The 111,420-nt window shown below is 62.9% G+C and carries 106 protein-coding genes and 3 pseudogenes (1 of these 109 cut by a window edge); 51 read left to right on the plus strand and 58 right to left on the minus strand.

Annotated elements, in window-relative coordinates:
* From BLV18_RS08025 to BLV18_RS08035, 3 genes are all read left to right on the plus strand, one after another.
* A protein-coding gene (locus BLV18_RS08025; protein ID WP_090357589.1) for an ABC transporter ATP-binding protein crosses the window boundary here: on the plus strand, window positions 1-692 show its 3' portion. 1,168 nt of this gene lie to the left of the window's left edge; 692 of the gene's 1,860 nt are visible here — the last part of the coding sequence; the start codon falls outside the window, past its left edge; its stop codon occupies window positions 690-692.
* Between the two features lie 100 nt (window positions 693-792).
* A complete protein-coding gene (locus tag BLV18_RS08030) occupies window positions 793-1,983 on the plus strand; it encodes a CaiB/BaiF CoA transferase family protein (RefSeq protein ID WP_090357591.1) in 1,191 nt (396 codons plus the stop codon).
* Window positions 1,980-2,915, plus strand: coding sequence for a hydroxymethylglutaryl-CoA lyase (locus BLV18_RS08035; protein ID WP_090357594.1), 936 nt, complete (start codon window positions 1,980-1,982; stop codon window positions 2,913-2,915). The genes BLV18_RS08030 and BLV18_RS08035 overlap by 4 nt, the downstream gene beginning before the upstream one ends.
* 98 nt (window positions 2,916-3,013) lie before the next feature.
* On the opposite strand, the gene BLV18_RS08040 is transcribed toward BLV18_RS08035, so the two are convergent.
* Window positions 3,014-3,898: a serine hydrolase domain-containing protein gene (locus BLV18_RS08040; RefSeq protein WP_090357595.1), complete on the minus strand. Its 885-nt coding sequence runs from the start codon at window positions 3,896-3,898 to the stop codon at window positions 3,014-3,016.
* A 119-nt stretch (window positions 3,899-4,017) separates the two neighbouring features.
* On the opposite strand from BLV18_RS08040, the gene BLV18_RS08045 reads away from it, so the two are divergent.
* Window positions 4,018-4,785 carry an SDR family oxidoreductase gene (locus BLV18_RS08045; protein WP_090357597.1) on the plus strand — a complete coding sequence of 256 codons (768 nt, stop codon included), beginning with the start codon at window positions 4,018-4,020 and terminating at the stop codon, window positions 4,783-4,785.
* A gap of 208 nt (window positions 4,786-4,993) precedes the next feature.
* On the plus strand, window positions 4,994-5,950 hold the full coding sequence (locus tag BLV18_RS08050; protein WP_090357599.1) for an antitoxin Xre/MbcA/ParS toxin-binding domain-containing protein: 957 nt from the start codon (window positions 4,994-4,996) through the stop codon (window positions 5,948-5,950).
* 95 nt (window positions 5,951-6,045) lie between these two features.
* Here BLV18_RS08050 and BLV18_RS08055 read toward each other — a convergent pair whose 3' ends face one another.
* Window positions 6,046-6,441 carry a RidA family protein gene (locus tag BLV18_RS08055; protein ID WP_090357602.1) on the minus strand — a complete coding sequence of 132 codons (396 nt, stop codon included), beginning with the start codon at window positions 6,439-6,441 and terminating at the stop codon, window positions 6,046-6,048.
* A gap of 142 nt (window positions 6,442-6,583) precedes the next feature.
* Between BLV18_RS08055 and BLV18_RS08060 the strand changes: the two genes are divergently transcribed.
* Complete coding sequence (locus tag BLV18_RS08060; RefSeq protein WP_090357604.1) at window positions 6,584-7,498, plus strand: LysR family transcriptional regulator; 915 nt, start codon at window positions 6,584-6,586, stop codon at window positions 7,496-7,498.
* Between the two features lie 16 nt (window positions 7,499-7,514).
* Here BLV18_RS08060 and BLV18_RS08065 read toward each other — a convergent pair whose 3' ends face one another.
* The 8 genes from BLV18_RS08065 to BLV18_RS08100 form a co-directional block, all read right to left on the minus strand.
* A complete protein-coding gene (locus tag BLV18_RS08065) occupies window positions 7,515-8,342 on the minus strand; it encodes an EamA family transporter (protein WP_090357606.1) in 828 nt (275 codons plus the stop codon).
* A 144-nt stretch (window positions 8,343-8,486) separates the two neighbouring features.
* Window positions 8,487-8,906 (minus strand): organic hydroperoxide resistance protein, encoded by a 420-nt coding sequence (locus BLV18_RS08070; RefSeq protein WP_049859210.1) that lies wholly within the window; start codon window positions 8,904-8,906, stop codon window positions 8,487-8,489.
* A 155-nt stretch (window positions 8,907-9,061) separates the two neighbouring features.
* Entirely contained in the window at window positions 9,062-9,550 is a 489-nt protein-coding gene (locus tag BLV18_RS08075; RefSeq protein ID WP_090357608.1) for a MarR family winged helix-turn-helix transcriptional regulator, read from the minus strand.
* A 99-nt stretch (window positions 9,551-9,649) separates the two neighbouring features.
* Complete coding sequence (locus tag BLV18_RS08080; RefSeq protein ID WP_090357610.1) at window positions 9,650-10,564, minus strand: LysR family transcriptional regulator; 915 nt, start codon at window positions 10,562-10,564, stop codon at window positions 9,650-9,652.
* A 34-nt stretch (window positions 10,565-10,598) separates the two neighbouring features.
* Window positions 10,599-12,809, minus strand: coding sequence for an aldehyde oxidoreductase molybdenum-binding subunit PaoC (paoC, locus tag BLV18_RS08085; protein WP_090357612.1), 2,211 nt, complete (start codon window positions 12,807-12,809; stop codon window positions 10,599-10,601).
* A gap of 56 nt (window positions 12,810-12,865) precedes the next feature.
* Window positions 12,866-13,816 carry an FAD binding domain-containing protein gene (locus BLV18_RS08090; protein WP_090357614.1) on the minus strand — a complete coding sequence of 317 codons (951 nt, stop codon included), beginning with the start codon at window positions 13,814-13,816 and terminating at the stop codon, window positions 12,866-12,868.
* Window positions 13,813-14,463 (minus strand): aldehyde dehydrogenase iron-sulfur subunit PaoA, encoded by a 651-nt coding sequence (paoA, locus tag BLV18_RS08095; protein WP_090362117.1) that lies wholly within the window; start codon window positions 14,461-14,463, stop codon window positions 13,813-13,815. The genes BLV18_RS08090 and paoA overlap by 4 nt, the downstream gene beginning before the upstream one ends.
* A gap of 265 nt (window positions 14,464-14,728) precedes the next feature.
* Entirely contained in the window at window positions 14,729-15,352 is a 624-nt protein-coding gene (locus tag BLV18_RS08100; RefSeq protein WP_090357616.1) for a TetR/AcrR family transcriptional regulator, read from the minus strand.
* 115 nt (window positions 15,353-15,467) lie between these two features.
* Here BLV18_RS08100 and BLV18_RS08105 point away from each other — a divergent pair, with 115 nt between their 5' ends.
* Complete coding sequence (locus tag BLV18_RS08105) at window positions 15,468-16,673, plus strand: MFS transporter (RefSeq protein WP_090357618.1); 1,206 nt, start codon at window positions 15,468-15,470, stop codon at window positions 16,671-16,673.
* 64 nt (window positions 16,674-16,737) lie between these two features.
* Here BLV18_RS08105 and BLV18_RS08110 read toward each other — a convergent pair whose 3' ends face one another.
* On the minus strand, window positions 16,738-17,592 hold the full coding sequence (locus BLV18_RS08110; protein WP_090357620.1) for an SDR family oxidoreductase: 855 nt from the start codon (window positions 17,590-17,592) through the stop codon (window positions 16,738-16,740).
* A gap of 85 nt (window positions 17,593-17,677) precedes the next feature.
* Here BLV18_RS08110 and BLV18_RS08115 point away from each other — a divergent pair, with 85 nt between their 5' ends.
* Entirely contained in the window at window positions 17,678-18,091 is a 414-nt protein-coding gene (locus BLV18_RS08115) for a winged helix-turn-helix transcriptional regulator (RefSeq protein WP_090357622.1), read from the plus strand.
* A gap of 11 nt (window positions 18,092-18,102) precedes the next feature.
* On the opposite strand, the gene BLV18_RS08120 is transcribed toward BLV18_RS08115, so the two are convergent.
* The 7 genes and pseudogenes from BLV18_RS08120 to BLV18_RS08145 all read right to left on the minus strand — a co-directional run bounded on the left by BLV18_RS08120 (window position 18,103) and on the right by BLV18_RS08145 (window position 23,701).
* Window positions 18,103-18,432 carry an ArsR/SmtB family transcription factor gene (locus BLV18_RS08120; protein ID WP_049859220.1) on the minus strand — a complete coding sequence of 110 codons (330 nt, stop codon included), beginning with the start codon at window positions 18,430-18,432 and terminating at the stop codon, window positions 18,103-18,105.
* A 55-nt stretch (window positions 18,433-18,487) separates the two neighbouring features.
* Entirely contained in the window at window positions 18,488-19,612 is a 1,125-nt protein-coding gene (locus tag BLV18_RS08125; RefSeq protein ID WP_090357624.1) for an alkene reductase, read from the minus strand.
* Between the two features lie 63 nt (window positions 19,613-19,675).
* Window positions 19,676-20,260: a methyl-accepting chemotaxis protein gene (locus tag BLV18_RS22755; protein ID WP_425272648.1), complete on the minus strand. Its 585-nt coding sequence runs from the start codon at window positions 20,258-20,260 to the stop codon at window positions 19,676-19,678.
* 3 nt (window positions 20,261-20,263) lie between these two features.
* Window positions 20,264-20,941 (minus strand): annotated as a pseudogene (locus BLV18_RS22760) (PAS domain-containing protein); the annotation flags it as partial.
* A gap of 235 nt (window positions 20,942-21,176) precedes the next feature.
* On the minus strand, window positions 21,177-21,740 hold the full coding sequence (locus BLV18_RS08135; protein WP_090357627.1) for a TetR/AcrR family transcriptional regulator: 564 nt from the start codon (window positions 21,738-21,740) through the stop codon (window positions 21,177-21,179).
* 130 nt (window positions 21,741-21,870) lie between these two features.
* Complete coding sequence (locus tag BLV18_RS08140) at window positions 21,871-22,572, minus strand: glutathione S-transferase family protein (protein ID WP_090357629.1); 702 nt, start codon at window positions 22,570-22,572, stop codon at window positions 21,871-21,873.
* Between the two features lie 229 nt (window positions 22,573-22,801).
* Window positions 22,802-23,701 carry an arginase family protein gene (locus BLV18_RS08145; protein ID WP_090362124.1) on the minus strand — a complete coding sequence of 300 codons (900 nt, stop codon included), beginning with the start codon at window positions 23,699-23,701 and terminating at the stop codon, window positions 22,802-22,804.
* 202 nt (window positions 23,702-23,903) lie between these two features.
* Between BLV18_RS08145 and BLV18_RS08150 the strand changes: the two genes are divergently transcribed.
* The 3 genes from BLV18_RS08150 (at window position 23,904) to BLV18_RS08160 (ending at window position 26,739) form a co-directional block, all read left to right on the plus strand.
* Window positions 23,904-24,812: a LysR family transcriptional regulator gene (locus BLV18_RS08150; protein WP_090357631.1), complete on the plus strand. Its 909-nt coding sequence runs from the start codon at window positions 23,904-23,906 to the stop codon at window positions 24,810-24,812.
* Between the two features lie 196 nt (window positions 24,813-25,008).
* A complete protein-coding gene (locus BLV18_RS08155; protein WP_090357633.1) occupies window positions 25,009-25,485 on the plus strand; it encodes a (R)-mandelonitrile lyase in 477 nt (158 codons plus the stop codon).
* A gap of 183 nt (window positions 25,486-25,668) precedes the next feature.
* The gene (locus tag BLV18_RS08160; protein WP_090357636.1) at window positions 25,669-26,739 is read left to right on the plus strand and encodes a diguanylate cyclase; all 1,071 of its coding nucleotides are present in this window, start codon (window positions 25,669-25,671) and stop codon (window positions 26,737-26,739) included.
* A gap of 54 nt (window positions 26,740-26,793) precedes the next feature.
* Here BLV18_RS08160 and BLV18_RS08165 read toward each other — a convergent pair whose 3' ends face one another.
* The 3 genes from BLV18_RS08165 to BLV18_RS08175 form a co-directional block, all read right to left on the minus strand.
* Window positions 26,794-27,663: a shikimate dehydrogenase family protein gene (locus BLV18_RS08165; protein ID WP_090362126.1), complete on the minus strand. Its 870-nt coding sequence runs from the start codon at window positions 27,661-27,663 to the stop codon at window positions 26,794-26,796.
* Window positions 27,664-27,717: 54 nt separating this feature from the next.
* Window positions 27,718-29,265, minus strand: a complete 1,548-nt coding sequence (locus tag BLV18_RS08170) for a UxaA family hydrolase (protein ID WP_090357639.1) — start codon at window positions 29,263-29,265, stop codon at window positions 27,718-27,720.
* Between the two features lie 147 nt (window positions 29,266-29,412).
* On the minus strand, window positions 29,413-30,372 hold the full coding sequence (locus tag BLV18_RS08175) for a LysR family transcriptional regulator (RefSeq protein WP_090357641.1): 960 nt from the start codon (window positions 30,370-30,372) through the stop codon (window positions 29,413-29,415).
* Between the two features lie 122 nt (window positions 30,373-30,494).
* Here BLV18_RS08175 and BLV18_RS08180 point away from each other — a divergent pair, with 122 nt between their 5' ends.
* The 5 genes from BLV18_RS08180 (at window position 30,495) to BLV18_RS08200 (ending at window position 35,045) form a co-directional block, all read left to right on the plus strand.
* On the plus strand, window positions 30,495-31,673 hold the full coding sequence (locus BLV18_RS08180; protein WP_090357643.1) for a fumarylacetoacetate hydrolase family protein: 1,179 nt from the start codon (window positions 30,495-30,497) through the stop codon (window positions 31,671-31,673).
* 145 nt (window positions 31,674-31,818) lie between these two features.
* A complete protein-coding gene (locus BLV18_RS08185; protein ID WP_090357646.1) occupies window positions 31,819-32,625 on the plus strand; it encodes an IclR family transcriptional regulator in 807 nt (268 codons plus the stop codon).
* A complete protein-coding gene (locus BLV18_RS08190) occupies window positions 32,622-33,431 on the plus strand; it encodes a 2-keto-4-pentenoate hydratase (protein ID WP_090357648.1) in 810 nt (269 codons plus the stop codon). Before BLV18_RS08185 ends, BLV18_RS08190 begins: the two co-directional genes overlap by 4 nt.
* Before the next feature lie 3 nt (window positions 33,432-33,434).
* Complete coding sequence (locus tag BLV18_RS08195; protein ID WP_090357650.1) at window positions 33,435-34,328, plus strand: fumarylacetoacetate hydrolase family protein; 894 nt, start codon at window positions 33,435-33,437, stop codon at window positions 34,326-34,328.
* A gap of 21 nt (window positions 34,329-34,349) precedes the next feature.
* Window positions 34,350-35,045, plus strand: a complete 696-nt coding sequence (locus BLV18_RS08200) for a DUF4286 family protein (RefSeq protein WP_090357652.1) — start codon at window positions 34,350-34,352, stop codon at window positions 35,043-35,045.
* 303 nt (window positions 35,046-35,348) lie between these two features.
* Here the strand turns inward: BLV18_RS08200 and dctA are convergent, their stop codons facing one another.
* Both dctA and BLV18_RS08210 read right to left on the minus strand, forming a co-directional pair.
* A complete protein-coding gene (dctA, locus tag BLV18_RS08205; RefSeq protein WP_090357654.1) occupies window positions 35,349-36,650 on the minus strand; it encodes a C4-dicarboxylate transporter DctA in 1,302 nt (433 codons plus the stop codon).
* A gap of 71 nt (window positions 36,651-36,721) precedes the next feature.
* Window positions 36,722-38,077, minus strand: a complete 1,356-nt coding sequence (locus BLV18_RS08210) for a class-II fumarase/aspartase family protein (RefSeq protein ID WP_090357656.1) — start codon at window positions 38,075-38,077, stop codon at window positions 36,722-36,724.
* 115 nt (window positions 38,078-38,192) lie between these two features.
* Here BLV18_RS08210 and BLV18_RS08215 point away from each other — a divergent pair, with 115 nt between their 5' ends.
* The gene (locus tag BLV18_RS08215) at window positions 38,193-38,924 is read left to right on the plus strand and encodes a GntR family transcriptional regulator (RefSeq protein ID WP_090362128.1); all 732 of its coding nucleotides are present in this window, start codon (window positions 38,193-38,195) and stop codon (window positions 38,922-38,924) included.
* A 55-nt stretch (window positions 38,925-38,979) separates the two neighbouring features.
* On the opposite strand, the gene BLV18_RS08220 is transcribed toward BLV18_RS08215, so the two are convergent.
* Both BLV18_RS08220 and deoC read right to left on the minus strand, forming a co-directional pair.
* Window positions 38,980-39,951, minus strand: coding sequence for an LLM class oxidoreductase (locus BLV18_RS08220; protein WP_049859238.1), 972 nt, complete (start codon window positions 39,949-39,951; stop codon window positions 38,980-38,982).
* 111 nt (window positions 39,952-40,062) lie between these two features.
* Entirely contained in the window at window positions 40,063-40,743 is a 681-nt protein-coding gene (deoC, locus tag BLV18_RS08225; protein ID WP_090357658.1) for a deoxyribose-phosphate aldolase, read from the minus strand.
* A gap of 119 nt (window positions 40,744-40,862) precedes the next feature.
* Between deoC and deoR the strand changes: the two genes are divergently transcribed.
* Window positions 40,863-41,633, plus strand: a complete 771-nt coding sequence (deoR, locus tag BLV18_RS08230; protein WP_082223554.1) for a DNA-binding transcriptional repressor DeoR — start codon at window positions 40,863-40,865, stop codon at window positions 41,631-41,633.
* Window positions 41,634-41,638: 5 nt separating this feature from the next.
* On the opposite strand, the gene BLV18_RS08235 is transcribed toward deoR, so the two are convergent.
* Genes BLV18_RS08235 through rbsK form a run of 3 tightly spaced genes read right to left on the minus strand, consistent with a single transcriptional unit; the run spans window position 41,639 to window position 44,992 of the window.
* Complete coding sequence (locus tag BLV18_RS08235; RefSeq protein WP_090357661.1) at window positions 41,639-42,706, minus strand: aldose 1-epimerase family protein; 1,068 nt, start codon at window positions 42,704-42,706, stop codon at window positions 41,639-41,641.
* The gene (fucP, locus tag BLV18_RS08240) at window positions 42,703-44,034 is read right to left on the minus strand and encodes an L-fucose:H+ symporter permease (protein ID WP_090357663.1); all 1,332 of its coding nucleotides are present in this window, start codon (window positions 44,032-44,034) and stop codon (window positions 42,703-42,705) included. Before fucP ends, BLV18_RS08235 begins: the two co-directional genes overlap by 4 nt.
* A gap of 31 nt (window positions 44,035-44,065) precedes the next feature.
* The gene (rbsK, locus tag BLV18_RS08245) at window positions 44,066-44,992 is read right to left on the minus strand and encodes a ribokinase (protein WP_090357665.1); all 927 of its coding nucleotides are present in this window, start codon (window positions 44,990-44,992) and stop codon (window positions 44,066-44,068) included.
* Between the two features lie 336 nt (window positions 44,993-45,328).
* Between rbsK and BLV18_RS08250 the strand changes: the two genes are divergently transcribed.
* Window positions 45,329-47,353 carry a methyl-accepting chemotaxis protein gene (locus BLV18_RS08250; RefSeq protein WP_090357667.1) on the plus strand — a complete coding sequence of 675 codons (2,025 nt, stop codon included), beginning with the start codon at window positions 45,329-45,331 and terminating at the stop codon, window positions 47,351-47,353.
* Between the two features lie 56 nt (window positions 47,354-47,409).
* Here BLV18_RS08250 and BLV18_RS08255 read toward each other — a convergent pair whose 3' ends face one another.
* The 4 genes from BLV18_RS08255 to BLV18_RS08270 form a co-directional block, all read right to left on the minus strand.
* A complete protein-coding gene (locus BLV18_RS08255) occupies window positions 47,410-48,057 on the minus strand; it encodes an FMN-dependent NADH-azoreductase (RefSeq protein ID WP_090357669.1) in 648 nt (215 codons plus the stop codon).
* Window positions 48,058-48,123: 66 nt separating this feature from the next.
* Window positions 48,124-49,308, minus strand: a complete 1,185-nt coding sequence (locus BLV18_RS08260) for a DUF2252 domain-containing protein (protein ID WP_090357671.1) — start codon at window positions 49,306-49,308, stop codon at window positions 48,124-48,126.
* Between the two features lie 120 nt (window positions 49,309-49,428).
* Window positions 49,429-50,040, minus strand: coding sequence for an LbetaH domain-containing protein (locus tag BLV18_RS08265; RefSeq protein ID WP_090357673.1), 612 nt, complete (start codon window positions 50,038-50,040; stop codon window positions 49,429-49,431).
* Between the two features lie 46 nt (window positions 50,041-50,086).
* Entirely contained in the window at window positions 50,087-50,545 is a 459-nt protein-coding gene (locus tag BLV18_RS08270) for a thiol-disulfide oxidoreductase DCC family protein (protein WP_090357675.1), read from the minus strand.
* A gap of 178 nt (window positions 50,546-50,723) precedes the next feature.
* Between BLV18_RS08270 and BLV18_RS08275 the strand changes: the two genes are divergently transcribed.
* Entirely contained in the window at window positions 50,724-50,915 is a 192-nt protein-coding gene (locus BLV18_RS08275) for a hypothetical protein (protein WP_090357677.1), read from the plus strand.
* 9 nt (window positions 50,916-50,924) lie between these two features.
* Here BLV18_RS08275 and BLV18_RS08280 read toward each other — a convergent pair whose 3' ends face one another.
* A complete protein-coding gene (locus BLV18_RS08280) occupies window positions 50,925-51,257 on the minus strand; it encodes a hypothetical protein (RefSeq protein ID WP_056843440.1) in 333 nt (110 codons plus the stop codon).
* A gap of 55 nt (window positions 51,258-51,312) precedes the next feature.
* Window positions 51,313-52,059 (minus strand): phosphatase PAP2 family protein, encoded by a 747-nt coding sequence (locus tag BLV18_RS08285; protein WP_090357680.1) that lies wholly within the window; start codon window positions 52,057-52,059, stop codon window positions 51,313-51,315.
* A 348-nt stretch (window positions 52,060-52,407) separates the two neighbouring features.
* Here BLV18_RS08285 and BLV18_RS08290 point away from each other — a divergent pair, with 348 nt between their 5' ends.
* Window positions 52,408-54,075, plus strand: coding sequence for a phosphoethanolamine transferase (locus BLV18_RS08290; RefSeq protein ID WP_090357682.1), 1,668 nt, complete (start codon window positions 52,408-52,410; stop codon window positions 54,073-54,075).
* Between the two features lie 48 nt (window positions 54,076-54,123).
* On the plus strand, window positions 54,124-54,825 hold the full coding sequence (locus BLV18_RS08295; RefSeq protein WP_090357683.1) for a response regulator transcription factor: 702 nt from the start codon (window positions 54,124-54,126) through the stop codon (window positions 54,823-54,825).
* A 32-nt stretch (window positions 54,826-54,857) separates the two neighbouring features.
* On the opposite strand, the gene BLV18_RS22330 is transcribed toward BLV18_RS08295, so the two are convergent.
* From BLV18_RS22330 to BLV18_RS08310, 3 genes and pseudogenes are all read right to left on the minus strand, one after another.
* Entirely contained in the window at window positions 54,858-55,031 is a 174-nt protein-coding gene (locus BLV18_RS22330; RefSeq protein ID WP_167375897.1) for a hypothetical protein, read from the minus strand.
* Between the two features lie 43 nt (window positions 55,032-55,074).
* Window positions 55,075-55,359: pseudogene (locus BLV18_RS08300) on the minus strand (dihydrodipicolinate synthase family protein); the annotation flags it as partial.
* 335 nt (window positions 55,360-55,694) lie between these two features.
* A complete protein-coding gene (locus BLV18_RS08310) occupies window positions 55,695-56,885 on the minus strand; it encodes a sensor histidine kinase (RefSeq protein ID WP_167375918.1) in 1,191 nt (396 codons plus the stop codon).
* A gap of 181 nt (window positions 56,886-57,066) precedes the next feature.
* Between BLV18_RS08310 and BLV18_RS22765 the strand changes: the two are divergent.
* Both BLV18_RS22765 and BLV18_RS22770 read left to right on the plus strand, forming a co-directional pair.
* Window positions 57,067-57,837: pseudogene (locus BLV18_RS22765) on the plus strand (MCP four helix bundle domain-containing protein); the annotation flags it as partial.
* Window positions 57,838-57,903: 66 nt separating this feature from the next.
* On the plus strand, window positions 57,904-58,692 hold the full coding sequence (locus BLV18_RS22770) for a methyl-accepting chemotaxis protein (RefSeq protein ID WP_425272649.1): 789 nt from the start codon (window positions 57,904-57,906) through the stop codon (window positions 58,690-58,692).
* Between the two features lie 27 nt (window positions 58,693-58,719).
* Here BLV18_RS22770 and tspO read toward each other — a convergent pair whose 3' ends face one another.
* On the minus strand, window positions 58,720-59,160 hold the full coding sequence (gene tspO, locus BLV18_RS08320) for a tryptophan-rich sensory protein TspO (protein ID WP_056842973.1): 441 nt from the start codon (window positions 59,158-59,160) through the stop codon (window positions 58,720-58,722).
* A gap of 97 nt (window positions 59,161-59,257) precedes the next feature.
* Complete coding sequence (cynR, locus tag BLV18_RS08325; protein ID WP_090357690.1) at window positions 59,258-60,148, minus strand: transcriptional regulator CynR; 891 nt, start codon at window positions 60,146-60,148, stop codon at window positions 59,258-59,260.
* Window positions 60,149-60,274: 126 nt separating this feature from the next.
* Between cynR and cynS the strand changes: the two genes are divergently transcribed.
* Entirely contained in the window at window positions 60,275-60,742 is a 468-nt protein-coding gene (gene cynS / locus BLV18_RS08330) for a cyanase (protein ID WP_049859258.1), read from the plus strand.
* A 10-nt stretch (window positions 60,743-60,752) separates the two neighbouring features.
* Window positions 60,753-61,226, plus strand: a complete 474-nt coding sequence (locus tag BLV18_RS08335) for a nuclear transport factor 2 family protein (RefSeq protein WP_049859259.1) — start codon at window positions 60,753-60,755, stop codon at window positions 61,224-61,226.
* Between the two features lie 21 nt (window positions 61,227-61,247).
* Here the strand turns inward: BLV18_RS08335 and BLV18_RS08340 are convergent, their stop codons facing one another.
* Together BLV18_RS08340 and BLV18_RS08345 are read right to left on the minus strand one after the other, a co-directional pair.
* Complete coding sequence (locus BLV18_RS08340) at window positions 61,248-62,816, minus strand: PepSY-associated TM helix domain-containing protein (RefSeq protein ID WP_208598847.1); 1,569 nt, start codon at window positions 62,814-62,816, stop codon at window positions 61,248-61,250.
* Between the two features lie 25 nt (window positions 62,817-62,841).
* Window positions 62,842-65,298 (minus strand): TonB-dependent siderophore receptor, encoded by a 2,457-nt coding sequence (locus BLV18_RS08345; protein WP_244156821.1) that lies wholly within the window; start codon window positions 65,296-65,298, stop codon window positions 62,842-62,844.
* A gap of 183 nt (window positions 65,299-65,481) precedes the next feature.
* Here BLV18_RS08345 and BLV18_RS08350 point away from each other — a divergent pair, with 183 nt between their 5' ends.
* Window positions 65,482-66,000, plus strand: a complete 519-nt coding sequence (locus tag BLV18_RS08350; RefSeq protein ID WP_090357692.1) for a sigma-70 family RNA polymerase sigma factor — start codon at window positions 65,482-65,484, stop codon at window positions 65,998-66,000.
* Between the two features lie 48 nt (window positions 66,001-66,048).
* Window positions 66,049-67,002, plus strand: a complete 954-nt coding sequence (locus BLV18_RS08355) for a FecR family protein (protein ID WP_090357694.1) — start codon at window positions 66,049-66,051, stop codon at window positions 67,000-67,002.
* 89 nt (window positions 67,003-67,091) lie between these two features.
* Here the strand turns inward: BLV18_RS08355 and BLV18_RS08360 are convergent, their stop codons facing one another.
* The 7 genes from BLV18_RS08360 to BLV18_RS08390 form a co-directional block, all read right to left on the minus strand.
* Window positions 67,092-67,364 carry a hypothetical protein gene (locus BLV18_RS08360; protein ID WP_049859274.1) on the minus strand — a complete coding sequence of 91 codons (273 nt, stop codon included), beginning with the start codon at window positions 67,362-67,364 and terminating at the stop codon, window positions 67,092-67,094.
* A 149-nt stretch (window positions 67,365-67,513) separates the two neighbouring features.
* Window positions 67,514-68,740 carry an MFS transporter gene (locus BLV18_RS08365; RefSeq protein WP_056842957.1) on the minus strand — a complete coding sequence of 409 codons (1,227 nt, stop codon included), beginning with the start codon at window positions 68,738-68,740 and terminating at the stop codon, window positions 67,514-67,516.
* A 570-nt stretch (window positions 68,741-69,310) separates the two neighbouring features.
* Entirely contained in the window at window positions 69,311-70,600 is a 1,290-nt protein-coding gene (fabF, locus tag BLV18_RS08370; RefSeq protein ID WP_090357696.1) for a beta-ketoacyl-ACP synthase II, read from the minus strand.
* Window positions 70,597-73,698, minus strand: a complete 3,102-nt coding sequence (locus BLV18_RS08375; protein ID WP_090357699.1) for an efflux RND transporter permease subunit — start codon at window positions 73,696-73,698, stop codon at window positions 70,597-70,599. Before BLV18_RS08375 ends, fabF begins: the two co-directional genes overlap by 4 nt.
* Window positions 73,695-74,801, minus strand: a complete 1,107-nt coding sequence (locus BLV18_RS08380) for an efflux RND transporter periplasmic adaptor subunit (RefSeq protein WP_090357701.1) — start codon at window positions 74,799-74,801, stop codon at window positions 73,695-73,697. The genes BLV18_RS08375 and BLV18_RS08380 overlap by 4 nt, the downstream gene beginning before the upstream one ends.
* Before the next feature lie 71 nt (window positions 74,802-74,872).
* A complete protein-coding gene (locus tag BLV18_RS08385) occupies window positions 74,873-75,490 on the minus strand; it encodes a TetR/AcrR family transcriptional regulator (RefSeq protein WP_090357704.1) in 618 nt (205 codons plus the stop codon).
* A 98-nt stretch (window positions 75,491-75,588) separates the two neighbouring features.
* The gene (locus BLV18_RS08390) at window positions 75,589-76,089 is read right to left on the minus strand and encodes a DUF1543 domain-containing protein (protein WP_090357706.1); all 501 of its coding nucleotides are present in this window, start codon (window positions 76,087-76,089) and stop codon (window positions 75,589-75,591) included.
* A 67-nt stretch (window positions 76,090-76,156) separates the two neighbouring features.
* Between BLV18_RS08390 and BLV18_RS08395 the strand changes: the two genes are divergently transcribed.
* Window positions 76,157-76,582, plus strand: coding sequence for a lysozyme inhibitor LprI family protein (locus tag BLV18_RS08395; protein ID WP_208598848.1), 426 nt, complete (start codon window positions 76,157-76,159; stop codon window positions 76,580-76,582).
* Between the two features lie 8 nt (window positions 76,583-76,590).
* On the opposite strand, the gene BLV18_RS08400 is transcribed toward BLV18_RS08395, so the two are convergent.
* Window positions 76,591-77,532, minus strand: a complete 942-nt coding sequence (locus BLV18_RS08400; RefSeq protein ID WP_090357708.1) for an alpha/beta fold hydrolase — start codon at window positions 77,530-77,532, stop codon at window positions 76,591-76,593.
* Window positions 77,533-77,625: 93 nt separating this feature from the next.
* Between BLV18_RS08400 and BLV18_RS08405 the strand changes: the two genes are divergently transcribed.
* On the plus strand, window positions 77,626-78,210 hold the full coding sequence (locus BLV18_RS08405) for a CGNR zinc finger domain-containing protein (protein WP_090357710.1): 585 nt from the start codon (window positions 77,626-77,628) through the stop codon (window positions 78,208-78,210).
* A gap of 7 nt (window positions 78,211-78,217) precedes the next feature.
* On the opposite strand, the gene BLV18_RS08410 is transcribed toward BLV18_RS08405, so the two are convergent.
* A complete protein-coding gene (locus tag BLV18_RS08410) occupies window positions 78,218-79,558 on the minus strand; it encodes a heavy metal sensor histidine kinase (RefSeq protein ID WP_244156935.1) in 1,341 nt (446 codons plus the stop codon).
* Between the two features lie 35 nt (window positions 79,559-79,593).
* Entirely contained in the window at window positions 79,594-80,289 is a 696-nt protein-coding gene (locus BLV18_RS08415) for a heavy metal response regulator transcription factor (RefSeq protein ID WP_090357716.1), read from the minus strand.
* Window positions 80,290-80,511: 222 nt separating this feature from the next.
* Between BLV18_RS08415 and BLV18_RS08420 the strand changes: the two genes are divergently transcribed.
* The 3 genes from BLV18_RS08420 (at window position 80,512) to BLV18_RS08435 (ending at window position 83,210) form a co-directional block, all read left to right on the plus strand.
* The gene (locus BLV18_RS08420; RefSeq protein ID WP_082223586.1) at window positions 80,512-81,117 is read left to right on the plus strand and encodes a hypothetical protein; all 606 of its coding nucleotides are present in this window, start codon (window positions 80,512-80,514) and stop codon (window positions 81,115-81,117) included.
* A gap of 706 nt (window positions 81,118-81,823) precedes the next feature.
* Window positions 81,824-82,447, plus strand: coding sequence for a cytochrome b/b6 domain-containing protein (locus tag BLV18_RS08430; RefSeq protein WP_090357718.1), 624 nt, complete (start codon window positions 81,824-81,826; stop codon window positions 82,445-82,447).
* The gene (locus BLV18_RS08435) at window positions 82,440-83,210 is read left to right on the plus strand and encodes a molybdopterin-dependent oxidoreductase (protein ID WP_056842947.1); all 771 of its coding nucleotides are present in this window, start codon (window positions 82,440-82,442) and stop codon (window positions 83,208-83,210) included. Before BLV18_RS08430 ends, BLV18_RS08435 begins: the two co-directional genes overlap by 8 nt.
* 6 nt (window positions 83,211-83,216) lie before the next feature.
* Here BLV18_RS08435 and BLV18_RS08440 read toward each other — a convergent pair whose 3' ends face one another.
* On the minus strand, window positions 83,217-83,657 hold the full coding sequence (locus BLV18_RS08440; protein ID WP_090357720.1) for a rhodanese-like domain-containing protein: 441 nt from the start codon (window positions 83,655-83,657) through the stop codon (window positions 83,217-83,219).
* A gap of 96 nt (window positions 83,658-83,753) precedes the next feature.
* Here BLV18_RS08440 and ftrA point away from each other — a divergent pair, with 96 nt between their 5' ends.
* Window positions 83,754-84,719, plus strand: a complete 966-nt coding sequence (gene ftrA, locus BLV18_RS08445) for a transcriptional regulator FtrA (protein WP_090357722.1) — start codon at window positions 83,754-83,756, stop codon at window positions 84,717-84,719.
* Window positions 84,720-84,866: 147 nt separating this feature from the next.
* On the opposite strand, the gene BLV18_RS08450 is transcribed toward ftrA, so the two are convergent.
* Complete coding sequence (locus BLV18_RS08450) at window positions 84,867-86,384, minus strand: MFS transporter (protein ID WP_341864572.1); 1,518 nt, start codon at window positions 86,382-86,384, stop codon at window positions 84,867-84,869.
* 786 nt (window positions 86,385-87,170) lie between these two features.
* On the opposite strand from BLV18_RS08450, the gene gmd reads away from it, so the two are divergent.
* The 8 genes from gmd to BLV18_RS08490 all read left to right on the plus strand — a co-directional run bounded on the left by gmd (window position 87,171) and on the right by BLV18_RS08490 (window position 97,293).
* Window positions 87,171-88,202 carry a GDP-mannose 4,6-dehydratase gene (gene gmd, locus BLV18_RS08455; protein WP_049859290.1) on the plus strand — a complete coding sequence of 344 codons (1,032 nt, stop codon included), beginning with the start codon at window positions 87,171-87,173 and terminating at the stop codon, window positions 88,200-88,202.
* Between the two features lie 41 nt (window positions 88,203-88,243).
* Window positions 88,244-89,398 carry an outer membrane beta-barrel protein gene (locus tag BLV18_RS08460; protein WP_049859291.1) on the plus strand — a complete coding sequence of 385 codons (1,155 nt, stop codon included), beginning with the start codon at window positions 88,244-88,246 and terminating at the stop codon, window positions 89,396-89,398.
* 26 nt (window positions 89,399-89,424) lie between these two features.
* Entirely contained in the window at window positions 89,425-89,931 is a 507-nt protein-coding gene (locus BLV18_RS08465) for a polysaccharide biosynthesis/export family protein (protein ID WP_049859292.1), read from the plus strand.
* 1 nt (window position 89,932) lies between these two features.
* On the plus strand, window positions 89,933-92,155 hold the full coding sequence (locus BLV18_RS08470) for a GumC family protein (RefSeq protein ID WP_090357724.1): 2,223 nt from the start codon (window positions 89,933-89,935) through the stop codon (window positions 92,153-92,155).
* 114 nt (window positions 92,156-92,269) lie between these two features.
* Window positions 92,270-93,664 carry an undecaprenyl-phosphate glucose phosphotransferase gene (locus BLV18_RS08475; protein WP_090357726.1) on the plus strand — a complete coding sequence of 465 codons (1,395 nt, stop codon included), beginning with the start codon at window positions 92,270-92,272 and terminating at the stop codon, window positions 93,662-93,664.
* A 14-nt stretch (window positions 93,665-93,678) separates the two neighbouring features.
* Window positions 93,679-95,037 (plus strand): lipopolysaccharide biosynthesis protein, encoded by a 1,359-nt coding sequence (locus BLV18_RS08480; RefSeq protein ID WP_056842941.1) that lies wholly within the window; start codon window positions 93,679-93,681, stop codon window positions 95,035-95,037.
* Window positions 95,034-95,981: a glycosyltransferase family 2 protein gene (locus tag BLV18_RS08485; RefSeq protein ID WP_090357728.1), complete on the plus strand. Its 948-nt coding sequence runs from the start codon at window positions 95,034-95,036 to the stop codon at window positions 95,979-95,981. The genes BLV18_RS08480 and BLV18_RS08485 overlap by 4 nt, the downstream gene beginning before the upstream one ends.
* Before the next feature lie 28 nt (window positions 95,982-96,009).
* The gene (locus BLV18_RS08490) at window positions 96,010-97,293 is read left to right on the plus strand and encodes a hypothetical protein (protein WP_090357730.1); all 1,284 of its coding nucleotides are present in this window, start codon (window positions 96,010-96,012) and stop codon (window positions 97,291-97,293) included.
* Here the strand turns inward: BLV18_RS08490 and BLV18_RS08495 are convergent.
* Window positions 97,277-98,269, minus strand: a complete 993-nt coding sequence (locus tag BLV18_RS08495) for a glycoside hydrolase family 5 protein (protein ID WP_208598849.1) — start codon at window positions 98,267-98,269, stop codon at window positions 97,277-97,279. The two genes, BLV18_RS08490 and BLV18_RS08495, sit on opposite strands and share 17 nt — an antisense overlap.
* A 231-nt stretch (window positions 98,270-98,500) precedes the next feature.
* On the opposite strand from BLV18_RS08495, the gene BLV18_RS08500 reads away from it, so the two are divergent.
* Window positions 98,501-99,253: a WecB/TagA/CpsF family glycosyltransferase gene (locus tag BLV18_RS08500; protein WP_090357735.1), complete on the plus strand. Its 753-nt coding sequence runs from the start codon at window positions 98,501-98,503 to the stop codon at window positions 99,251-99,253.
* Window positions 99,254-99,325: 72 nt separating this feature from the next.
* On the opposite strand, the gene BLV18_RS08505 is transcribed toward BLV18_RS08500, so the two are convergent.
* The 3 genes from BLV18_RS08505 to BLV18_RS08515 form a co-directional block, all read right to left on the minus strand.
* Window positions 99,326-99,538 (minus strand): hypothetical protein, encoded by a 213-nt coding sequence (locus BLV18_RS08505; RefSeq protein ID WP_056842937.1) that lies wholly within the window; start codon window positions 99,536-99,538, stop codon window positions 99,326-99,328.
* 92 nt (window positions 99,539-99,630) lie between these two features.
* Window positions 99,631-100,305 carry a histidine phosphatase family protein gene (locus BLV18_RS08510; protein ID WP_090357737.1) on the minus strand — a complete coding sequence of 225 codons (675 nt, stop codon included), beginning with the start codon at window positions 100,303-100,305 and terminating at the stop codon, window positions 99,631-99,633.
* 177 nt (window positions 100,306-100,482) lie between these two features.
* Entirely contained in the window at window positions 100,483-101,259 is a 777-nt protein-coding gene (locus BLV18_RS08515) for an IclR family transcriptional regulator (RefSeq protein ID WP_090357739.1), read from the minus strand.
* 83 nt (window positions 101,260-101,342) lie between these two features.
* Between BLV18_RS08515 and BLV18_RS08520 the strand changes: the two genes are divergently transcribed.
* The 5 genes from BLV18_RS08520 to dld all read left to right on the plus strand — a co-directional run bounded on the left by BLV18_RS08520 (window position 101,343) and on the right by dld (window position 107,472).
* On the plus strand, window positions 101,343-102,866 hold the full coding sequence (locus BLV18_RS08520; RefSeq protein WP_244156822.1) for an MFS transporter: 1,524 nt from the start codon (window positions 101,343-101,345) through the stop codon (window positions 102,864-102,866).
* Window positions 102,863-103,903 carry an HlyD family secretion protein gene (locus BLV18_RS08525; RefSeq protein WP_090357742.1) on the plus strand — a complete coding sequence of 347 codons (1,041 nt, stop codon included), beginning with the start codon at window positions 102,863-102,865 and terminating at the stop codon, window positions 103,901-103,903. The genes BLV18_RS08520 and BLV18_RS08525 overlap by 4 nt, the downstream gene beginning before the upstream one ends.
* A gap of 1 nt (window position 103,904) precedes the next feature.
* Window positions 103,905-105,311 (plus strand): efflux transporter outer membrane subunit, encoded by a 1,407-nt coding sequence (locus BLV18_RS08530; protein WP_090357744.1) that lies wholly within the window; start codon window positions 103,905-103,907, stop codon window positions 105,309-105,311.
* A gap of 65 nt (window positions 105,312-105,376) precedes the next feature.
* The gene (locus tag BLV18_RS08535; protein WP_090357745.1) at window positions 105,377-105,793 is read left to right on the plus strand and encodes a RidA family protein; all 417 of its coding nucleotides are present in this window, start codon (window positions 105,377-105,379) and stop codon (window positions 105,791-105,793) included.
* Window positions 105,790-107,472, plus strand: coding sequence for a D-lactate dehydrogenase (gene dld, locus BLV18_RS08540; RefSeq protein ID WP_090357747.1), 1,683 nt, complete (start codon window positions 105,790-105,792; stop codon window positions 107,470-107,472). Before BLV18_RS08535 ends, dld begins: the two co-directional genes overlap by 4 nt.
* A gap of 212 nt (window positions 107,473-107,684) precedes the next feature.
* Here dld and BLV18_RS08545 read toward each other — a convergent pair whose 3' ends face one another.
* Entirely contained in the window at window positions 107,685-108,785 is a 1,101-nt protein-coding gene (locus tag BLV18_RS08545; protein ID WP_090357749.1) for a sigma-54 interaction domain-containing protein, read from the minus strand.
* A gap of 446 nt (window positions 108,786-109,231) precedes the next feature.
* Here BLV18_RS08545 and BLV18_RS08550 point away from each other — a divergent pair, with 446 nt between their 5' ends.
* The 3 genes from BLV18_RS08550 (at window position 109,232) to BLV18_RS08560 (ending at window position 111,264) form a co-directional block, all read left to right on the plus strand.
* Complete coding sequence (locus BLV18_RS08550) at window positions 109,232-110,053, plus strand: energy transducer TonB (protein ID WP_090357751.1); 822 nt, start codon at window positions 109,232-109,234, stop codon at window positions 110,051-110,053.
* Between the two features lie 82 nt (window positions 110,054-110,135).
* Window positions 110,136-110,861 carry a MotA/TolQ/ExbB proton channel family protein gene (locus BLV18_RS08555; protein ID WP_090357752.1) on the plus strand — a complete coding sequence of 242 codons (726 nt, stop codon included), beginning with the start codon at window positions 110,136-110,138 and terminating at the stop codon, window positions 110,859-110,861.
* A 1-nt stretch (window position 110,862) separates the two neighbouring features.
* Window positions 110,863-111,264, plus strand: coding sequence for an ExbD/TolR family protein (locus tag BLV18_RS08560; protein ID WP_049860037.1), 402 nt, complete (start codon window positions 110,863-110,865; stop codon window positions 111,262-111,264).
* Window positions 111,265-111,420 lie beyond the last annotated feature (156 nt).

A 111,420-nucleotide genomic window follows, 5' to 3' on the forward strand; every position in this document is an offset into this window, starting at 1 on the left:
TCGGCCTGGTAGGGCGTTCGGGGGCGGGCAAGTCGACGCTGATCAACCTGCTGCTGCGCTTCTACGATGTCGACAGCGGCGAGATCCGCATCGATGGGCAGAACATCGCCCACGTGACCCAGGACAGCCTGCGCAGCGCCATCGGCATGGTCACTCAGGACACCTCGCTGCTGCACCGTTCCATTCGCGACAACATCGCCTATGGCCGTCCCGATGCGACCGACGAGCAAGTGCGCAGCGCCGCGGCGAGCGCTCAGGCCGACGAATTCATCAGCCAATTGAGCGACCGTCAGGGCCACAGTGGCTACGACACCCTGGTGGGCGAACGCGGCATCAAGCTCTCCGGTGGCCAGCGCCAGCGCGTGGCGATCGCGCGGGTGATGCTCAAGAATGCGCCCATCCTGTTGCTTGACGAAGCCACCAGCGCGCTGGATTCGGAAGTCGAAGTGGCGATCCAGGAAAGCCTGGACCACATGATGCAGGGCAAGACCGTGATCGCCATCGCGCATCGCCTGTCGACCATCGCGGCCATGGATCGCCTTATCGTCATGGATCAAGGGCGGATTCTGGAGCAGGGCACCCACGCCGAATTGCTGGCCAAAAACGGCATCTATGCCCGGTTGTGGCAGCACCAGAGCGGTGGTTTCCTGGGTGAGGATCAACTGGTGCCCGACGGCGTGAACCAGGGCTGAGTGGCAACGGATGTTCACCGGCCGGTGACCCGCGGCTGGTAATTGCCGGGGGTATGCCTCTAGTCTTGGTGCAAATTCCAAGGCATATCGAGGCTGCCCCATGACTGCTCTGAGCGGAATCCGCGTCATCGAAATCGGAACCCTCATCGCTGCACCGTTCGCTGCGCGCCTGCTCGGCGAGTTCGGTGCCGAGGTGATCAAGATCGAAACCCTGGGGCAGGGCGATCCCCTTCGCAAGTGGCGCAAACTCCACGAAGGCACCTCGTTGTGGTGGTACCTGCAATCGCGCAACAAGAAATCCCTGGCACTGAACCTCAAGTCCGCCGAGGGTATCGAGATCGTCAAGCAACTGGCCGAAGGCGCCGATGTGTTGATCGAGAACCTGCGCCCCGGCGCTTTGGAAAAGTTGGGCCTGGGCTGGGATGTGCTGCACGCGCTCAATCCCAAGCTGACCCTGGTGCGTATTTCCGGCTATGGCCAGTCCGGCCCGTATCGTGACCGCCCGGGTTTCGGCGCGATCGGCGAGGCCATGGGCGGTATTCGCTACACCACCGGGAATCCGGACTCACCACCGGCGCGGGTGGGTGTCAGCCTGGGCGACTCGCTGGCGTCCATGCATGCGGTGATGGGCGCGCTGATGTCGTTGCTGAGGGTCAAGACCGGCCAGGGTGACGGCCAGGTGGTCGATGTGTCGCTGGCCGAAAGCGTCTTCAATGTCATGGAAAGCCTGGTGCCGGAGTACGCCATGCTCGGCCACGTGCGCGAGCGCAGCGGTGGCGCCTTGCCCGGCATCGCGCCGTCCAACACCTACCCGACCGCCGATGGCGGGTATGTCGTGATCGCGGGCAACAGCGATCCCATTTTCAAGCGGCTGATGACCGCCATCGGTCGAGGCGATCTGGGCGACGACCCTGCGTTTGCCCACAACGACGGCCGCGCCGCGCAGAGCGATCTGCTCGATGGTGCCATCAGCGCGTGGAGCACTCAGCGTCCCATCGATGAAGTGCTGCGCGTGCTGGAAGCGGCAGAGGTGCCTGCCGGGCGCATCTACTCGGTCGCCGACATCGTCGCCGACCCGCACTATCAGGCACGGGGCATGATTCTCGACGCGCAACTGCCCGGTGGGGTGGAAACGAAAATGCCCGGCGTGGTGCCCAAACTGTCTGAAACTCCCGGTGTGATCAACTGGCAGGGGCCGAGCCTGGGACAACACACCCGGGACGTACTGACCGAGATGGGCTTGAGCGAGAGCGCCATCCAGCGCTTGAAGGATGAGGGGATCGTGCAATGATCAGCGATTACTCGCAACGTCTCATCGTTCAGGAGGTGGCGCCGCGTGACGGGTTGCAGATCGAACCGATGTGGGTCGCCACCCAAGACAAGATCGCCTTGATCGACCAGCTCTCGCTCGCCGGCTTCAGCCGTATAGAGGCTGGCTCCTTCGTTTCGCCCAAGGCCGTGCCAGCCTTGCGCGATGGTGAGCAGGTGTTCGGCGGCATCGTACGCCAGCCGGGCGTCACCTACGTGGCATTGATCCCGAACCTCAAGGGTGCGCAGCGTGCCCTCGCAGCCAAGGCCGACGAGCTCAACCTGGTGTTGTCGGCCAGCCAGAGCCATAACCTCGCCAACATGCGCATGAGTCGGGAGCAGTCCCTGGCGGGCTTCGCCGAGGTGGTCGAGCTGGCTCGCGGCACGTCGGTCAGCCTTAACGGTACCGTTGCCACGACCTTCGGCTGCCCGTTCGAAGGGCACATCGATGAAACGGTTGTCATGGGCCTGGTCGATGCCTACCAACGGCTGGGCCTGCAAGGCGTGACCCTGGCCGACACCACCGGCATGGCCAATCCGCGCCAGGTGTATGGACTGGTCCGGCGGGTGTTGGAGCAACTGCCCGCCGATGCGCTGACGCTGCATTTTCACAACACCCGCGGGCTGGGGCTGAGCAACGTGCTGGCAGCCTATGAAGCCGGTGCCCGGCGCTTCGATGCATCGCTGGGTGGCTTGGGCGGATGCCCGTTCGCACCCGGCGCGTCGGGCAACATCTGCACCGAAGACCTGGTGAACCTGTGCGAGGAAATGGGCATTCCCACTGGCATCGATCTGCCTCGTCTGCTCGAGCTGTCCCGCACCTTGCCGGCACTGTTGGGGCATGAGATGCCGGGGCAGGTGGCGAAGGCGGGGCGTAATCGGGACCTTCATCCGTTGCCGTCGGGACTCGACTGAGCAGCGCGGCTGCATCGATGACGGTATCTGCGGACTGGTGACCTGGGTTCACCCCCTCGTCGGAGCGCTTGGTGACGTGAAGAGATTGCCGCGGTGCATCACCCTGAGACATGCCGGCGTATCTGCTCGACCACGGCGGCCTCGACCTCACCTTCGCCTGCGGTTTCGGCAAAAGCAGCACAGCTCACCGATCGCTCGTCCATGAGGCCCCTGTACACCGCGAGGACGCTGCCGGGCCCGCATCCGGTGTGTCCCGCCAGTACCAGCCCCCCAGCCACGGGCCCACGCATCAGCCCCAGCGCATAACCTGGCGCCAGCCATGGTCGACCGGGTATCGGCCCGCCCAGTGTCGTGGTGTCCTGCATGGTCTGGAGCAACTCAGCAGGCAGCAGATCACCCCCCAACAGACCATCGAGCAGCAGCGCCGCCTGCGAGAGCGGGCCGATCAGCAAGCCGTGATACACCCAGCCCGGATCATAGCAGGCAAGGCTGGCGCAGGATTGCCCGAGCTCTGACCCGGACGCCGCGAAATGTACCGTGTCAGCGATGGTCAGCGGCTGTAGCACACGCGTGCGGACGGCGTCGGCCAGCGAAAGGTCGCTGGCGCGCTCGATCAGCCGAGCCACCTGCCAGTAGCCGACGTTGGAGTAGCGCCAGCCTTCGCCAGGGGGGTACCGCAGACGCTCGGCCTGCAATCGTTCGAGCATTTCCTTTGCAGGCCACGCAGCCTCGTGACGCGCAACGGCGGCATGGTAGTCGGCCAGCTCGCCATAGTCTGCGAGCCCTGCCTCGTGTCGCAGCAGTTGGCGCAAGGTGTAGGGGGCGTCGGCGAGCGAGTCGTCCAGACGCAGCCGTCCGTCACGTACCAGAGTCAGCGCCGTGGCCGCCAGCACCGTCTTGGTGAAGCTCCACCATGGCACCGCAGGTTCAGTCTGATGAGGAGGTTGCAGCCGTTGGCCGTTGACGATGAGGACGATCTGCATGAGTGGCTCGCAAGGCAAACGAATGAACGGAGATGCAGGCAGCTGGCACCTTGCTCCCGCGCGTCCTATGGTAGACCAGACTCAAGCGCAATGACTTCCCCATTTCACTGGAGACTCCCATGCAAACCACGGGCAACACGATCCTGATCACCGGTGGCGGCAGCGGCATCGGTCGCGCCTTGGCCGAAGCCTTTCTGGCCCGAGGCAACGAGGTAATCATCGCAGGACGCCGAGAAGCGCTGCTCAAACAGGTAGTCGCGGCCAATCCGGGCTTGCACTACACCGTACTCGACACCAGCGATGCGCAGGACCGGCAACAGGTTGTCGAACAACTGATCGAACGCCATCCGGCCCTCAACACTGTCATTCACTCGGCCGGCATCATGCGCGGCGAGTCACTGCGCGCAGGTCCCACCGAACTCGACGCCACGGTCGCTACCAACCTGTTGGGCCCCATTCACCTGGATGGCCTGCTGCTGCCGCACTTTCTCACTCGACCCCATGCCGCCATCGTGACGGTCTCCTCTGGACTGGCGTTCGTTCCGTTGGCCCTGACGCCCAGCTACTGCGCAACCAAGGCGGCGGTCCATTCCTACAGTCAGTCGCTGCGCTACCAACTCAAGGACACCGCCGTGAAGGTTCACGAACTGGTGCCGCCGTACGTCCGGACCGAACTGATGGGCCAGCGCCAAGCCAACGACCCCCACGCGATGCCGCTGGCGGAGTTCATCGACGAAGTCATGGCGATTTTCGAACGCTCGCCTGATGCCGAGGAGATTCTGGTCGAGCGCGTCAAGCCGTTGCGTTTCGCCGAAGCCAATGGCTGCTATGGACCGTTCTTCACGAACTTCAACGACCAGATGGCTGCGGCGCGGGCGGGGGAGTAGGTCCAAAGAGGGTTGTACCGATGTTTCGGATTCATCCATCCGGCGCGGGTGATAGGGGAACGGTTTGCTCGATTGGCTTGCATCACATTCGGTACTGGCCGATAATCGCTTCCAACAACTAATCCTCGTGACTGGCGTGGTTTGGCCATCTGGTTGGAGGAGGAAAAAGCCGGCGCGAGCCGGTTTTTTCGTTTCTGGAGTATGGCAAATGCAGCTACCGCCCCAGCCGGAGCCTCTGCGCACTCGCATTTACATTGATGGATACAACTTTTACTACGGATGTCTGCGGGGCACCCCTTACAAGTGGCTGGATCTGCTGCCTCTCTTTGAAAGACATATCCTCCCGTCGGCACTGGTGAAGGATGAAGAGGGCCGGATCAGACAATCGATCCTGCTTGAATCCCCTTCGATAAAGTTCTTTACCGCGAAAATCGTCGAGTCAGTCGCTCGCGCGGCCGATTCCGTTTCGTCGCAAGCGCGTTATCACACTGCGTTGAGAAAGCTATATGAAACGCGTGTCGAGTTGGTCGAAGGTTACTACGCGGTCAACAAGATGAAGGTGAAGGTCGTCGATCCTGATTGCCCGAACCGTGCTCCACGCGAGTGCCGGGAGGTACAGGCCTGGAAAGTCGAAGAAAAGCAAAGTGACGTGAACCTCGCTCTGCAAGCCTATCATGACGCCATTACTGGCCAGATTGACCACGCCGTCATCGTCACCAACGACACCGATATCGCTCCAGCGCTGCAAATGATCAGAGCCCATACCACCGTGCTGATCGGTGTAGTCGTACCAACCATCGACCAGCGCCGCCCTCCCAATACCGATCTGGTGAAGCTTGCCCACTGGAAACGGGAGCATATCAATCCTCAAGAGCTGGCAACTTGCCAATTACCCCGTGTCATTCCGGGGAGAAAGGCGACCATAAAGCCTGAATCCTGGTATGCCCAACCTGAGTTGCTCAAAGCGATTCTGGACTTGGCTGCCCCTGTACGCGGAAGCAAGGCAGCCGTATTCAAATGGATGGAGCAAGTGAACCCCTATCTGGGCGATCAACGCCCGATCGATATGATCGACTCTCACTCGGGTGCGAATCAGGTACTCGAATACATTCGAAACTATCTCGCGCAAACTTCATCCAGACCCGATGACATGCATACCTCATAGGCATGACGTTGGACTCTTCTGAACGTCTCGAGTCTTGGTTTCCATCGTTATCGGCCATGACGCCGATACAACGCACGCTTGTCGCCTTGGCCCCTTCAAACCTCAGGCAACTTGGCTATCACCTTGATCTCGAAATCGAAGCCATACAACCACGTCACCCCCACGCAGGTGATGTTCGGGAAAGGCCCCTGGCCCCAGTATTCAGGCACCACTTCCCAGATGGTTTCGAACCGGGATTGCGGATCGACGATGAACACCGTCACGTCCACCACATCGTCGAAGGTGCACTGCGCCGCGTGCAGCACGGCGTTGAGGTTCTGGAAGGCCAGGCGTACCTGGTCTCGCAGGTCCGGTTCGGGTGAGCCGTCTTCGCGGCTGCCGACCTGGCCTGACACGAACAGCAGCCCATTGCTGCGAACGGCGGGTGAATAGCGGTTGCGTTCATAGAGAGCCTGGCGGCCGACTGGAAAAACGACGTTACGTTGAGTCATGGGATTGCCTCCGTAAGCGGGCCGGGCGACCCGTTATCTATCGAAAGGAAACAGTAGAGTCTTGCCCTGGCGGGATAAACGAGCAAGTCTGACTAGGACTGTTTGCGTTTTCCAAACAATGGCTCCTGAAAACGAGGTACCGATGGACCGTTTCGATGCCATGCAGGCGTTCGCGCGAGTGGTGGAGACGGGCAGTTTTACCCAGGCGGCGCACACCCTGCACATGAGCAAGACCACGGTGACCCAGCTGGTGCAGCAGCTCGAAGCGCGTCTGCGGGTGAAGCTGCTCAACCGCACCACGCGCCGGGTCAACGTCACCGCCGACGGGGCCGCCTACTACGACAGGGTGGTGCGTCTGCTGGCCGATCTGGACGACGCCGAGACCGGTCTGTCCAGTGCCGCCACCGTGCCGCGCGGCAGGCTGCGGGTCGACGTGCCCAGTCCCTTCGCCAGCCATGTGCTGATGCCGGCCCTGCCCGAGTTTCATCGCCGCTACCCGGATATCCAGATCGACATGGGCGTCAGCGACCGTATGGTCGACATCATCGGCGAGAACGTGGACTGTGTCGTACGCGGTGGTGAACTGACCGATCAATCGCTGATGGCGCGCCGCCTGGGCGACCTGCAACTGGGGGTCTATGCAGCGCCCGGCTATTTGCGCCGACTCGGCACGCCCCAGCATCCCGGCGATCTGGAAGCGTCCGATCACCGCGTGATCGGTTTTCTCTGGGCGCGGACGGGCAGGGCGCTGGCCTACACCCTGCAGCGCGACGGCGAGCGCGTGACCGTACGCGGCCAAGCGGTGCTTTCGGTCGACGACGGCAATGCCTATCTGGCTGCCGGGCTGGCCGGCATGGGTGTCTTGTGGCTGCCGGAGTACATGGCCAGCGCACCCGTGGCGCGCGGCGAGCTTGTGCCGTTGTTCCAGGACTGGCAACTGGAGTCCATGCCGATGTACATCGCCTATCCGCCCAATCGACACATCAGCTTGAAACTTCGGGTGTTCATCGAGTGGGTGGTGGAACTGATGCCGTTCGAAGGAGCGGCGAGCGGGTAATACAAAGCCTGGGCGGTCAACCGATGATGACGGTGCCTGCGGCGATGATCGTACACGCCAGCACCTTGCGCACGGTCAGGCTCTCGCCCAGGAATAACCAGCCGATCAAGGCTGCAAACAGCACGCTGGTCTCGCGCAGCGCCGAGACCATGCCCATGGGCGCATCGGTCATCGCCTGGATGACGATGCCGTAGGCCAGCAGCGACACCAGGCCACCGGCGGCAGCCGTCGCCATTCCGGGACGATAGGCAAACAGGCTGCGCGCTCCGCGCCGACCGATATACACCATCGGCATCAGCACCCCCCACAGCACACACATCCACACGGTATAGGCCATGGGGGCGCCGGACAGGCGCGCACCGATGCCGTCGGTGACGCTGTAGGCCGCGATGAACGCGCCAGTGCCCAGGGCGTACGGCAAGCTGGGAACGGCCAGTTTGCCCTTGCTGAAGGCCAGCAGAATGATCCCGCCCGAGACCAGGCAGATGCCGGCCAAGGCACTGGCCTGGATGTGCTCGCCGGCGAATATCGCTGCACCCAGCGCGATCAGGATCGGCGACGAGCCGCGGGCAACCGGATAGGTCTGCCCGAGGTCGCCCATCCGGTAGCTGCGCACCAGAAACAGGTTGTAGCCCACGTGCAGCACGCCCGAGAGCACGGCATAGGGCCAGCTTGCCTGGGCGGGGACAGGCATGAACAAGGCCAGCACGATGCAGGTCGCGGCCACGGCCAGGCACATGACGGTCATCGACCACAGCCGATCCGCGCCACCGCGCAGGAGGGCGTTCCAACCGGCATGCAACAGGGCGGCGAATAATACGAGGGAGACAGTGGAGATGGGCATTGCGGCATTCTAGGCCAGCAAGCAGGAGGCAGGACAGCGAAGTTTGCTTGTCGTCGATATCACATCAGTAGCGTGTAAGGAGGCCCCGTAGTTCAGGCGAACTGCGGGGCCAGCCATTGCGATCAGAGCGATCGCAGGGGTGCATCAGACAGTGACGTGCAGACGAACGTCGACGTTGCCGCGGGTCGCATTGGAGTACGGGCAGACCTGGTGGGCCGCTTCGACCAGCGCTTCGGCGTCGGCCTGTTCCAGACCTGGCAGGTGGATGTGCAGATCGATGTCCAGACCGAAACCGCCGGGGATCTGGCCGATGCCCACTTTGGCCGTGATCGAGGTGTCGGCCGGCACGCTGCGCTTGCTCTGCCCGGCGACGAATTTCAGGGCGCCGATGAAGCAGGCCGAGTAGCCCGCCGCGAACAGCTGTTCCGGGTTGGTCGCTGCACCGCCGGCACCGCCCAGTTCTTTCGGCGTTGCCAGTGCCACGTCGAGGATCTTGTCACTGGAGACAGCACGGCCATCACGGCCACCGGTGGCAGTTGCGGTTGCGGTATAGAGAACGTTCATGGATTTATCTCTTCAGGACTGGATTGAGTTGCCGCCAGCTTTACCCGTGCGGGCTGGGCAGCTGGGGTTAATTTATCGCGCTAATGCTTAGTGCGCAAGGTAATATTTCGAGGTTTTTCATGTGCATTGGCAACGCGTTGATCAGACGGGATTTTTTATCGATCTGGCTGAGTCAGACTCGCCTGAAGCTGGCTGCGAAGTGTCAGAAGCTCCCCTTGCAGGGCTTCCAGCTTTTGCTGAGCGATGCCGCACGCCGCCAGAATGCAGGCTGGAATGTTCTCGGCTTTCTCGCGAAGCGCCTTGCCGGCATCGGTCAGCAAAAGCCGGACGACCCGTTCATCGTCCCTGCTGCGGGTGCGCCTGATCAAACCTTCAACCTCGAGCCGCTTGAGCAGGGGCGTCATCGAGCCCGGATCGGTGAGCAGCCTGGCGCTGAGGTCCGACACGGTCAGTCCGTCTTCCTCCCACAGCACCAGCATGGCCAGGTACTGGGGATAGGTCAGGCGGAGGGCCTGAAGCAGCGGTTTGTACACCTTGGTCATCATCAGCGACGTGGAATGCAGGGAAAAGCACAGCTGGTTGGCCAGCAACAGGTGGCTGCGCGCTGCGACGGGTGCAATGGGAAGGCTGTCATCGACGCTCATGGAATCATCCTGAACTGCAAATGAGCCTAAGTTAGCGTCGATATATTTAGCGCGCAATAAGATCGTATCCTGCCCTGTCAACCGCCGATCGTATCGCCGTCAAGGCAGCGGTCCCATGGGCTCCAGCTCCCGGATCAGATCGATCAGCAGCCTGAGCCCGACGGGCACCTGTCGGAAGCTCGAGTAGTAGATGTGGAAGCCAGGATCGGTGTGGGTCCAGTCCTTCAGGACCTCTTGTACGGTACCGTCCTCGATGTACCGGGCGATGACCCGTTCAGGTACGTACATCAGACCTGCGCCGCGGGTCACCAATGCAACGCCGACGCGGGTTTCATCGATGGTGATCGCGCCGGGTACCTGCACCTCGAGTTTCTGGCCGTCCTTGACGAACTCCCAGTCATACAATCGCGCATTGCCGAGGCGGATCTTCAGGCACCGATGCTCTTTCAACTGCTCGGGATGGGTAGGCACACCGAAACGCTCGAGATAGCCGGGTGTGCCCACCACGCTCCAGCGCACGTCCGGGGACAGTCGCTGCGCGATCATGTCGCTGGGTACCGTGCCGCCGAAACGGATGCCTGCGTCGTGGCCCTCGCCAATCACATCGATCATCCGGTTGGTGACGGTCAGGTCCACTTCGATGTCGGGATAGCGCTCCACGAATACCGGCAGGACAGGGCCAAGCAGTAATTTCGCGCCATCGCTGAGGACGTTCAAACGAATGCGACCCGCGGGCTCGTCGCGCAAACGGTTGAGGGTCTCCAGGGCGTTGCTGATGTCGGTCAGTGGGTGGCTGACCAGCCCCTGCAACTCTTCGCCGGCGGCGGTAAGGGTCACGCTGCGGGTGGTGCGATTGAGCAGGCGAACGCCCAGGCGTGCCTCCAGGCCTTTCATGGCGTGGCTGAGCGCCGAAGCGCTGATGCCGACCTCGACGCTCGCACGGCTGAAGCTCTGGTGCTTGGCAATGGCCAGGAAATAGATGATGTCAGCCAGGTTCGCACGACTCAGTTGCATGGATCACCCGCTAGCGGAGCACTTGAAAGGGCAATCATACAGAAGCGGGTAACTGATCGATGAGCTTGTCCAGCGTGATCGGATAATCCCGAACCCGCACCCCAGTGGCGTTGTAGATGGCATTGGCAATGGCTGCGGCCGCACCGGAGATGCCCAACTCACCCACCCCCTTGGCTTTCAACGGCGTCGCGTACGGGTCGACTTCATCGAGAAAGATGACCTCCTGATGGGGAATGTCGGCGTGCACGGGAACCTCGTAACCCGCCAGGTCGTGATTCACGAAGAAACCCAGGCGATGGTCCACCACCATGTCCTCCATCAACGCCGCGCCGGCGCCCATGGTCATGCCGCCGATGATCTGGCTTCGTGCCGTTTTCGGATTCAAGATACGGCCGGCGGCGCACACCGCCAGTTGGCGGCGGATGCGAATCTCGCCGGTGGCTGCATTCACCCCGACCTCGACGAAGTGCGCACCGAACGTCTGCTGGGAGAAGCGTTTGGCCAGATCGCCATATTCCATCAGATCCTCAGCCTCGATATCGCCGTGCGCCGCAGCGCTGGCCAGCGCAAAGCTGGCGTCGGCGTCGCGCACCTGGCCGTCGACGAACTCGGCCGTCACCGGGTCCAGGCCGAGTTTCTGCGCAACGGCTTCGCGCAGCTTCACACAGGCGGCATAAACACCCGCAGTGGAGGAGGCCGCCCCCCATTGGCCGCCCGAACCCGCAGACTCGGGGAATCGCGAGTCTCCAAGACGGACCTCGACGCGATCGATATCCACACCCATCATTTCAGCGGCGGTCTGGGCGATGATGGTGTACGTGCCGGTGCCGATGTCCGTCATGTCGGTTTCCACGGTGACCCGACCTTGTCGGTCGACCCGTACGCGAGCGGCGGATTTGCTCGTCGGCGCGCCCCGGATGGCCGAGGCCACCCCCATGCCGATGAACCAGTCGTGCTCCAGAACCTGAGCGGGCGCCGGGCGCCGTCTGCTCCACCCGAAGCGCTCGGCTCCGAGAGTCAGGCACTCGATCAACTGACGCCTGGAAAAGGGTCGGGTGGGTTGTTCGGGATCGACCTGCGTATCGTTCACGACCCGAAACCGGACGGGGTCCATGTTCAGCTTGGCGGCCGTTTCATCCATGGCGATTTCCAGCGCCATCATGCCCGGCGCCTCACCGGGCGCGCGCATGGCGTTGCCCTCGGCCAGATCCAGGACGGCCAGTTTCAGGCGCGTCAGACGATTCGCGCCTGCGTACAACGAGCGGGTCGCCGCCGTCGCCGGTTCGGTACGGCCTCCGCGCAGATTGCCCGACCAGCTCTCGTGGCCTATGGCAGTGATGCTGCCATTGCTGTCCGTACCGATGCGTATACGCTGCAGGGTGGCCGGGCGATGGGTCAGATTGTTGAACATCAGCGGCCGGGGCAGGGCGACCTTGACCGGGCGCCGCGCCTCTCTGGCCGCGAGCGACGCCAGCACCGCGTCACACAGGATCGTACCCTTGCCGCCGAAACCGCCGCCGATGTAGGGCGAGATCAAATGGACCTGCTCCTTGGCGATGCCGAGCGTCTTGGCCAAGTCGCGAACGCCCCAGTTCATCTGCTGGATCGAGGTCCAGAGGGTCAGCTGATCGCCTTGCCATCGAGCGATGGTGGCATGGGGTTCCATCATGGCGTGAGCTTGATCCGGGGTGCTGTAGGTTTCGTCGAGTTGCACCGCCGCGCGTTGGAACGCGCCGTCGAAATCGCCGACGTCGGTTTGCGCGGGGGGACCGAAGGCGGCGGGCGGCGGCGTTTGCGCCGCGTCTTTCTGCGCTTTCAAGTCGAACTGTCCGGCCTCCCGAACGTAATAGATGCGCAGCAGTGCAGACGCCGCGCGAGCCTGTTCGAAGGTTTCGGCCACCACGATGGCCACGGCCTGGTGGTAATGATCCACCTGGGGGCCGCCCAGCGCCCGGCTGACATAGAACTCGCCCTTGTCCAGCTTGCCGGCATTTTCATGCGTGACGATAGCGATCACGCCCGATGCCAGCCTGGCTTGCTCCGAGTCGATCGACGAAATGCGCCCCTTGCTGATCGCCGCCCCGACCACGTAACCATAGGCAGGATGGGTGACCGCCGCATTCTGCTCATAGGCGTAGGTGGCGGTGCCAGTGGTCTTGAGCTTGCCATCGATGCGGTCTTTGGGCTGGCCGATGACATTGAGCTGATCGATCGGATTGGTCGTCGCGGGCGTATCGAATTTCATGGGCAATCTTCCTGTTCGGTTCGCCGGTCGGCCAGCGCGACATGCAATGGGCGGCGTTACGACGACGCTTGAGCCAGTGCCAGACCCAGCGTGCGTTCGGCGAGTTTCACCTTGAATGCGTTTTGCGCCGTGGGGCGGGCGTCGCCGAGCAGGCGGGCGCTTACTGCGGCCGCGCCTTGAGGCAGCAACGCGTCTGCGGCGACGTCGTGCCACGGCTTGTAGGCGACGCCTCCGAGCGCGATCCGTCCCGTTCGATCCGGCTGCACCACTGCCGCCACCGAGACCAGGGCAAAGGCGTACGAAGCGCGGTCACGGACCTTGTAGTAGATGTGCCTGCCGCCTGCCGGTTTGGGCAGGATGACCGCCGTGATCAATTCGCCTGGGCTCAAGGCGTACTCCAGGTGAGGCGTATCGCCGGGTGCCTTGTAGAGCTGCGCGAGCGGAAACGTGCAGGTCTGGCCGCTGGCGTTCAGGGTTTCGACAGCGGCATCCAGTGCCTGCATGGCCACCGCCATGTCGCTGGGATGGCTGGCGATGCAGGCATCGCTGACACCGATCACGGCCTGCTGACGACTCATGCCGCCCAGCGCTGAGCAACCGGTACCAGGGCGGCGTTTGTTGCAGGGCTGGTTGGTGTCGTAGAAGTACGAGCAGCGCGTTCGCTGCAGCAGATTGCCCGCCGTGGTCGCCTTGTTCCGCAGCTGCCCGGATGCGCCCGACACCAGGGCCCTGGAGAGCACGGCATAGTCGCGCCTGACTTCGGGCGCGGCAGCCAGGTCGGTGTTGCGCACCAGCGCGCCGATGCGCAAACCACCCTCGCGCGTGGCCCCGAGGGTATCGAAGGCCAGACCGTTGACGTCGATCAGGTGCTGTGGGGTTTCGATCTCCAGCTTCATCAAATCCAGCAGATTGGTGCCCCCGGCAATGAAGCGCGCTGCGGGGTTGGCCGCTGCTGCCGCGACGGCGTGCTCGGGCGACGTCGCACGTTCGTAGGTAAATGACCTCATGCGGTTTCCCCCGTCGCAACCTCGGCAATGGCATCGATGATGTTGGAGTAGGCGCCGCAGCGGCAGATGTTGCCGCTCATGCGTTCACGCAGTTCGGCTGGGGTCTGCACCACCGGCGCGATCAGGTCCTGGGTGACGTGACTGGGAATGCCGGCCTTCAATTCGGCCAGCACCGCCACCGCCGAGCAGATCTGTCCAGGCGTGCAGTAGCCGCATTGATAGCCGTCATGCTTGATGAAGGCGGCCTGCATTGGGTGCAGTCGCTCCGGCGTGCCCAGGCCTTCGATGGTGGTGATGCTGTCGCCTTCATGCATGACCGCAAGGCTCAGGCATGCATTGATCCGGCGTCCCTCCACCAACACGGTGCAGGCGCCGCATTGGCCATGGTCGCAGCCTTTCTTGGTCCCGGTGAGTTTCAGGCGCTCGCGCAACACATCCAGCAACGTGGTTCGGTTGTCCACCTCAAGGGTCTGCCGGCGACCGTTCAACGTGAAGGTCACAGAAGAACTCGCCGGTGCCTGCGCGGCTGTCTTGCCGGGCTCGACGGCGTTCACGGGCGCAGCCGACAAGGCCATCGACACGGCCGAGCCTGCTGTTCCCACCAATACCTGTCGGCGAGACAGCCTGAGGCCGTCTTTGGGCTGCAGATGATCCAAATCACTCTCTCCTTCAGCAATGCTCGTCGGCACGAACAACAATGACCCGCGCAAAGGACACGTCGGATTGAGGCAGGTGAATCCAGCAGCTGCTGAAGCAGATCCCCTACACCCTTCAAGGTTAAGGCATCAGGCGAGTGGCGATAACGTCGATGGGCGGGATGAAGCAGTGAATGGCGCTCAGTAATGGCGTGGAGAGAAAATCACAGAGGCCGACGTTAATCGCACCGCTATCGCAGGCTGATCCGAACAGCGCTCAGGCAGTGTGACCTGTGCTCAGGCTGTCCCACAGTCCCATCATCTGATCGACCGCTGCGTCCAGGGTGGCACCTGTCACACCGTCGCGAGCCAGGGTCGACAGGCCCAGCAGAAAACTGTCGAACGCGGTGGCAAGCACTTCAGGGATCACGGTTTTCGGGAGTTCACCGTTGCTGATTCCGCGCTCGACGCAGGTGCGCAGGCCGACCCGGTTGGCATTTCTGGCGTTCACCAACGGCTTGGAGATGATTTTGCTCTCGGCCGAACAGGCGCTCATCAGACCCAATGCGACCAGGCATCCGGTTGGGTGACCGGCCTCGGACTGCATGCTGGCCGAGCGGCGCAGGGTCAGTTCGATGGCCGTCCTGGGAGGCAGGGCGGGATCGAACAGACTTTCCGTGACGCGGCCGTGGGTACTGAGATAGCGCTCCACGACCTCATGGAACAGCGCCTGCTTGGAGCCGAAGGCGGCGTAGAAACTGGGCGCGGTGATACCCCCGCCAATGCTGGCCTTGAGCTGGCTGAGCGAGGTGGCGTCGTAGCCATGCTCCCAGAACAGGTGCATCGCCTGAGTGATTGCCTCGTCGCGGTCGAACGTACGAGGGCGTCCCATCTGAGCCATATCGGATCTCCTTCGGTGGTACATAGATACTAAACGATACATAAATGGTTGACCACGACGAGCAGCTTCTTTAGATTTATACCGATCGATATATAAATCCATAGGAGCACACCGGATGACCACGGATGAAGCACAGCGCGACACACTCCCGCTCGGCGCTTTACTGGCCCTGGCGATGACCGGTTTCATCTGCATCGTCACCGAGACGCTGCCCGCTGGCCTGCTCCCGCAGATCGGCAGTGGCCTAGGCATCTCGCCGTCGTTGGCGGGCCAGATGGTGACCGTCTATGCCTTGGGATCGTTGCTGGCGGCCATCCCGTTGACCATCGCGACGCAGAGCTGGCGGCGCAGAACCGTCCTGCTGCTGACGATCGCAGGATTTCTGTTGTTCAATTCCATCACGGCCTGGTCGTCCCATTACATACTGACCTTGGTCGCCAGGTTCTTTGCCGGCGTGTCGGCGGGTCTGGCCTGGAGCTTGATTGCCGGGTATGCGCGACGCATGGTCGTGCCGCAATTACAGGGCCGGGCGTTGGCCGTGGCGATGATCGGCACGCCGATTGCCCTGTCGCTGGGCGTGCCCCTGGGTACCTGGCTGGGCGGCTTCATGGGCTGGCGGATGGCGTTTGCGTTGATGTCCGTCTTGACGCTGGTGCTGATCGGCTGGGTGCTGGTCAAGGTGCCGGACTATCCAGGGCAGTCCTCGACCCAGCGGCTGGCGTTGCACGAGGTCTTTTTCACCCCAGGGGTGCGACCGGTGCTGGGCGTGGTGTTCACCTGGATGCTGGCGCACAACATCCTCTACACCTACATCGCACCTTTCGTAGCCAAGGCGGGGCTGGCCAACGATGTCGATCTGGTCCTGCTGGCCTTCGGCATCGCCGCGCTGGCGGGCATCTGGGTGACGGGGCGTCTGGTCGACCGTCATCTGCGCATAGCGGTCCTCTTCAGTCTGGCCAGCTTTGCCGCCGTTGCGGTATTTCTCGGCCTGTTCATGACCTCGGCGATCGCGATTTACCTGGGTGTGGTGATCTGGGGGCTGACGTTCGGCGGCGCCGCCACCCTGTTGCAGACGGCACTGGCCGACTCTGCAGGCAGGGGCGCCGACGTGGCCCTGTCGATGAATGTCGTGGTCTGGAACAGCGCGATCGCAGGTGGTGGGTTACTGGGGGGCGTCTTGCTGGGCCATTGGGGCGTGGGTACGTTTCCCTGGGTATTGCTGGCCTTGACGCTCATCGGCCTGGGCATTGCCTACCAGGCGCGAGTGCATGGATTTGCCGGAGGAGGTCGGGTTTCCGCGCAAGTGGTCAGCGGTCACTGAAGGTAGGCGGGCAGGGGCCCTGCCTCAAGCTCGCCCTTGCCCCTGCCGATCCCTGAAGCGTTGATCAGTGTTTCAGGGCGGTGCTCACCGACTGGGCAATCGGTGTCGTGGGACGCCCCAGCAGTTGGCTCAACTGCCGACTGTTGTCGTACAGGTCACCTTTGGCTGCGCAGGCGTCCGAGTCGGCCAGCATCGCCGCTAACTCGACAGGCAGGCCGACACTGACCAGCGCCTCCTGGTACTGCGCTTGCGGCAGGTCATTGTAGACGACGGCTTTGCCTGACTGTTGCGCCACTTCGGCAGCCAGCTCGGCCAGGGTGTAGCTGTCGTCGCCGGCCAGTTCGTAGACCTTGCCGGCCTGGTCGTCGCGGCTCAGCACCGCCGCTGCGGCCTCGGCGTAGTCCGCACGAGCTGCCGAGGAAATTCGACCGTCCCTCGCGCTGCCCAGAATCGCGCCGTGTTCGACAGCCGGTGCAATGCCGGCAGCGTAATTCTCGTTGTACCAACCATTGCGCAGGATGACGTGGGGCAGGCCAGACTCGGCCAGTGCCTGTTCGGTATCGCGATGTTCCGAGGCCAGGCCGAGCGTCGATGTGTCGGCATGCAGCAGGCTGGTGTAGGCCAGCAATTTCACGCCTGCCGACCGGGCGGCTTCGATGACGGCGCGGTGCTGTGCACGGCGTTGCCCGACTTCACTGGATGAGATCAGCAACAGACGCTCTACCCCTGTCAGCGCGCTGAGCAACGTGTCGGGTTCGTTGTAGTCCGCTGCCCGCACGTCGATGCCTTTGGCGGCCAGGTCGCGCGCCTTGGCCGGGTCACGCACCAACGCGATCAGGGTTGCGGGTTTCTGGCTTTTCAGCAATGCATCGATGACCAGGCGGCCCAATTGGCCCGTTGCACCGGTAATGGCGATCATGAAAGCACCTCGATTCTCGTTGAAGAAAATCCGATGCTAGAATAGAAGCTTACGAAAAGTAAGTACGTACGAAAAGGTAAGTGCCATGACTCATGCTGAAAGCGATTCGCACCGGTTTGCCGAGAAGCTGCGTCGCGGCGAAGTGTTGCAGGCGGACTGTCCTTCGCGGGAGATCCTCCAGCACATGACCAGTCGCTGGGGCGTGCTGGTGCTGGTGGTGCTGCTGGGAGGCACCCATCGCTTCAGCGAGCTGCGGCGCAAGATCGGCGGCGTCAGCGAGAAGATGCTCGCCCAGACGCTGCAACGGCTCGAAGGCGACGGACTGGTGCAGCGTCTGGCGCTGCCGGTGGTACCACCGTACGTCGAGTACAGCCTGACGCCGCTGGGCACTCAGGCCGCTGCGAAGCTGGAAACGGTGGTGGATTGGATCGAGGACAACCTGCCCCAGATCATGGACTTCAAAAGAGGGCGCGAAGCGCAGGACCAGAACTCGGCATGATGGAACGTGCGCTATCGATCCGCGATGTCGACTTCCAGATCGGTCAGCAACCCGGCCATCGCCGCCGTGATCTGCTCCTCGTTGCGTTTGTAGTAGGTCCATTTGCCCACTTTGCTGGCTTCGACGAAACCTTGGTCGAGCAAGGCTTTGAGGCAGATGGAGGTGGCCGGCTGCGACAGCCCGGCCTTGTCCTGAATCAGGCTGGCGCAGACGCCGTGCACACTGAAATCGTACAGCTGGCTGTAGCCTGCGAACGATCGATGAGGATCCTTGAGCCAGGTCAGGACGGCTCGCCGCGTAGGGCTCGATAGAACTTTCAATGCCTCGTTCAACGCCGTCATGTGAATGCCTGACCCTGTGGATGGGCGAGGGTGAACCCGCCCGGAAGCGGCTATTCTAAGGGGTCATGAACGGATAGTCGATGTAACCCCGTTCTCCACCGCCATAAAGCGTTGCGTGGTCGACCGGATTGAGGGGTGCGCCGTGCGCGAAGCGCTTCGGCAAATCCGGGTTGGCGATGAACGTGCGCCCGAATCCGAACAGATCGCCATGACCGTCAGCGAGCACCCGTTCCGCTTTTTCCCGAGTGTAGCAGCCGGAATACATGATCGGATTGTCGAAGGTTTCGCGCAGTGCCTGGCGGAAGCTCACCGGCAACTCCGGAGCGTTGTCCCAGTCGGCTTCGGCAATGGACAGGTAACCGATCCCCAGCGAATTCAACATGGCCGCCGCCTGAACGTAGGTGGCATGAGGATCGCTTTCCACCAGGCCCAGGTAGACACGGGCCTCTTCGGTGGTTTCGAACAGCGGTGCGAAACGCACGCCGACACGTTCCCGGCCAAACACGGAGATCACCGCTTCGGTCACTTCACGCAGAAAACGCAGACGGTTCTCCAGAGTGCCGCCGTATTCGTCGGTGCGCTGGTTGGTGTGTTCGGACAGGAACTGATTGAGCAGGTAACCGTTGGCCGAATGCAGTTCGACGCCGTCGAAGCCTGCTTCCTTCGCGTTCACGGCGGCCACGCGGTACAACTCCACCAGCGCTTTGACCTCTGCCGTGGACAGTGCGCGAGGCAGGCTGGGGTCTGCCAGCTCGCCCGTTTCAGGACCGGTCTCGATGAACACTTTCACCGCCGTTGCGGCAATGGCGGAGGGCGCGACGGGTGGCTGGTCGTCAGGTTGCAGGCTGTTATGGGACACCCGCCCGACGTGCCAGAGCTGGCAGAAGATCACGCCGCCTTCTTCATGAACGGCGCGGGTCACCTGTCGCCAGCCGGCAATCTGCTCCTGGCTGTAGATGCCAGGCGTCCAGGCATAACCCTGGCCGCGTGGTTCTATCTGCGTGCCTTCGGTGATCATGAACCCGGCACTGGCGCGCTGCCGGTAATAGGTGCTCATCAAGGCATTGGGAACGTCGCCCGGCTGGCTGCTCCGGGACCGCGTCAGAGGGGGCAGGGCAATGCGGTTCTTGAGCGTCAGGCCACCGAGTGTGAGAGGGGTGAACAAGCTGGCGTCGGTCATGGTGATTCCGTAGGGCTACTGAAAGTGGCCATACATTAACACATTCGAATGTGTTTATGTGAATCAGCCCATCCAGCCAACTGCCGTCTTTGGAATCACCTCCGATTCATCCAGTTTGGACGCGAACATGCTGACCGCCTCCACGGCATCGCTGGTACCGGTGCGGATCTGCAGAATGACCAGGCCGGCCTGTTCCGCCAGCAAGACACCGCGCTGCGCACCTTCGTGGGTGGCGTTGATGCTGGTCACCGCATCCCGGGTCTCGGCCAGAATCTTGCCGATCATCTCGGCGATCTCGCTGGTCGACCGACTGGTGCGCCCCGCCAGTTGCCTGACTTCGTCGGCCACGACGGCAAAGCCGCGACCCTGGTCGCCGGCGCGCGCCGCTTCGATGGCTGCGTTGAGGGCCAGCAGGTTGGTCTGGTCAGCGATGCTGCGGATGGTGTTGACGATCGCCGTGATCTGCTCCGAGCGATCACCCAGTTGGCCCACGAGGCGCGCAGAGGACTCGATATGGTCGGCGATCAGGCGCATTTCCACCGCCGTCTGCTGAATGACTTCGGCGCCCTGCTCGGCGACTTTCTCGGTTTCGGCCGAGATATGGTAGGCGCGCGAAGCGCTGCGCGAGTCTTCCTCGAACTTCTCCACGCGCTCGGTGATGTCGCTGGCGAACTTGACGATCTTGGTCAGGGTGCCGTCCGCATCGAAGACGGGGTTGTAGGTCGCTTCGAGCCACAGCGTCCTTCCATGCTTGCCGATGCGCTTGAACTGCCCGCTGAAAAACTCACCGGAATTGAGCCGCTTCCAGAACTCGCTGTATTCGCTACTGGCGACCAGATCCGGTTCACAGAACATTCGGTGTTGTTTCCCTTTCAGGTCAGCCTGGGCATAGCCCATGGTGTTGAGGAAGTTCTGATTGGCCTGAAGAATATTACCGTTGAGGTCGAACTCGATGACCGCCATCGCCCGATCCAGCGCGTTGAGCTTGCTGTTGGCCTCGGCATCCTGCAGCACCTTTTGCGTGACATCCAGTGCGAACTTGACGACCTTGCAGACTTTTCCCTGCTCATCCAGCACCGGACTGTAACTGGCCTCCAGCCACACCTTTCGGCCGTCCGCACCGACCCGCTGGAAGGTGCCGGAAACGAACTCCCCGGCTCGAAGACGGCCCCAGAACTCGTTATACGCCGAGCTGCGAACTAACGCGGTCGGACAAAGATCCGAATGCGCCACGCCGAGAATCTGCTCGGCGCGATAGCCCATGATCCTCAAGAAGTTATCGTTGGCACGAATGACTTTGCCATCCAGACCCAACTCGACGATTGCCATCGAGCGGTCCAGAGCATTCACCAATCCTTGGTGTTTGATGATTTCAGCGTCCTGGGATTGCAACTTACGTTTCAGCGCTGAATTGAACACGTTGTTACCCTCGGATTGGATGTATCCCTCTTCCAAGGGTATCGACCGCTAATCGCAAAGCTCAATCAACGTTTAGTAAATAGTTGGGAAAGCCGATGAGTAACCACTTTTATTTCCGCAGCGTGGAGTTGAGTCGACAGCGGCGTCACGCCGGCAACGGCCCATAGGCTCGATAGGATTCGATCAGCGTGTCGTACAGCGAGATGTCCGCCCGGCTTCGGGCGATGAGTTGTGCACCGGCCACGGCCGAAAAAATGGCCCTTGCCCGCGCCTCGCTGTCGCACGCGTCGCATACCTGCGCGGCGACCAGCTGGCGGCTCAGCCAGGCGATGTTGACCTGTGCAAATGCCTGGATCTCCTCGGCCATCGCAGGGGGAAGATTATCGGTCTCGGCCCCCACGAAGCTGCCCAGGCACAGCCGGTTCTCCGCCTCGAGCGAGCGCCGAAAGATCTCCGGGAAGCGTTGCAGTGCCTGTAGAGGGTTCGGGGTTTGCTCGCAGATGACTTCCAGTGCCGCCGCTCCGTCTTCCCAGTACCGTCGAGCCACGGCAATGCCCAGGTCGGCCTTGCTGGGGAAGTGGTAATAGATGCTGGCTGGCTTGATACCCACGGCACTCGCCAGGTCGCGGTAATTCAGGCCGTTGTAGCCCTGTGACTGGGCAATGTTGCGGGCAGCCAGAAGTATGGCCTCGCGGGCATTGATGCTCATTGTCGTGCCTTGTGTGCGTCAGACGTGTTCTCGGGGAAGCCGGTCATCTTAAAACAAAAGGGACCGGCATGACTCACACCGCGACCGCCAAGGGTTGGCGGTCGCGGTTATCGATACCCCTTGCGCCACCTCACGCAGCAGGCGAATCCAGCTCCGGGATGCCGCTGCTGCGATCCGCGTAGGCCGCCTTGAAGGCCGGGCGTTGCTGCCAGCGCTGCCAGTAGGCGTCCAGATGTTCGAAACGCTCGTCGAGCGGGGTGGCGTTGACCGGGAACTTGGAGAAAGCGATGGCAGTGGCCAGGGTGATATCGGCGAACGTCGGCTCGGCGCCGCCCAGCAGCCATTCACGGCCATCGGCCAGATGACGGTTTACCAGGGCCGCATGGGCCAGCGCTTCTTTGCGGCAATGCTCGCCCCATGCTTCATTCTTGGTCAGTTCGAGTTTGAACCCCAGACCGGTGTGCAACACATGGAACGCGGTGACGATGCGATAGAGGATGTGCACCCAGATGCGGTTGTCCCACATGGTGTCCAGACCCTGTTCCAGCGCGCTGTCGCCCATGATCTTGCGGCCTGGATAAGTCTGGTCCAGATAACGCGCGATGGCCGCCGTTTCGGCCAGGTAGCTGCCATCGGCCAGTTGCAGCGTCGGCGTTTCGCCCCATGGGTTCATGTTCAGGTGGCGCCAGCCGCGCTGCTGTCCACCCGGAGCCATGTCGTAGATGACCTCGTCGAACTGATCGGCGATGCCCTTCTCGTGCATGAACAACCGCAGCCGTTGCGGATTGGGGAAAGCGGAGGGGGAGGTGAAGAGCTGCAGTTTGGTGGTCATGGGCGGGTCCTTGGGAAATTAGCCTACCTAACGTTTGTTAGGTGTGCTCACCATAGACTTTCCAAGAGTTACGGTCAATAGATCACCTGACATTCGTTAGGTGGTCTAGTGGCCGTAAGATCTGTAGCTCAAGATGACAATCTCGGACCGTCGCTGGTGCCTCTCAGAGCAAGGAAGACCACTGTCAGTCGCGCGCTCACACCAAGGGCGGTGCCCGATAGGATGATGTTCATGACGGATTGGATCTTCCCGCGTCTCCAATCAGCGGCAGCCTGGCAAGCATGTTCTTGAGCGCCAAGGCATCCCAGGGAAGATGCTCGGTAATGCCCAGCCCCACCACATCAGTGATCTTGGCAATATCCCTCAGCACGTCCAGTACCTGTTCGATACTTAGCTGACCTTGCGCCACCCCCTCAAACGATTTTTCTGGGGCATGGGGATTGGCAAACAGAAGCGAGCGGAACAGTCTTGGGTCCAGCACATCCAGATCCAGATGAATGGCCAAGTGCTTTGCACCCGTCGATTTGAACCAATCAAGAACGGCGCTGCTTCCTTGCTGAGTGATCTGGGCTGGACTCACATTCTGCAAACCCAGACGATCGATTTCGGAAGCCTCCCAATCGGTAGGATCATGCATTCCCACATACAGGATGTTTTGCGGCTTCAGCGGGCGGGCTACTGCTTGGACGAAGTCCGGATCGCCATTGCCGAGCAGCATGCCAAGGGCCATGGCATGCGCATTGTTGAATTGCTCTGGCGTCATGATATCGGGATGAGCATCTACCCAGAGAATGGCAAGGTCGCCTTGGTAGCGTTCGTTCAAATAAGCAAATGGAGCCAAGTCAACGAGGCAGTCTCCACCGAGTATGACCAAGCGGTCCGCAGAGTGTCGGCTCAATAGTGTTTGCGCGCTGTTCAGCTGTTTCAACAACGCGCGGCGCCCAACGATCCCCAACTCTTCGAGCGGTGCCCCTGCAGAGGGAGGCTCTACGGGAACATGTTCTGTGGGGCCTGAGTGCTCGGGCGCCAACCAGGCAAGCAACTCTGCACCCAAGTGATACGGCGCATTGTTGCCACCTTGCCACTGGGGAAAAATCAAGCGCAGCGTTTTACCTTCGCTAAAAGACATGGATATTGGACTCTCGATGAACATTGAGTAGGCATGGGTGCGACTTTCCCTGGTTTGAGTCGGATACTGGCAGGGCCAGCCTCTGCGTCCAGAAATATGGAAGTCTCGAACTTCATAACCAGCGTTGTGTCGGCAGTCTATTTGCTTGTCCAGTGCAGATATACCGGGCTATGGTTGACGCTTTGTTGCATGGATCGAGCGAATGGACCGGATCATCGCCGCCAAGGTTTTTTTGGAGGCTGTCAAGCGAAGCAGCATTTCCGGCGCCGCAGAGCACTTGGGAATGTCGCGCGCGATGGCTTCACGATACGTAGGTTCGATCGAGGAATGGGCCCAGGCACGTCTGCTGCATCGAACCACTCGCAAACTCAGCCTGACACCGGCGGGTGAGTTGACGCTTCCGATCTGCGAGGAACTCATCAGACTCAGCGAAACGGTGTCTGCCGTGGGTACTGCGTCGCACTGCACACCGAAAGGGCTCGTTCGGGTGACTGCATCGTCCATCTTTGCAGAACATTGCCTGACCGATATCTTGATGAAGTTTCTGCAGCTGAACCCGCAGGTTTCTGTTGACCTGCAGGTCGTGGATCGCATGACGAACCTGGCGCAGGACGGTATCGATCTGGCTATCCGAGTGACCAACGATCTGGATCCCACTCTGATCGCGACCAGGCTGGGAAGTGTTCACTCCTACATCTGCGCCAGTCCTGAATATTTGGGTCGGTGCGGAACACCTGATGCTATTGAAGACCTGACGGCCCATAACTGCCTGACCTACGCCCACCTTGGGCGGAGCGAATGGAAGTTCAAGCAAGCTACGGGCACGGTCTTGGTCCCGGTCACGGGCAGTTTCACGACCAACGAGGCCGCGATCGTGGTGCGGGCTGCGCTGAGCGGAACGGGCATTGCCATGCTACCTGGTTTTGCCGTTGCGCAAGAGATTGCAGACGGACGTCTTGTACGCCTCTTTCCCGACACCGAGTTGTCACCGCTAGGCATCCATGCGGTTTACCTTTCCAGACATCGGATGCCTAGCGCACTGAAAGCGTTGATAGCTTTTTTGAAGACTGCCCTGAACAACGAAGGCCTCACCCCGCCTGAAAGGGACTGAACGCTTCCTAACCTTCATTGGCGAATCCATTCAATAAACCTTGCGATAGTTCAAAGGCGACGAAGGAAGACCATGCCGGTCTTCCTGCCGCATTGATGAGCCCCGTTCATTTATGCATGCAGCTTGCGACGACTAATCGAACGGGCAGGTAACCGGTAGATTGGAAGCCCTTGCACGAACCCCAAAAGGACGCTCGATGAAAACACTCGCGATCGCAGCGCTCTCATTGTCCTTGTCAGCTTTCGAAAGTGAAGGAGCTCAGCCCATGAATGTCACCGTCACGCCTGCAGGTTCCCAGCCGTCTGCCGTCGGACCCGCTGAATACTTTACCGGGAAGGTCCGCGTCGATGCGCCGTTCAAAGGCAGCGACGGCGCGCGCATCGGCGGCGCCACCGTGACCTTCGATCCGGGTGCGCGTACGGCCTGGCACACTCATCCACTGGGGCAGACGCTGATCGTGACCGCAGGCGCGGGCTACGTGCAGCAGGAGGGTCAGGTCCGGCAATCGATTCGTCCCGGCGACACCGTGTGGATTCCTCCCAAGGTCAAGCACTGGCACGGCGCAACGCCGGATACCGGCATGAGCCACATTGCCATTGCCGAAGCCCTGGACGGCAATGTCGTGGAGTGGTTGGAGCAGGTCACCGACGAGGACTACGGAAAGGCGCAGTGAAGGGGCGGACCGGCGTTCGTCGCCAACCTGTCTCCGTTTACCGAATGGCTGCTGACTGCATCCTCGGCTTGCGATAAAATCGATGCCAAAGTGCCACCCCGCCTGACCTGAAGTCCTTGGCGGATCACCGGCACTGCCAAGCTCTGATAGGGCACATCGATTGCAGCGCCGGAGAGCCTTGGAATGCCACTCAGTCGTCGTGAGTTGGGAGAAACGTTTGCACGCCGCATCTACGGGCCCCGTTCCATCGGCTGCCTGTTGAGTGCAACGTTCATCGGTACGGTGCTGGGGGTCGACCCCTACACGCCGATGTGGGTGTGGGCTGCGATGCTGACCAACCTCATGGTCTGGCCGACCCTTGCCTACCTGCTCGCACGCAGAGCCGCAGACCCGTTCGCGGTCGAACTGCGCAGCCTCGCGCTGGATGGCTTGTTCGCCGGCGGCTGGGCGGGGCTGATGGCGCTGAACCTGCTGCCATCCGTGCTGCTGCTGTCCATGGTCGCCATGAACGCGATGGCAGCGGGCGGATGGCGCCTGTTGCGGATCACCGTCGGGTTGCAGGGGATGGGGCTGTTTCTGGCCCTGGGTCAGAGGAGCTTCGAGTTGTCGTTGGCGACCAGCGCGCTGCAGCAACTGGCCTGCCTGCCCATGCTGATCATCTATCCGCTGATCGTGGCCCGCGCCAGCTACGCCGTGTCAGTGCAACTGGCGGTGCACAAGAAAGCCTTCAAGCTCATCAGCAAGCTGGACGGCATGACCCGCCTGCTGCATCACGCTTCGTGGATGGAAAAGCTGGTAGAGATCTTTCCTCGATGCCGACGAGGTGAGGTCATCGCGATGGTGGCGTTGATAGACATCGACAACTTCAAGCGCATCAACGACGAGCACGGCCATCTGATGGGCGACGCGATCATCGGCCGCCTGGCCAATCTGTTGCGCTCGGGACTGGGCGCATCGGCTGCCCCCGGGCGCTATGGGGGCGATGAATTCTGTCTGCTGCTGTTCGATATGAGCCTGGGTGAAGCCACTCAGCGGTTGGACGACATCCGCAGGCAGTTTTCCGACTGGGTCGATGCGACCGTGCCCATCGAGGTGACGCTGAGTATCGGCCTGGTGCCGTACTCCCATCAATACGCCAGCGAGCGCGACTGGATCAAGGCCACCGATGAGGCGCTGTACCGCGCCAAGCGCAGTGGCAAGAACCAGTTGTGTGTGCAGCATTCCGAAGCCGGCGGGTCGACAGCCGGCGCATGACGGCGCAAACCGGCATCACTGCTGTCCCGCCGCTGGCCTGAACGAGCACAGTCCTCATGACGTTCGAGTCATGGCCTGATCCGGTTGAGCGTGTTGTGGAGGCAAGCCACCAGGTTCGCCCTCCGCTTCCTGATTCACACCAAGGAAGCGCAGAACCAGGCGTGCCTGGCCGCGATGCAGATGGCCGCCGTCCTGGGTGCTGCAGCCTTTCTCGCGCGCCGCTCGGCAAAGGGGTGTCGAGTGGGGCGAGTTGATGATATCGACGACCAACATGTCGGGCTCGAGCCGTTCCGGGTCGACGGGCAGGGGGTCGTTTGCGCCCATGCCCAGAGGTGTTGCGTTGATCACGATATGGTGACCGCGCGGGTCGGGTGGGCCCACACGGGTGGCGCAGCCCGTTTCTGTCGCCACGGACTCGGCCAGGCTCCGAGCTCGCTGCTCGTCGGCATCGCACACCGTGAGTGACCGGGCGCCCGCGCCTGCGACAGCGAAGGCAATCGCGCGGCCGGCGCCGCCCGCGCCCACTAACAATATGCTCTTGCCCGCAGGCTCGTGACCTTCCTGTTGCATGCCCAGAACACAGCCCAGGCCGTCGAACACCGCACCGACCCAGCGTCCATCGCTTTCGCATCGGACCACGTTGATTGCACCTACCTGGCGAGCCGTTGGGTGAAGCTCGTCGACCAGGGCCAACATGCTTTGCTTGTGTGGCATGGTGACGAGCAGACCTGCCAGGTTGTTCAGAGCTCTGGCGCCGATCACGAAGTTGCTCAAGCCATCGGGCGTTACCTCAAACGGAATGCAGACCGCGTCTTCGCCCTGGTCCATGAACACGGGATTGAGCAGCTGTGGAGATTTGGCGGCGGCCAACCGATGGCCGACCAATCCGTAGAGTCGAGTGGAGCCTTTGATGTGTGTGGCCATGATTACCCAATGTCCGGTGATGATAGGCGCGGTGTCGAAAGCGTTGCTGCACACTCAGGTCACGGCATCGATCTGCCAGGGTACGAACTCGTTCTGCCCGTACCCGTGCTGCTCGCTCATGCTGCGCTCGCCTGACGCAATACGCAGCATCGCGTCGAATATCGCCGCGCCGCAGGCTTCGATGGTCAGTTTGTCTTCGGCGATCTCGCCGCAATTGATGTCCATGTCCTCGCGCTGTCGAGCCCACAGGGCGCTGTTGGTCGCCAGCTTGATCGAAGGCGCAGGCGCACATCCATAGGCCGAACCGCGGCCCGTGGTGAAGGCGATCAGGTTGGCCCCGCCGGCCACTTGCCCCGTGGCCGAGACCGGGTCGTAGCCAGGGGTGTCCATGAACACCAGGCCATGGGCCTTCACGGTTTGCGCGTACTCGTAGACGTCCGTCAGGTTGCTGGAGCCGGCCTTCGCCACCGCCCCCAGCGACTTCTCCAGGATGGTGGTCAAGCCGCCTGCCTTGTTGCCCGCCGAGGGGTTGTTGTTCAATTCGGCGCCCATGCGCGCGCAGTAGTGCTCCCACCAGTGGATTCGCGCGATCAGCTTTTCGCCCACCTCGCGGCTGACGGCTCGACGGGTGAGCAGGTGCTCGGCGCCGTAGATTTCCGGCGTTTCGGAAAGAATCGCGGTGCCCCCGCAGGCCACCAGCCGATCCACCGCGTTGCCCAGCGCGGGATTGGCCGTGATGCCCGAGTAGCCATCCGACCCGCCGCACTGCAGCCCCACGGTGAGGTGCTGCACGCCGACCGGCTCGCGTCGGACCCGATCGGCTTCGCCGAGCACTGCCTGGACCTGGGCGATCCCCTTGGCAATCGATTTGGACGTGCCGCCGGTATCCTGGATGCTGAATGTGCGCAGGGTGTCACTGCGCGAGAGGCCTTGAGTGCTGAGCAAGGCGTCGATCTGATTGGTCTCGCAGCCCAGGCCGATGACCAGGACTGCTGCGAAGTTGGGATGGGTCGCGTAGCCGGCCAGCGTCCGCCGCAGCAGGCTCAGGCCATCGCCCGAGGCATCGACCGCACAACCGGCCGAGTGGGTCAGTGCCACGACGCCGTCCACGTTCGGATAGCCCTGCAGGGCAGCAGGGTTGATGTCCCTGCGGAAATGGTCGGCGATGGCGCGGGCCACCGTGGCCGAGCAATTCACCGACGTGAGAATGCCGATGTAATTGCGCGTCGCCACGCGTCCATCGCCGCGTACGATGCCCATGAAGGTGGGCGCTTGTTGTGGCGCCGGCTCGGCCTTCACGTCGACACTGAATGCGTAGTCACGCGAAAACTCACCCATGGCCAGGTTGTGCACATGGACATGGTCGCCCGGCTCTATGACTTGCGTGGCGAAACCGATGATCTGGCCGTAACGCTTCACCGGTTCACCGATGTCGATGCGACGGCAGGCCACCTTGTGACCTGGCACGATCGATTGGCGCACGGTGACGCCTTCCTGTTCGAGTAGCTCGCCGGCCTCCAGAGGCCTTCTTGCGATCAACACGTCGTCCAGTGGATTCAGGCGCAGCACTGGGGCTGCGCCGGTTTTCATGATCAGATCCATTGCATCCTCACGGGCTGCCGGGTTATGCGCGGTCACCAGTCTCGGCGCCGCATTCTTGTGCTGGCACTATAGGAGCGGGCGAAAGGGCTGCCTAATGAGAGCTTTCGATTGCTCGATAACTTTCTCTCATCGGTATCGTCGGCCCATTCACGCAGCACCCGTTGCCGCTCGTCTTTGGCTGGCGAAGGTCAGAAGTGTGTCGATGAAGCTCTGTGTCGGCTCCGATACCTGCTCGTCCTTGCGGGTGATCACCCCGTAGTCCTGGGACTCGACCTTGAACGGTGTCTTGAGCACCCTCAACTGCCCGCTTTGCACCTGCGACTGAACCATCGACTCCGGCAGCATGGCCAGCATCGGGCCGGACTGGAGCAGCTGCAGGAAGGTCTGCATCGAAATGGTCTCTACCGTATTGGTGGGCGAGGCGATATCGAACAGGGCGAATGCCCGTTCCATGCGCCTGCGGATGGGGGTGTTGAACGGATACATCACCCAGGGCCACTCGGTCAGGGCCGCGCAAGGTACTTCGTCGAGCTGGCACAGTGGGTGCGCGCTGTTGGCGACCAGGCAGAACGGCTCAGGTCCCAATGGTGTGAAGTCGAAAGACTGGCAATCGTCGTGGGTGAAGCGCGCGATGATCAGATCGAGTTTTTTCTGGTCGAGCATTTCCAGCAACTGGTTGCTCGTCTGTTCGATGACTTCGATGGCAAGCAGTGGGCGCCTGTTCTTGATGCTGGCGATAGCCTCGGGCAGCACCACCGAAGTCGCCGCGAAGATGGTACCGATCTTCAAGTGGCCATGGCCGCCTTTGCGCAGCTTGTTGACTTGGTCCACGAACGACTCCGTGTCCTCCAAAGTGATGCGTGCGTAACGGGCGACGAATACGCCCAGCTCGGTCAGCACCAGATTGCGCGTCTGTCGCTCGAACAGTGCAAACCCCAGCAGATCCTCCAGGTCGCGGAGCAGTTTGCTGATGGCTGGCTGCGTGACATTCATCTGTTGCGCAGTGGTGTGCATGTTTCGAGTTTTGGCCAGGCTGTTGACCAGGACCAGGTGCTTGATCTTCAGCCACCGGCTGACACTGGCAAACGTGATGGAATCGCTTTGCATTTGAATGGGCCTTTGCGCGTCGATAACGAAACAGCATCGATGGGTGAGATTGAGTCATTGGGATTTTCGAAGCCCGTCCGGTACTTTCAAGGCTCCGATAGCCGACTGAAATGGAACCTGCGATGGGACTTTTGAAACTGACGCGCCAGAACACGCTGCCGGTGGATGGCGTAGCCGGCACACTGATTGGCCGCGCCTGGGTCCCAGGTGCTATCGCAGGACCCTCGCCGATCGTGATTCGTCATGAAGGCGTGTTCGATCTTTCCGACAGCTTTTCCACGATGAGCGACCTGTTGGAGCACCGTTCGCCGGTGTCGGCAGTTCGTCTGACGCCGGGCCGGTACATCGGTACCGTCGAGGCGTTGCTGGCCAATACCGGCAACCATGCCGATCCGAACGAGCCGTCGCTGCTGCCGCCGGCCGATTTCCAGGTGATCAAGGCCGCAGGTGTGACCTTCGCATCCAGCATGATCGAGCGAGTGATCGAGGAGCAGGCGCGAGGTGACGCGGCCAAGGCCGAAAGCGTGAGGCGGCTGGTTCAGGAGGCGATAGGCGACAACTTGCGCGCCATCGAACCTGGCTCGCCTGCGGCGATGCGTCTGAAAGCCGTGCTCATCGAGCAGGGGATGTGGTCGCAGTATCTGGAGGTGGGGATTGGCCCTGATGCGGAAATCTTCACCAAGGCCCCGGTGATGGCTGCTGTCGGCAGTGGCAGCGAAATCGGCATCCATCGCAAATCCGAATGGAACAATCCGGAACCGGAAATCGTGCTCGCGGTGAACAGTCAGGGGCTGGTGCATGGCGTGACCTTGGGCAACGACGTCAACTTGCGTGATTTCGAGGGTCGCAGTGCGCTGCTGTTGAGCAAGGCCAAGGACAACAATGCGTCCTGCGCCATCGGTCCGTTCATTCGGTTGTTCGACGAGACATTCAGCCTCGACGACGTGCGCAATTGTGTAGTCGATCTGCACGTTCAAGGTGAGGACGGCTTCACCCTGGAAGGCAGCAGCTCCATGGCGTTGATCAGCCGCGATCCCCTGGAACTCGTGGCCCAGACGCTGAACGGTGAACATCAATACCCTGATGGCTTCATGCTGTTTCTGGGCACTCTCTTTGCGCCCACCCAGGATCGTGAAGCCCCTGGCAGCGGCTTCACCCACAAGCAGGGCGACGAGGTCAGCATCGGCAGCGCGCTGCTGGGCAGCCTGCGCAACACGGTGACCTATAGCCATGAGGCTGCCCCATGGACCTACGGCCTGCGGGCGGTGATGCACAACCTCGCGGCGCGAGGCTTGCTGTAGGCGAGATCGGATTCTCTGGTACATGCATGGAATATCCGCAGCGGTTTGACTTATCCAACGAGGACTGCATACTGTTGGAACACTGTTCCGTTAAGGGCAATGTTGATCAAATCCACCGTGATGTCAAAGATAAGTCGAGAAAAATATGAGAGTCGTCAAAGGTGCCGTCGACCGTTGTCTTGAAGCCATCGAGCTGCTGGCGCGTGAAGCCCGCTGGATGCGTATGTCCGACATCGCTGCCGACCTGGGCCTGGAAAAGGGACCGGCTCACCGCGTGCTTGCGCAATTGGTCGAGCAAGGCTGGGCGGAGCAGGACGAGGCAACGTCGCAATATCGCCTGACCCTGAAACTGGCGTTGCTGGGCCAGCGTTACCTGCACGGCATCGGCTTGCCCGAGCGCGTTCAGCCGATCATCGAGCAGGTTGCCAGGCAGTGCCAGGAACTGGTGCGACTCACCGTCGTCAGCGAAGGCAGCCTGTCCTGGCTATCGTCGGCCCAAGGCGCGGCGCCGGGGTTGGTCTATTCGCCCGCCATGGATCACCCGATCAATCTGTACGCGACGGCCAACGGCAAGGCTTGGCTGGCGTCGATGCCCGATGAACAGGCCGTCGAACACGCGCTGCGCAGTGGACTGGGGAGCGCCGAAGCGAATCCTGGCCAGGGGCCCAAAGCGCTCAACACCATAGAATCGCTGCTCAGCGACCTGAAGCTGACACGCGAGCGCGGGTATGGTCTGGTCGTTGAAGAGGCCGAGGCCGGGGTGTGGGCGATCGCGGTGCCGGTCAGGCTCATTCCCGGTGGGTCGGTGGTGGGCACCATGAGCATCGCAGGCCCGGTCATGCGCATGCAGCCGGAGCGCTACGAAGAGCTGCATGCGCTGCTCGAAGACGCCGCTCACAAGGTGGGCACGGTGTGGCCGCGGCAGAACGATGTGCACTCGGTGCGGCCATGAACGAGCAACCTTGCGCCCGCAGTGAAGCAGCTTGCAGTGAAACAAAGAGTGCGCTGGACACCGCAGCCGCTGCCCTGGTCCAAGCCCGCCGCGAAGGTATCCGCCTGGCAGCGCTGCCGGCGTCTGGCCGGCCCACCAGCCTGGCCGAAGGCTTCGCCATTCAGCAGCGCGTCGGGCCATTGGCCGGCAAGACCGTGGGCGGATGGAAATGTGCATTGCCGCCCACGGGCAAGTGGATCGTGGCGCCCCTCTACAGCGACAGCATCGTCAGAGGCGAGCGTTATGGGGTACCCGCCGATACCCAGCAGGCGCGGATCGAGCCGGAGCTTGCCTGCATCCTGACCCGCGATCTGCCGGTAAGGAGCGAACCCTACACCGCCGAACACATCATCGCTGCCATCGGCGATACCCACTTGGCCTTGGAGGTGATCGGCTGCCGATACACCGATCCGCAATCGCTGCCGTTCGAGCAATTGCTGGCCGACGGCCTGTTCAACCACGGATTGGTCCTTGGACCGCGGACGACGTTGTCCTGTGCAAGGTTGCCCGCCGAACTGGACATTTCCGTGCACGGCGCCGCCCAGCCAATCGAAATCAACGGGCGACACCCGGACGCCGACCCCATTCTGCCCATCGTCTGGCTGGCCAATTTTCTGTCTGCACAGGGCATAGGCCTGCGGGCCGGCCAGGTGATCATCACCGGATCCTATGCCGGTGTGCTCGATGTACCCGTCAATGAGCCGCTGCACATTCGGTTCGGCCGTGCAGGCTCCATGTCTGTCCATTTCTCAATGCTCAAGGAGTAATACATGCGCTTAGTTCGTTTCGGTTCACCGGGGCAGGAACTACCAGGCATTCTGGATTCGAAGGGAGAGGTCCGCGACCTTTCGGGCATCGTCGATGACATCGACGCGTCAGCCCTCAGCCCGGATGTACTGCAGAAGTTGCGCGGCGTCGACATTGAAAAATTGCCATTGGTGGCGCCCGGCACTCGCCTGGGTCCCTGCGTGGGCAGTGTGCCGAACCTGATCTGCATCGGCCTGAACTACTCCGATCACGCCGCAGAAACCAACACGCCCATCCCGAGCCAGCCAGTGGTGTTCAACAAGCACACCGGCTCCATCAGCGGGCCCAACGATCCGGTCATCCTGCCGACCGGCGCCGAAAAGCTCGATTGGGAAGTGGAGCTGGCCATCGTCATCGGCACACCTGCCTGGCAGATCCCGGAGTCGCAGGCGCTGGATCATATCGCCGGTTACTGCCTGGCCAACGATGTGTCGGAACGGGCCTACCAGCTCGAATACGAAGGTCAGTGGGCCAAGGGCAAAAGCGGTTTTTCCTTCGCGCCGCTGGGGCCATGGCTGGTCACCCGTGACGAGATCGCCGACCCACAGACGCTGGACCTCTGGCTAGACGTCAACGGCAAGCGACTGCAGACCGGCAACACCCGCACCATGATTTTCAGCGTAGCCCACATTGTTGCGTACCTGAGCCGTTTCATGCCGCTGATGCCTGGCGACGTGATCATCACCGGTACGCCACCGGGGGTCGGCCTGGGGCAGAAGCCACCCGTGTTCCTCAAGGCAGGTGACACGATGCGCGTCGGCGGCCAGGGGCTGGGCGAGCAAACTCAGGCGGTTGTGCCTTACGTGGCTGAAATGGGTGCTGCCTGGGTAGCCGGTCGCCATCCGAACGTTGACTGACTACTACCCGAGGAGAACACCATGAGTTTTGCAGGAACAGGTGTAGTCGCGATCTGGCACGATCTTCTGCCTGAAGCGCGGGATGAGTTCTATGAATGGCACAACCGCGAGCACATGCCCGAGCGTGCCGGTATTCCAGGCTTTCTGCGCGGGCGTCGCTACATCGCGCTGAATGCGGGGCCGACCTACTTCAACCTTTACGAGGCTGACAGCGTGCAGGTTCTGGGCGGACAGGACTACCTGTCGCGACTCAATACGCCGACGCCCTGGACGCAGCAGTCGGTGAAATCCTATCGCAACGTCGCACGCTCGATCTGCGATGTGACGTACACCAGTGGCGTGGGGCAGGGCGCCTATCTACTGACTGTCCGCTTCGACGTTGAACAGGAGCAGCACAAGCCCGTCTCCGATGCGTTGCGTCAACGGGTCCTGGCCCCGCTGGCCGACAGGCAGGGCATCACGGGCGTGCATTTGTGCGTGGCTGACGAGGCGGTCAGCAAGGTCGAAACCGCCGAGAAAAAGGCCCGCGCCGAAGGCACCCAGATTCCAGCCTGGATCGTCATGATCGAAGGCTGTGCTGCCGACTATGTCGAGGCCGCGGGCGATGCCTTCATGGTCGAGCTGCACCGGTTGCTGGAAGGGCAGTCCAGCACCCCGGAAGCGACCCTTTACCAGTTGGAGTACACCCGCTGCAAAACCCCGAGCGCTGCGGGGTAAGACGTTAGCGCTTCCAGCATGGCCACTTTGATGCTGGACGCTCACCCCCGGGACGTGACCACCTCCCTGGACACTGGCACCGCCGACATCGCCTTGGTTCAGCCGACGTAGAAGGCCAGGTAGAATGTCGTTGGTGTATTCGCCCAGCTTGGGCGCCACTTCCCCTGTGGCCGACTGCACCGCGGCTCGGCGCTTGCTCTCGCTGGCTTCGTCCAGGGCCAGAGAGAGCAAGCGCATGGGTGGCTATGGCCTACGGCTGGATAAACCCATGAGCCCTGTTCACCAAGTCCGACTTGCCGACGCTCAGAGCGCTGCCTGCGGGTTGCGCCCCAATACCCGATGGTACTCCGCACGCGCGGTGTGCTCGGTGAACTCGCCGGACCACTTCGACACCACCACCGTGGCCACACTGTTGCCTATGGTGTTGCAGGTGGCGATCGCCATGGACATGAACCGGTACACCCCGAACAGCAACGCCAGTCCTTCCACTGGCAGCGAACCGATGGCGGTGACCGTGGCGGCGAAGACCACGAAGCTGCCACCAGACACCGCCGCGGCACCTTTCGACGTCACCAGCATGATGGCGACAATGCCCAATTGCTGTTCCCAGCTCAGAGGTACGCCATAGGCGTTGGCGATGAACAGCACGCACAGCGACATGTAGATGGAGGTGCCATCCAGGTTGAAGGCGTAACCGGTCGGCAGCACCAGTCCCACACTCTGCTTGGAGCAACCGAACTTCTCGAGCTTCTGCAGCAGCCGAGGCAGGGCACTCTCGGAAGAAGCGGTGCCGAGTACGATGAAGACTTCATCCTTGATGTACTTGAGGAAGCGCCACAGGCTGAACCCCGAGATTCGGCAGACGATGCCGAGCACAACGAAGATGAAGAAAGCGATGCAGACGTAGAACATCAGCACCAGGTTGGCGAGGGACATCAGGACCGCTGCGCCGTTGCTGCCTACGGCATAGGCCACCGAGCCGAAGGCACCCAAAGGGGCGAACTTCATGATCAGGTTGATGAACTCGAAGAAGCATTCGGAAATGCGGCTCAGTCCATCTTCGATGACGCTGCGACGTTCAGGCTTGAGCGCCAGCAGGGCAAAGCCGAACAAAACCGAGATGACCAGTACCTGCAGCAACTGCCCACCTGCGAAGGCACCGACGAAGTTGTCGGGGAAGATGCCGTAGATGAAGTCCAGGGTCGAGGCCGGCGCGTGACCTTTGGCGACTGCCGCAGTCGCTGCGGCGGCAGTGGCGCTGCTCGGATGCGCATCGTGCATGCCCGAGCCGATGTTCAGCAGATTGCCCCAGAGCAAGCCAATGGCCAGGGCGATGGTGGAGACGATTTCGAAGTAGATCAGCGCGCGCAGGCCGACCTTGCCGACCCGCTTTATATCACCCGCCGAAGCGATGCCGTGGACCACGGTGAAAAACACCAGAGGGGCAACGGCGGTCTTGATCAACTTGAGGAAGATATCCCCGAGAATCTTGAACTTGGCTGCCAGTTCCGGCGCCAGGAAGCCGAAGGCAATGCCCAGCACCATGGCGGCGATGACCTGGAAGGTCAGGTCCTTGTATAACGGCTTTTTGTTGAGGGTCGTCATGTCTGCAGTCTCGTTGTTGTTATAGGCGAGCAATAGGCAGAAGGGCTCGATCGCGGCGAGCCTTCGAACAATCAGCGTTTGACGCTGCCCTCGCGGGCCAGGGCGATATCCACCATCTGCGGTGCCAGGCCCAGATAGTTGGCCGGATCGGTCAGTCGCTTGAGTTCTTCCATATCGAGTTCAGCGGTGGCTTCGCCCTGGGCAAGCAACGCGTCGAGCAGGCTGGTGCCTTCATCGTTGGCCAGGCGGCAGGCGGCATAGACCACGTCGTGCGCAACCTGACGACCCAGCGCCGGCGCAAGGCCCATCATCACGGCTTCGGCCACGATCAGCCCTTGGGTCATGTCGAGGTTCTTGCGCATGCGCTCGGGACGTACTTCCAGACCCGCCAACATGAACTTGGCCTGGGCCAGCGACGCGGCGCTCAAGGCGAAGGCTTCGGGAATGGCGATCCATTCGGCTTGCCATGGACCGGTGGAGCGTTCGAAGTCCTGAATCATGGCGTCGAGCATCAGCCCGGCCTGCTGACGCACGCCTTTGGCGGCCGCATACATCAGTTCGCAGGAAATGGGATTACGCTTCTGCGGCATGGTGCTGCTGGCGCCGCGTCCTTTCACGAAAGGTTCGTACGCCTCGCCCAGTTCGCTGGTCATCATCATCATGACGTCCAGTGCGACCTTGCCCAGGGACGCGGTGACCAGGCCGAGGAAATTCAGGGTTTCGGCCAGGCCGTCCCGGGCAACGTGCCAGGTGGCTTGCGGAACCCCGAGGTTCAATTCCGCCATGAGCGCTTCCTGCACCTCAAGACCTTTGTCGCCCAGGGACGCCAGGGTTCCGGCGGCACCTGCGAATTGGCCGATTTCCACCCGCGGACGCAGTTCGACCAGACGCTCGGCGTGGCGATCGAACATGCTCAACCACACGGCACATTTGTAGCCAAAGGTGATCGGCAGGGCGTGCTGCAGGTGGGTGCGACCGGCCATGGGGGTGTCGCGGTAGCGCCTGGCGAGGTCGGCGAGCAAGCCCCGCACCGCTTTGATATCACGCTCGATCAGCAGCAGCGCGGCGCGGACTTGCAGTACGACGGCGGTGTCCATGATGTCCTGGGTGGTCGCCCCCCAATGAACGTAGCGACCTGAATCGCCGCAGGTTTTCGATAGTTGCTCGACCAGCGGGAGAATCGGATACCCGACGATTTCGGTCTCATGCTGCATGAGCGCCAGGTCGAGGGATGCATAGGTGGCGCTTTCGGCAATGCGTTCGGCGGCCTCGCCGGGAATGACGCCACAGCGTGCCTGCGCGCGCGCCAGTGCCACTTCCACTTCGATGTAGCGTTCGATCAGCGCTTGGTCGGAGAACACGGCACGCATTTCCGCTGTGCCGAACATGTCACGAAAGAGAGCGGAATCAAAGACGGTGCTGGACATGAGAAGATCCTGTTATGTTTGTTATTAACCATACATATTAATATGTACGTACATAATAATTGCGCGCGCACTGGTAGACTGTCAACTCGTTGATCGCTTGAGACTGATGGAAGGTATGAGCCAGACGCGCTATGAGGTCGTTGCGAAGGACTTGAGGGAAGGGATTTCCAGCGGTCGATTTCCGGTGGGCACCTTGCTGCCCACCGAGCTGGAGCTGTGTGACCTCTATGCGGTGAGTCGGCACACCGTGCGCGCGGCGATTACCCAGCTGCAGAATCAGGGCCTGGTGTCACGCCGCAAGCGAGTCGGCACACGGGTCGAGTCGGCCACACCCATCGGTGGATACTCGCAGTCGCTGGCCTCGGTATCGGATCTGGTGCACCTGGCCGAAACCCAAGTGCGCAGCATTCAGAACGTCCTGCATTTCGTGGCCGACATCGCGCAGGCCAAGCGCTTGGGCCTTGAGCCTGGGGAGCATTACTTTCGGGTATCCAGCCTGCGCGTCGATCAGGAAAACCCGCGCGCGCCGCTGTGCTGGACCGATGTATACGCTCAGGACATCTATTCGGAAGTGATCGAACTGGCCAACCAGCATCCCGACGAGCTGATCGCCGCCCTGATCGAACGGCATTTCGGCCGGTACATTGATGTGGTGGATCAGCAGGTGCGTGCGGTGCTGCTCTCGGTCGAGATTGCCAAAAGCCTCAACGCGGACGTCGGTTCACCCGGCCTGAACATTCTGCGGCAATACCGCGACAAGGACGGGGCGGTGATGGTGGTTTCGGAAACCACCCATCCCCAGGACCGCTTCACTCTGGTGTCACAGATGCGCCGGGACAAGCTCTAGCCCTTGCTATCCCAGGTGGCCTACAGCACACCGAGGCGAGAGGGACTGATGAACCTTATGCCAGCGAGAACTCGGGAAGCACATGTTCCTGAAGCTCCGCAATCACCTCCAATGCCGGACGTCGAGTCGGCTTGAGGTTCAGGGCGACGTGGTTGATGCCGGCATCGCGTTGCTGCGCGAAGAACTGCTTCAAGGCATGGCGGCCGCCGCGCAGGACTCGGCCGGTCTGCAGTGGGGCGTCGGCGTTGCTGTCCAGATCGAACATCGCACCGTAGCCGAAGGGCACGAAGCCGCGCGATTCGGTCATTTCGCGCCAGTGCGGCACCACTTCCGGCATGCGTTGGGCGTCGCCGTGCCAGATCCAGGCGTCGACGTGTTCGGCCAGCCACTCCAGGCTCTGCCCGGCGCGACCTATGGCGATGAGCGGGATGCGCGAGGCTGCCGGCTTGGGTACCAGGTCGATGTCCCCGCGCAAATGGCCGAAATGCTCGGTCTTCAGGCGTGGGAATGACACCGAGGTCAACGTCTTGATCAAGGCCACGGCTTCGCGATAGCGCTCGACACGGGTGCCGAAGTCGACGCCGAAGGCCGGGTATTCGGTGGGTCGGTCACCGGAGGCCATGCCGGCCAGAAAGCGTCCGCCCAGCAATTGGTCGGCGGTGGTGATCTGCTTGGCGGTGATCACCGGTTCACGCAGGGGCGTGACGAATCCGGCGGTGCCGATCGCGATGCGCTGGGTGAGGGCGGCCAGCCAGCCGGCGTACACCAGCGGATCGAGGACCTGGCCGGTGTCGCCGAACGAGGGGTCGTAGAACGGCACGTCGCGCAGCCACAGGGCTGCGGCGTCGCTGCGGTCCAGACTCTGCACGATCTCGGCTTGGTCCGACAGGCTCGGGAACGGGCTGTCGGGATAGCCGCAGGCCGGGGCGATGAAGCCGATGCTCAACTGGTCCTGTTGGAAGGTACGGCTGAACGCGTCATGGTCAGCCAGATCGTGCGATCGAGTGTCCTGATTTCGTACATTCATGGTGTCTGTCCAAGATTCAAGAGATGACATCAGTCTAACGGTCAGCCTGACGTCTGTTTCCGACCTTTTGGATCGACACTGGTGAAAAACATTCCTCAATCGCACGTGGACTCAGTAGCCGCTGCCCGCCTGGCCGCCGGTGACGATGGCGATTCCCGAGCTGGTGCCCAGACGGGTGGCGCCGGCCTGGATCATCGCCCGGGCGGTGGCGACGTCACGCACGCCGCCCGACGCCTTGACGCCGATGTCCGGGCCAACCACCCGGCGCATCAGGGCGACGTCTTCGAGCGTGGCGCCGCTGCGGCTGAAACCCGTGGAGGTTTTCACGAACGCCACGCCCAGCTCGCGACAGATCTCGCAGGCGCGCATCTTCTGCGCGTCGTCGAGCAGGCAGGTTTCCAGGATGACCTTGAGCGTTACCTCGCCGCAGGCCTGCAGCACCGCAGCGATATCGTCCCGGACGTCGGTGTACAGCCCTTCCTTGAGCCAGCCGATGTTCAGCACCATGTCGATTTCCTGTGCGCCGGCGGCGATGGTCAGCACGGTTTCCGCCGCCTTGGCGGCGCTCAGGCCGGCACCCAGCGGGAAGCCCACCACGGCGCAGACCTTGACGGCGGATCCCGCCAGATGCCGGGCCGCGACGGGCACCTGGCTGGAATTCACGCACACGGAGTAGAAACCGTGCTCACGGGCCTCCGCGCAAAGCGTGGCAATCTGTTCGCGGCTGGCATCGGCCGCCAGCAAGGTGTGATCGATGGTCTGCGCCAGTGCGGTGGGGTCGAGTGAAGTCATGAAGCGATTCCTGTCATCAGTGGAAACACGGGGCCTTGGCCCACACGTTATAAAATTAACAATTGGTGTTACTTTGTTCGCGGTATCAACCGTATCTACCTCACCAACGGATTGCCTGGATGCCCGTGGACGTCAAGAAAACCAACCGAATCAAACAGATCCAACAGGTCCTGCAAGATCAGAAAGCCGTGCATCTGCGCGAGATGGCGGCCTTGCTCGACGTGTCCGAAATGACCCTGCGCCGCGACCTGAGCCGGCATCCGGAACAGTTGCGGTTGCTGGGCGGCTACATCACGCGCGCCCACGACGACCCGGAGCCGGGGGATTACCGGGTCAGCGAGCAGGACACCCGGCATGTCGAGGAAAAGCGCCGGATCGGCAAGCTGGCAGCCGCCTTCATTCAGCCGGGCGACACGGTGTTCTTCGATTGCGGTACGACGGTGCCCTTCGTGGTCGACTTCATTCCCGACGATCTCGAGTTCACCGCGGTGTGCAACTCGCTGAACGTGTTGCTCAAGCTGCAGCAGAAAACCCGTTGCAACATCGTCCTGTGCGGCGGCGTTTTCCACCGCAAGAACCAGGTGTTCGAGAGCCAGGCCGAAGCCAGCATTCTCGACAGCGTACGGCTCACCTGGGCATTCGTTTCCGCGGCCGGTGTCAGCCTGGAGTGCGGCGTCACCTGCTTCAATTTCCACGAGGTGGAGGTCAAGCAGAAGGTCATGCGTCAGGCGCGGCAGTGCCTGCTGCTGGCCGATCACTCCAAGTTCGACGCCGTGCGCACGGCGCATTTCGGCGCGTTGAGCGACTTCCAGTGTGTGGTCAGCGACAAGAAAATCCCCCGCGCCTACCGCGAGGCGATCCAGGCCGGCGGTGCTCAACTGGTGGTGTAGACAGGTCACGTCGGCAACGCTCGCCGTTCCGTGGCGCTGAGAAAACCGGTGCGCAGGCTGAACTCGGCACGCGCACCGGGTGCCAGGCTGCGCACGTTGCCCTTGGCCAGTTCGGCGCGGTACCCCTCCGGTTCGCAGGTGGCGGGCAAGACGAACGCGGCGACCTGTTGATCCGCGTTGTGCAGGATCCAGCGCGCGGCATGCTCGAACTGCTGCGGGCTGTAGCCGGTGTAGAAGGCCGCGCCGTCAGGGTGTTCCAGAAAGAAATGCGCCTGCCCCTCGGCATCGCTGCGTACTTCATCGAAGAAGCAGACGATTTCCGGGTCGTACAGGGCAGGGGAGTCGAGCACTTCCAGGGCTTGCGGATCCTGGCTCAGCTGCGCCATGTAGTCGCTCCAGGCTGGCGTCGGCCGTACGTGGGCCGGCACGCTGCTGCGCACTCGGGTGCGCTTGCAGCCCAGCGGCTGGCTCAGCCGCGCGCCTTCGACATAGGCATAGTTCATGTGCGCCATGTACATCAGGTCCATGGCCTTGCCCGCCAGGTTGACCACGTCCATGCCGATCTCGAACACGCCACTGGCCGGGCGCAGGGTGACGCTGGGACTGGCCCGGTAGTGGTCGCCGAAACCCTGCACGTACTCGCAGGTACCGCCCAGGCGCAGGTAGGCGCCATGCTCGTCCTCACCGCTTTCCAGCCAGGCCTCGTCCATCGGCGCGCAGGGCATCTCGCCGTGCAGCGCATGCGTGTCTTCCGGGCCTGGGCAACCGTTGCGCAGCAGGCCGCTGTGGAACATGAAACAGCCATAGGTGCCGATGATGGTGTCGCTGGGGCGGGGCTGGCTGAACATGTTGCGCATGGTCAGGTCGTGGCCATCGAACTCGGCCGACCAGATCATCTGACCCTGCCAGGGCAGTATCACCAGCTTGCCGCGGCTGTTCTCCAGCGACACTGCCTTGACCCCGCTGGGGTAGGTCCAGGCGTGTACGGTGAACTGACGCGACTCGAGCAGGGTTCGACGGTTGCTGTCCCACAGTTGCGGGTACAGCGGCAGGCGCAGGCATTCGGCACTCATTGCGCCACCGCCGCGGCCGAGCCGCTCAGGGCCGGTTGTGGCTGGCGCATGCAGCGCACCGCGTACAGCACGATCGCCACGAAGCACAGCAGCGGCACCGTGTAGGCGATCTGCATGTTGCCGTTGTTGGCGTCGCTGAGCAGTCCCTGAAAGATCGGGATCACGCCACCGCCGACGATGCTCATCACCAGCAGCGAACCACCGACACCCGTGTCTTCGCCGAGCCCGTCGATGGTCAGGCCATAGATGGTCGGCCAGCAAGGACCGAGGAAGACGCTGACACCCACGGCTGCGTACACCGCGGTGATGTTGGGTACGAAGATGGTGTAGGCCAGCAACAGGATGCACAGCACGCCGTACAGAGCCAGCACCTTGGCGGGGTGCATCTTGCGCATCAGCACGTTGGCGATCATCTTGCCGACGAAGTAGGCGGCAAAGGTGATCAGCAGGAACCATGAGGCGCTGCGTTCGTTCATGCCGCCCATCTGCATGGCCAGGCGAATGGTGAAGCTCCAGACGCCCACCTGAGCGCCGACGTAGAGGAACTGCGCCAGCACGCCGAAACAGAAGCGCGGGTTGCGGCGCAGGCGGCCCAGGCTTTCACCCAGGCTGGCCCGGGGTTCGCTGCCGGTGCGGTTGCCCTTGCAGGCGGGAAAGCGGGTGATGGCGATCAGGATGAACATCAGAATGAGCACCGCGATCATCCATTTGTACGGCAGCAAGGTCGACTGGATCATCTGCAACTGTTGCACGGCCGCTTCGCTGGCACTCATCTGCGCCAGTTGCTCGTGGCTGGCGTCGGTGTCCTTGAACATCACGAAGCTGCCCACGTACACCCCGGTCATGGCTCCGAACGGGTGAAAGGTCTGGGAGATGTTCAGGCGTCGCGTGCCGGTTTCCCGCGGACCCATCAGGGTCGAATAGGTGTTGCAGGCGGTCTCGAGAAACGACAGGCCGGCGGCGATGACGAACAGCGCGATCAGAAACATGCCGTACTTGGCGGTGGACGCGGCAGGGAAGAACAGCGCGCAGCCGAACAGGTACAGCATCAGGCCGACCAGGATCGTGGTCTTGTAGCTGAAACGGCGCACCACCAGGGCTGCCGGTATGGCGACGAAGAAGTAGCCCAGGTAGAACGCCGACTGGACGAAGGCCGACTGGAAGTCGCTGAGCAGGAAGGCCTTCTTGAAGTGGGCGATCAACACGTCGTTCATGCCGGCCGCGGCAGCCCACAGGGCGAAGATCAGACACAGCAGGATGAAGGCGAACCATGGCGTACGGTTCAGGTAGAACCCGTCCGGGGTTTGTTGCAGCGCAGGTTTGTTCATTATTGTTCTCCGCGAGAGTGCTGGTGAGGTGTCAGCGAGCCGATGCATCCAGAAAGCGTGCAAACGTTTCTGCGTCCGGGTAGGAAGACTGCGTGCCGAGGCCGGTGACCGAGCAGGCGGAGTAGGCCACCGCCTGTTGCATCGCCTGACGGATATCGGCGTCCCGGCTCCAGTGCCTTGCGAAGCAGCCGATGAAGGCGTCGCCCGCGCCACTGGTGTCGCGCGCCTCGACCTTGACGCCCGGGACCTGCCACTCGCCTTCGGCGCCCACGTACAGGGCGCCTTGTTCACCCAAGGTGACGATGACGTGGCGTACACCCTTGGCCACCAGGGTCCGCGCGGCATGCGCAGCGTCCGCGGCAGAATTCACCTGCAGCCCGCTGATGAGCGCCAGTTCGCTTTCGTTGGGAATCAGGAAGTCCAGCAGCGCCAAGTGGTCGTTGCTCAGGCCGGCCAGGGCAGGGGCGGGGTTGAGCAACACTGGAATGGCGTGGCGTCGAGCGAACTCGATGGCGTGGTACACGCTCGCCAGTTCGATTTCCAGTTGCAGCACGATCAGGGCGCAATCACGCAATTGCGCCTCGGCGCGATCGATGTCGGCCGGATGCAGATGGGCATTGGCGCCTTTGACGATCAGGATGCTGTTGTGGGAGTTCTCCTGAACGAAGATCGGCGCCACACCGCTGGACACGCCCGGTACCCGCTCGACGAAACGCGAGTCGATGCCCAGCCGTTGGAAATTGGCCAGGGTGGTATCGGCGAAGCCGTCGTCGCCGACCTTGCTCAGCATCAGGACGTCGGCACCCAGCAAGGCCGCCGCCGCGGCCTGGTTGGCCCCCTTGCCGCCGCAGCCCATGGCGAAACGCGGTGCTTCGAGGGTTTCGCCCTGGGCGGGCATGCGCTCGATGTAGGTGATCAGGTCGACCATGTTGCTGCCGATGACTGCGATCTTGCTCATTGTTGTTGTGACCTCGCCAGCGCCGACGGACCCACCGTCGGCTGTTATTTATGTTATTTAAATAACATTTTCTGTGAGTATTCAATCTTTATTTTTTCGAGCCCCGCAGTGATGTCGCCGCGACATTACTCAAGTCATGAAGTTCAAAAGCTGTACAAATAAATATATTTGTACAAATTCTCGTAAAGTTATCCGAAACCCAACCGATACGGACGTTTGAGCACAGAACACCTGTGCTCGGCCAAGGGGCCGGACAGAGCCCCGGCGTCCGAGAAAGGGACCGTTCTCACCTCACGCTTAACCACGAACCGTCCCATTCCGGGCTGTGAGAACCCTATGAACATCCTTGCTCCTGCCGTAACGCTCGCCAACCGATTGCGCTTCAAGACCAAATTCGCGGTGCTCGCCATCATCGTTCTGGTTCCGCTGCTCCTGCTCGGTACCCGCTTCATCGTTCAGCTCAATGACAGCCTGGCGGTCATACGCTCGGAGCAGACCGGCCAGCGCTACCTGCTGGATGTGACGCCGATCCTGCGCCTGTCCATGATGCAGCGCGCGTTGACCAACCGCCTGCTCAGCGGCGATCAGACCGCACAGGCCGATGTGCTGGCCAATCAGGCAAAGATCGAAGACGCCTTCTCGAAACTGGCCACCACTGACCGCCAGTTCAACGACGCTCTGCAGACCGGCGATCGCGTCGAACGCCTGCATGCCTCGGCCACGCGCTTGATGTCGCTGGCCAAGCCCGGCGTCGATCCTGGGGGCATGTTCGATCAATGGAACGACCAACTGACCGAGACCCTGAATTTCGTCTACTACGTCTCCGCGACGTCGGGCATGGTGCTGGATGAGGATTACGCATCGCTGTTCATGATCGACCTGAGCACGCTGCGTCTGCCTCGCCAGATCAACATCGTCGGGCAATTGCGCGGCTTGGCCAGCGGGCTGCGTGAGGGGCAGCCGTTGAGCCCCGCGACGCGTGGCGTGATCAAGTCGATGCTCAAGACCGAATTGCTCATCCACAAGGAGCTTCAGCAAAGCCTGGAGCTGCTGCGTCGCCGAGAGCCCGCCCTGGCCGATCGCATTCAGGCACCTATCGACAGTGCGTTCATGAGCCTGACCGGCTTCCGTGCGGACCTGGAAGCGGTCACGTCCTCTACCAGTGACACGCTGGTCAACGTGCAGAACGTGCCCGCCAAAGGCAACTCGGTCGTGGCTGAGCTGTACAAGGCACAGGACACGCTGCAGGAAGAACTGCTCAACCGCCTGGCCCAGCGGGCTCAGGAAAAGACCTCGGAGCGGCTGTTCATTCTTGGCATGTTCGCCGTCGTCGGCCTGCTGCTGGCGTACGTGTTCTGCGGTATCTACAGTGCCATGCGCCGTAGCATCGAGGATGTGTTGCAGGCCACCCGGCTCATCGGCCAAGGTGACTTGAGCGCACGCGTCCAGGTGCGTGGCAAGGACGAAATGGCCGACGTGGGCAACAGCCTGAACCACATGGTGCGGGCCTTCGGCAGCTCGCTGACCCAGGTCGAGCGCAGCTCGCAGTCGGTTTCCGATGCCGCCGCGCGCATGGGCGTTTCCATCGATCGGGCCAAGCAATCGATGAACACTCAGCAAAGCGAGACCGAACAGGTCGCCACGGCCATCAACGAGATGACCACCAGCGTGGCCGACGTCGCACAGAACACCGAAGGGGCGGCCCACGCTGCCGAACACGCCAGTCAGTCTTCCCAGGCCGGGCTGGCGAAGATGCATGAAACCAAAGTCACCATCGAGGCCCTGGCCGATGAGGTGGAGCGCAGCGCGCAGAAGGTCTCGGCGCTTGCCCAGCACAGCCAGCAGATTGGCGGAGTGATCGAGGTAATCCGCAACATCGCCGACCAGACCAACCTGCTGGCCTTGAACGCTGCCATCGAAGCCGCCCGTGCCGGAGAGCAGGGGCGTGGCTTTGCGGTGGTCGCCGACGAGGTGCGGACCCTGGCTTCACGCACGCAGAACTCCACCGAAGAAATCCGCCGAATCATTCAGGAACTGCAGTCGGCCACCTCTGCGGCCGTCGAGCAGATGAAGGCCGGCAAGCAGCGTGCCCAGGAATGTTTGCAGTCGGCCGATGCCGCTTCGACCAGCCTGGATGCCATCAGCGATGGCGTCGAACAGATCGTCGGCATGAACACTCAGATAGCCAGCGCGGCGGTGCAGCAACACGCGGTGTCGGAGGACATCAACCGCAACGTGACCCAGATCCGCAATGGCAGCCTGGCGCTCATGGAGGGTATCGAAGACAACGCCGTGACGGCGGAAGAACTCACCTTGCTGGCGACCGAGCTGCGCACGGTGGTCTCGCGGTTCAAGGTGTAAGGAGGAGAGGTGAGCGGTGCCGATCCGCGCCAACCGGCGGATCGGCATACCGAAGTCTAGTGCGATGAGCCGCTTGAGGACGTCAGTGTCGTGGCCAGCTTGGCGGCTGCATCCAGGGCGGCGTTGAAGTTGGCCTCGGCGGTTGCGGCATCGCCGAGGGTGCCTTCCGATTCGACGGTATCGATGGCCGGAATCCCTACCATGCGGGCCCAGGTCCGCAGAAAGGCCACCTGATGGTCGAAGTCTTCGGTCGGGTAATCCTCGCCAAGCGCCACCCCGCGGGTGGCCAGCACCACCACTTTCTTGCCCTTGAGCAGGCCGACCATGCCCTTGTCGTCGAAGTCGAACAGCACGCCACGCTGCGACACTGAGTCGATCAGGTGCTTGAGGCGGTAGGGCACACCGAAGTTCCACATCGGCACGCTGAACACGATCACATCCGCGCGGTGGAAACGCTCGCCCAAGGCATGTATCTGTTTCCAGACGGCCGCCTGCTCGGCGGTCATTTCCACACCCTCCAGGTCCGCGTATTTGGCTTTCAACGCGGGGCCGTCGAACGGCAACAGGTCGGTGGTCCAGACATCCAGCACGTCGACGGTCGTGCCGGGCTCAACCGAAGCAGCCGTTTCGAGGTAGCGGTCGGCCAGTTTCAGGGAGGCCGAACGCTCCCCGCGAGGAGAGCTGGCAATATGAAGAATATGCATACACGGGGTTCCTGAGTAAGGGGCTGCGCAAGGTTTCAATTTAGTCCTGCATGCAAGCGCCGATGTTCAATTCTGCAGCGCGTAGCGGCGACAGTGTTCCAGATAGCCTTGCTCGTGGCTGCCTACCAGATGCACCACGCTGGACCAAAGCCAGGAAGGCGCATCCAGGGTGTTGGAACGGTTGGTTTGCAGCTCGCGGATCCAGGCGGCTCTGGTCGAAAGGTCCATCTGCCGGGCATGGGCCGTGCCGACCACGCTAGCCAGGTAACTGGCCGCACGCATGGCTTCGGTTTCGCTCAACTGATCGAGCTCGAGCTTCATGTCCTGAGGCAGCAGTTCGCGAATGAAGAAGCCATGGTCGAGCATGCGCGTGGCCAGCATGCGATTGCCCAGACCCGGTGACAGGTGCCGGGCGCCTTCGACCACGCGCTTGCCGTTGTCCCGCGGCATGCCTGCGCGAACGGTGCGCGGCGCTGCGGCCGCCACGGCTTCCTTGATGTCGAGCAGGCACAACTCCTGATCGTCATCGTCGCCCACGCCCAGCAGCACGGCGTAGCGCTTGAGCCCCAAAGAGCTGCAACCCTTGACCCAGTACGCCGAGTCCAGCAGTTCGACACTGTCGCTGCCCGATCGCCCTTTCAACGACGTGACCAAGGCATGAATCTCATCGGTGGCGCACAGCGTCTTGATGGCGCTGCGCTCGGTCTTGGACAAGGCCCAGAAATGCTTGCCCAATGGAATCGTCGGGCGCATGTCCTCGATGCGTTCCTGAGCCAGGTGCTTCCAGGTGCGCTGCACGGCGCTGCGCATGCCGGCCTTCACCTGAGCGGGGCGTTGCGGTTCTTCGTCGTGGTTGTTCTCGAAGGCCTGTTCATAACCCACCATCATTTCTTCCAGCATGCGCGCCGTGGCCACGCCCGGCAGGTCCGAGCCGCGTGCGGCGGTCGCCAGCGACAAACCAAGCCGCACCAGATCGTGCACCGGGTTGCCGATGACGGTCTGGTCCAGGTCGCGGATGTGGATATCGATGCGGCCCTTCGAATCACCGGTCGGGCCGAGATTGCCGGCATGGCAGTCGCCGCAGATCCACACCGGCGGGCCACTGGGCAAGCGTCGGCCCGACTGCGACTGCAGCCAGTCATAGAATTGCACCGTGCTGCCCCGCACATAGGCATGGGCGGATCGCGCCATCTTCAAGTTACGCAGTTGCTCGAGCGGTTCCAGGCGTGCGGAGGGGCGGGGCGTCTTCATGGCATAGTCTTTTAGGGAAAGACGTTGGAGTAGGAAGATAGGCCGCGTGTTTCAAAATGTTTCTACGTTTTTTCAGAGCAATGGCTGTGTCCCTTGCCTACACCCCATCCATCGCCCTGATCAACCATGAGCGAATTGATCGACCAACCCCAGACGTGGAATTCGGGTGTCGGGCGCTAGCAGCGCGCCGGGTGCGATCACCGCATTCGTGCCGATCTTGCAGCCGTCGCCGACCAGGGCGCCGAACTTGTTCACGCCCGTCTCGATGACGGCATCGCCGTGGCGAATGCGGATGTTCGCCCCGTCCAGTTCATTGCGGTAATTGGCGATGATCGCGCCGGCCTCGATGTTCACTCGCTCGCCGATCACCGAGTCGCCGACGAAATTGAAATGGGCCAGCTTGCTGCCATCCAGCATGAAGGTGCTCTTGAGCTCGCAGCTGGGGCCCACGATGCACTGCCTGCCCAAGTAAACGCCGCCACGCAGGTACGCACCCGCAGCGACGAAGGCGCCTTCACCGATGATGATGGCGCCTTTGAGTACCGCGCCTTCTTCCACCACTGCGTTTTCGTGAACGGCGCAGTTTCCGTGACGCCGATAACCCTCGCCAAGACGATCGAGCAACGTCAGAACCAGGTTTTCGCAATCCTGGGCCAGTTGCCATGGGGTCGATCGTGGCAGGCCCAGCGAGTGCCAGCGAGCGATGAAGGTGTGGATTTCGAACGTGTTCATGGACAACCTGCTTGGGTACTGGAAATCGCGTGTTCCGCCCCGGCGCTCACCGAGGCTCCGAAGGCGGCCGCTTGCGCGCCGCACGATCCGTATCAGGAAGCGCACAGCTGTCGCCACGGCAGCGCGCGCTGCCGTCGGGGTGGGGCAGCCATGCCAGGTGCGGGCGCCAGCGGCAGAACAGGCGATAGCCCACGTTCAACAGCGGCCGGGCCCAGCGCCACGACAACGGCGCCGCCCAGATGCCCAGGCCTGCGGCTCGCCAGCTCCAGAGTGTGGCGTCCAGGCCGGTGACCCATGTTCCGTCGGCGAAGCGGGCATGCAGCAGCGACTCCATGTGCACACGGGTAAACCCCAGGGATGGAGCATCGAACGCCGGATCGCTGATGTCGACGAAACGCAGGCGATCGGGTGAGGCGCGAGCGCTCAGGACCTTGATCTCGTGAGCGCACAGGGGGCAGTCACCGTCGAAGTAGAGTGTCAGCGGCCAGTGGGTGTTCTCGTGCATCGATGAGGGTTCCGTATGGGTAGGGGCAAGCGGCACCTGAAAACAGGGCAATGTTCTTCACGCTATATAGACACCACGTTCAGCCATTCCCGCCATTTTTAACGCAGTTGCTGCCCTGCGGCGAGCTCAACGACACAGCCTGTCTTTCGACTTGTTGCAGACTTGGAGATCTCGCAGAATGGAAGGACTGCTGGCGGATGGATACGCAGGGCGCGCAAACCGTGGCAGTCGCCGCGTGCGCCAATCGGTATGCCGCTCGCTCATCTGCGCTATCACTACGACGGCGCCGCCGCGTATTGGCCTGGCCCGCGCGACGTTGATCGTCGATGCAAAGCATCCGAACGACGGTTGCGAGGTGACGGGCATCTAACCGATCTGCCTAGTCACGCGACGTACGACCCAAGGCCTTGCCCATGTCCTGATCCCGGGCATGCCGCCAGTCGCGGTCGGCCTTGCTGTCGGTGCCGATGCGGCGCTGGAAATCGCTGGCGACGCTGGCCTGACATTGGCGAAAGCCGTCGTCCCAGCCGGTGGCGTACTGGCGATCCGCGAGGTAGGTGGGGACGTTCTTGCGAAATTCCCCCAGCGCCTGCGCCGCGTTGCGGCCACTGCTGCAGCCGTCCTCGAAGCCGTTGGCGAAGGGCGCGGGATAGCCTTCGGCCAACAGTCGCTCGCGTGTCGTCTGGCACGCGCTCAGCAGGGCGGCAGCCATTGCCAGAGCCAGCAGCAGGCTCGTCTGTTTGAACGGCTGGCGTCTGGCGCTCATTTCAGCGATCTCCGGGGACCATCGTGGCCTGGCTGCGGGTGATCCGGGACGCCGCAGGGCGATAGAGAATCCAGCGGTAACACAGCACGCAGATCATCCAATCGATCAGCAGGGTCCAGATGTTGTGGGAGAGAAAATGGGCGCCCTGCGCCATGCGGCCCAGGGAAAAGATCGCGCCCAATCCCAGCGCCACGGCGAGGGCGATGCGCGCAGTGCGTGGGCGACGGTCGCGCCAGAAGAAGAAAAGCGCGAGCAACGAGAAGCCGCTCGAGGCGTGTCCGCCCGGCCAGCACAAACCGGGTTTTTCGGTCTCGGCGCGTGGGCTGAGCAGGGGCGTGTAGGTTTCCTGGCCGCCGAACTCCTTCAAGCTCCACGGACAATGCACTGCGGTGAGCACCTTGAGTGGCATCACCACCGCAGTCGTCAGGGCCATCGCCAGCACCACGTAGCCCAAAGGCCGGCGCCATTGCCGCCACTTCGGGCTGCACAGACTGACGATGAATCCGGCCAGCGCGAGTACGGCGAAGGCGATCACGGCCTGTTTGGCGCGGTCGTGCAGGATGTTTTCCAGCCAGTAACTTTGCCGTCCGATGAAGCCGCTGCCGGGTACGTAGAACAGTTGTGCAAGCGCGAAGTCCAGTGCCGGCGGATATAGCCACAGCATCACTGCCATGAGGGCGAGTGGCACACCCAGGGCGAAACGAAAGTCAAAAGGCCGGGACGCACGGGAAGGTATTTCGATAGCCATGAACGGCTCCGATCGGTGGGTAGACAATCAATGAGGGCGGTAGGCACGAAGTCGCGCAAGCGTTGCTCAGCCAGAGGTTCTGCCTGCAGCGTGCTGTGCTGGCGACGATAGATTTCCGGCCTTCAGTGATGGGTGAAGAAGATGTGAAAAATGCGTTAGGTGCGCAGCGTTCAGCAAGTGACTGCGACTGATGATCAATGCGCGGGAGATGCACACTTCGGGTTTTTTTCCAGCAAGCTTTTCCTCGCAAATCTTTCACGAAAGTTTGAGTTATTCGAGATTACAGTCCGCGCTGTCGATACCCGGCGCATTGCGCACGGCCCGCCTATCTGCTGACAGTAGACTCGCATGTTCAAGATAAAACCTGTTCGTCCGGAATTAGTCACACTGGCTGCAAGCCTGTTTCTCTTGATTGCTTTCAACACACCACTTTGGCAACACCTGGCGTCCATCACGGGCGGCGAAGGCGCCGGCACGCAACTGGCCTGGGCGTTTGGGGTGTTGCTGTTGTGCGTCTTCAACTTCGTGTTGACGATGCTGGCCTTTCCCAAGCTGTTGAAACCTCTGCTGATGGTGTTGTTTCTGGTCAGCGCCTGTGTGGCGTATTTCATGGGGCAGTACGGAATCGTGGTCGACGCGGGCATGTTCCGCAATCTTGTCGAAACCAATGTCACCGAAGTGGAAGGCCTGCTGTCGCCCCTGCTGTGGGTCTACCTCTTTGGGCTGGGCGTGCTGCCGTGTGTGCTGTTGTGGAAGACACCTATTGCTTACCGCAAACCCCACCGCGAGCTGCTCCACAAAGTGCTCATCGGCACCGGCTGTGCTGGCATCATCACCGGCGTCGCATTGCTGGACTATCAGGGGCTGTCCTCACTGTTGCGCAATCACCACGAGTTGCGCCTGATGGTGGTGCCCAGCAACTACATCGGCGCCTCGATCGGTTATGCCCGCGAGCAGGTGTCGACCGTCCAGCATCCTTTCGTGCCCTTGGGTGAGGATGCGGTGCGTGCGGTAAACGTGGCCAACCACCCCACTAAATCACTGACCGTACTGGTGGTGGGCGAAAGCGCCCGGGCCGATAACTTCGGTATCCTCGGCTATGGGCGCGATACCACACCGCAACTGGCCGCTGAGCAGGGTCTGGTGTCGTTCACCGACGTGCACTCCTGCGGCACCGAAACCGCCGTGTCGGTGCCCTGCATGTTTTCCAACATGGGCCGCAAGCAGTACAAACCAGCCGTCGCAAAAAATCAGGAAGGGTTGCTGGACGTGCTCAAACGTGCCGGCCTGGACGTGGTGTGGTGGGATAACCAGTCCGGCTGCAAGGGCACCTGCGACCGGGTCACCCAGCTGGATGTCAGCCACGGCAAGGACCCGGCTCTGTGCGCAGACAGCGAATGCAGGGACGAAATCCTGCTGCAGGGTTTGCAGGCCTTCATCGATCACCTTTCCAACGACACCGTGTTGGTCCTGCACCAGATGGGCAGTCACGGGCCTGAATATTTCAAGCGCTATCCGCAAGCCTTCGAGCAGTTCACTCCGGTGTGCAAGAGCAACGCGCTGGACGCCTGCAGCCGGGAAAGTATCGTCAATGCCTACGACAATACCGTGCTGTACACCGATCACGTTCTGGCGCGGCTGATCGATACCCTGCGCAACAACCAGGACCGTGTGGCCACCGCCATGATCTATCTCTCCGATCACGGCGAGTCTCTCGGCGAGTACAACGTGTTCCTGCATGGCACGCCCTACATGTTGGCACCTGACCAGCAGAAACACGTCCCGCTGCTGGTATGGTTCTCCGACAGTTACCAACGTGCGCTTGCCGTCGACAGTCATTGTTTGCAGCGCACACGCAACGATCCGCTGAGTCAGGACAATCTCTTTCACTCGATGCTAGGCTTGTTGAATGTTCAGACGCGGGTCTACAACAGCGCGCTGGACATGTTTGCCGGCTGCAGAGGGGTGAGCGGCAATGCGCTTGTGGCCACGAAACAAATGCCGGTCCAGCGTTGAGTGGGTAGTTGTGTTTCGTACTCGTGCCTTACATAAAAAGAGAGTCCCATGCGCATACTGGTCATCGAAGATCATGCCGATATCCTCGCCAACGTCTCGGAATACTTCGTGCTCAAGGGGTGTGAAGTGACTGGCGCACTGGATGGCGTGACCGGGCTTCACCTGGCGATGACCGGTAATTATGACGCCATCATTCTCGATGTGATGCTACCCGGCATGGACGGCAACCAGGTCTGTCACAAGCTGCGTTCGGTCTCCCGGCGGCACACGCCCATTCTGATGCTGACTGCCCGTGACGAGCTGGAAGACCGGCTGACGGGATTTCGCGTCGGCGCCGACGACTACATCGTCAAGCCGTTCGCCTTGTCCGAGCTGTTCGCCCGCGTCGAGACAGTGAGTCGCCGCTCGGCCGGGATGAGGAAAAACGTGCTCGAAGTCCATGACCTGAGCTTCGATCTGGATTCACTGGAGGTGAGGCGGGCGGGCAGGTTGCTCAAGCTCAACCCCACCACCCTCGTGCTGCTGGAGCTGTTGATGCGCAAGAGCCCCGCCATCGTGAAGCGCCGCGAGCTGGAACTGGCGCTGTGGGGTGAGGAAACGCCCGATTCGGATAGCCTGCGAACCGGCATCTACATGCTGCGCCGAACCATCGACAAATCGTTCGAGGTGCCGTTGCTGCATACCGTGCACAGCATGGGTTACAGGCTGCAGGCACCGTCGGACGTGAGCCCAGCGACCGCCCAGCCCTGAGCTCGGGCATCGAGACAGGGCAATAACGCGCCTCAGGCCAGCTGCAGTGTCTTCATGACCTGTGCGACTCGCTGGGTCGATGGCCCGTCGAGCCCCTTGAGCGGCAGCGGCAGGCAGTTCGCTGCGGCATGGCCGAGGATTTCGGCGGCCGTGGCAATGACCCTCAGACTGCCGTACTCGCGAAACATAGAGTTCGAACACTTCATCCGCACGTAGCGCCTGATAGCTCACCGGTGGCAGTAGCAGCGCCGACGCGCCGGCAGCCTGGGCATCTTCGGCCAGCAGCACGTCCCGCGTGGCGACCGCGCCGATGCCGACGATCACAGGCACGTCACCTGCCGCGGCGACGGCCAGTTGGGCGGCGAGGCCCCGCTCCTCGCGGTTGAGATAGGCGTAGCTGCCTGTCGATCCCAAGGCGCCGATGGAATCGACCTCGGCCGAGACCAGGTTTTCGATCAGGCCGACGAAGGCGTTTTCGTCCACCTTGCCATCGCGCAACGGGGTCAATGGGAACGCGCTGAGACCTGCGAACATGCAAGAGCTCCTCGGTATTGAAAGTGGCGGCTGGGGATACTTCAAAGCGTGACGGTACTATAAGGTATCCGAACCGATAACATCTTCGGCGGCTACGCGGTGGTGTTTCCCACAGCGCCGATGGTGCGCGCCTATCAAAAGGCGCGCCGCTGGATCGAGGGCGCCTTGGCGATGGTGTTTGCCGGAGCAGGCTTGAGGCTTCTGTTTAGCAGAGCGTGAGGTGGTGGTGGTGGTGGTGGTGGTGGTGGGTGTGTCGTGTCATCTGGCGCTGGCCTGATTGATCGCACACGCCGTGACGCGGCTTGCACCGCTGCTACAGGAGCGTGGTGGCAGCGCTATCGGAGTACCGGCAATCGCACGGTAAACACGGTGTGCAGATCGCTGGAAGTAACCTGCAACTGCCCGCCATGGGACTCGGCGATCTGCGAGCAGATGTAGAGACCCAAACCCAGTCCTTCGTTTTGCCGGTCGTTGTCGGCGCGGGTAAACGGCTTGAACAGCAGATCCATCCGGTCGGGATGGATGGGCAGGCCTTCGTTGCAAAACGACAGCACCAAGCTGTCTTGCTCGATACGTCCATCGATGCTGATCGGTCCGCCGGGTGCGCCGTGGTGTACGGCGTTCGACAGCAGGTTGGAGACCAACTGGCTGATGCGTCCGAAATCGCACTGAACGGGTTCGGCATCGGTGTAGTGATAGCTGACATCGGCCAGCGGGTGGGCATGGCGGATTTCGGCGATGACCGGGATCAACGCTTCGAACAGGTTGTCGACGCGGTTCAGGTTGATCACGAAGCGGCTGCCCAGGCGGCAGCGGGTGAAGTCCAGCACGTCGTCGATCAACGCCGACATGCGCTTGGCGCTGCTCTGGATCGCGGCCACGAGGGTCTTGGAGCGCTTGTCGGTGACCTGTCGGTCCAGCAGATCGGCACTCATCCGCACGGCGCTGATCGGCGTGCGCAGGTCGTGCCCCAGTACCGCCACGAATTGCTCGCGCAAGCGCCCGGTTTCCTCGGATTCACCCAGTTCCGATTGGCTGTCGTGCAGTCGCGCGTGAAGTTCCAGATGGCTGGCCAGCAGTTGCGCGAACAGTTCGAGGGTGTCGATCACGCTGGCATTTTCGACCGCGACCGGTTCCGGGTCGAGTCCGCAGAGGGTCCCTACGAACACGCCCGCTGAGGTGATGATGGGCACCGAGATATGGCTTTTGAATGTTTCCAGGCCCGGTTGGGTTTCCGGCTCGTAGCGCCCGTCGGCCAAGTCTTGCATGCCTTCACCATAGGCCAGTGACTGGCGACGCTGGCGGACTTCGTTGCACAACGTCTGCGCAAGTGGCCGCTGATCGCCCGGCCGTATGTCCAGATGAGCCGAGTCGTCCACTGCGTAGGCGACCCAGCGCGTGGCGGTGACCCTGGCCACTGCCGCAAATCTCAGACCGGTCGCCTCTTTGACCAGGCGCAGAATGACGGGGATGACGGTCATTTCGGCAGGTGGTGGGAGCGAACCTTCGTAATCGGCGTTGGACATGCGCGGACCCATATTCGTTGAAGCGGGCGATTATACATAGGTTGCCCTTGAATGGCTGTACAGGCATACAGCAGGCCCGTACTCGCGCTTGCTTACATTTACCCAGGCCCCTCTAGCTCAAGTGTTTGCGCCGCAGGCCGATGACTCAAGGCATCAACCCCTGATCGCAATGGAATCCTGCATGATCATTCGACGCCTGAACCTCGCCCCCCGCGCTATTGCATTCTTCTCGGCCATTGTCGTGGTCGTGATACTCCTTGGTTGCCTTTCCATCGTCCAGATGAACAAGCTCTACGAGGCCGAGCAGGACGTCGAGACGAACTGGATGCTGGGTATCCGCGACGCGGGCCAGATGAACAGTGGGCTCTTGAGGTTGCGGCTCGAAAGCATGCGTGGCGCGACCACCACCGATACCGCGCTTCGTGAACAGACGATCGCTGCGTTTCCCGGCTATCGCCGTGCTTTTCAGGAAACCATCAAGCACTACGAAAGCACCGTTGCCAGCGACGATGACCGCAAACTTTACGACTCCATACGTTCCGATGCGGCTGCGTATGACCAACTGCTGGGCCAGCTCGAACCCATGCTGCGCGCTGCCGACACCACGGCGGCAACCGGCCTGATCAACACGGCCATTCGCCCGCTGACCAACACCCTGGAAGGCAAGGTCAACGAGCTCATGGCGCTGAACGACCGCGGTGCCACCGACGCCGGGGATGCGGCGCTCGCGACCTTCGAGTCGGGCCGTGCCTGGGTCATTGGGCTGATGGCTGCGGCCGTGCTGGCGACCATCCTGCTTGCGGCGCTGTTGATCCGCAGCATCACCCAGCCCATCCAGGAAGCCGTGCAGATCGCCCAGCGCATCGCGCGCAAGGACCTGACCGAACAGATCGTCGTGGTTGGCCAGGACGAAGCCGCCAGCATGCTCACGGCGCTGGCGCGGATGCAGGCCAACCTGCGGCAGACGATCGCGCACATTTCCGACAGCTCGAGTCAATTGGCCGCCGCCTCGGAAGAGATGAGCGCGGTGACCGAGGAATCCAGCCGGGGGCTGGTGCGCCAGAACGATGAGGTCAATCAGGCGGCCAGTGCGGTCACCCAGATGAGCTCGGCGGTCGACGAGGTGGCGCGCAACGCGGCCGAAGCCGCCGACGCCTCGGCCACCACCCAATCGCTGGCGAGGGATGGTCTGGGCAAGGTCGAACAGACCCTGACCGCTATCCAGGCGCTGGCGACCAACGTGGGCAGCACCAGCACTCAGGTCAAACAGCTGTCGGCTCGGGCGCGTGAGATCAACACGGTGGTCGAGGTGATCCGCGCCATTGCCGAACAAACCAACCTGCTCGCACTGAACGCTGCCATCGAAGCGGCTCGCGCTGGTGAGCAGGGTCGTGGCTTTGCCGTGGTTGCCGATGAAGTGCGCGCTCTGGCTCACCGTACGCAGCAGTCGACTCAGGAAATCGAGAAGATGATCGGCTCGATGCAGACCGATTCGGTGCAGGCCGTCCAGGCCATGGAGCAGAGCCAGCAGATGGCCAGCGATTCGTCGGCCGTGGCGCAGCACGCCAGTACCTCGATCAGCCAGATATCCGAATCGATCAACCTGATCAGCGAACGCAACACCGTGATCGCGACCGCCGCCGAAGAGCAGGCTCAGGTGGCGCGGGAGATCGACCGCAACATCACCAGCATTCGGGACCTTTCGATGCAGAGTGCTGCGGGTGCCACCCAGACGGCGACCGCCAGTGGCGAAGTGTCGCGGCTGGCGGTCGGTCTGACGGCATTGGTGGGTGAGTTCGCCATCTGACCTTAGCCAGGCGGCGCGGCACCGAGCTCAGCGGTTGTTGCGCAGGATCGAGAAGTTCAGCGCGGCCGCCACGCACAGCCAGGCCAGATAGGGGAACAGGATCAGCCCGGTGATCAGGTCCAGGCGGATGGCCAGAACCACCATGGCGGCGGTCACCAGCCACAGCAATACGATGATCACCAGACCGGCGAGCAGGCGGTGGGCGCCGAAAAACACCGGTGTCCACAAGGTGTTGAGGGCGATCTGCGCGGCCCAGAGTGCCAGGACCGTCTCGCTGCCGGTCAGTTGGGTCAGGCGGTAGCCGGCCCAGGCCAGCAGCAGGTAGATGACCGTCCAGGCTACGGGGAATGCCCAGTTCGGCGGGGTGAAACGAGGTTTGACCAACGAGGCGTACCACTGGCCGGGTTTGAAGATGATGCCGGTGCTGGCCGCAGCGGCGCAGGCCAGGAGGAAGATGAAGAAAACCATGGTGAGTCCCTGTTCAATGACGAAAGTGCGGTGGCGAAAGGTCGCTATCAAGCTGACGCCTGAATGAGGAAAAAGTTTGCGCACCCTGCTGGCGGGTTCAGTCCCGCGAGCTTTTCACCAGCTGGGCGAACGCATCGGCGGCGACGCTGCGATAGCCGTTCTTGCGCCGTAGCAAGGCCGCCGTGCGCCTGGGCAGCATCGGTCTGGTGCGGAGCTCGTAGAGGTCATGCTGCTCGCGCACGATGGCATCGGGCAGGATGGTCACCATGCGCCCTTGCTTGATCACCTTGAGCAATATGGCGATCGAATTTGCTTCCAGAGCAATGTTGGGCGTGAAGCGCTGTTTGCGGCACCAGGCATCCACCGAGATGCGCGTGGCAAAGGCTGGGGCCAGCAGTGCGAAGCGCAGCGTCTGCAGATCGGCCAGGGTCAGCGCCTTGTTCTGCAGGCCGGGGTCCAGCGCCGAGCCTGCCGTGACCAGGCACAGCTTCTCCTCGAACAGCGGCTGCGCATCGATATCGGCGCCGTGCTCGCCGGTGAAGCCGATGGCTACGTCGAGCAGGTCACGGGCCAGGGCGTCGAGGATCTGTTCCAGCGACATTTCCGTGAGGCTGATCGCCACCCCTGGGTAGCGTGCCGAGAAGCGGTCGATCAGCGGCGCTACCAGGTATTCGCTGAAGGTCGGCGTGACGCCCAGGCGCAGTTGGCCGCGCGACAGGTCGCTGACGTCCATCACCGCGCGCCGACCCGCCTCCAGCTCTCGCAGCGAGCGCCGCGCATGTTCCAGGTACACGCGACCGGCATCGGTGGGGACGATGCTGCGGCCACTGCGGCCACTGCGGTCGAACAAGGGCACGCCCATACTCAGTTCCAGTTGCTTTATCTGTTGCGACAACGCAGGTTGGGACACATGCAGTGCCTCGGCGGCGCGGGTGAAATTACCGTGATCGGCAACGGCCAGCAGGTAGCGGATATGACGTAGCAGCACGGCTTCACCATAAGTTGGAATTATGGAAATGATCTGAAATGAGTCTTGGCCATTATGGTGGGTTTTGTTGATTCTGTGCTTCCAAGCGTTACACCTGACCTTGCGTTCCCATCCGGAGAATCGACCATGTCCCAGAGCAACGTTTCCAAGGCACCACGTCAGACCCTGACCGAGCGCGTCCTGCAGGCCAAGACCGCGAACAACCTGACCTGGGCGGGCCTGGCCGAAGGCACCGGGTTGAGCACGGTGTATGTGACCGCCGCACTGTTGGGCCAGCATCCATTGCCTCAGGCAGTGGCCGAAGTGGTGGCCGAACGCCTGGGGCTGGACGCCGAAGCGGTGGTCGAGTTGCAGACCATACCCCTGCGCGGCAATGCCGAAGACGTGTCGAACGATCCAACGATCTATCGCTTTCATGAAATGGTCCAGGTCTACGGCACGACCCTGAAGGCGCTGGTCCACGAGCAATTCGGCGATGGCATCATCAGCGCGATCAATTTCAAGCTCGACATCAAGAAAGTCGAAGATCCGGAAGGCGGATCGCGCGCCGTGATCACGCTGGACGGCAAATTCCTGCCTTATAAACCTTTCTAGGAACATCGACATGAGCGAAGAGAAACGCCTGCCACTGCCGCCGTTCACCCTCGAAACCGCGATCCAGAAGGTGCGTGGCGCCGAGGATGGCTGGAACTCCCGCGATGCCGCCAAGGTGGCGCTGGCGTATACCCAGGACACCTACTGGCGTAACCGCAGCGAGTTCATCGAAGGGCGCGCCCAGGCCCAGGCGTTTCTCGAACGCAAATGGCGCAAAGAGCTGGACTATCGCCTGATCAAGGAACTGTGGGCCTTCGCCGACAACCGCATCGCCGTGCGCTACGCCTATGAGTGGCACGACGATTCGGGCAACTGGTTTCGTTCATACGGCAACGAGAACTGGGAGTTTGCCGCCAACGGGCTCATGCAACGGCGCTTCGCCTGCATCAACGACCTGCCCATTGCCGAGTCCGAGCGCAAATACCACTGGCCCCTGGGCCGCCGCCCCGACGATCACCCAGGCTTGAGTGATCTGGGGCTTTGAGGAGGAGATGACGGGCAGCAATCAGGGCAGCGAGCGCTGCCGATGCAGCTTCATCAAGGCAAATACCAGCAACGCACCAAAGCCCAGGCACACCGCTTCCACGCTCGCCCGTTGCCAGTCGCCGACGCGTGCGTAGTGCCACAACGCCTGGCCCGTGGTCCATTGGTTGAGCAGCGGCAGGCACAGACACAGCAGCGCGGTCAGGCCCAGTTGCTCGGTCCATGCCCGCAGGCGTGGCCGACACAGCGCGTGCAGCAAGGTAGCCGCCCAGATCAGCACAAAGGCGCGTATCTCCCATTGGGCACGGCCCGGCAATTCGAGCGGCAGCAGGCGGTTGGCGTAGAAGTAACCACAGCACGCCATCCCGATGCCGACGCTGCATGCCACGTTGAAAGCTTCGACGCAGTGGTAGAAGCGTCGCGTGGCGCCGCCAAATTCGTGCTGGCCCTTGATCCGTCGCTTGATCGAGAACAGCAACGTACCCGCCACCATCATCGATGTGCCCAGCAGGCCGCTGGCGAAGTACACCCAGCGCAGTGCCCAGCTGCCGAAGTCGGCGAAGTGCAGGGACCGCACCACGCCTTCGATCCGAGTGCCGAGGGACACGCTGGTCGGGTCTGGCCGCCGGACCTGCAACACGCCGCCGCTGGCCGCGTCGAACAGCACGCTGGCCTGGGGCGTGAACAGGTGGTCCGCAGGCTGCCCGAGGTCCGCACGGCCGATGATGCGTACGCTCGCATTGGCAGCGCCGGGCGCGTTTACCAGCAGCATCTGCGCCGGTTGCCCGGTGAGCGTGCGGGCCTGGTCCAGAAGCGCTGCCCAGCCCGGCGCAGCGCCGGTCGGCTGCGCCACGGAGCGGACCACGGTCGGTTCGGCGGCGAGCTCGGCGGTGAAGCGTGCATAGGCGCCATCGTCCGAACCGTACACCGCTTGCACGGGCCAGGGCATGTAGCTGCTGGCGAAGATGCACAGCCCGGTGTAGGCGATCATCAGCAGGAACGGCAGCGTCAGTACGGCCGCGGCGTTGTGCGCATCGAGCCAGGCGCGCGGGCCGGTACCGGGCCGGAAGGTAAAGAAGTCGGCGAAGAGGCGCCGGTGGATGATCACGCCGGAGACCAGCGCCACCAGAAAGCCGACGGTCAGTGCGCCGACGATCCAGAACCCCAGCACCGGCAGTTGCAGCATGTAGTGGAACGACATGAAATGCCGGCCCCCTTCGGTGTGGCGCAGCGCCGCCGGCGGTAACGGTGTGCCGGTCGCAGGATCAAGGGCGATCTGCCGGGTGCCGCTGCCGTCCCGCCAGAGCAGTCTCACCGCTTCACCCGGATGCGCGGGCAACTGCACCCGCCACAGCCGTGCGCCCGAGGCATGTGTGGCGAGGTAGCGTTGCGCCTGGGATGCGGCCAGCCCTTCGTTCACCCAAGCGCCAGCGTCGGACGTGGCGATTGGCTGCGCCTCCATCCAGCGCGTGATGGGTTCGCGGAACACGCTCAGCGAGCCGGTGAGGAAGATCACGCACAGCACCCAGCCGCACACCAGGCCACACCAGGTGTGCAGCCAGGCCATCGACCGGCGCAGCGAGCCCTTCACTGCAATGCGTCCCGCACCGATGCGATCAGAAATCGCCTCGCAAGGTCAGCATGTAGCTGCGCGGCTCGCCGAACACGTTCGAACGGTCCACCGCCACGGCGGTGGTGTAGTAGCGCTTGTCGAACAGGTTTTCGGCGTTGAGTTGCACCCGCCAGTGATCGTCCAGTTTCCAGGCCACGCGGGCATCCCAGATGGCGTAGCCCTGGCTGCCGAAGTCCAGCCCCGTGGTGGAAGACGCCTTGTAGTAGGACTGCGCCGAAACACCGCCGCCCACGGTCAGCCGGTCCCAGGTTCCGGGCGGGTTGTAGCTGGTCTGCAGGCGCAGCATGTGCTTGGGCGTTTCGTAGGCGACTTCGACGTCCTCGGTGTTGTTGCGCAGCAGATTGAAGGTATACCCACCGAACACTTGCCAGCCCGGCAGGATCTCGCCGCTGGCCTCCAGGTCGATGCCCTTGCTGCGCTTGATGGTGCCATTGACGTAGCAGGTGCCCTCGGAGTCGTTGCTGGTGCAGTTGGTGTTGGCCAGGTCCACCAGGGCGACGTCGGTCTGCTTGATGTAGAACAACGCCATCGACAGGTTCAGGCGGTTGTCGAACAGGGCGCCTTTGATGCCGGTCTCGTAGTTGTCACCCTCGGACGGGGAGAGCGGTGTGCCGCGGGTGTCGACGTAGTTGCCCTGAGCGTTGAAGATTTCCGCGTAGCTGGCGTACCACGACCAGTCATCGTTGATGTCGTAGATCAGCCCGGCGTAGGGCGTGACCTTGCGCGTCACCTTGGACTCGTAGGGCAGGGCGGCGCCGCGCTTGATGTCGTAGGTGTAGTCGTACCAGCTCGCGCGTCCGCCGAGCACCAGGCTCAGCGGCTCGCTCAGGCGCAGCCGGGAGTTGGCGTACAGGCCCGCACGCTCTTCGGTCATGTCGATGTCCGTGGTCCACGCCGGCCGGACGGGCTTGGCGATGGCGTGGTGATCCACGTCGAAGATATTCAGCGGCTGGTTGCGCAGGCTGGCGGTGGCCTGCTGGGTATTGGCTTCCTGGCGCGACCAGGTGCCGCCGACGGTGATGTCGTGGGTCAGGCCGAAGGCATCGAAGTTGCCGCTGACATGGCTGTCCAGGCCGGTGCTGGTCACTTCGTCCTGGCGGAACAGCGCCGCCTGGAACACCGAGCCGGTATTGGTCACCGGGCTGATGGCGCGCCGCGCGTAGGCGATCTGCTGATCGAAGCTGCCTTGGGACACGGTCACCGAGGTGGTGCTCGACCAACGCTCGTTGAAGCGATGTTCGATTTCGGCGAACGCCTCGCTCATCTCGCTTTCGTGCCGGTTCCAGTCCTGCACCAGGGAGGTGGAGCGGGAGATGTCCAGCGCATTGCCGTTGCTGTAGCGCGGCAGGCCGTAGATCGAATAGCCGTTGATGACGTTCTGCTGGTGGCGCAGGCTCAGGCTCACCGTGGTGTCGGGATCCAGATCGGCCTCGACGATGCCGTACACCAGCGGCGTGCGCGTGTTGCGCTCGTCCAGGTAGGAACCGTTGTCTTCGTAGGCGGTGACCAGCCGTCCGCGTACGTTGCCGGCATCGTTGAGCTTGCCGCTGGCGTCCAGGTCCATGCGGTAACGGTCCCAGGATCCGGCACTGGCCTGAACCGTAAGGCGCGGTTCGGCGGTCGGGCGTTTGCGCACCAGATTCACCGCGCCGCCGGGCTCGCCGGCACCCACCAACAGACCGCTCGCGCCGCGCAGGACCTCGACGCGATCGTAGATGGCGGTGTCGGGCTTCATCCAGCCGGTGATCTGGTAACCCTGACCGGGAACGCCGTCGACCAGAAAGCTTTCGGCCAGCAGGGAGAAACCGCGCGAGGTGTACACGTGGCCGCCGAAGTTGCGGTACTGGAAGGTGATTCCCGGGGTCTGTTCGAGCACTTTGTCCAGGCTGGTGAGCTTCTTGTCGTCCATCAATTGACGGGTCACCACGCTGACGGTCTGCGGGGTTTCCTTGAGGCTCAGATTGAGCTTGGCGGCGGTACTGCTGCTGCCGGTGGTGTAGGAGCCGGTGCCATCGGTGGTGCTGCCCAGATCGTTCATGGCATTGACGGTGGTGGCGCCCAGGGCCATGGCCGGTTCATCTCGGGCGGGCAGTTTCTGCAGCACCAGGGTGCGCTCGTCCAGCAGTTGCCAGGTGAAGCCGCTGCCGCGCAGCAGGATTTCCATGGCCTGGCCGAGGGTGTACCGGCCCTTCAAGGCAGGAGCACGCAGGCTGGCCACGTCCGCCGAGTTGAAGATCAACCGCACGTTGGCCTGGTCCGCCAACCGGGTCAATGCCTGGTCCAGCGACTGCTCGACCGATTGCAGGTCCAGCGCCGTGCTGGCTTCGGCCGCTTGTGCCGAAAGTGAAAGCGTCGGCAAGCCGGTCGTCATGGCCAGCATCAGCGCCAGGGTCAGGGTGCGACCAGCGGCGGGAGCGAAGTGCGGAAAACGTGCCTGCATCTGAAACGTCCGTTATCGAATGGAGATGAAATGCCCGAGAATCAGGGTTCTCTCTCCAACGACGACCGAGCAGGGCAAACCTTGCCGCCCAGATTGAAATTATTTTCATTATCATCCGCCATTCTGATGATAAGGGTTCTCAATTGGGATAGGATGCGGCCCTCAACCGCCGGGGCCGTGCGAATGTCCGTGTCACCCAATTCCAACCCTTTGCTGATGGTCTTTCAGGAGCACTATGCCGACCTGCTGGCCTTTCTGGCGCGGCGCCTGGGGAATGTGGAGAAGGCGGCCGACGTGGCCCAGGACACCTACGTACGCCTGGCCGGGTTGGCAGACACGGCGCAGATTCTCGAACCTCGCGCATTCGTGTTCCGCGTCGCGGGCAACCTGGCCATCGACCGCCTGCGCCAGGAACGGCGCTATTGCGCGTGGCAGGTCGAGGAGCCGGACGAGGAGCCCTGTGATCCCATCGCCTCGCCGGAGCGCACGTTCCTGGCTGCAGAGGCCATCGAGCAACTCGACCATGCCCTGCAGCATTTGCCCAGCAACGCCCGCCTGGCGTTGCTGCTCAGCCGTCTGGAAGGCCTGACCCACGCCCAGATCGCCCTGCGTCTCGGGGTCTCGGAAAGCTCGGTGGGCAAGTACCTGGTGCTTGCCATGCGCCATTGCCGCGATTGGCTTCGTCAGTCGGAGTGCCTCTAGAATGCACGCTACCGACTCCCTTCCGGCGGCGCCTGCGAGCCCCTCACCATGACCGAACCCTTGAACCGCGCCCCTTGCGCCACTGACCTGGAAGACCAGGCCATCGAGCAGTGGGTGCACCTGACGTCCGGCCAGGCCAGTGATGCCGATCGCCAGGCTTTCGTCCGCTGGCGTGGGCAAAGCGCGGACCACGAGGCCGCAGCGCGGCTGGCCGAAACGATGTGGCAGGCATTGCCACAGACTCACACAGCGCAAACCTTCGTCGCCCCACCCAGGCGCGAGCGACGGCCGCTGCGCTGGGCGGCATTGGCCGCCGGGCTGGGCGCGCTGGCGTTGACCGGCTTGAGCGAGCCGGCCAAGGTCTATTTCGCCGACTACGCCACGGCGGTCGGTGAACGCCGGGCGTTGACCCTGGAAGACGGCAGCCAGGTCTGGTTGAACAGCGGCTCTGCCTTGTCGGTGAACTACTCGGCGGCGCGGCGCGAGATCAGCCTGCTCAAGGGCGAGGCGTTGTTCGAAGTCAGCAAGGACGCCATGCGGCCGTTCGTGGTTCAGGCCTTAGACGGCAGCGTGCAGGCGGTGGGCACTCGTTTCGATGTCGATCGCCAGGGTGAACAGGTGCGTGTGGGGGTAACGGAAGGAGAAGTGAGGGTTTCGTCCGGCGGCGCCGTGGTGCCGTTGAAGGCCGCTCAGCGCCTGGCCTACACCGCTGGCGCGATACCGTTGGCGACAGGCGTTCTGGACCTTGGTACGGCGTCGGCGTGGCAGCGCGGCAAGCTGATCTTCAATCGGCAGCCGCTGGCCGAGGTATTCGCTGACATCGAACGTTACTTGCCCGGCTCGCTGGTCATCGCCGGTCGCCTGCCCAGCACAGCGGTGAGCGGTGTGTTCAACCTCGACGATGTTCCCGGCATGCTCGACGTGCTTGCCCGCACTCAGCCGGTACGGATCTATCGAATGCCTTGGCTGACCGTGGTGGTGGTGAATCAGACGCGTGCGTGAACGGAGTTGAAAACAGGATAGGCGGGGGAGGAGGGGCAGGGGAATACAGAGGGAACGCTAGGGCGCGGGGCCCTAGCAGACAGCAAATGTCACTTTTTCTTCTTCGCAGGCTTTTCAGCTTTTTCAACTTTGTCGGACTTCTTGGCTTTCTCAGCCTTTTCCGGCTTGCTGTCAGCTTTCTTTGCGGTTTTCTTCGGCTCGGCGTCTTTCTTCTTGTCTTTTTTCTCCTTGTCGGAGGACTTTGAAAGCGCTGAGGCTGCGGCAGATTTCTTTTCCGGTGACGACTTTTTGTCCTTCAATTCCTTGCTGGCTTTCGAAGCGTCACTTTTGGTTTTCTTTTCGTCTTTAGCCACGTTGACCACCTCTCGGAGAGTGCCGATATTGACACAATGCCTGTGGGAATATTCACAGGCTGATCATTAGGTGAATGGTCGGAAAGGCAGTTCAAAATTTTTTTGCAATCTGCGCAGGTGCGCTGACAATCCTGCCGCGATCGTCAGCGCACACGGGCTCAGCAGGGTTGGGCCACCGCGTTGTTGCTGACCTTTCGACCCAACACCAGCACCGTGGCAAAACCTGCGCCGACCAAGGCTGTGGCCAGGCTCAGCAGCACCGAGCTGCCCAGCTGGTCGACGATCTGCCCGCCGAAGAACGAACCCAGCGCGATGATTACCTGAAACAGCGCGACGAACAGCGGCATGCCGCGCTCGACGTCCTTGGGTGCGACCACGAACATCCAGATGCTGGAGCAGGCCGGGAACGCGCCGAAGGCAAAGCCCCACAGAGCGATCAGCATCGCGGCGCCGACAAGGCCGGTGGCGAAATGCGGGAACAGGGCGGTGCTGGTGCCGATCATCAGCGCCACCAGCAGCAAGGTGTAGCGTACGTTGCGGTTGGCGGCGAAGCCGGCGAACACGTTGCCCAGCACCCCGGCCATGCCGTAGAGCAGCAACAGCGAGCCGATGGTCGGCCCGTCGAATCCGGCACTTTGCTTGAAGAACGGTGCGACATAGGTGTACGCGGCAAAGTGCGCCAGACCGATCAGCAGCACCGCAATCAAACCCACCCGCGCCTGGGGATTGGTGAACAGGGCCGGCAGGTCGCTGACCCGAATGGCGCGGTCCGGGTGCAGCGGTGGCAACAGGAAGATCTGCGCCAGCAGCACCGGCACGCCCACCAGCGCGGTGACCAGAAAGGTCATGCGCCAGCCCATCAAGCCGCTGAGCCAGGTGCCCACGGGCACGCCCAGCACCGTGGCCAGGGTCACGCCCATCATGATGATCGACGTAGCCTTGGCCACGCCGACACCCCTGGGTGCCAGGCGACCGCTCAACGCAATGGCGGTGGCCCAGAAGCCGCCGATGCTGACTCCCAGCAATACCCGCCCGAACAACAGCACGTTGAAGTCATTGGCGAAGGAGACGATGCAGTTGGCGATGATCATGATCAGCGTCAGGCCGGTCAGCAGGTATCGGCGGTCCATGGCGCCGATGCCCACCGACAGCAACGGCGCGGCCAGGGCGGCCATGATGCCGGGCAGGGTGACCATCAGGCCAGCCTGTCCGGCACTGATGCCCAGGTCGCTGGCGACATCGTTGAGCACGCCCACGGGCAGAAATTCGCTGGTCACCAGGGCGAAGGCGCCCACGGCTACCGAAAGAATCGCCAGCCACTGCTGCTTGACGCTCTGCGAATTGGGTTCGGAAAGGCCTGGGGCGGCCTGATGGGGACTTGGCATGGGAATGGATTCCAAGGAGACAGTCGCCTGTGAGCAGGCGGGGATAACGGGGGGATTGGCGGCGAGTATAAGGCAGGGTTGCGACCATCACCGAGGCGCGAGCCTCGATAGTCATCATCAGCACGATCGATTCAGCAGGGCAGGCAGCGAGCTCTTTGGTCGCGAAGAGGCCTGCCTACACGCGTTCATTTATCCAGCCGCACGATCCGTCCGAAGATCCAGCACATCATTCTCCCCACGAACCGAGCGCCTGGCCCCAGCCCAGTCAGTCCCGTCCATTACGCTCCAAAGACCGATCACGTTTGCCCTGGCGATACTGCCAGTGGCTGTGCGCAATGTGTCCAGCGGTACTTACCACGATCAGCGCGACAATGACGTACAACGCGATCAATCCAGTGCTTTCGTGGGAAAACATAATGGTCAACTCCTGTCAGTTCATGATGTTTGCCCCTGGAGTCTAGGGCGGAAAAGCGAGGTCGAGGATGAACATATCTTCACTGCAAAGCACCAATGCCGCGCGGCCCAATGCCCGCAGGGGTTGGAGCTGAAACCTTTCATCTGATCTGTGGATCACTGACCCTCCCAGCGTCGAAACAGCGCGCTGGCGTTCACGCCGCCGAAACCGAAGCCATTGGAAAGCGCGTGGGTCATTGCCGTCTTGCGGGCGGTCGGGCCCACCAGGTCGAGCCCTTCGGCCGCTTCGTCCGGCGTTTGCAGATTCAGCGTCGGCGGCGCTATCTGGTCGCGCAAGGCCAGCACGGTGAAGATGGCCTCGATCCCGCCAGCGGCGCCGAGCAGGTGGCCGGTGGCTGATTTGGTCGAGGTGATGGCCAGTCCGCTACGGGTGCCGAACAGGGCACGAATGGCCGCCAGCTCACCTTTGTCGCCGACCGGGGTGGAGGTGGCATGGGCATTGATGTGCTGGACGTCTTGCGCATCGATACCGCCCTGGCGCAAGGCCTGTTCCATGGCGCGGCGAGCACCGCTGCCGTCTTCCGGACCTGCCGTCAGGTGGTAGGCGTCGGCACTGGTGCCGTAACCGATCAATTCTGCCAGTGGTGTCGCGCCGCGGGCCAGGGCGTGTTCCAAGGACTCGATGACCAGCAAACCTGCACCTTCGGACATCACGAACCCGTCGCGATCCCCGTCGAAGGGGCGGCTGGCCTGTTCAGGGCGGTCGTTGAAGCCGGTGGACAGGGCACGGGCGGCGGCGAAACAGCCGAGGGTGACCCGGTCGATGGCCGCCTCGGTGCCACCGCAGATAGCGATGTCCGCTTCACCGCTGCGGATCAGCCGCGCGGCATCGCCGATGGCTTGCACGCCCGCGGCGCAGGCGGTGACCGGCGCACCCAGGGGGCCCTTGAAGCCGTTATGGATGGAGACGTGTCCGGCGGCCATGTTGGCCAGGAACGACGGGGCGGTGAACGGCGACAATCGCCGCGGACTGCGTTCATCCGTGGTGCGCACGGCCCCTGCAAGCGCGCCGAAGCCGCCCACACCCGAGCCGATTACCGTAGCGGTGCGCTGTTGCTGAACCTCGTCGGTGGGATGCCATTGCGCCTGGGTCAGCGCTTCATGGGCGGCGACCAGCGCGAACTCGATGAAGCGATCCATTTTCTTGCGTTCCTTGGCCGGTATCAGCGCCTCCGGGTTGTAGCCGGCCACAGGGTCCGCTTCCAGCGTGGGCACCTGCCCAGCCACGGCAACGCCCGTGCCTTCACCAATGTGCGCGGGCAGCGCGCCGATGCCCGACGTGCCCGCCAGCAATCGGCGCCACACTTCGTAGACGCCGCAGCCCAGCGGGGTGACCAGACCGGTTCCGGTGACGACGATGCGTTTCTGGCCATCTCGATTGTTCATGGGTGTCTCTCCAGGTCTTTCGTTGAATGATGGGCTGCCTCGGCATCCGCACGGATGCGGAACCAGATGGAATACATGGCAGGCAGGAAGATCAGGGTCATCAGCGTGCCGCCGAACGTGCCGCCGATGAGGGTGTAGGCCAAGGTGCCCCAGAACACCGAATGGGTCAGCGGAATGAACGCCAGGATCGCCGCCAGCGCCGTCAGCAGCACCGGCCGGGCGCGTTGCACAGTGGCTTCGACCACGGCATCGAAGGGCGCCAGGCCATTCTTCTCATTGAGGTGGATCTGTCCGATAAGGATCAGCGTGTTGCGCATCAGAATCCCGGACAGCGCGATCAGACCGACCAGGGCATTGATGCCGAAGGGTTGGTTGAACAGCAGCAGCGTGGGCACCACACCGATCAGGCCTAAGGGAGCAGTGAGGAAGACCATGGCCATGGCGGACATCGAGCGTGTCTGCACGATGATGATCAGCAGGGTGATGGCGATCATGATCGGGAACAGCGGCGCGAGGGCGGCGGTGGCCTTGGCCGACTCTTCGATCGATCCCGCCTGCTCGATGCGGTAGCCGTCGGGAAGCGCCGCCATGATCGGTTGCAGCGCCTTCGTCAATTGCGTGGAGACATCCGGCGGCTGCAGGTCCTCGGCGATGTCGCCGCGCACGGTCAGGGTCGGTACGCGATCGCGGCGTCGCAGGATGGGATCTTCCATGCGCACCTCGACGGACCCGATCTGCGCCAACGGTATGCGCTGGCCGTTCGCGCCGGCCAGGGTCAGGTTTTCGATCTTCGCCGGGTCGAGACGCACCGGCCCTGCGGCGCGGGCCACCACCTGCACCGAACGGATGTCTTCACGCACGGCAGTGACCGGCACGCCTGAAAGCAGGAACTGCAACTGTTCGGCCACGGCGGCCGAACTCAGGCCCAGCGCCTGCAACCGGTCCTGATTCAGGGAAAAATGCAGGGCAGGAACTCGCGGCCCCCAGTCCTGATTGACGGTGTGCATCATCACGCTGGCCTGCATGAGCGCCTCGACCTTGCCGGCGATGTCCCGCAAGACCTGCGGGTCCGGCCCCATGATGCGGTAGGCGACGGGGTAGGGTGAATAAGGCCCGAAGACCAACTGCGTGACCCGTACCCGCGCCTCGGGCGCCAGACCGTTCGCCACCGCTTCGCGGATTCTCAGCTTCAGGGCATCCCGTGCGGCTTGGCTGTCGGCGAGCACGACGATCTTGGCGAAGGAGGGATCGGGAAGCTCGGGCGCCATGGCCAGATAGAACCGCGGCGAACCCTGGCCGATGTAGGCGGTGACGATTTTGGCCGCGTCATCCTTGCGCAGCCAGGCTTCGATCTTGGCCGTGGCCGCGCTGGTCTGCTCGATGGCCGTGCCATAGGGCATCTGCACCTCGATCAGCACTTCCGGGCGATCGGAGGTCGGGAAGAACTGCTTCTTGACCAGGCCCATGCCGACGATGGCCAGCGCGAAGGCCAGTATCACGATGCCTGCCACCGGCCATTTCCAGCGGATGATCCAGCTCAGGCACATGCGAAAGCGGTTGTAGTGACGGGTGTCGTAGATCGCCGCATGACCGCCTTCGACGGCCTTGATCGTCGGCAGCATCTTCACCCCCAGATACGGCGTGAACACCACCGCCACGATCCAGGAAGCGATCAGCGCGATGCCGACGATCCAGAACATGTTGCTGGTGTATTCACCGGCCGTGGACTGCGCGAAGCCATTGGGCATGAAGCCCACGGCGGTCACCAGGGTGCCGGCCAGCATGGGTGCGGCGGTGTGGCTCCAGGCATAGGCCGACGCCTTGATGCGGTCGTAGCCTTCCTCCATTTTCACCACCATCATCTCGATGGCGATGATCGCATCGTCCACCAGCAATCCCAGGGCGAGGATCAACGAACCCAGGGTGATGCGGTCGAAGTGCTTGCCGGTGGCCTCCATCACCACGAACACCATGGCCAGGGTCAGCGGTACCGCCGCGGCGACCACCACGCCGACGCGCCAGCCCATGCTCAGGAAGCACACCACCATCACCACCAGCAGGGCGACGAAGAACTTGATCATGAACTCGTCCACCGCCGAACCGATGTTCACCGATTGATCGGTGACCTGGGCGAAGGTCATGCCCAGCGGCATGGCCGCGTTGATCCGCGCCGTCTCGGCGGCCAGCGCCTTGCCCAGATCCAGGCCGTTCCAGCCATCGCGCATGACCACGCCCAGGATCAGCGCCGCTTCGCCCTGATGGCGCACCATGAAGGTTGCCGGATCTTCGTAGCCACGCTCCACGGTCGCCACATCCGCCAACTTGAGCGTGCGTCCGCCAGCGTTCACCGGGGTGTTGCGAATGGCGTCCAGGGTCTGGAAGGCACCGTCGAGCCGCACCACGACCTGGGGGCCTCGGGTGTCGATCGAGCCGGCCGGGGTCAGCCGGTTCTGGTCGTTCAGGCTGGCGAAAAGGTCCTGGGGTGACAGACCCAGGGTCGCCAGGCGCTCATGGGAAAAAGACACGAAGATCCGTTCGGACTGTTCGCCGATGATGTTGACCTTCTTCACCCCGGGCACATGCAGCAGCCGTTGCCGCAGGGATTCGGCTTCACGCACCAGCAGGCGTTGCGGCTCGCCGCGCGCCTTGAGGGCGAACAAGGCGAAGGTGACGTCGGCGAACTCGTCGTTGACCAGCGGCCCGACCACGCCTGCCGGCAAGGTGCTCGCCGCGTCGCCGAGCTTTTTCCGGGCCTGGTAGAACTGCTGCTCGACCTGGGCCGGTGGCGTCTTGTCCTGCAGCGATAGAAGGGTGAAGGCCAGGCCTGGGCGGGTATAGGTTTCGCTGCGGTCGTACCATTGCAGCTCCTGAAGACGCTTCTCCAGGGGCTCGGCGACCAGGTCCTGCATCTCCTGTGCGGTCGCACCGGGCCAGGCCGTGACCACGGTCAGCTGCTTGACGGTGAACGGCGGATCCTCGGCACGCCCCAGCTTGAAGAACGACAGGGTGCCGGCGACGGCGACCAGAAGGATCAGGAACAGCGTAACCGACCGTTCCCGCACGGCCAGGGCCGAGAGGTTGAAGCGGCTACCGCTCATGGCTGGTCCCCGGTCTGGGCGCGCAGATCCTGCGGCGCCACCAGCACCTCTTGCCCCTCGTGCAGCAGGTGAGGGCCCAGGGCAACCAAGCGTTCGCCTGGGTGCAGACCACGCACCGTGGCCATGGCGTCGCTCAGGCCAATGACCTGAACCGCCCGCCACACGACCTTGGAAGGCTCGCCTTCGACGGTCCACACACCCGGCCCGGTGCCTGGGTCATGAATGGCGGCGATGGGCACGCTCAGGGCGTCGGCTACGGAAGGGTTCGATGCGATGGACAGGGTCACGGTCGAACCCAACGGTGCATTGGCCTGCTCGCCGCCCAACACATACCGGGCTTCGAAGGTGCGAGTCAGTGGGTCTGCAGTGTCGGCCAGCTGCCGCAGCGTGGCGATGCCGCCATTGCCGGAGGCGCCGAACAGAGTAGCCTGTGCCGAACTGCCCAGCGCTGGCCGCAGCGTCTCGGGCAGTTGCACCACCGCTTCGCGAAGCCCTGCCTTGGCCAGCCTCACCACCGCTTGCCCGGCGCTCACCACCTGACCCGGTTCGGCCAGGGTGGCCACCACCACACCGTCGGAATCGGCGCTCAGGGTGGCATAGCTCTGCTCGTTACGGCTCACGGCGGCCTGGGCCTGAAGCGCTACCAGATCGGCGCGGGCGGTGTCGGCCAACGACTTGAAGCGGTCGTAGTTGGCGGCGGAAATGGCACCGCTGGCGACCAGTTGGCGGTTTCGTCGCTCATCGTTCGCGGTCTGCGTAGCCAATGCCTGGGCGGCGGCGACTGCCTGATCGCGGGCGTTGGACTGCAGCGCCAGATCAGCCGGATCGAGGCGCATCAGGCGCTGTCCGCGGCTCACCGCCTGGCCGGTATCGACGAAGCGCTCCATCACCTTGCCACTCACCCGAAAGCCCAGATCGCTTTGCACGCGCGCCGTGACCACGCCGGTGAAGGCGCGATGACCCTCTGGCGCAGGACCTGCCTCGACCACCCTGACCTTGGGCGGCTGGGTGCGCGGGTCGGCAACGCTCGGCGGACGGTCGCAGGCCGTGAGAAGCACAGGGAGCAGGCAGATACCGAGCGCGGAGGCGCGAAGCCGAGACATGGGATTCCTTACGGGCACGAGCGGAAAGGAACCCGATTTTGATACGAGTGACTAATTCAGTCAATGGTCACTTATGGCGCCGACAGACTCCTCAATATCAGCGCGGGGAGCTGCTGCGCTGCGGTGGCGGCGGTCTCCAGGTTGTATTGCAGTTGCACGGGGCTGATATAGGGAAGCATCACCAGAAACACCGCATGACTGGCTTCTTCCAGTGGCGTCTTGCTCTCGAATTCCCCGCTGTCCCGGCCCTCGCGCAGGATCTGCTCGATCAACCGGTGCAGGCGTTCGCCGTGGGCCGCCGCCGAGGGCCAGTGATCACGGGCCGCAACGGCAGCGATGTCATACAGCTTGCGATCGTGGAAGAACAGTTCAGCGCCGGCTTCCACCAAGGCTTTGAACAGACGGCTCAGCTTGTCGGACGGGCCGCTGGCTTCGTCCATCGCCTGGTCGACGACGGCCATGATCATGGCCAGCCGACTGGCGCAGATACTCTCGCCGATGGCCTGTTTGGATTCGAAGAACTTGTAGATGTAGGCCTTGGAAAAGCCGATGGCCTTGGCCAGGTCGGACACCGTGGTTTTTTCGTAACCGTAGTGACCGAAATGCTGCATGGCGGCCTCGACGATCTGATCGCGAACGCTGTGATCGGACGGGCCTCGTGAGGGGAACGTGGGGGGCTGACGGGTCATGGTTGCGGGTGGGCTCTTGGGCGTGGATCGACACAGCGTGACTGTAACGGGTTATGGTCACAAGTTCATTCTCGGGTGATCCGGCCCCGAGGCTCCGGTCAGCCCGCCGGCAGCACGATGTACTCATTGCGCTGCTCGACGCCCCGATGAGGGCCTTCGACCAGATGCACGTAGCGGCCACCCACCTGCTCGATCGGTACGCAATCATCCACATCCAGGACCGCGTCGGTATGGGGCTGGCGCCACTGCTCCAGGTACAGGCGCCGGGCACGGTTTCTGGCATCGCGTGCGTTTTGCGCCACCACCAGCACGTAGTGGTGCGCTTCGCCGAACGAGCGCGCCTCGTACCCGCCCAGATTGATTACATATAGACGCGGCATGCCCGCGGCGGGCGCCAGCGGGCTGAATTCGACCTTCCATTGCTCCACGCCGTCCACAGCCATCCAGGCGTCGATGTGCAAGCCTTTCTGAGTACCGAACCAGTCGGCGCGCAATTGCGGGTAGCTGGCCTCCAGGCTGTCGGCGACCGCGCAGGCGATGTCGTGCACCTCGATGCGCGTCCTGGGGTGCTTGCCGCCAAGTAAAACGATGTAAAGCATGGGTGGGATCCTTGGAGGGTGGGGGCTGGTAAGATCCAGGCCTTTTCACGAATTCGAAAGGTCTTTTATGACACCCCTCTGCAAGCCTTTGCTCACTGCTGCGTTGCTGTCGCTCTGCGCAGGTCAGGCCACCCTGGCTTCGGCCGAAGGTCCCACTTCGGCGTCCGACTACAGCTCGGCGTACACCACCTGCATGGACAGCAACAGTTCCACCACCGGCATGGTCAACTGCGCCGCCGACGAGACGAAGCGGCAGGACGCACGCTTGAATGCCAACTACCAGGCCGGCATGAAAACCCTGGACGGCACCAAGCGCACGGCGATGCGCGATGCGCAGCGGCTGTGGATCCAGTTTCGCGACGCCGACTGCGCCGTCGAGGCGGGCCTGACCGGCGGTACGCTCGACCGGATCAACGCTCAGATGTGCCTGTTGAAGGCCACCAAGGTCCGCGCCGATACGCTGGCAGTGCGGTTTCAGCCGCAGGACCTGTAATAGCGCCGTTACTTCAGGTGCTCGTCCAGAAACTCACGGATCACCGGGATGATCTCCCGCCCGTGGGTTTCCAGAGCGAAGTGCCCGGTGTCGTAGAACCGGATGTCCGCCTTGGGCAGGTCACGCTTCCAGGCCTCGGCGCCCGCCGGAAGGAAGAACGGATCGTGCTTGCCCCACACTGCCAGCAGAGGCGGCTGGTACTGGCGGAAATACGCCTGGAACTTGGGATACATCGCCACGTTGGAGGCGTAGTCCAGCACCAGATCGAGCTGGATGTCGGCATTGCCGGGGCGTGAGATCTGCAGGCCTTCCAGTGTGTAGCCGTCCGGCGACACCACACTGGGGTCGCTGACACCTTCCAGATACTGCCATTTGATCGACGCCGGTGTCGGGAAGTCCTGCAGGGCGTCGCGATGCGCCCGCGTAGGCTCGCGCCAGTACGTCTGAATCGGCGCCCATCCGGCGCCCAGACCTTCCTCATAGGCGTTGCCATTCTGCGAAATGATTGCGCTCACGCGTTCCGGATGAGCCACGGCGAGGCGCCAGCCCACCGGCGCGCCGTAGTCATGGACCATCAGCGCGTAACGCTCCAGCTTCAGCTGTTCGGTGAACTGGCCGATGGTTTGCGCCAGTTGGCTGAAGGTATAGGCGTACTGCCCCCGGGCGGGCGCTTCGGTGAAGCCGAACGCGGGCAGGTCCGGGGCGATGACGTGGTAGCGGTCGGCCAATTGCGGGATCAAGTCGCGGAACATGAACGACGAGGCGGCGAAGCCGTGCAGCAGCAACACGGTAGGCGCGCTGGGGTTGCCCGCCTCGCGATAGAACACCTTCACATCGCCGACCTGCTCGTGGCGGTAGTGGACGGTGTGGTCGGCTTGGGCTGCGTGGGTACCGCCGATGAGCAACGAAGCGGCAAGCGCGGCAGCGGCTGTGGATGTGGGCGTAGTCATGATGCCTCCTCATGTAACCTTATATGTGTGTATTTGAAGGTTACGAACTAATTTGGTAACCTGTCAAACAAATTTCATGAGTTACAGGTCATCATGAGCTCGACCCGCACCGCGTCCGATACGCTTTTTGTGGCGGACAATATCGCCCTGGATTTCCTCAATACCGAGTACGGTGTCGGCGAGCAACGCCAGGACTGCCTGCGCAACGACGAGGATGTGCTGACGTGGCTTGAGTCGGCAGGGCTGCTCGCCGCGCCGGATCGCCCCGAGGTTTTCGATGGACTATTGGCTCAGGCCCACGCCCTGCGCAGCAATGCCAGGGCGGTGCTGGAGGCAGCAATGGCGGGGGTGGAAGCCGATCCCTCGGTGGTCAATCAGGTATTGGAAGCAGGGCGTCCGGTCAGCTATTTGCGCTGGGAGGATCCAGCCCAGGCTTTTCGTGTCGCCACTCGGCCCAGGGATGCAGGTCCGGCCAGCCTGCTGTGGCCGGTGGCCGATGCACTGGTCAGCCTAGTCACGGGGGACAAGTTCGAGTTTGTACGTCAATGCGAGGCTCACGACTGCATATTGCTGTTCCATGACCTGAGCAAGTCGCACCGACGGCGCTGGTGCAGCATGGCGACCTGCGGCAATCGCATGAAGGTGGCGGCCTTTCGCGCCCGGAAGAAACCTGAATAGGCCCGTTTCAGGATCTGCCGAACACCGGAAAACTCAGGGCGAAACGAATGCGTCCGGGCTGCGGCTGGCTGACGCTGGCCTCACCGGCATGCAGTTGCATGATCGCCGCGACGATGGCCAGGCCCAGGCCGTTGGAGTCCGAGTTGTGCTGACGCGACGCGTCGCCGCGATAGAACCGGTCGAACAGGTGGGTCAGCGTTGCCGGGTCCAGGGCAGGGCCCTGATTCTCCACGTTGATCACGCACTGTGTCGTCGTCGACGCCACGTCGATCTGCACCTCGCTGTGCGGGTCGGCATAGCGGATGGCGTTGGCCACCAGGTTGCTCAAGGCCCGACGCAGCAGCAGCGGATCGGCGTTCAGGGTGGCGTCGCCTGCAATCGACAGACGAATCCTGCGCTCTTCGGCAAGCCCCTCGAAATACTCGGTCACCCGTTCCAGTTCGTCGTGCACCTGCAGCGGCTGACGCTGCACCACGGCCTGGGTGTCTTCGGCGCGCGCCAGGAACAGGATGCTTTCGACGATGCGTGAAATCCGCTCCAGCTCCTCAAGGTTCGATGCCAGCAGCGCCTGGTACTCGTCGGCGCTGCGGACTTGGCGCAGGGCGACCTGGCAGTGGCCCATCAGCGAGCCTACCGGGGTGCGGATCTCGTGGGCCAGGTCGGCCGAGAACTGGGTCAGCCGTTGGTAGCCCTCGGCCAGGCGATCGAGCATGGCGTTGTAGGCGTCGCTCAGTTGCTGGAGTTCGACAGGCGTGTTGTCACTGCTCATGCGGCTGTGCAGGCGGGCAGGGGAGATGTCGGTGGCGTGCGCGGCCATCTCACGCAGGGGCCGCAGGCCGCGCCGCAGCAGGACGAAGCCGAGCAGGGCGGTGAGCAGAAAGGCCATGCCCACGGCCAGGTAGATGCGCTGGCGGAACTCGCCGAGCATGGCCATTTCCTTGACCATGATGTGCGCGGCGGTGAGCTTCACCTCGCGCCCGCCGGACGTGGTCAATACGCTCGCGGCGCGCAGCGGTATGCCGGACGGCGCCGTACCGGTGCGCAGGTCGGAAGCGGTGGGCACGGCGTCTTGGGCCACCTCGGGCAAAGGCGGCAGGGTCGCGCGCAGCGGATTGACCTGGATCACCGGCGGCTGACCGGCCTCGGCGATGACGAAGATGTCGTCTTCGCTGCCGAGCATGTTCTGGAAGATCTGCGGGCTGCTCGAAAGCTTGTCCAGGGTCAGATCGTAGTGCAGCAGTTTGCGAAAGTGATCGAGCCGTCCGAGCACGGAGTTGTCGCTGCGCGCAAGCACGGATGTCTTCATCGACTCGTACAAGTACCAGCCGGCCCCTGCCACGGTGAGCATCGCCACCAGGGAAAAGGCCAGGGTCGAGCGCAGGGTCAGGGATGCTGGGCGTCGGCGTCGCAAGCGCGCACCTCGCAGACATAGCCGATGCCGCGCACGGTGTGGATGAGCTTGACCGGGTACGGCTGGTCGATCTTGCTGCGCAGACGCTTGACCGCGACGTCGACCACATTGGTGTCGCTGTCGAAATTCATGTCCCACACCTCCGAAGCGATCTGGGTTCGCGACAGGACGTCCCCTTCGCGGCGCAGCAGCAGGTGGAGCAGGGCGAACTCCTTGTTCGTCAGTGTGATCACCTCCTGCTGCCGGGTCACTCGACGGCGCAGCAGGTCCAGTTCGAGGTCAGCCAGATGGAATCGATCGGCTTCCCGGGCGCTGCCGCGACGCAGGATGGTGCGGATGCGCAGCAGCAGTTCGGTGAAGGAAAAGGGTTTGACCAGGTAGTCGTCGGCGCCCAGTTCCAGACCGCGAATGCGGTCCTGCAACTGGTCGCGGGCGGTCAGGAACAGCACCGGCACGGCATGCCGGGCGCGCAATACTTCCATGATCTGGAAACCGTCGATGCCGGGCAGCATCACGTCGAGCACCAGCAGATCATAGGGGTTTTCCAGGGCCAGGTGCAAACCGTCGGCGCCGTGCTGCGCCCAGTCGACGTTGTAGCCGGACTCGCCAAGGCCCTTTTTCAGGTACTCGCCGGTCTTGATGTCGTCTTCGATCAACAGGATGTGCATCGATCAGGCTCGCTGGGGCGTTGACGGTTCGAGATTCAGACTGCGGCGAACGGCGTTCGCGTGGTGCAGTCTAAACGAGCGGCACGGCGCTGTCGGTTACATTCCTGTCATCGATAGCGTCGCTGCGTGAATGACAGAAATGTCATCGCCCGGTCATGCACGCGTACCCATCGAGGGCCGAGGATGCATGCACACCTACCGCAAGGAGTCGTACCGATGAAGATCAAAACTGCCCTGTCGACCACCCTCGGCACGTTGCTGCTCAGTGCCGCCGTGATGGCGTCGGCTGCGGACATGCCAGTCGTGAAACCAATGCGGGGCACGGTCGATGGCGTCGACAACAACACCTTGTCCTTCACCACCCGCAGCGGTGCGCATCAGACCATCGGCCTGACCGACAAGACCGGCATCCGTCTGGTGTCCAAGGCCAACATCGATTCGATCAAGGCCGACAGCTTCATCGGCTCGGCCGCCACGCCCCAGGCGGACGGGACCCTGAAGGCCCTGGAAGTGACGGTCTTCGAGCCTAGCCTCAAGGGCAGCGGCGAAGGGCACTACGGCTGGGAAAACGCCGACGGCACCACCGGCACCATGACCAACGGCACCGTGGGCAAGCTGGCCCAGACCAACGGCCGCACCATGACCGTGAACTACAAAGGCGGCGAGAAGCAGGTGGTGGTGCCTGAAGACGTACCGATCGCCTACGTCGAAGCGGGCAAGGCGGAGCAATTGGTCAAGGGCGCCAAGATCGTCGTCTTCCCAGCCGATGACGGCAAGACCGCACGCGGTGTGGCCGTAGGCAAGGACGGCTTCCAGCCGCCGATGTAAGCAGCGGGCATGCTCTCCCCATAGGTGCCAGGCCCCTGAGTGAGCCGGTTCCCTGTGGGGAAGATCTCTGTGAGGAGGGTCTCTGTAAGGAGGATCTCTGTGAGGAGGGTCTCTGTAAGGAGGATCTCTCTGAGGAGGACCTCTGTGAGAAGCACCTCTGTGAGGAGGACGTCTGTGGGAGCGGGCTCTGCCCGCGAAGCAGGCGCCGCGGTGCTTCAGCCATACCGCGGCGCCTGCTTCGCGGGCAGAGCCCGCTCCCACAAGGGACAGTGCTCCCACAAGGGACAGTGCTCCCACAAGGGACAGTGCTCCCACAAGGGACAGTGCTCCCACAAGGGACAGTGCTCCCACAAGGGACAGTGCTCCCACAAGGGACAGTGCTCCCACAAGGGACAGTGCTCCCACAAGGGACAGTGCTCCCACAAGGGACAGTGCTCCCACAAGGGACAGTGCTCCCACAAAGGACAGTGCTCCCACAAGGGACAGTGCTCCCACAAAGGACAGTGCTCCCACAAGGGACAGTGCTTCCACAAGGGACAGTGCTCCCACAAGGGACAGTGCTTCCACCAGGGGCAGTGCTCCCACAAGGGACAGTGCTCACACAAGGGCAGGGTTCCCACAAGGGGGGTGCTCCCACAATGGCAGGGCTCCCACATGGGCGGTGCTGCCACCAGGGGCAGTGATTTTTAAACAGGGGGGGCTTTCCATGGCCGTGCAACGCATACATTCACTCACGGTACGTCTCACCCACTGGATCAATGCCTTTGGCATGACCTGCATGTTCATGAGTGGATGGGGCATCTACAACGCCTCCCCCCTGTTCGCCTTCCGCTTCCCGCCCTCATTCACGTTGGGCGGGTGGCTGGGCGGCGCACTGGCCTGGCACTATGCGGTGATGTGGCTGCTGGTGATCAACGGCCTCATCTACGTGCTCTACGGATTGGGCAGCCGCCACTTCAAGCGCGACCTGCTACCGGTTACCCCCAGCGCGGTCAAGCGTGATCTGCGCGACGCCCTGCGCCTGCGACTGGTCCACGAAAAGGGCGTCTACAACGCCGTGCAGCGCCTGATGTACTGGCTGGTGCTGGCGGCTGGCGTGCTGATCCTGGTTTCGGGCGTCGCCATCTGGAAGCCCATCCAGTTCCAGGAACTGGTCGCTCTGCTGGGCGGCTATGACTTCGCTCGCTACGTGCACTTCGCGGCGATGTCGGCCATCGGCGCGTTCGTGATCGTGCACCTGGTCCTGGTGCTGCTGGTGCCCAAGACCCTACCACCGATGATCACCGGCGGCGTACGACCGCTGAACACCGGGAAGACCGACCATGAATGAACCCAAACCCCGACGCAGCGCCCCGATCAGACTCGAGCCTGCCCAGCGCACTCAGCTGGAAAACCTCCAGCGCCGGCACTTCCTGCGTGGCGGCCTGACCGTCGGCGCCATGGCGATGCTCAGCGGCTGCAACCTCCAGGACGGCGACCAGGTCGACAAAGTGCTGTGGGCCATGTCGCGCTGGAACGATCGCGTGCAGGCCTGGCTGTTCAGCGGCCAGCGGCTGGCACCCACCTACAGCAAGGCGCAGATGACCCAGCCGTTCCCGTTCAACGCGTTCTACGGCGAAGACGACATTCCCGATATCGACGTACCCGGCTATTCCCTCGCCGTGTCCGGCCTGGTCCGCGACAAGGCCCCCTGGACCCTGGAAGGCCTGCGCAAGCTGCCTCAGCGCACCGACATCACTCGCCTGATCTGCGTCGAAGGCTGGAGCGCCATTGGCCAGTGGGGTGGGGTGCCGCTGAAAACGTTCCTGGAACACATCGGCGCCGACACCACCGCCAAGTTCGTCGGCTTCAAGTGCGCCGACCGCTACTACTCCAGCCTGGACATGCCCACCGCGCTGCACCCGCAGACGCTGCTCGCCCTGGATTACGCTGAGGTCGCTCTGCCGCCCGAATACGGCTATCCGTTGCGCGTTCGGGTGCCGACCAAACTGGGCTTCAAGAACCCCAAGCACATCGTCGAAATCTTCGTCAGCAACGACTACCCCGGCGGCTACTGGGAAGATCAGGGCTACAACTGGTTCAGCGGCATCTGAAGGCGCTCAGCAGGCGCACGACGTGACCGTTGTCGTCGCCGCGGGTTGCTCATCCGCTTGTGCAAGCGGGAGACCTTCGTCGAGCCAACCGGTGATGCCGCCGATCATCTCCTTGACCGAGTGGCCAAGACCGGCCAATCGCGCCGCTGCGCGGTGTACGCCATTGCAATGCGGACCGGCGCAATAGACGACGAACAGGCTGTTGGCCGGAAACGCGGCAAGGCGCTCGGGCGTGATCGTGCGGGTTGGCAGGTTGATCGCGCCTGGCACGTGGCCGGCGGCGAATGCAGTGGCATTGCGAACAACCACCAGGACATAGTCCACTTGGCCCGCCTGCTGGCTGTGGTAGACATCGGAGCAATCGGTTTCAAAGCGCAGCCGCTGGCTGAAGTGGGCCAGGGCTTGCTCGGCGCTGGCCGCCGGGTGTTCAGTGATCAGGCTTGACATTGGGTGACTCCGTTCAAGTTTGTGTGACGTCACTTTAAGGGGGGGAGACCCTGAGCTACAGTGGCGCACTCGACATCAACCGGTAGTTTTCCGCCAATGCAAGACGCTCCAGGGCTGGTGGCCATCTTGGCCTACGATGGTCTGTGCACTTTCGAATTCGGCATTGCCATCGAGGTATTCGCCTTGCCCAGGCCGGAATTCGATTTCGCCTGGTACGCGCATCGCATCGTTGCCGTCGATCCGGGGCCGCTGCGTGCGACGGGCGGTTTTGTAGTCGGCGCCGACGCCGGGCTGGAAGTGCTGGCCCAGGCGCGTACCATCATCGTCCCCGGATGGCGCAGTCGCGATGAACCGCCGCCCCAGTCCCTGCTTGTGGAGCTGCGCCGGGCCCACGCGCGGGGTGCGCGCCTGCTGTCGATCTGCTCCGGTGTCTTCGTGCTGGCCGCAGCTGGGTTGCTGGATGGCAAGCGGGCCACCACCCATTGGCGCTACAGCGACGAGTTGGCGCGGCGGTTTCCGGGCATCGCTGTCGATTCCTCGGTGCTCTATGTGGACAGCGGGCAGGTGATCACCTCGGCAGGCAGTGCGGCGGGCATCGATGCTTGCCTGCATCTGGTCGAGCGGGATTTTGGCGCTCACGTTTCCAATACCGTGGCGCGTCGGCTGGTCATGGCGCCACAGCGCGGTGGTGGGCAGGCGCAGTTCATTGCCGCGCCGGTCGCCCTGGCCCCGCGGCACGACTTGGCCGTGGTCCTGGATTGGGTTCGCGAACATCTGGGTGAACCGTTGACGGTTCCTCAGATGGCCGCCAGGGCGCTGATGAGCGAACGCACGTTTTTACGGCGCTTCAATGACGCGACCGGCATGACGCCCAAAGCCTGGCTGCAGCACGAACGAATGGCCAGAGCCCGTTCGTTGCTCGAAACCAGTGGGCTCGACACCGAACAGATAGCTCAACGTTGTGGGTTCACCTCCGCGGAAAGTTTCCGGGTAGCGTTTCGCAGGACCGTTGGCCTGGCGCCGTCCTTCTACCGCGACAGCTTCGGAGCACGGCATCGGTAACGCGGCGCCCCCGGACGCGCCGCTCCTGTAGCAGCGGCGCGAGCCGCGTCGGTGGTCGACGCGGTTCGCCTGGAACAACATGGTGCCCCCGGACGCGGCTTGCGCCGCTGCTACAGGGATCGCAGTGGATGGGGGCGTGCCTTGGGGTCAGGGAGTCTGGCTGTGGCTGTGCCCATGGCGCTGCAATGTTACCCAGATGATCACGGCCAGGATGCCGATCAATGTCGCGGCGCACGTCAGTACCAGACTGTGCGAGGTGCTGAACGCCGCTCGACCGGCCGCGACCAGATCGGCTGCCTGTTGACCTTCCAGGGTCTTCGCTGCACTCATGGTTTCGCCGATCGACTGCCGGGCGCTCTCGGCGAGTTCCGGCGGCAACCCATCGGGCAACCGGATCGAGCGGATGTAGCCGCTGCCCAGCACGAGGCCGAAGCCGGTGATCCCCAGGCCCGTACCCAAGTCATAGCTGGTGGCTTCCAGTGCGCCGGCCGAGCCCGCCTTGTGCGGCGGGGTGCTGCTCATGATCGCCACCGAGGACGCCGTCAGGCCGATGCTCAGGGACAGGCCGAGGACCACCAGCAGCCCGATCACCGCCCATCCGCTCTGGTGCAGGTCAGCCATGGCCAAGCCCGCCAGGCTCGCGCTGGCGGCGCCCAGTGACAGACTGCCGACCCAGCGCAGGCCGATGGCGCGCAGCAGCAACCCCGCCATGGGCCCGCCGATCGCCGAGGCGATCATCAAAGGCAACAGGAACATCCCAGCCTGCAACGGCGTCTGTCCGAGGACGAATTGCAGCTCCTGCGCCAGCATCAATTCCACTCCCGCCAAGGCACCCATCACCACCAGCGCCATGACCACTCCGGCGCTGATCGCCGGCGAGCGGAACAGACTCAGGTCCAGCATCGGTCGCGCGGCATGCAACTGTTTGTGCCCGAACCAGCCCAGCATGCCCAGGCCCAAAACTGCCGACACCATGGTGAGCGACGCCGAACTGCCAGGCTTGAACCCCGACTTGAGCGCATAGACCGAGGCCATGATACCGAGCATGAGAATCAAGGCTTGGCCAATGGTCCAGTTGCCGTCACCGGTGATCGAGGTGCGGGGTACGTGCCTGAGCACCAGCGGCATCACGATCATCATCACTGGTACGTTGACCAGAAACACCGCGCCCCACCAGAAATGCTCCAGCAAAGCGCCGCCCGCCAGGGGCCCGATGGCCGCGCCTGCCGAACCGGTCGCGCCCCATATACCCAACGCCAGTGCCCGCTCGCGCTCGTCGTCGAAGGTCTGGCGGAGGATAGCCAAGGTGCAGGGAATGATCATTGCCGAGCCGAACGCCATGAACGCCCGCGCGGCAATCAACGCCGCGACGTTGGGCGAGAAGGCGGCCAGTACCGAACCCAGGCTGAAGATGCACAGCCCGGTGATCAGCAGTTGCCGATGGCCGATCCGGTCGGCGAGGGTGCCCATGGGAATCAGCAGGCTGGCCATGAGCAGCGGATAGATGTCGATGATCCACAGCACTTCGGTGCCGGTGGCCTGCAAGGCCAAGGTCAGTGACGGGATCGCCACGTGCAGGATGGTCACGTCCAGCACCACCGGCAGAAACACCATCATGACCGCGACCAGCACCCACCAACGTTTTACAGATTCAGACGATGACACAGGACTTCCTTGTGTTAACCAATGGGCCACTGCAGCAGCCAAACGGGTGCTGATACCAGCATGTCAGCCAACGCGAAGCAAGGGGCGCGACTGGGCACTGTGCAATGACCAGGCAGCCTGCAAGTCGGTTTACTGGCGTTTATCCAGAACGACACGGATGGGTGTGAAGCCATTTCTTAACAAACCTGTTTCGTGCGTGTTGCACATGGTGATCTTGCCTAATCATTGCGGCCCTCGCCAACCGTGGGCTGCACCTGAGCCACACACGAAGTTGTTACTGTTTCGCCAATGAACCGTCGCGCCTCGACGGACTTTCGACTTGCATTGCCGGGCAAATGTTTATTGGCGCCAATAAAAACAACACCATGGGGCTGCAGATATTTGGCGCCATCATTACAGAATATCTAAATTGTTGATTTATAACGTTTTTATAAAAAATAGCTCGGGTTGTTATTTATTTGGAGGCGGGTAATAGCACTCAGCTTGCACTGCCGGAGTTTCGACACCTAGTATCACCTCGCCTTACCGATGCCGCCCCAGAGTCGGCACTGACAAAGAGCGACCGAACAGGACGCACACGATCGCCAATGCCATGGGTACACCACAGTTGCAGCGCCTCACCGTGCTGGGCAGGACGTGTACCTGATTTATTTTGCGCCAATGCCACGCTTATACGATGTCCGCACTGAACCTTGCTGCAATAGCTTGTCCAAGGTCAGCTCCTCCGGATGTACCGTCGGGCGTTGCACTGGTTGTTATTGCTTACCAAAGACTCTGGAGATTTGCATGAAAGCGATTGTCACCGGTGTAACCGGCCAGGATGGGGCGTATCTGACGCAGCTCTTGTTGGAAAAAGGCTATACCGTCTACGGGACCTACCGACGCACCAGTTCGGTGAACTTCTGGCGTCTGGAAGAGCTCGGTGTCGCGACCCATGCCAACCTGCATTTGGTCGAGTATGACCTCACCGACCTGTCGGCCAGCATTCGCCTGCTGCAGAACACCGAGGCGACCGAGGTCTACAACCTTGCGGCGCAGAGCTTTGTCGGCGTGTCCTTCGAGCAGCCGTTGACCACGGCCGAGATCACCGGGGTAGGGGTGGTCAACCTGCTTGAAGCGATCCGCATCGTCAACCCGAAGATCCGCTTCTATCAGGCGTCCACCTCCGAGATGTTCGGCAAGGTGCAGGCGATTCCGCAGATCGAGAGCACGCCGTTCTACCCGCGCAGCCCGTACGGCGTCGCCAAGCTGTACGCCCACTGGATGACCATCAATTACCGCGAGTCTTACGGCATCTTCGCGACCAGCGGAATCCTGTTCAACCACGAGTCGCCTCTTCGCGGCCGTGAGTTCGTGACCCGCAAGATCACCGACAGCGTAGCCAAGATCAAGCTGGGCAAGCTCGACGTGCTCGAACTGGGCAACCTCGACGCCAAGCGCGACTGGGGTTTCGCCAAGGAATACGTGGAAGGCATGTGGCGCATGCTGCAAGCCGATGAGCCGGACACTTTCGTGCTGGCCACCAACCGTACCGAAACCGTGCGCGACTTCGTCAGCATGGCGTTCAAGGCTGTCGACATCAGCCTGGACTGGTCGGGCAAGGACGATTCGGAATGCGGCACCTGCCGCGCGACCGGCAAGGTGCTGGTCAAGGTCAACCCGATGTTCCACCGTCCGGCCGAAGTCGATCTGTTGATCGGTGACCCGGCCAAGGCGCGTGAAGTGCTGGGTTGGCAGCCGCAGACCAGCCTCGAAGAGCTGTGCCGGATGATGGTCGAGGCCGATCTGCGACGCAATGAAATCGGCTTTTCTTTCTAGGCGCCTCTGGCGTCTACCCGAATTACGCAGTGGGAATGGATATGAATAAACAACAGTGGATGGCATGCCTGGCGCTGGCGCCCTGGCCCTTGAGCGCTTGGGCGTTGGAACCGGCAAAGGTCGAGTTGGGCCCCGTGAACTTCACTCCGACACTGGAGATAAGCGAACGCTACGACGACAACTTTCGCGCCGTGGATCGCAATGAGGACGCGTCGTGGATCACCTCGGTCAAGCCGACCCTGTTGTTTACCCGCGAAACCCGCAACACCGGCTACAAGTTCCAGTACTCGGCCGACAGCCAGACCTATCTGGACCACGCCGACGCCAGCCACATCGACCACGATGCCGAGCTGAGTGGCATCTGGGCTTTCGATTCGCGCAATCGCCTCGACGCTACGCTCGATTACAAGCGCGGCGAAGAAACCGTCGACTCCGCCGATGAGCGTGAGAACGACAAGTACACCCGTCAGGGCGGTCGCTTGAAGTACACCTTCGGCGCCCTCAGCGCCATGAACCAGATCGAGCTGGGTGGCGGCTACCGTCAGCAGCGCTATCGCAACGCCGATGGTATCAACGACGACAAGGAATACGACGCCACCAGCGTCAGCGGTACCTGGTTCCATCGCCTGGGCGGCAGCACCCGCGCCCTGGTTCAACTGGACCACGTCGACTACGACTACCTGGACTTCGACCGCCGTAACAGCAAGGGCAACCGCGTGCTGTTCGGTATCGACCGTGACGTCACCGCCAAGCTCAGCGGTACCGCCCGCGCCGGTTACGAGCGCAAGGATTTCGAAAGCTCGCAGAGCAACGACTACGGCAGCGGCACTTGGGAAGTGGGCATGGACTACAAGCCACGCACCTATTCCACCATCTCGGTGAACATGCGCCGCGCCTTCGACGAAGGCGACGACGGTGCCAACACCGTGCACGTGACCAGCAGCCGCCTGGGCTGGCGCCACAGCTGGTCGTCGTTCTTCGCCACCGACGTCAACTATCGCCACGCACAGCGCGAGTACCTGGGCACGGGCGGTCGCGACGACACCCAGAACGCCGCAGGTGCCGAGATCATCTACACCGCCAGCCGTTGGGCCGAGGTTTCCCTGGGCTACAACCGCGTGGACAACAACTCGAACGTGGACAGCGAAGACTACGTTCGCAACATCTACCTGCTCAGCCTCAAGCTGTCCCTGTGAACCTGACCCAAAGGGGAGAAGCCACCATGTTCAAGCAAGCATTGATCGTCGTACTGGCACTGTTCAGCCTGGGAGCCCAGGCCGATGCCTACAAACTCGCTTCGGGCGACGTCATCCGGGTCTCCGTCCTGGGTGAACCTGACCTGACCAACGAGGAAGTCCACCTCAACGATTCCGGGACCTTCTCGTACCCCTTTCTGGGCAACGTGAAAGCGCTCGGCAAGACCACAGACGAGATCGAGCGGGTCATCACCAAGGGCCTGAGCGGTGATTACCTCAAGGATCCGAAAGTGACCGTGAGCGTCGTCGAATACCGTCCTTTCTACATCGGCGGTGAAGTCAAGGCGCCGGGCGGGTATCCCTACAAGCCGGGCCTGACCATGGACCGCGCCATCGCTCTGGCGGGCGGTCTGACCGAGCGTGCTTCGGTCAACCGCATCAACATCAACCGCGGCGGCAGCGCCAAGCCGGCCCAGTTGGCAACACCGGTAGAACCGGGCGACACCATCACTATTGATCAGGGGTTCTTCTAAGATGAGCCAGATTGCCGTAAGAAACAGCCAGGGCATGGCCCCATGGCAGGCCTCGCCCGCGCCGGAAGATCGCGACGCACTGGACTCGCGTAAACTGTGGCGCACGCTGTGGCGTCGCCGCGGCATGATCCTCGGCGTCTTCGCCGTGGGCACTGCTGCCGCCGTGATCTACGCGCTGAACATGACGCCGACCTACCGCTCCGTTGCCACTTTGGTGATCGAGCCCAGTGGCAACCAGGTCATCACGTTCCAGCAGACGCCGGACCGTCCCGATCCCAACAGCGACTACCTGCAGACCCAGATGGGCCTGATCCAGAGCCGCGAAGTGGCCGAGCGCGCCGTGCGTGAGCTGGACCTGTCGCACCATGAAGAACTGGACCCACGGCAGAAGGCTTCGCGTCTGTCCAAGATCAAGGCGCAACTGTCCAACTGGCATGCCGACTGGTTCCCGCAGAGCTGGCACCAGGAGCTGAACTACACCGACGAGCAGGCCTTCAACAGCGCGGTGATGGAATTGCGTCAGCGCACCAGCGTGACGGTCGTGGGCAAGAGCCATCTGGTCAGCATCGGCGTGACCATGGCCGACGCCGAAACCGGCGCGGCTACCGCCAACGCCCTGGCTCAGGGCTACCTCGCCAGCCGCCAGTCTTCGCAGCAGCAGGAGTCGCTGAACGCCAGCCGCTGGATGAACACCCGCATGGTGGAGCTGCGTACCCAACTGCAGCAGGCTGAAAGCAAGCTGCAGGCCTACCGCGATGGCCAGGGCCTGGTCGACGTCGGCGGCGTTGCCACCATCACCGCCAACGAGCTGGCTCGTACCAGCGATCGTCTGGTCGATGCGCGCCGTGAACGTGCCGATGCCCAGAGCCAGTACCGTCAGGTGCAGGGTCTGTTGGCCCGCGGCGGCAACCTGGACCTGTCCAGCGTGCCTGCGGTCATCAACAACCCGGTGATCCAGCAGTTCCAGGCCGTCGCCGCCACCGCCCAGGCGCGTGTCGACGAATACAGCCAGCGCTACGGCGACAAGCACCCGCAGATGGTTGCCGCCCGTTCGGAACTGCAAGCCGCCCAGGCCAGCCTGCGCAGCCAGGTGAGCCAGGTCGTCGCCGGCCTGCAGCACAACTATCAGTTGGCGCAGGACAACGAGAACGCATTGCGCTCCTCGTTCAACAGCAACAAGCAGGAAATCCAGGACATCTCCCGCAAGGAGTTCGCCCTGCGTGAACTGCAGCGTGACGTCGACAGCAACCGCGATGTGTACAACACCTTCATGACCAAGCTGCGCGAAACCATGGCGACCGCCGACCTGGTCTCGGGCAATGCCCGCGTGGTCGATCCGGCCATCGCACCGCTGTTCCCGACCACGCCACGCAAGGCCATCCTGGTGGTCCTGGCTGCACTGCTGTCGCTGATTGCCGGTTGCGCCATTGCCCTGCTGCGTGAAGCCTGGAACAACAGCTTCAAGAACAGCGCCGACGTCGAACGCAATCTGCACCTGCCGGTGCTCAGCGTGGTGCCGATGCTCAAGCGCCGCAACCGTTCGCGCATCCATCGCCAGTTCGAGCGCAACGACGACGCGGCTTTCGCCGAAGCCGTACGGACCCTGCGCACCGGCGTGATGCTCAACGACGACGATGTCCGTCGCAAGACCCTGGTACTGACTTCGACCACGCCGGGCGAAGGCAAGACCACCCTGGCCATCAACCTGGCCGGTGCCATGGCTCGCGTCGAACGCGTGCTGCTGGTGGAAGCCGACCTGCGCCGTCCGAAAGTGGCCAGCAACCTGGGCCTGGACGCTCACCACATCGGCCTGGCGGAGTTGCTGGCCGGCAAGGCGGGCGTCGATGACTGCCTGCAGAGCATCGGTAGCCTGGACGTGATCTGCGCTGGTGAAATGCCCTACAACCCGCAGGAACTGCTGGCCAGCACGCGCATGCAGACCTTCCTGGAGTGGGCACGTCACCGCTACGACCGCGTGATCCTCGACACCCCGGCTAGCCAGTCGGTGAGCGATGCGGCACTGCTGTGCGGCATGGCCGATTCGGTGATCTACGTGATCAAGTCCGAGGCCACGAGCATGCCGCTGGTGCGCAAGAGCATCGGTCAGCTGTTGCAGACCGGCGCGCCGATCACCGGCGTGGTGCTCAACCAGGTCTCACGTCCGGAGCCCGGTCAGCGTCGCGACCACTACTACGATTACCTGCCGGCAGCCCCGGCCCAATAAACCTTTCCGACCTTGCAGCCGCGCCGCTCACCCCTTGGGGCGAGCAGTGCGCCCGGCTGGCCGCGTTACGGAAAATGCCAATCCACGCCGCATTTGTCTGCTGAGGAAACTTCCATGATTGCGCCTCGCTTGCACCCGATGGTAAACCGCCGGGGCCTGACGTTCTGGACCATGTGGCTCGCGGGTGCCGCTCTGGCATGCGCGCTCACATTCAGTGTGCTCTACGCACACTTCAATGAATTCCCGCCGCAGTACCGCGTGCTGATGATGATCGGGGTGCTTGCCTCGGTTCCGGTCTACAGCTTCCTGCACGTCTACCACAAGCGCCTGAACTACCTCAGCGGCCTGCTGCGCCTGCTCGGCGGCTGGCTGACCCTGGTCGCCGCGCTGGCCGTGGTCATCTACCTCAGCGGCAGCCCGCAGAGCCTGGCGCCAGGCATGGCCGTCAAGCTGATCATCTACGGCTTCCTGGCCCAGGCGGCGACGTTCATTCCCTTGCGCTTCCTGCTCAACCGCCATAACCAGCGGCTCAAGAACGAACGCAAGGCAGTGATCATCGGCGCTGGGGAACTGGCCGGCAAGCTGGCTCGTCAGCTCAAGCCGCGCGTTCCGGTGCTGGGCGTGATCGCACCCGACGCCGAAGTCGATGCCGACTGGGTGCCGGTGCCGGGTGTACCGCACCTGGGTGGTTTCGACGAACTGCGCGACATCGTCCAGCGCGAACAGGTGCGCCGGGTGTACATCGCCTTGCCACTGGATCGCATGGTGCAGATCGAATCGATCTACGTCGACCTGCTCGACCTGGCCGTGGACGTGGTCTGGGTGCCGGACTTCGGCAGCATGATGCTGCTCAACCAGTCGATCTCGCAGATCGAACAGTTCCCGGCCATCTACCTCAACGAAACCCCATTGAGTTCGCACCCGGCCGCCGCCATGGCCAAGGATCTGATCGACCGCAGCCTGGCACTGCTGGCGATCGTGGTCCTGGCACCGGTGCTGATCACCTGCGCGGTGGCGGTGAAGCTGTCCTCGCCGGGCCCGGTGTTCTTCCGCCAGGGGCGCGACGGTTGCAACGGCACCGTGATCCACGTCTTCAAGTTCCGCTCGATGCGCATGCACGACGACCAGGAAGTCAAGCAGGCCACCCGCAACGACTCGCGAGTGACCCGCGTGGGGGCATTCCTGCGTCGCTCGTCGCTGGACGAACTGCCACAACTGATCAACGTGTTGCGTGGCGAAATGGCCCTGGTCGGTCCGCGTCCCCACGCGATCGCCCACAACCATTACTACTGCGACAAGCTGATGGCCTACATGGCGCGTCATCGCATCAAGCCGGGCATCACCGGTCTGGCCCAGGTCAGCGGTTTCCGTGGCGAAACCGACACGCTCGACAAGATGCAGGGGCGCCTGGAGCGTGACCTGGCCTATATCAATCACTGGTCGTTGTGGCTGGACATCAAGATCCTGATCAAGACCCCGTTCACCTTGTTCTCACGGAACATCTATTGAGCCCGGAGGCTGGGATGGAACACGACTTGAGCCAGGGGCCGGCAGCGGCCCCCGGCCTGATCCAGCAACTGCGCCAGAACCGCATGGTGCGAAACCTGGCGACAGCGCTCGGCGGCTCGGCCGGCGCGCAGCTGATCAACCTGGCGCTGATCCCGGTGATCATGCGGATCTACGGCCCCGAAGCATTCGGGGTGGTGGGTACCTTCCTCAGCCTGACGATCATCCTGATTCCGGCCTGCAGCCTGACCTGGTCAATGGCCATCGTCCTGCCGCAACGCCATCGCGACGCCAGCGGCCTGGCCAAGCTGGCGACCGTGGTTGCCTTGCTGGTGTCGCTGCTGGTGGCGGTCGTGCTGTTGTTCTGGGGGCCGATGCTGGCCGAGCGCTGGAACCTGGAACTGCTCACGCCGTACCTGATGCTGCTGCCGCTGGTGATGTTCAGCTCGGCGGTCCTCGAAGTGCTCCAGCAGTGGCTGTATCGCCATGGCCGCTACCGCCTGACCGCCCGCGCGGCCACCAGCCATGCCCTGGTCTACAACGGCATGCGCAGTGTCGGCGGCCTGTTCAACAACAGCGCGACCATGCTGGTGGTCACCAGCGCGCTGTACTACGTGGTGCACAGCCTGCTGATCCTGATCGGCATGGCCATGAGCAAGCCAGCGCCGGCCGACGCGACCGAGGCTGACGAGGCCCCGCGCAAGACCCTGCGCCAACTGGCCAGCGAATACCGCGACTTCCCCCTTTTCCGTGCCCCGCAGGTGTTGATCAACGCGCTGTCGGTGCACATGCCCACACTGGTATTGGCCTCGCTCTTCGGCGCCATACCGGCAGGCTATTTCGCCCTGTGCCTGCAAGTGCTGGCCATGCCCAGCAACTTCATCGGCAAAGCCATGGGCAGCGTTTTCTACCCGCGCATCGCCGCTGCCGTGCACGCTCGTGAGGCGGTGGTCGGCCTGCTGCTCAAGGGCGTGGGCGCGATGACCGCGATCGGCGCGTCGGGCTTCCTGATCCTGGTCATCGCCGGGCCGTGGCTGTTCACCCTGGCCTTCGGCGCCCAGTGGCACGAAGCGGGCGAATACGCGCGCTGGCTGGCCCTGGCGGAACTGGCCCGGTTCGCAGCGATGCCGTGCGAAGTCGCGATCCCGGCGTTGCGCCTGCAGGCCTACTTCCTGGGCTTCGAAGTCTTCGCCACCTCCTTGCGCTTCGGCGCCGTGGCCATCGGCGCCCTGTGGGGCGGCTCGGCCCTGGCGGTGGTGATCGCTATCGCGGCAGCAAACATTTTCATCTATCTGGCGATGATGTCGATCGTCGTATTCAAGGCGCGTGCCTGGCAGAACCGCCAGAGTGGCACTCTACAGGAGGCTCAAGCATGACCCGATCCAACAACGACGTGTGCGCGATCATCCTCAACTGGAATGGCGCCGATACCACCATCGACTGCATCCGTGCCCTGGACGCCCATTGCCGCGTCCCGGTGGTGGTGATCGACAACGATTCCAAGGACGACAGCGTGTCGCGCCTCAAGCAGTTTCTCAACGACTCGACCGGCCCGGACGTTCAGGTGATCGACGAGCGCGCAGCCGGCAGTTATGACACACCCCACGAGCGGGTGTTGATCATCAATGAAGGCAACCACGGCTACGCCGGCGGCAACAACGTGGGCATCGACTACGCCGTGCGCGCAGGGTATCGCTACATCTGGCTGCTCAACAACGACGTCACCGTCGAGTCCGGCGCTCTGGAAGCATTGCGGGACACGCTGGAACAGTCACCCAAATGCGGCTTTTCGGCCTCCGTGCTGGTGTACTCCGATCGCCCCCAGGTGGTCCAGTGCGTCGGCGGCGGCACCCTGTTCCCCTGGCTGGGCAAGACCAAGCTGATGGGCAAGAACATGGACCGCGCGCAGTTGGCTACCGCCGGCTTGCCCGAGCCCGACTACCTGATGGGTGCGAGCCTGATGGTACGCCGCGAGGTGATCGAAGAGGTCGGCATGATGGACCACCGCTACTTCATGTACTCCGAAGAAGTGGACTGGGAACGTCGTGCCGCCGCAGTGGGCTGGCACGGCCGCGTGGCCCTCAACAGCTTCGCTCGCCACGGCGACAGCGGCAGCACCAAAGGGCGCAGCCACATGTTTCATTATTACCGCAACCGTGCGGCGATCATGTACAACAAGCGCTTCCATTCGACCGCGTGCACCTTTGTCTCGGCGGTCGCCCTGGGCGCGATCACCGTATTGCAGAACCGCGGCAGTGCCAAGAACATCAAGTTCGGCATCAAGGGCATCACCGAGGGCTTGGCGTTCAAATGGCGCTGAGTGATCTATCGTCCACGAGGTAACGGACATGCTCCAGGCTTTGTTCAATCCACGCACGTTGCTGTGCCTGCTGGTGGTGGTCAACTCCGGCTTTCTTTTCCTGACCGACAACAAGCTGGCAGGCTTGCCATACCTGCGCGAGCTGTACCTGGCTGGCGTGGTTGGCGCGGCCGTGCTGCTGCTGGCCATGTGGCAACGCCCGTGGCAGTCGCGGGCCAGTATGTGGATCCTGTTCATGGGCGTGGCCCTGCCGGTGATGTCGGCACTGTTCTCCTGGTATCACTTCGAGCAGCCACTGTTCTACGGCCTGCTCGAAGAGCGCCGCAACTTCCTGTACCTGCTGTTCTTTCCGGCGTTGTACCTGATGCTCAAGGCGCAGCCGACCCAGGAGCAGCTCGAGCGCTGCTTCCTGATCGGCGGACTGGCGTGTGTGGCGGTCGGCTTTCTCTACTACTTCAAGATCGTCCCGGAAAACGCTGCGGTCGCCTTCAACGTCGACGAGAAGGACTACGGCCTCAACCCGCTGCGTCCGGACCGCTTCAGCATCGGCGGCTCCTATGTCTCGTTGTGCGCCATGATGCTGATGTACCGCCTGCGCCGCCGTATCGAGCTGGTACCGGTGCTGTTGCTGGGCCTGTTCGCCGCCTACCTGTGGCTGGTGTTGCAGACGCGTAACACCATGCTGGTGTGGACCCTGGCCGCGTTGTGGATCTTCCGCGCGCACCTGCATGTGCTGGTCAAACTGGGCCTGGCGATCATCGTCGTGGGCGGGGTCGCCTACATGGTGATGCCAGCGCCGTTCGAAGCTCAGTACGAGCGGCTGATGGCCCTGGTGCAGGAAGCGACCGAGCCGGGTGGGGTGCGTGCCGATACCACCGCGATCATCCTGCGCGATACGGCCGCGAACTGGTACGTGGGGATGGGCGCACTGTCGCTGCAGTGGCAGGGTGGTTTCTCGCGCCTGTACAGCTCTTACTTCTACCTGTCCGACGTGGGTGTGCTGGGCGTGATGTACCGCTACGGCTTCATCATGCCGCTGATCATTCTGGTGTATTTCGTCGGATTCTGGAGAATCAGTCGCCAGTGCCGGAACAAAGGTGACCTGCTTGCTGCCTTTGTTCTCGACATGTGCTTCAACCTGATCAATCTGTTCCTGTCGCCGGCCATGATGTATGACGGCAACATCGCAGCGCTCGCGGTTGCGGCATTCGTGTATTACGGGCAGGTGAGGGTGCCGGCTTCGCAACCGGCCGATCGTCCGCTGGGACGACCGGCCGATACTGCGGGCCTGGCAGTTACGTCGGGCCGATAGCCTTGCACTTCGGCTCTTTGAGGTACCTGCCCATGACTGTCCATTGAGGACGAGGCTGGCCGTTGATCGGCTCGACTGCCATGAAGTAACCACCCCAGTAGGGGCCGCTCGACCAGTAGGTCAGGGGCATGCACTGCAGGGCCAGGTACTTGTGCAGACGTTCGGCCGCGTCCAGCCAACGTGGGTCGTTGTCAGGGATGCCGAACTCGCCGATGTGGCCTTTCTTGCCGTTGCGCTTGAGCCACTCGACGAAGGGTTTGACCCGGTTCACGGCGATATCCGGATTCCATGTGCCGGAAATTCGATTCTTGTAGTTACCACTGCCGTCAGGATCGAGGTAGATATGCGCGGAAAAGATCAGCTTGTTGGACGGGTCCTTGAGCTTGAGCAGATCGTTGTTGTAGTTCGGCCAGCGCTCGGCACTGGCCCACGAACGACCTTCGACGTAGATCGGACGGTTCTTGTCGATCGCCCGAATGGCATCGATGCCCGCCTGAGCGGCCGTCGGCCAGATGGCATCGGATTCGTCGTGGGGCTCGTTCATCAGGTCGTAGCCGGCCAGGGCGCTGTAACCGCTCCAGCGCCGCGCTATCTGACTCATGAGGTTCTTGTAGTGATCCACCGTGACATCCTTGGTCCCGATGATCTTGCCGCGGTAGCGCCCGTAGTTGTGCACGTCCAGGATCACTTGCATGTTCGCTTGCGCGGCCTGCACCAGCATCTTGTCGATCAGCTTGGCGTAGACCGGGTCAAGCGGACCCCCCAGCGTAGGCTGCAGTCGCTCCCATTTGAACGGGAAGCGCACGCTTTGAACGCCACGACGCTTCCAGTTGGCAAAGAAGCCTTCGCGCGGGAAGAAATAGTGCGTACCTTCCACGCCCGGAAACACATTTTCGGAGAACTCGGCCCCCGACACGTTGACCTGTGTCATCGGCACATCCGCGAACGCAGCGCCAGAGCCCAACAGCAACGCCATCGTCGCACTCAACAGTGCGCGACGGGGACGTAACGGGTCGGGCCTGAGCACGAAAGGTACAGCGCGCTCGAACTCTGCACGTGAAAACAACCTTTTGATGTTCATCGGCTAAGCCTATGGATAGAAGACAATCAATTACATGCTTTAGACGAACAAGCCGAATCGTCCAAGCTCCCGCAGCCTTTCTACGGCGCTGCATCAACGCATTCTAGAACTGATAGGACGGCCTGGATGAAAGTTTTTGGGATAGATTTCTACAAAGGTGACCAAAGGGACCTGATCCGTGCCGTCAAGGGCGACGTGAACAAGCCTTTTGGTTACGTGGTCACCGCCAACGTCAACCATGTTGTACTGCTCGAAGACAGTCCGCAATTCCGCAATGCCTACGATGGGGCCGCTTATCGGATCTGCGACAGCCGGGTACTCATGCCGGTGCTGCGCAAGTTCGACGCAGGCGTGCCCGAGGCGATTCCCGGCAGCACCCTGACCGTGTCGATGATGGACGAAGCCCAGCGCGAAGGCTGGACCGTGACGGTCGTGGGCTCCACCCCCGATGTGGTGGAAATACTGACCCAGCGCTATCCGGCGGTGACGTTCCTGCACTACAACCCGCCGATGGGCTTCATCGACAACCCCACGGAGGTGGAAGCCACCTTGCAGTTCGTCGAGCAGCATCGGGCGCAGCTGTTGATCATGTCGGTCGGCTCGCCACGCCAGGAACTGCTGTGCAAGCTGATCGCCGACCGCGGTCGCACCCACGGCGTGGGCCTGTGCACCGGTGCGGCGTTGAACTTTCTGTCGGGCAAGGTTCAGCGTGCGCCGATGTGGGTGCAGAAGCTCTCATTGGAATGGCTGCACCGTATTCTGAGCGAGCCGAGCCGCCTGGCCGGACGCTATTGGAACGACGGACGGCGCATCCTGCCGATCATCCTGCGCCAGCGTTCGCAGCAGCGGCAATATGCGCAGCAGCGCGACAAGCCCTGAACGCCGTAGACCTTGAAAGCAACAAAGCCACCCTCGGGTGGCTTTGTCGTTCTGGCGTCCTGGCGAACGGGATCAGCGCTTGCCCATGGAGCGGCGGGTGCCGTTCGGGGCGCGGCCTGGGGTCTTGTCATGGTTTGACTTGCCCGCGCCGGGGTAGCTGGCCGCTTGCTTGGTCGCGAACGCGCCGGGCTTGAACGGGAATGTGAAGGCCGGGATCGCTGCCTGGCCATCGACTTCGGCGTCCTGAACGATCGGCTCGGCATCGGGATGTTGATTGGCAGGCATGGTGACTCCGGGGCAGCACGTTTAAAGGGAGCGGCAGTATACCCGAGCCTCCCTTGCAACGCTTGGTGCTGCGTGTGAACCCAGGCCCGCTGCTAGGCCGGGCAGGCGGTGTGGCCGTTGTCCAGGCCCTGCTTGAGGTTGCGTGAAAGCAGGCTGGCCTTGCCGTCGTGCCAGGTCAGGGTGAGCACGTAGACCGAATCGAAATCGTCGGATTTCCAGTCATCGGTGATGTTCATCTTCTGTCCCACCGCTCGGCCAGCCACCTCATTGATCAACTCGGGCAGGTAGCCATGCGACCAGGCGGTGTAGATGACCGCATTGTGGTACTTGTCGCGCATCAGTTCCCGGGCCAGATCCTGGGTGTCGTTGGCGCCGTAGTCGATGTTCACCGGCAGGCCGAGCTTGATGGCGCTGGGGCTGATGGTCATGAGTGGGCGCAGGTAGCTGTAGGATTCGTCGTTCTCGCCTTCCTCGACATGTCGGCCGGGGTCGGCAGCGAACACGTAATCGGCGTTGCCGAACCGCTCTGGCAGCAACTCGGCCAGGTTCAGTGCACGGTTGAGCCCCTGGCAGTTGAGCTGGCCAAGACCACCTGCAGGTTTCTCGGCGTGACGCAGAAATACCAGGGTCTGCGTGCCATCGACCGACTCGGCGCGGCTGTCGCTGATTTCCAGGGCGAGGAAGGAGCAGGTACCCGCCAGCAGCAGGGCAGGCAAGGCGTAGGAGTAGCGTTTCAACTGTCGGACACAGTTGCTCAGGATTTTCATAGGAAGGGTCTTCAACTCTCTTGGGTTAGCTGACACGCCCGACGGCCGCGCGCTGGCGCCTGGGTTCTCCCTGTCTTTGTTTTTCCTGCCCATTATCCAGTGGCAGGGACGACTCTCTGAGTGTCATGTTGCCCGTTTGTTCACGGTTCGCGCTGATCAAAGTAATAGCATTTTGTTTCAAATTGACGGTGGCTCGCTGGCGCGCAAGCCTGCGCTGAGGACGCCGGCCAGGGCCTCGCGAGTGTCGAACAGCGCTTCACGGAAGAACGCATGCTGCGCCTCGACCCGCCATACCGGCCCCACCAGTGCCAGCGCGTACTGACCTTGCGAGGTCTGCAGGGCCACGGCCATGGCGCCCACACCCATCATGTGCTCATTAGCGTCGCAGGCATAACCCCGCTCGCGGACCTCGGCCAGTTGTTCGAGCAACCGTGGCAAGTCGGGCGTGCTCGGGGTCAGCGGTTCCAGCACCGGGCCGAGCAGTTGCACCACGGCCTCGTCGCTCATCTTGGCCAGCAATGCCTTGCCGCCCGAGGTCGCGTAGACACTGAGGAAGCTGCCGGAGGAGGGCGCTACTCGCAAGGGCTGCGGCGACACCACCGAATGCAGCAGCATCAGGTGGGTACCGTTGCGGTTGACCAGCACTGCCGTCTCTCCGGTGCGCTCGGTCAGTGCCTCCATATAAGGACGCACCTGGGTGATCAGGTCGACATGACTGTTCGACGCCAGGCGCATCAATGCCGGGCCAAGGCACACCCCACCGGCGCCTTGGACCTTGAGCAGCTCCTCATGGGCCAGCGCGTCGACCAGCCGTTGCACCGTGGAGCGGGGCAGGTCGATGCGCTTGGCGATCGCGCCCAGGCTCAGGCCGTCCGGCTCGCTTTCCAGGCAGCGCAGGATCGCCGCTGCCCGAGAGATGACTTGTATGCCGCTACGGTCGTTGTCGTTGCTCATGCAATTTGCCTTTTGTATCGCTGTTCGGTACAGTGTATCGCAATTATTGGTTCATCGTCATTTGCAGCAAGCAGGTTCCATTCGTGTCCCCACCTTCACCTCCGGTTCCGGCGCCGTTCGGCTGGCGCCTGGCCATCGGGCTGGTCGGCGTGCTGATCGCCGCCCTGACCTCCGGCATCAACGACCGCGTCACCGACATCACCCTGGCTGACCTGCTGGGAATCTATGGCTTCGGCCACGACGAAGGCACATGGATCAGCTCTGCCTACGCGGCGGCCGAGGTGTCGGCGATGCTGCTGGCGCCCTGGTTGGCCGTGACCTTTTCGCTGCGGCGCTTCGCCATTGTGGTGACCGTGGCCTTTGCCGGCTTCGGCGCACTGTGCCCGTTCGCTCCCAACCTGGAAAGCCTGCTGCTGTTGCGTGTGCTTCAGGGTGTGGCCGGAGGCGCGCTGCCACCACTGCTGATGACCGCCGCACTGCGCTTCCTGCCATGGCATATCAAATTGTACGGGCTGTCGGCCTACGCGCTCACCGCGACCTTCGGACCGAACCTGGCCATGCCCCTCGCCGCGCTGTGGACCGAGGGCAGCGACTGGCGCATGGTGTTCTGGCAGATCATCCCGGCGTGCCTGATCGGTGCCGCGTGCATCGCCTACGGTCTGCCGCAGGACCCACTGCGGCTGGAGCGCTTCAAGCAGGCCGACTGGCGCGGTGCATTGCTGGGCACGGCCGGCCTGAGCATGCTGATCATCGGCCTGACCCAGGGCGAACGGCTGGACTGGCTGGAGTCGCCCTTGATTGCCTTGCTGCTGATCGGCGCCGGGATGTGCCTGCCGCTGTTTCTGCTCAACGAATGGTTTCACCCGCTGCCACTGTTCAAGCTGCAGTTGCTGGGGCGGCGCAATTTCGCCTTCGGCATCACCACGCTGTGCCTGTTCCTGTTCGTCGGCATGGCCGGCAGCGCGATTCCGGCGGGGTACCTGACTCACATTCAGGGCTATCGGCCGTTGCAGACCATGCCCACCGCGTTGTGCATTGCCATCCCGCAGTTGCTCATCGCGCCGCTGGTCGCGTTCGTGATCAACCGCAACTGGGTCGACTCGCGCTACGTGATGGCCGCCGGTTTCGGTCTGCTGACCCTGGCGCTGCTGGGTGGCTCGCAGCTCACCGGCGAATGGATTCGCGACGACTTCTACCTGTTGCAGGCGCTGCACACCTTCGGCCAGCCGATGGTGGTGGTGCCGCTGCTGATGATCGCCACCGGGGTCATCCATCCGCTGGAGGGGCCGTTCGCCTCGTCCATGGTCAATACCCTGCGCGGCTTGTCGTCGGTGGTCGCCGGCGTGGTGCTGGAAAACTTCGTCACCGCCCGTGAGCACCTGCATTCCAACACCTTGCTCGATCAGGTCGGCAACAGCTACCAGAGCCTCTTGCCGCTGTACGGCGAGCCGGCTGCCGAACTGGCCGGTCGCGTTCGCGCCCAGGCCTTCGTGCTCAGCTACAGCGACGCGTTCCTGGCGCTGCTGGCCTTCATCGCCGTGCTGCTGGTGGTGTTGCTGACCCTGCCCAAACGCGCCTATCCACCGCAACCCCCGGTACCGTCATGAAATCTGTCATCAAACATCGCACCGCTGTCTTTCTCATCGTTGCTGCCATCCTCGTCTGCGCCGCCTATGGGCTCTACCAGGTGCTGCACCGCAGCGGCGTACAGAGCACGGATGACGCCTACATCCGCGCCGATTCGGTGCTGGTGGCGCCGCGGGTGGCCGGGGTGGTCACCGAGGTGCTGGTGCAGGACAACCAGTCGGTCAAGGCCGGGCAGCTGCTGGCGCGCCTGGACCCGCGCGACTACACGGCCTCGGTGGCGGCGGCCCGGGCCAACGTCGATGCCGCGCAGGCGCAGGTGAAGAACCTGCGCGCCAGCATCGAGCGGCAGGCGGCGGTGATCGACCAGGCCAGCGCGGCCACGCGCGCCACCGCCGCTTCCCTGAAGTTCGCCCAGGCCAATGCCCAGCGTTACCGCAACCTGTCCCAGGCTGGCGCCGGCACTCAGGAAGAGCGGCAGAAGGCCGAGGCCGAGTTGCAGGGCTGGGAAGCCTCGCGTGACCGTGATGGCGCTTCACGGGTCGCCGCCCAGCGCACCCTGGATGTGCTCAAGGCCGAACTGGAAGTGGCCGAGGCGGCGGTGGACAAGGATCGCTCGGCGCTGGAACAGGCCGAGCTGAACCTGTCCTACACGCAAATCCTGGCACCGGCCGACGGCATGATCGGTCAGCGCTCGGTGCGTGTCGGTGCCTATGTCGCCCCCGGTCGACCCCTGCTGGCCGTGGTGCCGCTGCATCAGGCGTTCGTGGTGGCCAACTTCCGCGAGACGCAACTGGCGCACATGCACGCCAATCAGCGCGTAGACATTCATGTCGACAGCATTCCCGACCAGGTCTTTCGCGGCCACATCGACAGCGTCGCGCCGGCCACGGGTCTGTCGTTCGCGCAGATCAGCCCGGACAACGCCACCGGCAACTTCACCAAGGTGGTCCAGCGCATTCCGGTCAAGGTGGTGTTCGAAACCGATCAGCCCCATCTGGACCGGCTGCGCGTCGGCCTGTCGGTGGTCGCGTCGGTCGATACCACCCAGGAGCCATGAGATGAGACGTGCATTGCTTGCCCTGACCTTGAGCAGCCTGGCCGCGTGCAGCGTCGGGCCGGACTTCCAACGCCCGGCAGCGGCGCTGCCTGCGCAGTGGCAGGACAGCGCCGGTACCCGCGCCGACGCCGCGCTGGACAGCGCCTGGTGGCAGCAGTTGGGCGACCCGCAATTGACCGCGCTGGTGACCCGCGCTGCCAAGGCCAACCTGGACATCCGTTCGGCGGCCATCCGCGTGCAGCAAAGCCAGGCCCTGCGCCAGGTCAGCGGCAGCGAGCAGTTGCCGGGGCTCAGCGCGCGCGGTGGCTACCAGCGCGAGCGCAACAGCGCCGAAGGCCTCAACGACCCGTCAGGGCAGAGCGGTCGAGCACCGTTCGAGCTGTGGAGCGGGGCGCTCGACGCCAGCTGGGAGGTCGACCTGTGGGGGCACGTCCAGCGCAGCGTCGAGATGGCCGAGGCCGATGTCCAGTTCAGCCAGGCTCAGCGCGACGCGGTCGGCCTGAGCATCGCCGCGCGCACGGCCACCGACTACATCCGCCTGCGTGGCGTGCAGGCGCGCCTGGCCGTGGCGCGGGAGAACCTGGAGATCGCCCGGCAGAGCCAGCGCCTGACCCAGACCCGCTACGAGAACGGCGTCACCACCAACCTGGACACCGCCAACGCCGCCGCCCTGGTGGCAACCATCGAAGCCTCGCTGCCCGTGCTGCAGGCGCAGCAGGACCGCTTGATCAATGCGCTGAGCTACCTGCTGGCCGAACCGCCGCGCGCCCTGGCCGACGAACTGCGCACCCCGCGCGCCATTCCCGACCCGGCGCCGGACGTACCCATGGGTCTGCCCTCGGAATTGGCCCAGCGCCGGCCCGACATCCAGCGCAGCGAGGCAGCATTGCATCGGGCCACGGCCGCCATTGGCGTGGCCAAGGCCGACTTCTATCCACGGGTGAGCCTGGGCGCCAGCTTCGGCTTTCAGGCCCTGAATGGCTCCGACCTGGGCGGCTGGGATTCACGCAGTTGGTCGTTCGGCCCCAGCCTGTACCTGCCGATCTTCCAGGGCGGACGGCTGACCGGCACACTGGAGCTGCGCGAACATCAGCAGCAGGAAGCGGCGCTGGACTACCAACGGGTGGTGCTGGCCGCCTGGCACGAGGTCGACGACGCCATGAGCGACTACGCCGCCGAACAGCAGCACCATGCTGCGTTGAGCGAGGCGGTGCGGCAGAACACGGTGGCCCTGGGTACCGCCCGCGACCGCTACAATCAGGGCGCGACCGACTTCATCAATGTGCTCGGTGTACAGCGTGCGCTGCTGGCCACACAAAGCCAGCTGGTGGACAGTGCCACTGCCGCGGCGATCGACCGCGTGCGTTTGTATCGGGCCCTCGGCGGCGGCTGGCCGAAAGACGCCTGAAGAAGCCGCGATACGCCCGGCAAGCCGTGCTAGGGTAAGGTCTGTCAGCCAACAGGAGCCTGCCCATGCCCGACCACGTCCCGCTCAAGCTCAGCAATCCGCCCGGCCTGTTCGACCCGGCGCCCTATGGTTACTCCCATGTGGCCGAGGTCGCCGGTGGCAGCAAGTTGTTGTTCATCGCCGGGCAAGGCGGTGAAAGCCTGGACAGCAGCATTTCCGCGGACTTTCAGTTGCAGGCCGGGCAGGCCCTGGCCAACCTGCGCACCGCCCTCGGTGCAGCCGGTGCCGACTACGCCCACGTCGCCAAGCTGACCGTATTGATCGTCGACCACGACCATGAGCGCCTGGCCATCTGGAGCGACACCCTGCGCGAGGCGTGGGGCGATGCCATGACGCCAGCCTGCACCTTGATCCCGGTGCCACGCCTGGCCCTGGACGGCATGCTCATCGAAGTCGATGCGGTGGCGGTGATGCCGCAATGAGCGAATTGATCAGCGCACTGCGCGACATCGTCGGCGCCAGCCATGTGCTCACCGACTCGGCCGAGACCGAACGCTTTCGTCAGGGTTTCCGCTTCGGCAGCGGCAACGCGCTGGCCGTGGTCCGCCCCGGCTCGCTGCTGGAGCAGTGGCAGGTGGTCAAGGCCTGCGTGGCGGCCGATGTGATCGTCATCATGCAGGCGGCCAACACCGGCCTGACCGGAGGTTCCACCCCCGACGGCGGTTACGACCGTGAAGTGGTGATCATCAGCACCTTGCGCATGCGCACGGTGCACGTGATCGAGGAGGGCCGTCAGGTCATCTGCTTCCCCGGCTCGACCCTCGATCAGCTGGAGAAGGTCCTCAAACCCTTGGGCCGCGAGCCCCATTCGGTGATCGGTTCCTCGTGCATCGGCGCGTCGGTGTTCGGCGGCGTCTGCAACAATTCGGGCGGCTCGCTCGTGCGTCGCGGACCGGCCTACACGCAGATGGCGGTGTACGCCCAGCTCGGCGCCGATGGCACCTTGCAACTGGTCAACCACCTGGGCGTCGAACTGGGCGATACGCCCGAGCAGATCCTCGGCACTCTGGACGCCCAGCACTACACCGCCGCCGATATCAAGGCCGACGCCGGGCTGGGCTCCGATCATGGCTACGCCGCCTATGTGCGCGAGGTCGACGCGCCCACGCCCGCTCGGTTCAATGCCGACCACCAGCGCCTGTACGAGGCCAGCGGCAGTGCCGGCAAGCTGGCGGTGTTCGCCGTACGCCTGGACACCTTCGCCGCCGAGCGCGACACCGCGGTGTTCTACATCGGCAGCAACGACACCGCCGACCTCACCCAGATCCGCCGGCACATGCTCGAACGGTTCGACGAGCTGCCGATCGCCGGCGAGTACATGCACCGCGACGCCTACGACGTGGCCGCCGAATACGGCAAGGACACGTTTCTGATGATCCACCACCTGGGCACCCAGCGCCTGCCCAAGTTGTTCGCCTTGAAGAGCCGCGCCGACACTTTTCTCAAGCGCTTTCCCTGGCTGCGTGCCAACCTCGCCGACCGTGTCCTGCAACTGGTGGCGCGTTGCTTTCCCGAGCACCTGCCGCCGCGCATTCGCGAGTTCCGCCAGCGCTATGAACACTACCTGATGCTAAAGGTGTCCGCCGGTTCGGTGGCGCCGACCCAGAAGCTGCTGGAAGAGCTGTTCGCCGGACGTGACGGTGATTTCTTCCGGTGCACCGCGGAGGAGGGCAGCAAGGCCTTCCTGCATCGCTTCGCTGCCGCCGGTGCCGCGGTGCGCTACCGCGCCGTGCACGATCGGGAGGTGGAGGACATCGTGGCGCTGGACATCGCCCTGGCGCGCAATGATCGCCAGTGGTTCGAGACGCTGCCCGCCGACATCGATCGGCAGATGATCGTCAAACTCTACTACGGGCATTTCTTCTGTCACGTGTTCCACCAGGACTACATCCTGCGCAAGGGCAGCGATTGTCTGGCGGTGGAGCATCGCATGTGGGCCCTGCTCGACGAACGCGGCGCAGAGTATCCGGCCGAGCACAACGTCGGCCATCTGTACCCGGCCAAGCCGGCGCTCAAGGCCTTCTATCAGCAACTGGACCCATGCAACGCCTTCAATCCGGGTGTCGGGCAGACTTCAAAGTGCCGCCATTGGCATGAATGACCGTGGGAGCGGTCCGTGGCATACCCTTCGCGGGTTCGCGGGCCTCACGATCATGACCGCCTGTGGGAGCGGGTCTCTGCAGGTTCGCGGGCCTCACGCTCATGACCGACTGTGGGAGCGGGTCTCCGCGGGTTCGCTGGCCTCACGCTCATGACCGCCTGTGGGAGCGGGTCTCTGCCCGCGAAGAGGCCGGTGCGATCTTCGTCGAACCTTCAGATTGATAACCTCAGCGCCCGCACCTCTGGTTGATCTGCCACCGGGCGCCTTTTGTTCACCGCCAGCTCGCCCATCTTGATCAGCCGCGTGCGGGTCACGTTGCGGCTCAGGCCGAGCAGGTTGGCGGTGTGCACCTGGTTGCAATGGCTGAACCGATAGGCCGAACGCAGCAGAGCATCCTCGACCTTCTCGTGCAGATCGCCCACCTGCTCGTCGAACAGCCGTTGGAACAGCCGATCCAGTGACGCCTCCACCGAATCGTCCACTACCGGACTGTCCTCGGCGCGCTCGATGCGCATGTTCGATAGGCGCAGGTCATCGCGCTCGATCACGCCGTTGCGGCAGATCAGCAAGGTGTGATGAATGACGTTTTCCAGTTCGCGAATATTGCCCGGCCAGCTGTAGTGGCGCAGCTTGTGCTCGGCGTCGGCCGACAATGTGGCGCGTTCGTAGCCCAGGCGTTTGCAATACACCTCGAGGAAATGCCGGGTCAGCGGAATGATATCGCCAGGCCGTTCGCGCAGCGGCACCAGTTCCAGACTGACTACATCCAGGCGGTAATACAGGTCTTCGCGGAAATGACCGGCATTGATCGCCTTCTCCAGTAAGACATTGGTTGCCGCCAGTACCCGCACATTGATTGGAATGCTCTTGCGCGAACCCAGGCGTACCACTTCGCGCTCCTGAAGTACGCGCAGCAGCTTGACCTGAATGGGCATCGGCAGGTCGCCGATTTCGTCGAGAAACAAGGTCCCGCCATTGGCTTCCTCGAACCACCCGGCCTTGGCCGCCAGGGCACCGGTGAACGCGCCTTTTTCGTGGCCGAACAGTTCGGCTTCCACCAGCGACTCGGAAAAGGCCCCGCAGTTGACGGCCACGAACGGCTTGTTGCGTCTTGCGCTGAGGTTATGGATATGGCGGGCGACCAACTCCTTGCCGGTGCCGGTTTCACCAATGATCAACACACTGGCATCGCTGGGTGCGACCTGTTCGAGATGGGCCAGCAACGCCTTGGATTTCGGGTCTTCGAACACTTGGGCGGTGGCACGGATGGAGGTGGCGAGGGCTGGCGATGGGGGAAGTGTCAAAAGCTGCATGGCGGCGCCTTTCAAAGGTGCGGAAGAAAAAATCTACGGGCCGGGAAACACGGAATGAGGGCGATACTAATGGATATAAAAAACGATCGTTAAATACCTTATGAGCATTAGCTTATGTCGTGTCGCGAAACGGGCGTGCGCAAGACGCCGCCATTGAACGGCTACCGGCCAGGCAGGGAAAAAACTCCAACTCGATCATTTGATTGAAAAAAATCGTCTTTCCTCGATCTGTTCGGTGTTGCCTGGGCAACAGTGGAGTTGGCCCGCTGTTCAGCGGCCGACAGCTGGTCGAAATGAGCCAACCCTTCATCGCGCCTTATGCCGGATTCAAAGCTTGGAATAACAAACAATTACTTTTCGAACTAGCGGAGTTTGAACATCATTCGCCCGCCGAAGAGGCCGATTGGACTCGCTTCTTCACGATCATCCGTCAACAGGAGCAACTGATGAACAACCTCAAGGCCGCCCTGGAGGTGCGGTGGCATCCGGTACCCGGCGAATTGCTCGACCTGGGCCGGGTGTTCCGCGAACCCTTGGGCGAGCTGCGCCTGCAACGTGCGCCCAAGCGCATCCTCGGTCGCCGCGAGGCGGCATTGCTGGGCGTGTTCGCGCTGGTGCTGCATGGTGCGGTGATCTACTGGATCAGTCAGACGCCAACACCGGTACTGCCGACAGTGCCGCCAGAAATTCCACCCATGACGATCGAATTTTCCCAGCCTGCGCCACCGCCGGTGGTAGAGACGCCACCGCCGCCGCCCGAGCCGGTCGCGCCGGTTGTCGAACCGCCACCGCCTGTCGAGGATGAACTGGCAGCCAAGCCAGCACCAGCACCGCCGCTCAAGCCAAAGCCTCAGCCGGTGGTCAAGAAGCCGGTGCCCAAGCCGGTGGCCAAACCGGTCGTGCAACCGCCTGCGCCGCCGCAACCCGTGGCCGCACCGACGGCGCCCACGCCGCCTGCACCTGCGGCACCACCTGCGCCGCAACCGCTGACACCGGCTTCGGCCAATGCCGGCTACCTGCACAATCCGGCACCCGAATATCCCGCCCTGGCCATGCGTCGCAACTGGGAAGGGACCGTGCTGTTGCGGGTTCACGTGCTGGCCAGCGGCAAGCCCAGCGAAATCCAGGTACAGACCAGCAGCGGTCGCAGTCAGCTCGATGATGCCGCACTGGCAGCAGTGAAACGCTGGAGCTTCGTTCCGGCCAAACGGGGTGCCGACCCGGTCGACGGCTGGGTCAGCGTACCGATCGATTTCAAATTGCGCTGATCGACTTTTTTGCTGCATGAAGCGGGCTACCTGACAAAAGGCGCATCGCACCACCCAACGCCTTGCTACAGAGAGCCTCACCATGAATCTTCTGACAGAATCTCCCTTCACCTCCGTCGAGCACTCGGTCATCTGGCTGCTCATCCTGTTTTCCGTTGCCACCTGGGGGCTGGCATTGCTCAAAGGCCTGCAGTTCGCTCGGCTCAAAGGGCAGGATCGCAAGTTTCACCAGCAGTTCTGGGCGGCATCGAGCCTGGATTCGGCCGCCCATCTGGCCCAGGAACAGCCCGGTGCAGCGGCCCGGGTCGCGCAGTCGGGGTACGCGGCCATCCAGGTCAACGAACAGGCGCAAACCGACCTGAGCCAGTCGATCAATCATCAGGATCGCCTCGAACGCGCCCTGCGCCAGCAGATCGTGCGGGAGCGGCGCTCGTTGGAAACGGGCCTGGCGGTGCTGGCCAGTATCGGCAGTACCTCGCCGTTCATCGGCCTGTTCGGGACGGTCTGGGGGATCATGTCGGCGCTCAAGGGCATCAGCGCGGCCGGCTCGGCCAGCCTGGAGACAGTGGCAGGCCCCATAGGCGCGGCGCTGGTGGCCACTGGCGTGGGGATCGCCGTCGCGGTGCCGGCGGTGCTGGTCTACAACTATTTCTTGCGTCGACTGAAACTGACCGCCGCCGACCTCGACGATTTCGCCCACGATTTCTACAGCCTGGCGCAGAAGCATTCCTTCCGCGTGCTGCAACATCCGGCCCTGTCTCGCAGCGGTGCTGCGGCTTCGGGCCACAAAGTGAAGGAGGCATCCTGACATGGCCTTTTCCACTCAAGACACGGACGAGGTGCTCAGCGAAATCAACGTGACGCCTTTGGTAGACGTCATGCTGGTGCTGCTGGTGGTGTTCATCGTCACCGCGCCGTTGCTGACCAATTCGATCCCGATCAACCTGCCCAAGACCGAAGCAGTGGCGCCTGCCGAGCAGAAGGACCCGCTGGTGGTGAGCATCGACGGGCAAGGCAAGCTGTTCATCAACAAGGACGAAATCCAGCCGGACCTGCTCCAGACCAACCTGCAGACCGCCAGGCAGAAAGACCCCGATGTGCGCGTACAACTGCAGGCCGACGACGGCGTCAACTATGGCGAAGTGGCCAGAGCCATGGCCTCCATCGAAAAGGCAGGCATCACCAAACTGGCGGTGATCACCGCCAAGTAGCAGCCGATTTGATGTGGGAGCAGGCTCTGCCCGCGAAGGCGGCGATGCGGAGCCACTTCGCGGGCAGAGACCCGCTCCCACAAATTCACTCTCACAAATTCACTCCCACAAAATTCACTCCCACACTGTGGGAGCGGGCTCTGCCCGCGAAGGCGG

It is taken from the genome of Pseudomonas coleopterorum (genome assembly GCF_900105555.1).
Classification (GTDB): Bacteria; Pseudomonadota; Gammaproteobacteria; order Pseudomonadales; family Pseudomonadaceae; genus Aquipseudomonas; species Aquipseudomonas coleopterorum.

Excerpts from the sequence above, each read along its gene's own strand:
- BLV18_RS08500 (WP_090357735.1), top strand. The coding sequence starts at position 98,501 with ATGAAAGTTTTTGGGATAGATTTCTACAAAGGTGACCAAAGGGACCTG.
- paoC (WP_090357612.1), bottom strand. The coding sequence starts at position 12,809 with ATGAAATTCGATACGCCCGCGACGACCAATCCGATCGATCAGCTCAAT.
- BLV18_RS08545 (WP_090357749.1), bottom strand. The coding sequence starts at position 108,785 with ATGCAGCTTTTGACACTTCCCCCATCGCCAGCCCTCGCCACCTCCATC.
- fucP (WP_090357663.1), bottom strand. The coding sequence starts at position 44,034 with ATGAACAAACCTGCGCTGCAACAAACCCCGGACGGGTTCTACCTGAAC.
- BLV18_RS08040 (WP_090357595.1), bottom strand. The coding sequence starts at position 3,898 with ATGCAGATCGTCCTCATCGTCAACGGCCAACGGCTGCAACCTCCTCAT.
- BLV18_RS08170 (WP_090357639.1), bottom strand. The coding sequence starts at position 29,265 with ATGGATCTGATCATGAAAACCGGCGCAGCCCCAGTGCTGCGCCTGAAT.
- BLV18_RS08120 (WP_049859220.1), bottom strand. The coding sequence starts at position 18,432 with ATGACGGCGTTGAACGAGGCATTGAAAGTTCTATCGAGCCCTACGCGG.
- BLV18_RS08265 (WP_090357673.1), bottom strand. The coding sequence starts at position 50,040 with ATGAACACGTTCGAAATCCACACCTTCATCGCTCGCTGGCACTCGCTG.
- BLV18_RS08555 (WP_090357752.1), top strand. The coding sequence starts at position 110,136 with ATGAATCTTCTGACAGAATCTCCCTTCACCTCCGTCGAGCACTCGGTC.
- BLV18_RS08035 (WP_090357594.1), top strand. The coding sequence starts at position 1,980 with ATGATCAGCGATTACTCGCAACGTCTCATCGTTCAGGAGGTGGCGCCG.
- BLV18_RS08435 (WP_056842947.1), top strand. The coding sequence starts at position 82,440 with ATGAATGAACCCAAACCCCGACGCAGCGCCCCGATCAGACTCGAGCCT.
- BLV18_RS08100 (WP_090357616.1), bottom strand. The coding sequence starts at position 15,352 with ATGGCTCAGATGGGACGCCCTCGTACGTTCGACCGCGACGAGGCAATC.
- fabF (WP_090357696.1), bottom strand. The coding sequence starts at position 70,600 with ATGAACAATCGAGATGGCCAGAAACGCATCGTCGTCACCGGAACCGGT.
- dctA (WP_090357654.1), bottom strand. The coding sequence starts at position 36,650 with ATGACGACCCTCAACAAAAAGCCGTTATACAAGGACCTGACCTTCCAG.
- BLV18_RS08165 (WP_090362126.1), bottom strand. The coding sequence starts at position 27,663 with ATGGCCACACACATCAAAGGCTCCACTCGACTCTACGGATTGGTCGGC.
- BLV18_RS08465 (WP_049859292.1), top strand. The coding sequence starts at position 89,425 with ATGTTCAAGCAAGCATTGATCGTCGTACTGGCACTGTTCAGCCTGGGA.
- BLV18_RS08430 (WP_090357718.1), top strand. The coding sequence starts at position 81,824 with ATGGCCGTGCAACGCATACATTCACTCACGGTACGTCTCACCCACTGG.
- BLV18_RS08270 (WP_090357675.1), bottom strand. The coding sequence starts at position 50,545 with ATGCACGAGAACACCCACTGGCCGCTGACACTCTACTTCGACGGTGAC.
- BLV18_RS08250 (WP_090357667.1), top strand. The coding sequence starts at position 45,329 with ATGAACATCCTTGCTCCTGCCGTAACGCTCGCCAACCGATTGCGCTTC.
- BLV18_RS08490 (WP_090357730.1), top strand. The coding sequence starts at position 96,010 with ATGCTCCAGGCTTTGTTCAATCCACGCACGTTGCTGTGCCTGCTGGTG.
- BLV18_RS08385 (WP_090357704.1), bottom strand. The coding sequence starts at position 75,490 with ATGACCCGTCAGCCCCCCACGTTCCCCTCACGAGGCCCGTCCGATCAC.
- BLV18_RS08440 (WP_090357720.1), bottom strand. The coding sequence starts at position 83,657 with ATGTCAAGCCTGATCACTGAACACCCGGCGGCCAGCGCCGAGCAAGCC.
- BLV18_RS08380 (WP_090357701.1), bottom strand. The coding sequence starts at position 74,801 with ATGTCTCGGCTTCGCGCCTCCGCGCTCGGTATCTGCCTGCTCCCTGTG.
- BLV18_RS08310 (WP_167375918.1), bottom strand. The coding sequence starts at position 56,885 with ATGTCCAACGCCGATTACGAAGGTTCGCTCCCACCACCTGCCGAAATG.
- rbsK (WP_090357665.1), bottom strand. The coding sequence starts at position 44,992 with ATGAGCAAGATCGCAGTCATCGGCAGCAACATGGTCGACCTGATCACC.
- BLV18_RS08055 (WP_090357602.1), bottom strand. The coding sequence starts at position 6,441 with ATGACTCAACGTAACGTCGTTTTTCCAGTCGGCCGCCAGGCTCTCTAT.
- BLV18_RS08480 (WP_056842941.1), top strand. The coding sequence starts at position 93,679 with ATGGAACACGACTTGAGCCAGGGGCCGGCAGCGGCCCCCGGCCTGATC.
- BLV18_RS08160 (WP_090357636.1), top strand. The coding sequence starts at position 25,669 with ATGCCACTCAGTCGTCGTGAGTTGGGAGAAACGTTTGCACGCCGCATC.
- BLV18_RS08365 (WP_056842957.1), bottom strand. The coding sequence starts at position 68,740 with ATGCCAAGTCCCCATCAGGCCGCCCCAGGCCTTTCCGAACCCAATTCG.
- BLV18_RS08060 (WP_090357604.1), top strand. The coding sequence starts at position 6,584 with ATGGACCGTTTCGATGCCATGCAGGCGTTCGCGCGAGTGGTGGAGACG.
- BLV18_RS08155 (WP_090357633.1), top strand. The coding sequence starts at position 25,009 with ATGAAAACACTCGCGATCGCAGCGCTCTCATTGTCCTTGTCAGCTTTC.
- BLV18_RS08470 (WP_090357724.1), top strand. The coding sequence starts at position 89,933 with ATGAGCCAGATTGCCGTAAGAAACAGCCAGGGCATGGCCCCATGGCAG.
- BLV18_RS08395 (WP_208598848.1), top strand. The coding sequence starts at position 76,157 with ATGACACCCCTCTGCAAGCCTTTGCTCACTGCTGCGTTGCTGTCGCTC.
- BLV18_RS08125 (WP_090357624.1), bottom strand. The coding sequence starts at position 19,612 with ATGACCGACGCCAGCTTGTTCACCCCTCTCACACTCGGTGGCCTGACG.
- deoR (WP_082223554.1), top strand. The coding sequence starts at position 40,863 with ATGCCCGTGGACGTCAAGAAAACCAACCGAATCAAACAGATCCAACAG.
- BLV18_RS08190 (WP_090357648.1), top strand. The coding sequence starts at position 32,622 with ATGAACGAGCAACCTTGCGCCCGCAGTGAAGCAGCTTGCAGTGAAACA.
- BLV18_RS08525 (WP_090357742.1), top strand. The coding sequence starts at position 102,863 with ATGAAATCTGTCATCAAACATCGCACCGCTGTCTTTCTCATCGTTGCT.
- BLV18_RS08415 (WP_090357716.1), bottom strand. The coding sequence starts at position 80,289 with ATGCACATCCTGTTGATCGAAGACGACATCAAGACCGGCGAGTACCTG.
- BLV18_RS08065 (WP_090357606.1), bottom strand. The coding sequence starts at position 8,342 with ATGCCCATCTCCACTGTCTCCCTCGTATTATTCGCCGCCCTGTTGCAT.
- BLV18_RS08290 (WP_090357682.1), top strand. The coding sequence starts at position 52,408 with ATGTTCAAGATAAAACCTGTTCGTCCGGAATTAGTCACACTGGCTGCA.
- BLV18_RS08355 (WP_090357694.1), top strand. The coding sequence starts at position 66,049 with ATGACCGAACCCTTGAACCGCGCCCCTTGCGCCACTGACCTGGAAGAC.
- BLV18_RS08115 (WP_090357622.1), top strand. The coding sequence starts at position 17,678 with ATGACTCATGCTGAAAGCGATTCGCACCGGTTTGCCGAGAAGCTGCGT.
- BLV18_RS08550 (WP_090357751.1), top strand. The coding sequence starts at position 109,232 with ATGAACAACCTCAAGGCCGCCCTGGAGGTGCGGTGGCATCCGGTACCC.
- BLV18_RS08050 (WP_090357599.1), top strand. The coding sequence starts at position 4,994 with ATGCAGCTACCGCCCCAGCCGGAGCCTCTGCGCACTCGCATTTACATT.
- BLV18_RS08090 (WP_090357614.1), bottom strand. The coding sequence starts at position 13,816 with ATGAGGTCATTTACCTACGAACGTGCGACGTCGCCCGAGCACGCCGTC.
- BLV18_RS08235 (WP_090357661.1), bottom strand. The coding sequence starts at position 42,706 with ATGAGTGCCGAATGCCTGCGCCTGCCGCTGTACCCGCAACTGTGGGAC.
- tspO (WP_056842973.1), bottom strand. The coding sequence starts at position 59,160 with ATGGTTTTCTTCATCTTCCTCCTGGCCTGCGCCGCTGCGGCCAGCACC.
- BLV18_RS08535 (WP_090357745.1), top strand. The coding sequence starts at position 105,377 with ATGCCCGACCACGTCCCGCTCAAGCTCAGCAATCCGCCCGGCCTGTTC.
- BLV18_RS08215 (WP_090362128.1), top strand. The coding sequence starts at position 38,193 with ATGAGCCAGACGCGCTATGAGGTCGTTGCGAAGGACTTGAGGGAAGGG.
- BLV18_RS08135 (WP_090357627.1), bottom strand. The coding sequence starts at position 21,740 with ATGAGCATCAATGCCCGCGAGGCCATACTTCTGGCTGCCCGCAACATT.
- BLV18_RS08560 (WP_049860037.1), top strand. The coding sequence starts at position 110,863 with ATGGCCTTTTCCACTCAAGACACGGACGAGGTGCTCAGCGAAATCAAC.
- BLV18_RS08220 (WP_049859238.1), bottom strand. The coding sequence starts at position 39,951 with ATGAATGTACGAAATCAGGACACTCGATCGCACGATCTGGCTGACCAT.
- BLV18_RS08275 (WP_090357677.1), top strand. The coding sequence starts at position 50,724 with ATGGAAGGACTGCTGGCGGATGGATACGCAGGGCGCGCAAACCGTGGC.
- BLV18_RS08255 (WP_090357669.1), bottom strand. The coding sequence starts at position 48,057 with ATGCATATTCTTCATATTGCCAGCTCTCCTCGCGGGGAGCGTTCGGCC.
- BLV18_RS08495 (WP_208598849.1), bottom strand. The coding sequence starts at position 98,269 with ATGGCGTTGCTGTTGGGCTCTGGCGCTGCGTTCGCGGATGTGCCGATG.
- cynS (WP_049859258.1), top strand. The coding sequence starts at position 60,275 with ATGTCCCAGAGCAACGTTTCCAAGGCACCACGTCAGACCCTGACCGAG.
- BLV18_RS08210 (WP_090357656.1), bottom strand. The coding sequence starts at position 38,077 with ATGTCCAGCACCGTCTTTGATTCCGCTCTCTTTCGTGACATGTTCGGC.
- BLV18_RS22770 (WP_425272649.1), top strand. The coding sequence starts at position 57,904 with ATGAGCGCGGTGACCGAGGAATCCAGCCGGGGGCTGGTGCGCCAGAAC.
- BLV18_RS08375 (WP_090357699.1), bottom strand. The coding sequence starts at position 73,698 with ATGAGCGGTAGCCGCTTCAACCTCTCGGCCCTGGCCGTGCGGGAACGG.
- BLV18_RS08460 (WP_049859291.1), top strand. The coding sequence starts at position 88,244 with ATGAATAAACAACAGTGGATGGCATGCCTGGCGCTGGCGCCCTGGCCC.
- BLV18_RS08345 (WP_244156821.1), bottom strand. The coding sequence starts at position 65,298 with ATGCAGGCACGTTTTCCGCACTTCGCTCCCGCCGCTGGTCGCACCCTG.
- BLV18_RS08070 (WP_049859210.1), bottom strand. The coding sequence starts at position 8,906 with ATGAACGTTCTCTATACCGCAACCGCAACTGCCACCGGTGGCCGTGAT.
- BLV18_RS22330 (WP_167375897.1), bottom strand. The coding sequence starts at position 55,031 with ATGAAGTGTTCGAACTCTATGTTTCGCGAGTACGGCAGTCTGAGGGTC.
- BLV18_RS08140 (WP_090357629.1), bottom strand. The coding sequence starts at position 22,572 with ATGACCACCAAACTGCAGCTCTTCACCTCCCCCTCCGCTTTCCCCAAT.
- BLV18_RS08390 (WP_090357706.1), bottom strand. The coding sequence starts at position 76,089 with ATGCTTTACATCGTTTTACTTGGCGGCAAGCACCCCAGGACGCGCATC.
- BLV18_RS08510 (WP_090357737.1), bottom strand. The coding sequence starts at position 100,305 with ATGAAAATCCTGAGCAACTGTGTCCGACAGTTGAAACGCTACTCCTAC.
- BLV18_RS08505 (WP_056842937.1), bottom strand. The coding sequence starts at position 99,538 with ATGCCTGCCAATCAACATCCCGATGCCGAGCCGATCGTTCAGGACGCC.
- BLV18_RS08405 (WP_090357710.1), top strand. The coding sequence starts at position 77,626 with ATGAGCTCGACCCGCACCGCGTCCGATACGCTTTTTGTGGCGGACAAT.
- BLV18_RS08175 (WP_090357641.1), bottom strand. The coding sequence starts at position 30,372 with ATGCAAAGCGATTCCATCACGTTTGCCAGTGTCAGCCGGTGGCTGAAG.
- BLV18_RS08145 (WP_090362124.1), bottom strand. The coding sequence starts at position 23,701 with ATGTCTTTTAGCGAAGGTAAAACGCTGCGCTTGATTTTTCCCCAGTGG.
- BLV18_RS08475 (WP_090357726.1), top strand. The coding sequence starts at position 92,270 with ATGATTGCGCCTCGCTTGCACCCGATGGTAAACCGCCGGGGCCTGACG.
- BLV18_RS08485 (WP_090357728.1), top strand. The coding sequence starts at position 95,034 with ATGACCCGATCCAACAACGACGTGTGCGCGATCATCCTCAACTGGAAT.
- BLV18_RS08185 (WP_090357646.1), top strand. The coding sequence starts at position 31,819 with ATGAGAGTCGTCAAAGGTGCCGTCGACCGTTGTCTTGAAGCCATCGAG.
- BLV18_RS08400 (WP_090357708.1), bottom strand. The coding sequence starts at position 77,532 with ATGACTACGCCCACATCCACAGCCGCTGCCGCGCTTGCCGCTTCGTTG.
- BLV18_RS08530 (WP_090357744.1), top strand. The coding sequence starts at position 103,905 with ATGAGACGTGCATTGCTTGCCCTGACCTTGAGCAGCCTGGCCGCGTGC.
- BLV18_RS08075 (WP_090357608.1), bottom strand. The coding sequence starts at position 9,550 with ATGAGCGTCGATGACAGCCTTCCCATTGCACCCGTCGCAGCGCGCAGC.
- BLV18_RS08260 (WP_090357671.1), bottom strand. The coding sequence starts at position 49,308 with ATGAAGACGCCCCGCCCCTCCGCACGCCTGGAACCGCTCGAGCAACTG.
- dld (WP_090357747.1), top strand. The coding sequence starts at position 105,790 with ATGAGCGAATTGATCAGCGCACTGCGCGACATCGTCGGCGCCAGCCAT.
- BLV18_RS08350 (WP_090357692.1), top strand. The coding sequence starts at position 65,482 with ATGTCCGTGTCACCCAATTCCAACCCTTTGCTGATGGTCTTTCAGGAG.
- BLV18_RS08180 (WP_090357643.1), top strand. The coding sequence starts at position 30,495 with ATGGGACTTTTGAAACTGACGCGCCAGAACACGCTGCCGGTGGATGGC.
- BLV18_RS08280 (WP_056843440.1), bottom strand. The coding sequence starts at position 51,257 with ATGGCTGCCGCCCTGCTGAGCGCGTGCCAGACGACACGCGAGCGACTG.
- BLV18_RS08195 (WP_090357650.1), top strand. The coding sequence starts at position 33,435 with ATGCGCTTAGTTCGTTTCGGTTCACCGGGGCAGGAACTACCAGGCATT.
- BLV18_RS08285 (WP_090357680.1), bottom strand. The coding sequence starts at position 52,059 with ATGGCTATCGAAATACCTTCCCGTGCGTCCCGGCCTTTTGACTTTCGT.
- deoC (WP_090357658.1), bottom strand. The coding sequence starts at position 40,743 with ATGACTTCACTCGACCCCACCGCACTGGCGCAGACCATCGATCACACC.
- BLV18_RS08295 (WP_090357683.1), top strand. The coding sequence starts at position 54,124 with ATGCGCATACTGGTCATCGAAGATCATGCCGATATCCTCGCCAACGTC.
- BLV18_RS08045 (WP_090357597.1), top strand. The coding sequence starts at position 4,018 with ATGCAAACCACGGGCAACACGATCCTGATCACCGGTGGCGGCAGCGGC.
- gmd (WP_049859290.1), top strand. The coding sequence starts at position 87,171 with ATGAAAGCGATTGTCACCGGTGTAACCGGCCAGGATGGGGCGTATCTG.
- ftrA (WP_090357722.1), top strand. The coding sequence starts at position 83,754 with ATGCAAGACGCTCCAGGGCTGGTGGCCATCTTGGCCTACGATGGTCTG.
- BLV18_RS08150 (WP_090357631.1), top strand. The coding sequence starts at position 23,904 with ATGGACCGGATCATCGCCGCCAAGGTTTTTTTGGAGGCTGTCAAGCGA.
- BLV18_RS08410 (WP_244156935.1), bottom strand. The coding sequence starts at position 79,558 with ATGCTCACCGTGGCAGGGGCCGGCTGGTACTTGTACGAGTCGATGAAG.
- BLV18_RS08110 (WP_090357620.1), bottom strand. The coding sequence starts at position 17,592 with ATGATCGCCATTACCGGTGCAACGGGCCAATTGGGCCGCCTGGTCATC.
- BLV18_RS08105 (WP_090357618.1), top strand. The coding sequence starts at position 15,468 with ATGACCACGGATGAAGCACAGCGCGACACACTCCCGCTCGGCGCTTTA.
- BLV18_RS08030 (WP_090357591.1), top strand. The coding sequence starts at position 793 with ATGACTGCTCTGAGCGGAATCCGCGTCATCGAAATCGGAACCCTCATC.
- BLV18_RS08515 (WP_090357739.1), bottom strand. The coding sequence starts at position 101,259 with ATGAGCAACGACAACGACCGTAGCGGCATACAAGTCATCTCTCGGGCA.
- BLV18_RS08080 (WP_090357610.1), bottom strand. The coding sequence starts at position 10,564 with ATGCAACTGAGTCGTGCGAACCTGGCTGACATCATCTATTTCCTGGCC.
- BLV18_RS08335 (WP_049859259.1), top strand. The coding sequence starts at position 60,753 with ATGAGCGAAGAGAAACGCCTGCCACTGCCGCCGTTCACCCTCGAAACC.
- BLV18_RS08200 (WP_090357652.1), top strand. The coding sequence starts at position 34,350 with ATGAGTTTTGCAGGAACAGGTGTAGTCGCGATCTGGCACGATCTTCTG.